Annotated in this window: 93 protein-coding genes; 62 read left to right on the top strand and 31 right to left on the bottom strand. The window is 63.7% G+C overall.

Going from position 1 to position 115343, the window contains the following annotated elements; genetic code table 11:
- Nucleotides 1-3: 3 nt before the first annotated feature.
- The 23 genes from IPF85_RS04765 to IPF85_RS04655 all read left to right on the top strand — a co-directional run bounded on the left by IPF85_RS04765 (nucleotide 4) and on the right by IPF85_RS04655 (nucleotide 26749).
- A complete protein-coding gene (locus tag IPF85_RS04765) occupies nucleotides 4-474 on the top strand; it encodes a universal stress protein (protein WP_343406920.1) in 471 nt (156 codons plus the stop codon).
- Nucleotides 475-586: 112 nt separating this feature from the next.
- The gene (locus IPF85_RS04760) at nucleotides 587-961 is read left to right on the top strand and encodes a DRTGG domain-containing protein (RefSeq protein WP_343406919.1); all 375 of its coding nucleotides are present in this window, start codon (nucleotides 587-589) and stop codon (nucleotides 959-961) included.
- Nucleotides 961-1920 (top strand): CBS domain-containing protein, encoded by a 960-nt coding sequence (locus IPF85_RS04755; RefSeq protein WP_343406918.1) that lies wholly within the window; start codon nucleotides 961-963, stop codon nucleotides 1918-1920. The genes IPF85_RS04760 and IPF85_RS04755 overlap by 1 nt, the downstream gene beginning before the upstream one ends.
- A gap of 34 nt (nucleotides 1921-1954) precedes the next feature.
- Nucleotides 1955-2296 carry a DRTGG domain-containing protein gene (locus IPF85_RS04750; protein WP_343406917.1) on the top strand — a complete coding sequence of 114 codons (342 nt, stop codon included), beginning with the start codon at nucleotides 1955-1957 and terminating at the stop codon, nucleotides 2294-2296.
- Nucleotides 2293-3114: a PHP domain-containing protein gene (locus IPF85_RS04745; RefSeq protein ID WP_343406916.1), complete on the top strand. Its 822-nt coding sequence runs from the start codon at nucleotides 2293-2295 to the stop codon at nucleotides 3112-3114. The genes IPF85_RS04750 and IPF85_RS04745 overlap by 4 nt, the downstream gene beginning before the upstream one ends.
- Before the next feature lie 156 nt (nucleotides 3115-3270).
- Nucleotides 3271-3738, top strand: a complete 468-nt coding sequence (locus IPF85_RS04740) for an NAD(P)H-dependent oxidoreductase subunit E (RefSeq protein WP_343406915.1) — start codon at nucleotides 3271-3273, stop codon at nucleotides 3736-3738.
- A gap of 41 nt (nucleotides 3739-3779) precedes the next feature.
- Nucleotides 3780-4358, top strand: a complete 579-nt coding sequence (locus IPF85_RS04735; protein WP_343406914.1) for an ATP-binding protein — start codon at nucleotides 3780-3782, stop codon at nucleotides 4356-4358.
- The gene (locus IPF85_RS04730; protein ID WP_343406913.1) at nucleotides 4315-4698 is read left to right on the top strand and encodes a (2Fe-2S) ferredoxin domain-containing protein; all 384 of its coding nucleotides are present in this window, start codon (nucleotides 4315-4317) and stop codon (nucleotides 4696-4698) included. The genes IPF85_RS04735 and IPF85_RS04730 overlap by 44 nt, the downstream gene beginning before the upstream one ends.
- A 178-nt stretch (nucleotides 4699-4876) precedes the next feature.
- Nucleotides 4877-5479 (top strand): hypothetical protein, encoded by a 603-nt coding sequence (locus tag IPF85_RS04725; RefSeq protein WP_343406912.1) that lies wholly within the window; start codon nucleotides 4877-4879, stop codon nucleotides 5477-5479.
- Complete coding sequence (locus tag IPF85_RS04720; RefSeq protein ID WP_343406911.1) at nucleotides 5455-6198, top strand: hypothetical protein; 744 nt, start codon at nucleotides 5455-5457, stop codon at nucleotides 6196-6198. The genes IPF85_RS04725 and IPF85_RS04720 overlap by 25 nt, the downstream gene beginning before the upstream one ends.
- A 62-nt stretch (nucleotides 6199-6260) precedes the next feature.
- Complete coding sequence (locus tag IPF85_RS04715) at nucleotides 6261-9269, top strand: hypothetical protein (RefSeq protein WP_343406910.1); 3009 nt, start codon at nucleotides 6261-6263, stop codon at nucleotides 9267-9269.
- A complete protein-coding gene (locus IPF85_RS04710) occupies nucleotides 9266-10279 on the top strand; it encodes an RHS repeat-associated core domain-containing protein (protein ID WP_343406909.1) in 1014 nt (337 codons plus the stop codon). The genes IPF85_RS04715 and IPF85_RS04710 overlap by 4 nt, the downstream gene beginning before the upstream one ends.
- Before the next feature lie 430 nt (nucleotides 10280-10709).
- Complete coding sequence (locus IPF85_RS04705) at nucleotides 10710-11885, top strand: hypothetical protein (protein WP_343406908.1); 1176 nt, start codon at nucleotides 10710-10712, stop codon at nucleotides 11883-11885.
- Nucleotides 11886-12179: 294 nt separating this feature from the next.
- Nucleotides 12180-13043 (top strand): hypothetical protein, encoded by an 864-nt coding sequence (locus IPF85_RS04700; RefSeq protein WP_343406907.1) that lies wholly within the window; start codon nucleotides 12180-12182, stop codon nucleotides 13041-13043.
- Between the two features lie 69 nt (nucleotides 13044-13112).
- The gene (locus tag IPF85_RS04695; RefSeq protein WP_343406906.1) at nucleotides 13113-13586 is read left to right on the top strand and encodes a ferritin family protein; all 474 of its coding nucleotides are present in this window, start codon (nucleotides 13113-13115) and stop codon (nucleotides 13584-13586) included.
- A gap of 25 nt (nucleotides 13587-13611) precedes the next feature.
- Nucleotides 13612-16776, top strand: a complete 3165-nt coding sequence (locus IPF85_RS04690) for an FAD-dependent oxidoreductase (RefSeq protein ID WP_343406905.1) — start codon at nucleotides 13612-13614, stop codon at nucleotides 16774-16776.
- Between the two features lie 76 nt (nucleotides 16777-16852).
- On the top strand, nucleotides 16853-19618 hold the full coding sequence (gene fdhF, locus IPF85_RS04685) for a formate dehydrogenase subunit alpha (protein ID WP_343406904.1): 2766 nt from the start codon (nucleotides 16853-16855) through the stop codon (nucleotides 19616-19618).
- 80 nt (nucleotides 19619-19698) lie between these two features.
- A complete protein-coding gene (locus tag IPF85_RS04680; protein ID WP_343406903.1) occupies nucleotides 19699-20586 on the top strand; it encodes a formate transporter FocA in 888 nt (295 codons plus the stop codon).
- 143 nt (nucleotides 20587-20729) lie between these two features.
- On the top strand, nucleotides 20730-22316 hold the full coding sequence (locus IPF85_RS04675) for a hypothetical protein (RefSeq protein ID WP_343406902.1): 1587 nt from the start codon (nucleotides 20730-20732) through the stop codon (nucleotides 22314-22316).
- 77 nt (nucleotides 22317-22393) lie between these two features.
- Nucleotides 22394-24310: a hypothetical protein gene (locus IPF85_RS04670; RefSeq protein WP_343406901.1), complete on the top strand. Its 1917-nt coding sequence runs from the start codon at nucleotides 22394-22396 to the stop codon at nucleotides 24308-24310.
- A gap of 15 nt (nucleotides 24311-24325) precedes the next feature.
- Nucleotides 24326-24637, top strand: coding sequence for a hypothetical protein (locus IPF85_RS04665; RefSeq protein WP_343406900.1), 312 nt, complete (start codon nucleotides 24326-24328; stop codon nucleotides 24635-24637).
- A 16-nt stretch (nucleotides 24638-24653) separates the two neighbouring features.
- Nucleotides 24654-25706: an ATP-binding protein gene (locus tag IPF85_RS04660; protein ID WP_343406899.1), complete on the top strand. Its 1053-nt coding sequence runs from the start codon at nucleotides 24654-24656 to the stop codon at nucleotides 25704-25706.
- Between the two features lie 32 nt (nucleotides 25707-25738).
- Complete coding sequence (locus tag IPF85_RS04655; RefSeq protein WP_343406898.1) at nucleotides 25739-26749, top strand: SPFH domain-containing protein; 1011 nt, start codon at nucleotides 25739-25741, stop codon at nucleotides 26747-26749.
- 40 nt (nucleotides 26750-26789) lie between these two features.
- On the opposite strand, the gene IPF85_RS04650 is transcribed toward IPF85_RS04655, so the two are convergent.
- The 10 genes from IPF85_RS04650 to IPF85_RS04605 all read right to left on the bottom strand — a co-directional run bounded on the left by IPF85_RS04650 (nucleotide 26790) and on the right by IPF85_RS04605 (nucleotide 38874).
- Nucleotides 26790-28346 carry a phosphotransferase gene (locus IPF85_RS04650; RefSeq protein WP_343406897.1) on the bottom strand — a complete coding sequence of 519 codons (1557 nt, stop codon included), beginning with the start codon at nucleotides 28344-28346 and terminating at the stop codon, nucleotides 26790-26792.
- A 63-nt stretch (nucleotides 28347-28409) separates the two neighbouring features.
- A complete protein-coding gene (locus IPF85_RS04645) occupies nucleotides 28410-31721 on the bottom strand; it encodes a GAF domain-containing protein (RefSeq protein ID WP_343406896.1) in 3312 nt (1103 codons plus the stop codon).
- Between the two features lie 2 nt (nucleotides 31722-31723).
- Nucleotides 31724-33262 carry an AAA family ATPase gene (locus IPF85_RS04640; protein ID WP_343406895.1) on the bottom strand — a complete coding sequence of 513 codons (1539 nt, stop codon included), beginning with the start codon at nucleotides 33260-33262 and terminating at the stop codon, nucleotides 31724-31726.
- A 331-nt stretch (nucleotides 33263-33593) separates the two neighbouring features.
- Entirely contained in the window at nucleotides 33594-35114 is a 1521-nt protein-coding gene (locus IPF85_RS04635) for a HAMP domain-containing sensor histidine kinase (RefSeq protein ID WP_343406894.1), read from the bottom strand.
- A 27-nt stretch (nucleotides 35115-35141) separates the two neighbouring features.
- Nucleotides 35142-35621 (bottom strand): ACT domain-containing protein, encoded by a 480-nt coding sequence (locus IPF85_RS04630; RefSeq protein WP_343406893.1) that lies wholly within the window; start codon nucleotides 35619-35621, stop codon nucleotides 35142-35144.
- Between the two features lie 14 nt (nucleotides 35622-35635).
- Nucleotides 35636-36028, bottom strand: coding sequence for a response regulator (locus IPF85_RS04625; protein WP_343406892.1), 393 nt, complete (start codon nucleotides 36026-36028; stop codon nucleotides 35636-35638).
- Between the two features lie 50 nt (nucleotides 36029-36078).
- Nucleotides 36079-37326, bottom strand: a complete 1248-nt coding sequence (gene nuoF / locus IPF85_RS04620; RefSeq protein WP_343406891.1) for an NADH-quinone oxidoreductase subunit NuoF — start codon at nucleotides 37324-37326, stop codon at nucleotides 36079-36081.
- Nucleotides 37327-37367: 41 nt separating this feature from the next.
- Nucleotides 37368-37844: an NAD(P)H-dependent oxidoreductase subunit E gene (locus tag IPF85_RS04615; RefSeq protein ID WP_343406890.1), complete on the bottom strand. Its 477-nt coding sequence runs from the start codon at nucleotides 37842-37844 to the stop codon at nucleotides 37368-37370.
- A 121-nt stretch (nucleotides 37845-37965) separates the two neighbouring features.
- Nucleotides 37966-38385 carry a response regulator gene (locus tag IPF85_RS04610; protein WP_343406889.1) on the bottom strand — a complete coding sequence of 140 codons (420 nt, stop codon included), beginning with the start codon at nucleotides 38383-38385 and terminating at the stop codon, nucleotides 37966-37968.
- Nucleotides 38386-38493: 108 nt separating this feature from the next.
- On the bottom strand, nucleotides 38494-38874 hold the full coding sequence (locus tag IPF85_RS04605) for a response regulator (RefSeq protein WP_343406888.1): 381 nt from the start codon (nucleotides 38872-38874) through the stop codon (nucleotides 38494-38496).
- Nucleotides 38875-39295: 421 nt separating this feature from the next.
- Between IPF85_RS04605 and IPF85_RS04600 the strand changes: the two genes are divergently transcribed.
- Genes IPF85_RS04600 through larC form a run of 4 tightly spaced genes read left to right on the top strand, consistent with a single transcriptional unit; the run spans nucleotide 39296 to nucleotide 43080 of the window.
- Nucleotides 39296-40300, top strand: a complete 1005-nt coding sequence (locus IPF85_RS04600; RefSeq protein ID WP_343406887.1) for a Uma2 family endonuclease — start codon at nucleotides 39296-39298, stop codon at nucleotides 40298-40300.
- 11 nt (nucleotides 40301-40311) lie between these two features.
- The gene (locus IPF85_RS04595) at nucleotides 40312-41325 is read left to right on the top strand and encodes a uroporphyrinogen decarboxylase family protein (RefSeq protein WP_343406886.1); all 1014 of its coding nucleotides are present in this window, start codon (nucleotides 40312-40314) and stop codon (nucleotides 41323-41325) included.
- Nucleotides 41326-41332: 7 nt separating this feature from the next.
- Nucleotides 41333-41827, top strand: coding sequence for an NUDIX hydrolase (locus IPF85_RS04590; RefSeq protein WP_343406885.1), 495 nt, complete (start codon nucleotides 41333-41335; stop codon nucleotides 41825-41827).
- 56 nt (nucleotides 41828-41883) lie between these two features.
- Nucleotides 41884-43080 carry a nickel pincer cofactor biosynthesis protein LarC gene (gene larC / locus IPF85_RS04585; protein WP_343406884.1) on the top strand — a complete coding sequence of 399 codons (1197 nt, stop codon included), beginning with the start codon at nucleotides 41884-41886 and terminating at the stop codon, nucleotides 43078-43080.
- A gap of 61 nt (nucleotides 43081-43141) precedes the next feature.
- On the opposite strand, the gene IPF85_RS04580 is transcribed toward larC, so the two are convergent.
- From IPF85_RS04580 to IPF85_RS04550, 7 genes are all read right to left on the bottom strand, one after another.
- Nucleotides 43142-49327 carry an Ig-like domain-containing protein gene (locus IPF85_RS04580; protein WP_343406883.1) on the bottom strand — a complete coding sequence of 2062 codons (6186 nt, stop codon included), beginning with the start codon at nucleotides 49325-49327 and terminating at the stop codon, nucleotides 43142-43144.
- 53 nt (nucleotides 49328-49380) lie between these two features.
- Nucleotides 49381-51945 (bottom strand): transglycosylase domain-containing protein, encoded by a 2565-nt coding sequence (locus IPF85_RS04575; protein ID WP_343406882.1) that lies wholly within the window; start codon nucleotides 51943-51945, stop codon nucleotides 49381-49383.
- Between the two features lie 92 nt (nucleotides 51946-52037).
- Nucleotides 52038-53780: a fatty acid CoA ligase family protein gene (locus IPF85_RS04570; protein ID WP_343406881.1), complete on the bottom strand. Its 1743-nt coding sequence runs from the start codon at nucleotides 53778-53780 to the stop codon at nucleotides 52038-52040.
- Nucleotides 53781-54022: 242 nt separating this feature from the next.
- Nucleotides 54023-54982 (bottom strand): cytosolic protein, encoded by a 960-nt coding sequence (locus IPF85_RS04565; RefSeq protein ID WP_343406880.1) that lies wholly within the window; start codon nucleotides 54980-54982, stop codon nucleotides 54023-54025.
- A gap of 68 nt (nucleotides 54983-55050) precedes the next feature.
- Nucleotides 55051-57015: a hypothetical protein gene (locus tag IPF85_RS04560; protein WP_343406879.1), complete on the bottom strand. Its 1965-nt coding sequence runs from the start codon at nucleotides 57013-57015 to the stop codon at nucleotides 55051-55053.
- A gap of 142 nt (nucleotides 57016-57157) precedes the next feature.
- Nucleotides 57158-59005 (bottom strand): wax ester/triacylglycerol synthase family O-acyltransferase, encoded by a 1848-nt coding sequence (locus IPF85_RS04555; protein WP_343406878.1) that lies wholly within the window; start codon nucleotides 59003-59005, stop codon nucleotides 57158-57160.
- A gap of 79 nt (nucleotides 59006-59084) precedes the next feature.
- The gene (locus IPF85_RS04550) at nucleotides 59085-60284 is read right to left on the bottom strand and encodes a PLP-dependent aspartate aminotransferase family protein (RefSeq protein ID WP_343406877.1); all 1200 of its coding nucleotides are present in this window, start codon (nucleotides 60282-60284) and stop codon (nucleotides 59085-59087) included.
- 237 nt (nucleotides 60285-60521) lie between these two features.
- Between IPF85_RS04550 and IPF85_RS04545 the strand changes: the two genes are divergently transcribed.
- The 24 genes from IPF85_RS04545 to gmhB all read left to right on the top strand — a co-directional run bounded on the left by IPF85_RS04545 (nucleotide 60522) and on the right by gmhB (nucleotide 89345).
- Complete coding sequence (locus IPF85_RS04545; protein WP_343406876.1) at nucleotides 60522-61517, top strand: glycosyltransferase family 2 protein; 996 nt, start codon at nucleotides 60522-60524, stop codon at nucleotides 61515-61517.
- Nucleotides 61510-62718 (top strand): glycosyltransferase, encoded by a 1209-nt coding sequence (locus IPF85_RS04540; protein ID WP_343406875.1) that lies wholly within the window; start codon nucleotides 61510-61512, stop codon nucleotides 62716-62718. The genes IPF85_RS04545 and IPF85_RS04540 overlap by 8 nt, the downstream gene beginning before the upstream one ends.
- Complete coding sequence (locus tag IPF85_RS04535) at nucleotides 62705-63856, top strand: glycosyltransferase family 4 protein (protein ID WP_343406874.1); 1152 nt, start codon at nucleotides 62705-62707, stop codon at nucleotides 63854-63856. The genes IPF85_RS04540 and IPF85_RS04535 overlap by 14 nt, the downstream gene beginning before the upstream one ends.
- Complete coding sequence (locus IPF85_RS04530; RefSeq protein ID WP_343406873.1) at nucleotides 63853-64761, top strand: glycosyltransferase family 2 protein; 909 nt, start codon at nucleotides 63853-63855, stop codon at nucleotides 64759-64761. The genes IPF85_RS04535 and IPF85_RS04530 overlap by 4 nt, the downstream gene beginning before the upstream one ends.
- Nucleotides 64739-69253: a glycosyltransferase family 39 protein gene (locus IPF85_RS04525; RefSeq protein ID WP_343406872.1), complete on the top strand. Its 4515-nt coding sequence runs from the start codon at nucleotides 64739-64741 to the stop codon at nucleotides 69251-69253. The genes IPF85_RS04530 and IPF85_RS04525 overlap by 23 nt, the downstream gene beginning before the upstream one ends.
- Before the next feature lie 44 nt (nucleotides 69254-69297).
- Nucleotides 69298-70233 carry a GDP-L-fucose synthase gene (locus IPF85_RS04520; RefSeq protein ID WP_343406871.1) on the top strand — a complete coding sequence of 312 codons (936 nt, stop codon included), beginning with the start codon at nucleotides 69298-69300 and terminating at the stop codon, nucleotides 70231-70233.
- Nucleotides 70234-70258: 25 nt separating this feature from the next.
- Nucleotides 70259-71791 (top strand): oligosaccharide flippase family protein, encoded by a 1533-nt coding sequence (locus IPF85_RS04515; protein ID WP_343406870.1) that lies wholly within the window; start codon nucleotides 70259-70261, stop codon nucleotides 71789-71791.
- Nucleotides 71792-72571 (top strand): tetratricopeptide repeat protein, encoded by a 780-nt coding sequence (locus IPF85_RS04510; RefSeq protein ID WP_343406869.1) that lies wholly within the window; start codon nucleotides 71792-71794, stop codon nucleotides 72569-72571. It abuts the gene before it with no gap.
- Between the two features lie 73 nt (nucleotides 72572-72644).
- Nucleotides 72645-73796 carry a hypothetical protein gene (locus IPF85_RS04505; protein WP_343406868.1) on the top strand — a complete coding sequence of 384 codons (1152 nt, stop codon included), beginning with the start codon at nucleotides 72645-72647 and terminating at the stop codon, nucleotides 73794-73796.
- Between the two features lie 61 nt (nucleotides 73797-73857).
- Nucleotides 73858-74112: a hypothetical protein gene (locus tag IPF85_RS04500; protein WP_343406867.1), complete on the top strand. Its 255-nt coding sequence runs from the start codon at nucleotides 73858-73860 to the stop codon at nucleotides 74110-74112.
- Nucleotides 74109-75062: a glycosyltransferase gene (locus IPF85_RS04495; protein WP_343406866.1), complete on the top strand. Its 954-nt coding sequence runs from the start codon at nucleotides 74109-74111 to the stop codon at nucleotides 75060-75062. Before IPF85_RS04500 ends, IPF85_RS04495 begins: the two co-directional genes overlap by 4 nt.
- Before the next feature lie 3 nt (nucleotides 75063-75065).
- Complete coding sequence (locus IPF85_RS04490; RefSeq protein WP_343406865.1) at nucleotides 75066-77438, top strand: glycosyltransferase; 2373 nt, start codon at nucleotides 75066-75068, stop codon at nucleotides 77436-77438.
- 14 nt (nucleotides 77439-77452) lie between these two features.
- Nucleotides 77453-78238 carry a WecB/TagA/CpsF family glycosyltransferase gene (locus IPF85_RS04485; protein ID WP_343406864.1) on the top strand — a complete coding sequence of 262 codons (786 nt, stop codon included), beginning with the start codon at nucleotides 77453-77455 and terminating at the stop codon, nucleotides 78236-78238.
- A gap of 38 nt (nucleotides 78239-78276) precedes the next feature.
- Entirely contained in the window at nucleotides 78277-79191 is a 915-nt protein-coding gene (locus IPF85_RS04480) for an NAD(P)-dependent oxidoreductase (RefSeq protein WP_343406863.1), read from the top strand.
- Complete coding sequence (locus IPF85_RS04475) at nucleotides 79178-80431, top strand: nucleotide sugar dehydrogenase (RefSeq protein WP_343406862.1); 1254 nt, start codon at nucleotides 79178-79180, stop codon at nucleotides 80429-80431. Before IPF85_RS04480 ends, IPF85_RS04475 begins: the two co-directional genes overlap by 14 nt.
- A complete protein-coding gene (gene wecB, locus IPF85_RS04470) occupies nucleotides 80431-81585 on the top strand; it encodes a UDP-N-acetylglucosamine 2-epimerase (non-hydrolyzing) (RefSeq protein WP_343407031.1) in 1155 nt (384 codons plus the stop codon). The genes IPF85_RS04475 and wecB overlap by 1 nt, the downstream gene beginning before the upstream one ends.
- A 41-nt stretch (nucleotides 81586-81626) precedes the next feature.
- Complete coding sequence (locus IPF85_RS04465; protein WP_343407030.1) at nucleotides 81627-82274, top strand: sugar transferase; 648 nt, start codon at nucleotides 81627-81629, stop codon at nucleotides 82272-82274.
- Nucleotides 82275-82436: 162 nt separating this feature from the next.
- A complete protein-coding gene (locus IPF85_RS04460) occupies nucleotides 82437-83234 on the top strand; it encodes a class I SAM-dependent methyltransferase (protein ID WP_343406861.1) in 798 nt (265 codons plus the stop codon).
- On the top strand, nucleotides 83231-84343 hold the full coding sequence (locus tag IPF85_RS04455) for an NAD-dependent epimerase/dehydratase family protein (protein WP_343406860.1): 1113 nt from the start codon (nucleotides 83231-83233) through the stop codon (nucleotides 84341-84343). The genes IPF85_RS04460 and IPF85_RS04455 overlap by 4 nt, the downstream gene beginning before the upstream one ends.
- Nucleotides 84344-84375: 32 nt before the next feature.
- Complete coding sequence (locus IPF85_RS04450; RefSeq protein ID WP_343406859.1) at nucleotides 84376-85623, top strand: nucleotidyltransferase family protein; 1248 nt, start codon at nucleotides 84376-84378, stop codon at nucleotides 85621-85623.
- A gap of 9 nt (nucleotides 85624-85632) precedes the next feature.
- Nucleotides 85633-86697, top strand: a complete 1065-nt coding sequence (locus IPF85_RS04445; protein ID WP_343406858.1) for a GHMP kinase — start codon at nucleotides 85633-85635, stop codon at nucleotides 86695-86697.
- Nucleotides 86698-86701: 4 nt separating this feature from the next.
- Nucleotides 86702-88102 carry a sugar transferase gene (locus IPF85_RS04440; RefSeq protein ID WP_343406857.1) on the top strand — a complete coding sequence of 467 codons (1401 nt, stop codon included), beginning with the start codon at nucleotides 86702-86704 and terminating at the stop codon, nucleotides 88100-88102.
- Nucleotides 88099-88770 carry an SIS domain-containing protein gene (locus tag IPF85_RS04435; RefSeq protein WP_343406856.1) on the top strand — a complete coding sequence of 224 codons (672 nt, stop codon included), beginning with the start codon at nucleotides 88099-88101 and terminating at the stop codon, nucleotides 88768-88770. Before IPF85_RS04440 ends, IPF85_RS04435 begins: the two co-directional genes overlap by 4 nt.
- Nucleotides 88767-89345, top strand: coding sequence for a D-glycero-beta-D-manno-heptose 1,7-bisphosphate 7-phosphatase (gmhB, locus tag IPF85_RS04430; protein WP_343406855.1), 579 nt, complete (start codon nucleotides 88767-88769; stop codon nucleotides 89343-89345). The genes IPF85_RS04435 and gmhB overlap by 4 nt, the downstream gene beginning before the upstream one ends.
- Before the next feature lie 5 nt (nucleotides 89346-89350).
- Here the strand turns inward: gmhB and chrA are convergent, their stop codons facing one another.
- The 5 genes from chrA to IPF85_RS04405 all read right to left on the bottom strand — a co-directional run bounded on the left by chrA (nucleotide 89351) and on the right by IPF85_RS04405 (nucleotide 94332).
- A complete protein-coding gene (gene chrA, locus IPF85_RS04425) occupies nucleotides 89351-90514 on the bottom strand; it encodes a chromate efflux transporter (RefSeq protein ID WP_343406854.1) in 1164 nt (387 codons plus the stop codon).
- Nucleotides 90515-90551: 37 nt separating this feature from the next.
- On the bottom strand, nucleotides 90552-91487 hold the full coding sequence (locus tag IPF85_RS04420; RefSeq protein ID WP_343406853.1) for an RluA family pseudouridine synthase: 936 nt from the start codon (nucleotides 91485-91487) through the stop codon (nucleotides 90552-90554).
- Between the two features lie 8 nt (nucleotides 91488-91495).
- Nucleotides 91496-91837: a TraR/DksA family transcriptional regulator gene (locus IPF85_RS04415; protein WP_343406852.1), complete on the bottom strand. Its 342-nt coding sequence runs from the start codon at nucleotides 91835-91837 to the stop codon at nucleotides 91496-91498.
- A gap of 199 nt (nucleotides 91838-92036) precedes the next feature.
- On the bottom strand, nucleotides 92037-93095 hold the full coding sequence (locus IPF85_RS04410; RefSeq protein ID WP_343406851.1) for a saccharopine dehydrogenase NADP-binding domain-containing protein: 1059 nt from the start codon (nucleotides 93093-93095) through the stop codon (nucleotides 92037-92039).
- Nucleotides 93088-94332, bottom strand: a complete 1245-nt coding sequence (locus IPF85_RS04405; protein ID WP_343406850.1) for an MFS transporter — start codon at nucleotides 94330-94332, stop codon at nucleotides 93088-93090. The genes IPF85_RS04410 and IPF85_RS04405 overlap by 8 nt, the downstream gene beginning before the upstream one ends.
- A gap of 336 nt (nucleotides 94333-94668) precedes the next feature.
- Here IPF85_RS04405 and IPF85_RS04400 point away from each other — a divergent pair, with 336 nt between their 5' ends.
- Complete coding sequence (locus IPF85_RS04400; protein ID WP_343406849.1) at nucleotides 94669-95445, top strand: class I SAM-dependent methyltransferase; 777 nt, start codon at nucleotides 94669-94671, stop codon at nucleotides 95443-95445.
- A gap of 69 nt (nucleotides 95446-95514) precedes the next feature.
- On the opposite strand, the gene IPF85_RS04395 is transcribed toward IPF85_RS04400, so the two are convergent.
- The 5 genes from IPF85_RS04395 to IPF85_RS04375 all read right to left on the bottom strand — a co-directional run bounded on the left by IPF85_RS04395 (nucleotide 95515) and on the right by IPF85_RS04375 (nucleotide 100907).
- Nucleotides 95515-96492 (bottom strand): hypothetical protein, encoded by a 978-nt coding sequence (locus IPF85_RS04395; RefSeq protein WP_343406848.1) that lies wholly within the window; start codon nucleotides 96490-96492, stop codon nucleotides 95515-95517.
- Between the two features lie 342 nt (nucleotides 96493-96834).
- Nucleotides 96835-98463: a hypothetical protein gene (locus IPF85_RS04390; RefSeq protein ID WP_343406847.1), complete on the bottom strand. Its 1629-nt coding sequence runs from the start codon at nucleotides 98461-98463 to the stop codon at nucleotides 96835-96837.
- 371 nt (nucleotides 98464-98834) lie between these two features.
- Nucleotides 98835-99443 carry a YigZ family protein gene (locus IPF85_RS04385; protein WP_343406846.1) on the bottom strand — a complete coding sequence of 203 codons (609 nt, stop codon included), beginning with the start codon at nucleotides 99441-99443 and terminating at the stop codon, nucleotides 98835-98837.
- A 34-nt stretch (nucleotides 99444-99477) separates the two neighbouring features.
- Nucleotides 99478-99945 (bottom strand): SH3 domain-containing protein, encoded by a 468-nt coding sequence (locus IPF85_RS04380; RefSeq protein WP_343406845.1) that lies wholly within the window; start codon nucleotides 99943-99945, stop codon nucleotides 99478-99480.
- Between the two features lie 8 nt (nucleotides 99946-99953).
- The gene (locus IPF85_RS04375; RefSeq protein WP_343406844.1) at nucleotides 99954-100907 is read right to left on the bottom strand and encodes an NAD-dependent epimerase/dehydratase family protein; all 954 of its coding nucleotides are present in this window, start codon (nucleotides 100905-100907) and stop codon (nucleotides 99954-99956) included.
- Between the two features lie 203 nt (nucleotides 100908-101110).
- Here IPF85_RS04375 and IPF85_RS04370 point away from each other — a divergent pair, with 203 nt between their 5' ends.
- The 3 genes from IPF85_RS04370 to trmD all read left to right on the top strand — a co-directional run bounded on the left by IPF85_RS04370 (nucleotide 101111) and on the right by trmD (nucleotide 104076).
- Entirely contained in the window at nucleotides 101111-102226 is a 1116-nt protein-coding gene (locus IPF85_RS04370; protein ID WP_343406843.1) for a beta-galactosidase, read from the top strand.
- 55 nt (nucleotides 102227-102281) lie between these two features.
- Nucleotides 102282-103076: an ABC transporter substrate-binding protein gene (locus IPF85_RS04365; protein ID WP_343406842.1), complete on the top strand. Its 795-nt coding sequence runs from the start codon at nucleotides 102282-102284 to the stop codon at nucleotides 103074-103076.
- A gap of 190 nt (nucleotides 103077-103266) precedes the next feature.
- Nucleotides 103267-104076 carry a tRNA (guanosine(37)-N1)-methyltransferase TrmD gene (gene trmD, locus IPF85_RS04360; RefSeq protein ID WP_343406841.1) on the top strand — a complete coding sequence of 270 codons (810 nt, stop codon included), beginning with the start codon at nucleotides 103267-103269 and terminating at the stop codon, nucleotides 104074-104076.
- 9 nt (nucleotides 104077-104085) lie between these two features.
- On the opposite strand, the gene IPF85_RS04355 is transcribed toward trmD, so the two are convergent.
- Both IPF85_RS04355 and IPF85_RS04350 read right to left on the bottom strand, forming a co-directional pair.
- On the bottom strand, nucleotides 104086-104646 hold the full coding sequence (locus tag IPF85_RS04355; protein ID WP_343406840.1) for a M67 family metallopeptidase: 561 nt from the start codon (nucleotides 104644-104646) through the stop codon (nucleotides 104086-104088).
- 2 nt (nucleotides 104647-104648) lie between these two features.
- Nucleotides 104649-105305: an MBL fold metallo-hydrolase gene (locus IPF85_RS04350; protein WP_343406839.1), complete on the bottom strand. Its 657-nt coding sequence runs from the start codon at nucleotides 105303-105305 to the stop codon at nucleotides 104649-104651.
- Between the two features lie 262 nt (nucleotides 105306-105567).
- Between IPF85_RS04350 and IPF85_RS04345 the strand changes: the two genes are divergently transcribed.
- The 6 genes from IPF85_RS04345 to IPF85_RS04320 all read left to right on the top strand — a co-directional run bounded on the left by IPF85_RS04345 (nucleotide 105568) and on the right by IPF85_RS04320 (nucleotide 113228).
- Nucleotides 105568-105780, top strand: a complete 213-nt coding sequence (locus IPF85_RS04345; RefSeq protein ID WP_343406838.1) for a hypothetical protein — start codon at nucleotides 105568-105570, stop codon at nucleotides 105778-105780.
- A 2-nt stretch (nucleotides 105781-105782) separates the two neighbouring features.
- The gene (polA, locus tag IPF85_RS04340; protein ID WP_343406837.1) at nucleotides 105783-108641 is read left to right on the top strand and encodes a DNA polymerase I; all 2859 of its coding nucleotides are present in this window, start codon (nucleotides 105783-105785) and stop codon (nucleotides 108639-108641) included.
- A gap of 37 nt (nucleotides 108642-108678) precedes the next feature.
- Nucleotides 108679-110394 carry an arginine--tRNA ligase gene (gene argS, locus IPF85_RS04335; protein WP_343406836.1) on the top strand — a complete coding sequence of 572 codons (1716 nt, stop codon included), beginning with the start codon at nucleotides 108679-108681 and terminating at the stop codon, nucleotides 110392-110394.
- A gap of 38 nt (nucleotides 110395-110432) precedes the next feature.
- Nucleotides 110433-112037, top strand: coding sequence for a phosphoglycerate dehydrogenase (gene serA, locus IPF85_RS04330; RefSeq protein ID WP_343406835.1), 1605 nt, complete (start codon nucleotides 110433-110435; stop codon nucleotides 112035-112037).
- Nucleotides 112037-112369 carry a stress response translation initiation inhibitor YciH gene (locus tag IPF85_RS04325; RefSeq protein WP_343406834.1) on the top strand — a complete coding sequence of 111 codons (333 nt, stop codon included), beginning with the start codon at nucleotides 112037-112039 and terminating at the stop codon, nucleotides 112367-112369. Before serA ends, IPF85_RS04325 begins: the two co-directional genes overlap by 1 nt.
- A 91-nt stretch (nucleotides 112370-112460) precedes the next feature.
- On the top strand, nucleotides 112461-113228 hold the full coding sequence (locus IPF85_RS04320) for an SH3 domain-containing protein (RefSeq protein ID WP_343406833.1): 768 nt from the start codon (nucleotides 112461-112463) through the stop codon (nucleotides 113226-113228).
- Nucleotides 113229-113638: 410 nt separating this feature from the next.
- Here IPF85_RS04320 and IPF85_RS04315 read toward each other — a convergent pair whose 3' ends face one another.
- Together IPF85_RS04315 and IPF85_RS04310 are read right to left on the bottom strand one after the other, a co-directional pair.
- Nucleotides 113639-113881: a DUF433 domain-containing protein gene (locus IPF85_RS04315; RefSeq protein WP_343406832.1), complete on the bottom strand. Its 243-nt coding sequence runs from the start codon at nucleotides 113879-113881 to the stop codon at nucleotides 113639-113641.
- A 99-nt stretch (nucleotides 113882-113980) separates the two neighbouring features.
- Nucleotides 113981-114460: a transcriptional regulator gene (locus tag IPF85_RS04310; RefSeq protein WP_343406831.1), complete on the bottom strand. Its 480-nt coding sequence runs from the start codon at nucleotides 114458-114460 to the stop codon at nucleotides 113981-113983.
- Nucleotides 114461-114708: 248 nt separating this feature from the next.
- Between IPF85_RS04310 and IPF85_RS04305 the strand changes: the two genes are divergently transcribed.
- Nucleotides 114709-115023 carry a hypothetical protein gene (locus IPF85_RS04305; RefSeq protein WP_343406830.1) on the top strand — a complete coding sequence of 105 codons (315 nt, stop codon included), beginning with the start codon at nucleotides 114709-114711 and terminating at the stop codon, nucleotides 115021-115023.
- Nucleotides 115024-115343: the final 320 nt, after the last annotated feature.

Raw genomic sequence — 115343 nt, 5'->3', positions numbered from 1 at the left:
GTTATGTATCGCCATATTCTAGTACCGCTCGATGGCTCTGCATTTGCCGAGCAGGCGCTGCCACACGTCCAGGCGCTGGTTGCGGCCAGCCCTGAACCGGTTGATGTCTATCTGCTGTCGGTCGCGCCCTTGCTGCAGGACCGCTCCGTCACGATGGTCAGCCTTTACCCATTCTACATTTCACAAGACCACCTGGACATGGCGCGACGTGAGCTGGAACAACTGGAGCTCGATCTGCGCGCGTACCTGACACAGGTGGCCGCGCAGATCAATGACTGGGGCGCCCCTTGCCATGTTGATGTCCGCTACGGCCATCCGGCCGAAGAAGTTCTGGCCCTGGCGGCCGCTGTTCAAGCCGACTTAATCGTTATGTCAACCCACGGCCGTTCTGGCATCAACCGTTGGGTCTTCGGCAGCGTCGCCGATAAGCTGCTGCGCCAGGCCACGGTGCCGGTTCTGCTCATCCGCGCGTGAGATCACGGGCCCCCTGGCCCCCAAGTATGGGGGAACTGGTTCTGCTCATCCGCGCGCGTGAGATCACGGCCATGCCGCCGGCCTGAGCCAGCGATTGGAACGATCAGACTGTATGCAACTACACGAAATTCTCCGTATCCTCAACGGCCGCATTGTCAACAACACCGACAACCCAGAGCTGGAGTTGACCTCTGGCGGGGCCGCCGACCTGATGAGCGACGTCCTGGCCTTCACCACGGACGGCAACAGCCTGCTGTTCACCGGGCTGACCAACCAGCAGGTGGTGCGCACGGCTGAAATGGCCAACGTTGGCGCCATCGTCTTCGTGCGCGGCAAGCAGCCGCCGTCAGCCACGATCGAGCTGGCCGACGAGCTACACATTCCGCTCATCGCGTGCGACTATAGCATGTACCAGGCCTGCGGTCTCCTCTATCAGGCGGGATTGCCCAACAACCGCCTGGCCGACTTTCGACCTGAGCAGCCGTGATGACAAACGCAGCCGTCACGACTATCACCGCCCCAGAACGGGACGAACTGACCCGCGTGCAGGAACTGGTCTATGAGCTGCGCGTGCAGGAGGTGATGACCGCCACGCCGATCACCGTGACCCCGGACACGCCCCTGGCCGAGTTGATGGAGATCATGCGCACACGGCGCATCTCCGGCACGCCGGTGGTGGACCCCGCGGATGGGCGCCTGCTCGGCATCATCAGCATCCAGGACCTGATCAAAGCATTGGCAAACCAGCGCGCCGATGACCGGGTGGCCGATCACATGACGCCGACGGTGATGGCGGTGCGCACCGATGACCGGGCCGTCAAGGCGGTCAATTTATTCGCCCAACATGGTTATGGTCGCCTGCCGGTGCTGGACGACGCCGGCAGCCTGGTTGGCATCGTCACCGCCAGCGACATCACGCGCGGGCTGCTGCGCACCCTCAACCGCCGCCTCCAGGCCGAGGAGATGCGCCGCTACCGCGCCAGCCACATCTTCGATGACATTGTGTCGGATGAGACCAGCCTGCTGCTACGCTATCAGGTGGCTCCACGTGATTTTACGCGCGGGGGCGAGGCGTCCAGCAAGGTCAAGCGTGCGCTGGAACGCCTGGGCGCCAATCCGGCCCTGGTGCGGCGCCTGGCAATCACCGCCTACGAGGCCGAGCTGAACCTGGTCATCCACGCCACCCACGGCGGTGAGCTGCGTGTCGAGATCAGCCCCCATCGCATCACCCTCAGCACCGCGGACGACGGCCCTGGCATTGCCGATATCGAGATGGCCTTTGCACCCGGCTTTACCACGGCGCTGGATTGGGTGCGCGAGTTGGGCTTTGGCGCCGGCATGGGGCTGACCAACATCAAGCGCTACAGTGACTCGGTCGAGATGGACTCAGCCCTGGGACGCGGCACCACCTTGCGCGCCGTTTTCCTCGTCGGCAACCACACGTAGCCCCTGGTTTTGCGAGATATGACGGAGAGATCAGATGCAATTGCAGGAAATCGCAGATGCACTCAAACTAACCCTGATGACCCCCACGACTTCGCTGGACCGCCCGGTGCTCAGCGGCTATGCGGCCGACCTGTTGAGCTGCGTGATGGCGGCCGCAAAAGCGGGCGCCTTGTGGGTTACGCTGCAGGCGCACCCCAATGTGGTTGCGGTGGCCAGCCTGCTCAACCTGGCCGGCGTCATCATCACCGAGGGCGCGACCATCAGCGCCGAAACCCTGGCCCGCGCCGAACAGGAGAATGTCCCCCTGTTCAGCACCCCGGCCGGCACATTCACGGTGGTGGGGCAGTTGGCGGGCATGGGGGTGAGGGGGGAGTGAGAGCGGAGACCAGCCAACTCCCGTCTTCCACGTACCCGATCTCTGATCTCGGATCTCTGATCTTCGATTGGGGGTCTGAGGGGCGCTGGGTTCGCTGTGATTTGCATCTGCACACGGTGCTGTCGCCCTGCGCGGAGGTGGAGATGATCCCGCCGCTGATCGTGCGCCGGGCGTTGGCGCTGGGGCTGGACTTGATCGCAGTGACCGATCATAACGCCACGCACAACGTCGAGGCGGTGCAGCGGGCCGCGGCCGGCACGCCGCTGACGGTCTGGCCGGGGATGGAGGTGCAGACGCGGGAGGAGGTTCACCTGCTCTGCCTGTTCGACAATAACGCGGCCGCCTTCGCCTGGCAGGCGCGGGTGGATGCCAGCCTGCCGCCGCTCATGAATGATCCGGAGCATTTCGGCGGGCAGTTCGTGGTGGACGCAACGGGCGAGTTCATCCGTCACCACACGCCCCTTCTGCTCACCTCCACCGCGTTCAGCATCGAGGAGGCGACCGCGCAGGTCAACGCGCTGGGCGGCCTGGTCATTCCCTGCCATGTGGATCGCCCCAGTTTCAGCCTGCTTGCCAACCTGGGCTTCGTGCCGCCCGATCTCGCCGCGCCGGCGCTCGAAATCTCCGCCCGTCTGACCCCGGCGCAGGCGCGAGCGCAATTCCCCATGCTGGGCGCCTGGCCCCTGGTGCAAAACGGCGACGCGCACCGCCTGAACGAAATGATCGGACGCACACGGGTTCGCCTGACCGCGCTCACCATCCCGGAACTGGCCGCGGCGCTGCGCTGCCCGGCGCGGCTTGCCATTGACATTGGTTGAGGTTTGTGCCAAATTGCACAAATTGACTTGAGGATATGACTTTTGTCATAGGGTGCGGCCGGTCGCCGCGCTATAATCGCAGCGTGTCAACATGGACCGGCAGGCTGCCCTGCACGATCAGAAAACGATTGATCTTGATTGGAGAGGAATGCCCACATGGCACAGCCATCCGTTGATTTGAGCCTGTTAGAACCGATTTTGGCCGAATACGCCGATCAGAAAGGCGCGCTCATCCCCATTTTGCAGCATGCGCAGGATGAATACGGCTATTTGCCCGCGCCGGTGCTGGACGTCATCTCCGAGCGCACCGGCACGCCGTTGAGCAAGATCTACGGCGTCGCCACGTTCTATTCGCAGTTCTATTTGCACCCCCGTGGGCGTCACATCGTGCGCGTGTGCGACGGCACCGCCTGCCACGTCAAAGGCGCGGCCAGGATCATTGACGAACTGGGCAACACCCTCAAGATCATCCCCAGCCAAACCACCGACGATTTCCGGGTCACATTCGAGGTGGTCTATTGCCTCGGCTCCTGCGGCCTGGCGCCGGTGGCCGTGGTGGATGAGCGGGTGGTGGGCCGCCTGACCCCTGCGCAGATGGTCAAACAAGTGCAGGGATTGGCGTAGCGCAAGCTGGCAGCTTACGCCACATATAGAGATCAACCACTGTGCGCGAACTATCTTTGCACATCCTGGACCTGGTGCAAAACGCTCGTGAGGCGGGCGCCAGCCGGGTCAGCGTGACGATCGAAGAGAGGTGCGCGGCCGACCGCATGACGATTTGCATCGCGGATAACGGCCGGGGCATGGACGCCGCCACGATCGGGCGAGTGACCGACCCGTTCTTCACGACGCGGCGCACGCGTCACGTGGGGCTGGGACTTCCGCTGGCGGCGGCGGCCGCGCAGCGGGCCGGCGGCGACCTGGCGATCGTTTCGCAGCCGGGGCAGGGAACGGCCGTCACGCTGACCTTTCAGTTGAGTCATTGGGATCGGGCGCCGTTGGGAGATATGCCGGCCACGCTGCTGGCGGTCCTGTTGGGGAGCGAGGCGTTCGACATGGTGTACACGCACGTCGTGGATGCCAACCGATTTAGCATAGACAGCGCCGAGCTGCGCGGGGAACTGGGAGAGGTTCCCCTGACGCACCCGGCGGTGCAACAGTGGCTGGCCGACTATCTGGCCGAAGGGGAAAGAGCAATCTATGGCAAAGCTGAAGACACTGGAGGATCTGAAGCGCATCCGTGAGGAGGCGCAGCAGACCTTGAAGATACGCCTGGACACCGGCACGACGATTACGGTGGGCATGGGCACCTGCGGCATCGCGGCCGGCGCGCGCGACACCATGCGCGCCATCCTGGACGAGTTGGCCGGTCGCGACATAGATGCGCACGTCGCCACGGTGGGCTGCATTGGCATGTGCGCCCGTGAGCCGTTGGTGGACATTCAGCAGGCCAACCAGCCGCGCGTTACGTATGGCAATGTGCTGCCGGCCATGGTGCCCCGGCTGATCGAGGAGCATCTGATCAAGGGCGCGGTCATCGAGGAGTGGGTCGTGGGCCGCATCGAACCGGCTGTGCAAGGTTAAGCATCGGGAAAATACATTGTTTTCTGGCGTAACTTTCGCGCAACCAGGGGCCCAAATGGCTCTCAGGTGTGCGCCATGGCACATGGTGAAAGTTGAGAAGGAGTCCGTTGCCTTGAGATCGTTACCTTCCCCGTTCGTTTGTCAGCCTGGCAGGCGTTCAGCGCAGAGGCGTGGCGGCGTGCGGCTACTGGTCGCCATGCACCTGCTGGTCATCGCCAGTCTGCTGTTTTCAACGACAGCGGCGGCGATGCCACTGAGCAAGCCTGGCTCGCGCGCGGTTGACGCGACGCAGCGGACTTTGGCGCGCACACGGCCATCGGCAACAGACACGAACCAGCTACAGCCGTTCTTGAGCCTGGCGGCCACGGTCAGTCCGGAGGCGGCCGCGGCCGGGGAGCGGGTGCTGCTGCGTTGGGAGGTGATGAATCTCGACCGCCAGGTGGTGGAGGGTATCACGTTTCAGGCGGATCTGCCTGACGGGTTGCTGGTGACGCCGGCCGAAGTACCGCCTCCCCTGGTGTACGATGCAGCCACCCGCCGCCTGACCTGGGTCATCTCCGCATTGCCGGCGGGCGACGCCTATGCGGCGACCGTGCCCGCGCGGCTGAGCGGTCGGCGGGTGGGGGATGTGGTGACGGTGCGGGCAGAACTGCGCCTGGCTGACGGACGGTCAGCCGCCAGCGCCGAGGCCGGGGTGCATGTGCTGCCCCCGGCCGCGCAGGCCACGCGTATCGGGCCGGAGGGCGGCAGTGTAACGTGGAGGAGGGGCGGGTTACGCTGACCTTTGCGCCCGGTGCAGTGGCGGAAACGGTGATGGTGTGGGCGCGGTCGTTGGGACGACCGGTCAATGCGCCGGGAAATGTGCAGCGCAGCCATGAGTTCGTGGTGCGCGGGCGGAGCGGCGACGAGATCCACACCTTCAGCCAGCCAGTGACCTTGACCGTGTACTACCCGGAGGGCGAGCCGGTCGGCGGGCGCTTGTTCGTGGCCGCGGCGGACACGGGCGCATGGGAGATGCTGCCGACGACCTGGGATGCCATGGAAGGAGCCTTGGTGGCTGTTGTGCCGCACCTATCGCAGACGGCGGAAGGCAACAACTTCGCCCCTGAGATCATGCCCAGTCTGCGCGGCTGGCAGAACGACCTGTTCAGCGGCTCAGCCAGCTACGATTACCCGCTCAGTCTGCCACCGGGGCGGGGTGGGCTGACGCCGGACGTGGCGCTGCAGTTCAACAGTCGCAGCCGGTCGGAAGATGGCGGCCACAGTTCGGTCGTGGGTGCGGGCTGGAAGCTGAGCGCGGACAGCTTCATCTACGGTACACCGTGGTTGATGGGCAGTGCGCCGAACACCTGGCGTGTGGCGGGCGCGGCATTTAGCGAGGCAGGCTCCGGCGGCGCGGTACCTGGAAGGAAGCGCCCACATGGCGCATCCTGTACGCTGGCACAGGGGCGGATGCCTATGCGCCGGATGGCACGCGCTATCACTTCGAGCGTGCGCTGAGTGACTGGTTTTGCAGCGGCACAACCTGGCAGCAGCGCGGCGACAAGTGGGCGCTGCAGTATGTGCTGGACCCGGTGGGCAACCGCATCAACTACACATACGATACGGCCCTGCCGGTAGACCCGGTGGATGTCAATAGCCACGCAGGCAACTATGGCGATCGCGTACGCGGCGTGCGCATCAGCTCGCCATGCGCCAACGGCGGCGCAGGCGGCGAGGAGACCGTCACTTACCTGTCGCAGCTGAATCTGGTGCGCATCAGCTACAATCCCAACAACGGGAGCGATCAGAGTGTGATTGACTTCACCTACGCCATCACACGCACCGATGCCGCGCTGAGCGACCCGGCCGACACCGGCGCCTGGGCGCACTACACCACGCGCTTGCTGACCGCGGTGAAGGTGAAGCAGGGGGACAGCTTGGTCGCGGCCTACAAGCTGGGGTATGATTTCTTCGACGACGGCGTGGCCGACCGGCGTCTGTACGCCTTGCGCAGCATTCAGCGTTGCAGCGACGATGCTCTGAGCAATTGCCTGCCGGCGACGACTTTCAGCAACACACGTAGCCAGGTGCAGCAGATGAACAACGGCTACGGGGGCAGCGTGCGCCTGGGGTATGGAGCAGACAACGTCATTGCCACCCGCACCGTCACCGACACCGTGACAGGGCAGGCGAACACCTGGAGCTACAGCTACGTCGGCAAGATTGACGCCGCGGGTTATCGCTATGTCACGGAGACACTGCCCTCCAGCCTGGGAACCGGCCATTGGGCCAGTTATCAGTATCAGGATGCGAGTGCCGGCGAGGGGTTCCGCGGCAAGGAGATTCGGCAGATAGGCACGAGCGGGAACCAGAAGCAGACGGAGCGGGTGCGCACCTGGAGCGGAACCACGGTGGGCGTCTATGGCGGCGCGCAGTTCGTTTACCTGGGCCATGAACTGCAAACGACCTACGACAAGGACGGGGCCAACCCCGTGACGCGCAAGACCGAGTACCTCTACGAGCCTGACCACCAGGGCAATGTGCAAGCCGGCAATTTGACGCGGATCAAGGAGTACAGCGACAGCACGACGCTCTATCGCAGCACGGAGCGCTGGTATTATCCCAAAGTGGACACCGGCGCCGGCAAGTACATCGTGAACCGGCTGGGTCAGGAGAAGCTGTGGGACGCGGGCAATGTGTGCCGGGGCCAGACGCGACGCATCTACGATACCACTGGCTTCGACCAACACCAGGCGCCGCCTACGCAGGGTCTTCTGAGGGAGGTTTGGCAGGCGAAGGTGTGCGCCAGCGCCAGCGCGAGTGATTGGCTGCGGCCGGCGCTCTACGGCTATGATGCGGCGACGGGCAACCTGGTCAGCGAAACCGCAGCCAACGGCACGGTTGCCAGCACCAGTTACGATACCACCTTCGCCACCTATGCGACGAGCGTGACCGTGATGCCGACTGCGAGCCTGGGCGGGATGACTTTGACCACCAGCTATGCCTACTACGGCATCAACGCCGAGGCAGGTGGCGTGGGGCTGAAGGGCCAGTTGCAGAAGGAGACCGACGCCAACGGGGCGGCGATGCGCTACACCTATGATGCGTTCGGGCGTGTGGCCAGCCTGCGTCGGCCCAACGTGACTTTCAGCGAGGGCGCCAGCGAGCGTTACACCTACACCGATATGGCCGGCGTTAACCAGCCGTTCAAGATCGAGCATTGGCTGCGCGACGACGGTCCGGGCGACGGTCTGCGTTACGACTACAACTTCTACGATGGCCTGGGGCAGGCGCTGCAGGTGGAGGCGGAAGGAGAGGCGTCGAGCGTGGTCAGCTCACGCTACAACGCGCTGGGGCTGGTGGTGCAGCAGAGCGTGCCCTACACCCTGACCGTTGGGCTGGGGACCTACGAGCCGGTGAGCAACTGGGGTAGCCTGGTCAGCACGCAAACCGCCTATGACGGGTTAGGGCGGGTGATCCAGGTGGTGCAGGCGGACGGCACGACGATGCGCACCTACTACCATAAGCGGCAGACGGCCGTGATTGATGCGGCGAACCATCAGGCGATCTCGGAGAGCGATGCTTTTGGGCGGCTGGTGAGCGTCAAGCAGTACGATCTGACATTGGCAGCAGGGGCTGCGCCGAATTGGGGTGCGACGGTCTACGGGCAGGCCAGCTATAGCTACGACGTGGCCGACCGGCTGACGCAGATGACCGGGCCGGACGGGGCGGTGACGACGATCGGGTACGATCTACTGGGGCGCAAGACGAGCATGAGCGACCCGGACATGGGCGCATGGAGCTATGCGTACGATGGGGCAGGCAACCTCAAGCGGCAGGCGGATGCGCGGGGGCAACAGATTTGCTTCTACTACGACTCGCACAACCGGCTGGTGGGCAAGCACTACCGCAACGATCAGAGTTGCCCTGCAACAAAGCCAGCGACCTATGGAACGAACGGCTTGCTGGTCGCATATCTCTACGACGGGGGCACGAATGGGCTGGGGCGGCGGACGCAGGCTGATATCTACAATGCGGGCGGTGCGCTCAACAACCGCGTGGCCTGGACCTATGACGCCCGCGGGCGGGTGACGCAGGAAAGCCGGGTCATCAACGGCACGGGCGGCGGCACGTTCGTGACGCAGTGGGGGTATGACTCGGCGGATCGGCCGATGTGGCAGAAATACCCGGGCGGCAACGGCGGGCAGATCGGCGAGCAGGTCAGCTTCACCTACACCGCCCAGGGACTGCTGAACACGGTTATCGGCAGCGCTACTTACGTCGGGGGCGCCGACTACAATGCGCTGGGGCAGGTGACGCAACGGCGGCTGGGCAGCACGACGGGCATCGTCAAGCAGAGCTACACCTACACTGCGGCCGAGAACTTCCGCCTGGTGACGTCGAAGGCTGGCAACGCCGATCCCTACACCAATCTGCAGAACATCAGTTATACCTACGATGATGTCGGCAACGTGCTCACGATCGCCGATGCCGCGGCCTATGGCGGCAGCCAGACGCAGAAGTTCACGTATGATACACTGGATCGCTTGAGCACAGCCTGGGCCAAGCGGCGGCACCGCCATCAGTGACGGCTACACCTACGCCAGCGCAGCTATGCCTTCGACAACGCCGGGAACATCACCACCTGGTCAGGGGCGCGTTCACCTACCAGAACGCGGCGCACAAGCACGCCCTGACGCACGTCGGCGGCGTGCAGAAGTATTGGTACGACGCCAACGGCAACGCCACGCGGCGCATCAGCGGCAGCCAGGACGTGACTCTGACCTACGACGCTGAGAACCGGCTGACGGCGATGAGCGGCGGCGTGACCTCCAGCTACGTCTATGATGGGGACGGCAACCGGGTCAAAGAGACCATCGGCGGCGTCACGCGGGTCTTCGTGGGCAACACTTACGAAGTAGACAACGGGACGGTCAAGAAGTATTACTATGCGGGCAATGTGCGCGTGGCCGAGAGCAGCGGCGGCACGCTCTACTATCTGCTGGGCGACCATCTCGGTTCGACTGCGTTGACACTGGACAGCAGCGGCAACCGGCTCAACACGAACACGGAGCTGCGCTATTATCCCTGGGGCGGGGGACGTCACGTCGTTGGTACAACGCCGACGTCGTTCAATTTCACGGGTCAGCGCAAGGATGGCGGCAGCGGTTTGCTGTTCTACAACACCCGGTGGTATGATCCGACCGTCGGGCGGTTCATTCAGGCCGATACGATCGTGTCTAATCCGGGAGATCCGCAAAATCTCAACAGGTACGCCTACGCGGCCAATAATCCTCTACGTTTCGTGGATCCCTCAGGCCACCGAGAATGTGAAGACGCGGATTGTCGAAAAACATGGCCCCCCCCCCCCAATCCTCTAACCACTGCCGTTTGGGATCCCACAAATGCCGCGCCACCACCCCCCCCAAAAACCCCCCCCCCCCGCCCCCCCCCCCCCCCCCCCCCCCCCCCCCCCCCCCCCCCCCCCCCCCCCCCCCCCCCCCCCCCCCCCCCCCGCCCCGCGGGCCCGCCGGGGCGCCCCCCCCCCCCCCCCCCCCCCCCCCCCGGGGGGCCCCCGGGCGACCCGGGAAAAAAATAAAACCCCCCCCCCCCCCCCCCCCCCCCCCCCGGGCCCCCCCAAAAACACGGTAACCCCCTCCCCGCCCGCCCGGGCCCCCCCCCCCCCCAAAAAAAGAAGGGGGGCGCGGGGCGGGAGAAAAACCCCCCCCGCGGGCCCCCGCCGCGACCCCCCCCCCCCCCCCCGACATGGGGGGGGGGGGGGGCCCCCCCCCCGGCCCCCCCCCCCCCCCGGCGACAACCCACCAAAAAATCCGTTTGGGGGGAAACCCGACGGTAATGTATTGATCGTTACTCCACTCGACACAGGATACGGTTTGTCCGCTAATCAAATAGACATCTATATGGGGATTGACTTTGAGCAACCAGACTGGATTTGGGGATCGAATGCGCATCCTCAAGCCTATATCGTACCATAGCCGTGATGGCCAAGTGAACGAAGGGATCTATATGTGAACATGCGATTTTCCGTATCTGACTGGCAGTTCAGCCGCTGGCTACTGCTTCTTACTACGATCTTGCTCATGGGGGCATGTGTTCCCTCTACACCACCGCCAGCGTTAACATCGTCTTCTGGTCGACCCACAGAGACGCCGACTGCCGCTGGCCGGGATACCCAAGCGCCAACCATTGCGCCCGCCACCCCAACAAAGGCGGCTTCCGTCACACCGACGAGCGATCTTGCTCTCTCTATCGCCACGCCATCTCTAGCGCCATTGAGTGGTCGTTTCGTATTTGAACATGGTGGTAATCTGTCTATTGTCAATGCAAGCTGTGTGCAGCGAGCAGGTACCTGTGAACGCGAGAGTGTCCGGTTAACAAACGTTCCAGACGGATTTGAGGTTGCTGGCTCTTGGGATCTGACAGCTTCTCCGGATGGTAATAAAATAGCCTTTGTTTACAGGAAATACGACACCACAACAACATTGGAAACGGGAGACATCTACGTCCTGGACATTGCAGAGTGCGTAGCGATTGAGGGGGGGTGCCCACCGGAACGTTTCGTGCGTCTCACCACAGACCCAGGCAAGGATTCTTCTCCCGCTTGGTCGCTGGAAGGCGACAAAATCATTTTTACGCGCCAGGATCTTGGGCCCTACAGCTATGGTAGACACTTGTTGTACGAGATGAAGCCAGATGGATCTCAGCAACAATTGTTGATGAGCGAAGCGCGACAGCATGACTTAGGGCCACACCAGGTTTCGTGGTCCCCAGATGGCACCCGGCTGGTTATGTCAGCGTATGGTGATACAAGGCTGCCAGTGATCTTTGTCTTGCGCCTGAGTGATTTTCAGTTACAGCAAATCACCCATCTGCCAAGCGAACCTGACGAGGGACAACACTCTCGGCCGCGTTGGTCGCCGCGCGGAGATAAGATTGTATTTGAAGGTGACCAGTTCTTCGATTTTGGCGGTTACCTCATCAATCCTGACGGTACTGGTTTGACTCGCCTACCCCTGGATAATGGACCTACCAGGTTCGCCTGGTCACCAGATGCGAGCAAGTTTATCTACGCAGGTTCGTGTAAACCGAACGGGACGTGTTTGTTTCTGGCCAACGCGGACGGTAGCGAGCCGCAACAACTGACGCAGCACTGGGCACCAACAGCAACGCTGTGGCTGCCCTGACCTTGCTGGGGCACTAGTACGACACCAACGCCTGCCCTGAGCGCAGTCGAAGGGGCAACGCCACGCGGCGAAGTGGGTGGTGGGACGCATCGAGCCGGCCGTGCAAGGTTAGGGGCCGTCATACAATAGGTGTTGCAGGTCCCACGCTTGCCCACGGGGCACAGATGAAATGCTTATTTCATGACGGCCCCTTAGCATTCGTTTTTGATCTATTTCGGGCGTCACCAGAGGCCCAAGTCGCTCTCAGGTGTGCGCGATGGCATCATGTTGAAAGTCGAGAAGGAGTCCGTTGCCTTGAGATCGTTACCTTCCCCGTTCGTTTGTCAGCCTGGCAGGCGTTCAGCGCAGAGGCGTGGCGGCGCGCGACTGCTGGTCGCCATGCATCTGCTGGTCATCGGCAGTCTGCTGTTTTCAACGACAGCGGCGGCGATGCCACTGAGCAAGCCTGGCTCGCGCGCGGCTGACGCGACGCAGCGGACTTTGGCGCGGCCACGGCCATCGGTCACCGACACGAATCAGCCACAGCCGTTCTTGAGCCTGGCGAGCTTGCAGGCTGGCAACGCCGATCCCTACACCAATCTGCAGAACATCAGCTACACCTACGACGACGTGGGCAACGTGCTGAAGATCAGCGATGCGGCGGCCTATGGCGGGAGCCAGACGCAGAGCTTCAGCTACGACACCCTGGATCGGCTGAGCACAGCCCAGGCCAGCGGCTCGACCACCTACGGCGGCTACACTCAACGCAGCTATGCCTACAGCAATGCGGGCAACATCACGAGCTTCGAGGGCGCGGCCTTGACCTACCAGAACAGTGCGCACAAGCACGCGGTGACCCACATCGGCGGGGTGCAGAAGTATTGGTACGACGCCAACGGCAACGCGACGCGGCGTATCAACGGCAGCCAGGACGTGACTCTGACCTACGATGCTGAGAACCGGCTGACCGGCATGAGCGGCGGCGTCACCGCCAGCTACGTGTACGACGGCGATAGCAACCGTGTCAAGGAGACCATTGGCGGCGCGACTGTGGGCGACACGACGGAGTACGATCGGCTGGCGGCTGGGCTGCGACAGTGGATGGCGCGAGGCGCCGCGGGCGCCACCACCCTCGATGCCCTGGAGAATGCGTTGAGAGAAGCTGGTGCAATTCCATGAGAGAGCGGGCAAGAATCCAGTTTCGCGGTGAAAGCGAGGCGTTCGAGACTGCATGGAGGAGAAAACACAATGACTGAGTTACCACCAATCCAGGAGATCGTTGAGCGGGCGATTCGATTTGAAGAGGAGTCGGTGCAGCTTTACACCAACGCGGCGCTGGTGGCGCGTAACGGCCATGTCAAGGCGCGGTTGGAGGAACTGGCGGCCGAGGAACGCAGCCATGTCGAAAAGCTGGAGAGTCTGCGCACCACCAACATCCGCTGGGCCATCCGGCGCAGCCGCAGTGAACGCGGCAACATTCCCGACCTCAAGCTGGCCGAAACCCTGGCGCCGCGGCAGTTGGGGCCTGATGCCGATACGCAGGATGTGATGGTGGTGGCGATGCAGCGTGAGAAGGCCGCGGCCGAGTTCTACCAGGCGATGGCGAAACTCGTGGATGACCCCCTTGCGCGCGGCCTGTTCGAAATGCTCGCCAGTGAAGAGATGCAGCACAAGTACAACGTGGAAAGCACGTATGAAAAGGCTGTCTACAAAGCCTTTTGACTATGACCAGGAGCGCCTGAAACCGATGGCAACAAACAATTTTCGAGCCAACATTCTTGTGTGCGGCGGCACCGGCTGCACTGCCTCCAACGCGCACGAGCTGGTAGACAACTTGCAGGCCGAAATCGCCCGCCAGGGCCTGGCGCGTGAGATCGAGGTGGTACCCACGGGCTGCCGCGGCTTTTGCGCCATGGGCCCGGTGATGATGATCTACCCTGAAGGCATCTTCTACACGCAGGTGCAGCCGGCCGATGTGCCAGAGCTGGTGGAAGAGACCTTGCTCAAGGGACGCGTGGTCGAACGCCTGACCTACCATGAGCCGAAGGACCAGGCCGCGCTGCCCTTCTACAAGGACATTCCATTCTACGGCAAACAACTCCGCATCGCCCTGCGCAACTGCGGCATGATTGACCCCGACAGCATCGAGGAGTACATTGCGCGCGGCGGCTATGAGGCGCTGGGCAAAGCGTTGACCAGCATGAGCCAGGAAGATGTGCTGCGCGAGATGAAGGACAGCGGCTTGCGCGGGCGCGGCGGCGCCGGTTTCCTGGCCGGCCTGAAGTGGGAGTTCTGCTACAAGGCGCCCGGCAATGTCAAATACGTCATCTGCAACGCGGACGAGGGCGACCCCGGCGCGTTCATGGACCGCTCGATCCTGGAGGGCGACCCGCACAGCGTGATCGAAGGCATGATCATCGGCGCGTACGCGATTGGCGCCACGCACGGTTACATCTACTGCCGCGCCGAATATCCGCTGGCGGTCAAGCGCCTCACGCAGGCGATTGCCCAGGCGCATGAGCTGGGCCTGTTAGGCGAACGCATCCTGGAGAGCGATTTCTCCTTCGACATGACCGTGAAAGAGGGCGCGGGCGCGTTCGTCTGCGGCGAGGAGACCGCGCTGATGGCCTCCATCGAGGGACGCCGCGGGGAGCCACGGCCGCGGCCACCGTTCCCGGCCGTCTCCGGCCTGTGGGGCAAGCCCACGAATATCAACAATGTGGAAACGTGGGCCAATGTGCCGCAAATCATCTCCAACGGCGCCAAGTGGTTTGCCAGCATCGGCACCGAGAAGAGTAAGGGGACCAAGGTCTTTGCCCTCACCGGTAAGGTCAACAACACCGGCCTGGTCGAGGTGCCGATGGGCATCACCCTGGGCGAGATCGTCTACGACGTGGGCGGCGGCATTCCCAACGGCAAGAAGTTCAAGGCGGTGCAAACCGGCGGCCCGCTGGGCGGCTGTCTGCCGGCCACGCACCTCAACACGCCGGTGGACTATGACAGCCTGACCGCGGCCGGCGCGACGATGGGGTCGGGCGGCATGATCGTGGTGGACGAAGACACCTGCATGGTGGAGTTCTCCAAGTTCTTCCTGACCTTCTCCGCGGCCGAGAGCTGCGGCAAGTGCATCCCCTGCCGCATCGGCGGCACGCGCATGTTGGAAGTGCTGACCCGCATCACCGAGGGCAAAGGCACGATGGCCGACCTGGAGCTGATCAAGGAGCTGGCAACCGGCATGCGCACCGGTTCGCTGTGCGGTCTGGGCCAACTGACGCCATCGCCGGTGCTGAGCACCATGCGCTACTTCCTGGATGAGTACATCGCGCACATCGAGGAGAAGCGCTGCCCGGCCGGCGCCTGCCAGCCGCTGGTGCGCGCCGGCTGCGTCAACGCCTGCCCCGCGCAGGTGGATACCCCGGCCTACCTGGCCCTGGTCGCGCAGGGACGTTACGCCGAAGGGCTGGAGATTCACCGTGAGTCCAACCCCTTCGCGCTGATCTGCGGCCGCGTCTGCCCGGCCTTCTGCGAACACAAGTGCCGCCGCGGCCAGATTGACACCCCCATCGCCATCCGCATGGTCAAACGCTTCATGGCCGACCAGGAATACGAGCAGCCCTGGACCCCGCCCATCTACCGGCCGCCGCAGCGCAAGCGCATTGCGGTGGTGGGCGCCGGCCCTGGCGGTCTGACGGCTGCGCTGCGCCTGGCCCAGCAGGGCTACCGCGTCAGCGTCTTCGAGGCGCTGCCGCAGCCGGGCGGCATGATGACCTACGGCATCCCCGCCTATCGCCTGCCGCGTGCGCCGCTCTTCTCTGAGATCGAGAACATCAAGCGCGCCGGCGTGGAGATTTACACCAACATGGCCCTGGGCCGTGATTTCAGCCTGGGCGATCTGCAGACGAGCGGGGTCAAGGTTCAGGCGGACACCAGCGCCAGCAACGGCAGCGGCCGCGGCGTCACCACCCTGCCGCCCTTCGACGCGGTTGTCCTGGCCCTGGGCAGCCACAAGAGCCGCAAGCTGCAAATCCCCGGCGAGGACAAGACCGGCGTCTACCACGGCGTGACATTCCTGCGGGAGATTGCGCTGGGTCATGCGCCGGACGTGGCCGGTAAGCGCATCGGCATCGTCGGCGGCGGCGATGTGGCGATTGACGTGGCGCGCTCAGCCTGGCGCCTGGGCGCGGCCGAGGTGCATGTCATCTACCGGCGCACCGAGGAGGACATGCCCGCGCACAAGGAAGAGATCCATGCCGCGCACGCGGAGGGCGTGCAGTTCCATTTTCTGGTCAACCCGGTTTCTGTGCTGGGCGACGGCCAGGTCACCGGGGTGTGCCTGCGGCCGCAGCGGCTGGCCGAGTTCGATGAGGGCGGGCGCCGCCGGCCCAAGGCCATCGAAGGCGCAGACTTCGACCTGGCGTTGGACATGCTGGTGCCGGCCATCGGGCAGACCACCGACTTCGACTGGATGCCTGCGGACGACAGCAGCGTGCAAACCAACTGGAACAGCGTGCTCAAGACTGATGACGCGTTCCAGACCACGCGGCCCGGCGTGTTTGCCTGCGGCGATGCCGTCAGCGGCCCGGCCACGGTCGTCGGCGCGGTGGCGCAGGGCAACCAGGTGGCGCAGGTGGTGGATCACTGGCTGCAAACCGGCCAGGCGGTGCGGCCGATCATCCAGGCGAAGCGCCACGATTTTGCGCAGACGGTCAACCTGGATGATTACACCGACGCCGAGCGCCCGCTGATCCCGTTGATTCCGGTCGCCCGCCGCCTGCAGGGCGACGCCTTCCAGGAAGTGGAGACCGGCTTTGATCTGGCTACTGCGCAGGCTGAAGCGGCCCGCTGCCTGCGCTGCGATTTGGAGTGGCTGCAGCGCATGAAGCTGCCTGTGCCAAAACGTGAGTTCGCTTAGACACAAGGACTGAGGGGCCAGGCTGCCGCCATCTTCAGGACAACGGCAGCCGGCACTGATTTCACATGGAGGTTCGATGCCAACCATTACGCTGACCATTGATGGCCGCGAGGTACGAGTGCCGCAGGGCATCTCTGTCCTCGATGCGGCGCGCAGTGCGGGGATTGACATTCCCGTGCTGTGCCACCATCCGGCCCTGCCCCCGGAGGGCGCATGCCGCCTGTGCATGGTGCAGGTGGAAGGACAGCGCGGCCTGCAGCCGGCCTGCACCTTCCCCGCGGCGCCAGGCATGGTGGTGCAGACCGAAACCCCGCAGGTTGTCGAGTCGCGACGCTTTGCGCTCAACCTGCTCTTGTCCGATCACCCGCTCGACTGCATGACCTGCGACGCGGCCGGCGATTGTCTGCTGCAAGACCTGGCCTATCAGTATGACGTCAAAGAGAGCAGTTTCAAGGGGCGCCAGCACGACTACGCCATTGACCGCTCCAATCCGTTCATCCAGGTGGATCGCAACAAGTGCATCCTCTGCCGGCGCTGCGTGCGAGCCTGCAACGTCATCAACGGCGTGGAGGCGATCAGCGTGGTCTACCGCGGCTTCGATGCCCACATTGCCTTCGGCGCAGACCAGGGTATGCAGGACAGCCCGTGCGAGTTCTGCGGAAGCTGCGTCTCGGTCTGCCCCACGGCCGCGCTGATGCCCAAGGAGGCGATCGGCAAGGGGCGCACCTGGGAGTTCGAAAAGACGGTCACGACCTGCGCGTACTGCGGCGTCGGCTGCCAGTTCGAGGTCAACGTCAAGAACGGCAAGGTCATCAAGGTGACGCCATCCTGGGATGCCGCGGTCAACAAGGGCTGGACATGCGTCAAGGGCCAGTTCGGTTATGATTATGTCAATCACCCACAGCGCCTGACCACCCCGCTGATCCGACGCAACGGGCAGTTGGAGCCGGCCACCTGGGACGAGGCGCTCGACCTGGTCGCCGGCCGCCTGCATCAGATTCGGCAGGAGAGCGGCCCGGACAGCATTGCGGTCCTGGCCTCGGCCAAGGCGACCAACGAAGAGAACTATTTGCTGCAAAAGATGGCGCGGCAGGTCATCGGGACGAACAACGTTGACCACTGCGCCCGCCTCTGACACAGCGCCACTGTGGCCGGTCTGGCCACTTCATTCGGGTCAGGAGCCATGACGAACTCGATCGAGGACGTCGCGACCCAGGCGAAGGCTTACTTCGTCATTGGCTCCAACACGACCGAGCAGCACCCCGTGATTGGGATGCGCCTGCGCCAGGCGGTCAAGCAGCGCGGCGCGAAGCTGATCGTGGCTGATCCGCGCAGCATTCCGCTGACCGACTTCGCCACGCTGCACCTGCGCCAGCGGCCCGGCACCGACATTGCCCTGCTCAACGGGATGATGTATGTGCTGATCAATGAGGAGTTGTACGACAAGGAGTTCGTCAGCCAGCGCACCGAGAACCTCGAGGAGATGAAGGCGGTGGTGATGAAATACCCGCCGGAAGTCGCCAGCCAGATCACCGGCGTGCCCGCGGCGGACATCATCGAGGCGGCGCACATCCTGGCCGCAAACAAGCCGGGCGCGCTGCTCTACGCGATGGGCATTACGCAGCACCGCACCGGCACCCACAATGTGATGTCCTGCGCCAACCTGCAGATGCTGTTGGGCAACATGGGTGTGCCCGGCGGCGGCGTCAACCCGCTGCGTGGGCAGAACAATGTGCAGGGCGCCTGCGATATGGGCGGCCTGCCCAATGTCTACTCCGGCTATCAGCAGGTGGCGGTGGACGATGTGCGCAAGAAGTTCGAAGGCGCCTGGGGCGTGCCTCTGCCGCCCAAGCCCGGCTTGACCGTGGTGGAGATGATGAACGCCGCGGAGCACGGCCAGATACGCGCGATCTACTGCATGGGCGAGAACCCGGTGCTGACCGACCCCGACAGCAACCATGTACGGCGCTGCCTGACCTCGCTCGATCTGCTGGTAGTGCAGGACATCTTCCTGAGCGAGACTGCCGCGCTGGCCGACGTGGTACTGCCGGTTGCAAGCTTCGTGGAGAAGGACGGCACCTTCACCAACACCGAACGCCGCGTGCAGTTGGTGCGGCGCGCGCTGCCTGCCCCGGGGCAAGCGCTGGCCGACTGGGAGGTGGTGATGGCGCTGGCGCAGCGCCTGCTGGCTCTCCGTACCAGCGGCGATGGCAGCGGCCGCCCCGAAGGTTCGCACGCGGGTTGGGAGTACCTCTCCCCGGCCGACATCATGGATGAGATTGCCAGCCTGACCCCCAGCTACGGCGGCATCCATCATTGGCGCCTGCAGAAGGCGGGCCTGCAGTGGCCCTGCCCCAACGACAACCACGCGGGCACTCCGATCCTGCACATGGGCAAGTTCACGCGTGGCCTGGGGCGCTTCAGCGCGGTCGAGCATCTGCCGCCGGCCGAACTGCCCGATGCCGAGTTCCCCCTGACGCTGACCACCGGGCGCCTGCTCTGGCACTATCACACCGGCAGCATGACGCGGCGCAGCAAGGGCCTGAATGCGCAGTCTCCCGAAGGCTTTGTGGACATCAACCCCGAAGACGCGCAGCCCAGCGCTATTCACGATGGCGATTGGGTGCAGGTGATCTCCCGTCGCGGCGAGCTGAAAACGAAGGCACACATCACCGAGGATGTGCCGCCGGGCGTCGTTTTCATGACCTTCCACTTTGCAGAGGCCCCCGTCAATGCCCTGACCAATCCGGTGCTCGACCCCATCGCCAAGATTCCCGAATTCAAGGCGTGTGCGGTGGCGATCAAACCGGTGACGAACGGGTACGGTAACGGAACGCACTGAGCGAGCAAGAGAGGACGTGCAGAGGGCGCGGTGGGCGCTGAACTGCACGTCCCCGTCAACTCAAGGAGGAGTGACAAGTTATGTCAGCCGAATTCGATGCATTAGTTCCTGCGGATATGGCCGCGAAAGCCGAGACGATCGGCATCAAGAAGGCGGGCATGGACCTGCTGACGATGTTCGCCCTGTCAATCCTGGCCGGCGCCTTCATTGCGATGGGCGCCATCTTCTCGACTACCAGCGTGGCCGGCATGGCCGGTGTGACCCCCTACGGCATCATTCGCCTGGTAGCCGGGCTAACCTTCACCCTCGGCCTGATCCTGGTCGTCGTGGCCGGGGCCGAGCTCTTCACCGGCAACAACCTGATCGCCATGGCCTGGGCCGGCGGCAAGGTCAGCACCGGCGCGCTGCTGCGCAACTGGGTTGTGGTCTACGCCGGCAACTTCGTCGGCTCGATTGCCACGGCCTATCTGATGTTCCTGGGCAGGCAGTACACCTTCGGCGGCGGCGCGATTGGCATTACCGCGCTGAACACCGCCAACGCGAAGACAGGCTACGACTTCATGCAGGCTTTCGTCCTCGGCATCTTCTGCAACGCGCTGGTCTGCCTGGCCGTCTGGCTGTGCTTCAGCGCACGCAGCACCACCGACAAAATTATGAGCATCATCCCGCCGATTGCAGCCTTTGTCGCGGCCGGGTTCGAGCACAGCATCGCCAACATGTACTTCATCCCCGTGGGCCTGTTCATCCAGACCGACAGCGCCTGGCTGGCCTCCCTGGGCGATAAAGCGCCCAAGTTAGCCAATCTGACCTGGAGCAACTTCTTCATCAACAACCTGATCCCAGTCACGTTGGGCAACATCGTCGGCGGCGCGCTGATGGTGGGACTGGTCTATTGGTTCGTCTATCTGCGGCCGAAGCAGATGCAGACGCCGCAGACGGCCGGCAAGCCGTTGGCGGCCGCGAAGTAGGGCCTCACCTCACCCCCTGCCCCCTCTCCACAAGTGGAGAGGGGGGAAGGGGGGTGAGGTGCGGCCCAACCGTTTTAGCTTGCGTGTGGTTGGTTTTGTGGTAAGATGTGGGCAGAATTCTAGCAAACCACCTGGAAGGCGCCATGACCCACGTCATCTTTGCCCGTGTGCAGCCAGAGGAAGTCCGCATCAACGAGACCTACCGCCATGAGCAGACGCTGGGACGCACGGTGCTTGTGCCCACGGCCCAGGCGCCAACCGGCCAGATCAGCGTGGCGGTCAGCTATGATGGCTACCAATCGTTCACGCGGCAGGCGCAGGCCGATGTGCGGCATCAGTGGTGGCGCTTGCAACCGCGGCCACTGGCAACGACCGCGCCCTCACGCCTGCGCCGCGTCATTTCACCGCTGAGCCAGCGGGTAACGGCCACGCATCACCGCGTCATCCACCTGGTGCGGCGCCGCCAGCCTGGGACGCCTGCCGCGGTGAGCGTCCCAACGCCGCCCGCCGACGCGCTCATGGGGCATCTGTTGCTCGACAACTACGGCCGCACGAACCTGGGCGCTGGCTTCGACCTTGAAAATAGCTTTGGCGCCTTACCGCTGCGCGTGCCGATCCACGGCGACGGCCTGGACAATCTGCATCAACTGCTGGACGACCGCTGCGCCGCCAAACTCACGTTCGATTATGTGCCGCAGACGCTGGCCGTGAGGCCGCTGCAAATGACCGTCGAGATGAGCGACAGCACGACCCCCGCCTGGCCCCCGGCCACGGCCAGCCAGCAAGACGTGCTGACCTTCCTCAGCCAGACCGCGCAGACGGCTGAGGCGTCGGACCTTGTGCGCTTTTCGTTTCAGGTGGAGCTGCACCTTCCCCGTACCAGCCTGCCGGCCGGACAGATCGTGACGATCAAGCAGATGTGGTTGGAATGGCCTCAGCCGTTGTCGGTGCCCCATCAGGTAGCCCGGTTGATGTTGGGCGGGAAGACAGCAGAGGCGGAGGCGCCCGCGCCGGTTCCTGACCTGGTGTATAACCCCAGCAAACGACACCTTGCCTGGGGCGGCGTGGTGCTGTCTGTGCATCCCACGCCGGCCCGGCCAGACCTGATTACCCTGGTCAGCCCACCCATGCACCTCATCAGCCAGCGCCCGGCCGACCTCTACCAGGTGGATAGCCTCGACGGCGAGGTGGAGATCGAACTGCCTGGCCTGCTGCTCTCCGGGCTGCAAACCTTTTACTACGACGGCATCGGCCGGCGCCTGGATCAGGTCAAACAAGAGAAGATCAGTTGCCTGCTCCTGCACTTCAAGCTCATCCTGGCGGACCTCTTTGCGCAGCGGCAGGTTTTGCTCTATCGCCAGGCACACGTGCCCAACGCGGGGCTGCGTGGCTTGCGGCTGCCCGAGCTGGAAACGCACCTGGCCGACAGCAGCTTCCGCATCACGCGCGTCGTGGTGAACAGAGTGGCTGGCAACGACTGGCAAACCGTATTCGGCGTGGAACCGAGGGCCAGACCGCAATCGCTGCAGGCGTGGGTGGTGCTTGGTGGCCGGCGCTCCACGGCCACGCGCGGGAATAATCTCTACAGCCTGGCGACGGTCACGCATAGCGAACTCGACATCCAGTTGCACTGCCTGAGCAGCGCTGAGCACCTGGAGACGGCGTTGACGCTCAATCGCCTGCAAACCGCGCTGATCGCCCATTTCGAGCAGATGGGCGCGGAGCAATAAGGCAAGGGTGATGGGGCAAGAATGATGAAGGAGACCCTGAGGGAGACCCTATTGGAGATCATGGAGGAGGGACAATCATGGCCTTGACGCCGCGCGCGTCCCTGCTCCGTTGCTACCGATGCGGTAACCCGGAGGTAGTTGGCATCTGCCATGACTGCCGGCGGCCGGTCTGCCAGCAGCACAGCTACACCGTCTCACGACGGCTGGGGCAATGGCTTTTCCGCCGTTTTGCGGGCCTGGGTCTGGAAGGCACGCCCTGCGGCCCCGACCCGTTGACCTGCACGCATTGCCGGCGCAAGCTGTGGACAGCGGGCGCGTGGTTGATCCTGATCGGCAGCAGTCTGACTCTGCTTGCGCTATCCGGCCTGGGCCTGGGCATGATTCTGACCCGCCTGTTCAAGCTGAGCACGTTTTTGACAACGCAGCGCTCCTGGCTGCTGGGCGTCACTGGCCTCGGCTTGATCTTGCTGATGGCCGGTTTTCTGCTTCGGGGGCGGCGCCCCTTCTTGCCGATTCTCTGGCGCCCTGGCGCCGGTCGCGTCGCGGAGAAGCTGAGTGGCGAGATCACCTTCGACGCACAGGCCCGGCTGCACACCACGGTCACGGCCAGCACAGGACGCCTGACCCTGCCCGGTCACCTGGCTGCCTCTGAGCGCCAGCGCGTGAAGGCGTACCGCAGTCGGTTTCGCATCTCTGCGACGGATGATCTGACCTTTCGCGGCGGCTTTGCCCTGCTCAAGGGGCGCTTCAGCGGCGACCTGAGCGGCCCCGCCACCAACGCCGAACGTCACGGGCATGTCCTGCGCCTGGAAGGGCAAGTGCAGGCGCAGCCATTTCTCAACGACACCAATACCCGCGAGGCGACGCGCTGGGATGTCGTGGCCGACTACACCATCCCATCCGTGACTGAGCTGCCGGTGCGCCTGCTGCCACACCTTGTGGAGACGTTCAATGAGCGCACCCTGGCCCTGGAGCTGCAATGGGACGATCTGGAGGGTCTGAGCGAGGTGCAGGTGGATAACCTGCGCCTGGAGGCGCCAACCACCTGGGGCGCCATCAGTCACGCCAGCGATGGCGCGCTGACCCATGTGACGGAGGGCGCAGATGCCGGCGCCGTGCGCACGCTCAACTGGCACGCGCCGCCCCTTTATAGCCAGCAGCGGAAACTGCGACGCCGTTTCTTCGAGGTGCAGTTGCAGCGGGGCGTTGATCCGGTCGGCGTGCTGCGCGGCCAGGTGACCATGAGTTGGAAGGGTGCAATCTCACGGCTGGAGGGTGTGAGTCTGTTCTTCCCGCTGGGCCGTCCCGACGCCCGCGGCGGACTCAAAGTGCAGAGCACGGTGGAGGCGAATTTCGCCTTGAGCCTGGCCGGTTTGCGCTACCAGGACGTGCGCCATGTGCCGGACGCGGCGCATCACCCTCGCGATCTGGACAAACACGATCTCAAGCAACTGAACGAGGTGCCGGCCGACCAAGAGCTGGTGACAGCGCTGACCGACGCCCTGCTGCACGCGGGCTACGAGGTGCAGCGGGTGGTCGAAGCGATACCGCAGGCCGACAGCCGCCGTGGTGTGCTGACGCGACTGTGGGATGTGACGGGCAGTAGCCATGACGGTGTCTGCGCGGTTGATTTTCACCTGGTGGTGAGCGGCGAATCGGGAAAGACGGCGCCCAAGACCCAGATCCGGCTCATGGCGCGGGGGTTACACACCCACGAGGCCGGCGAACGTGCCGTCGAGCGCACCTGGAAGCGGCTGTACACGCTGCTGATGGAAACCCTGAATGCACGCGAGCCCAGGGCGTTGGTCATCACAGGTGCATCGCCCGACACATCGTCCCTGCGGGATCTCGACGACCAGTCTGGCATGGAAGAGATGATGGCCATGGTCCTGAGCCATTTTACTGATGACAGGCTTCTGACAGGCGGAAACGATGACCAACAAAGGCTGCTTGCGGCGCCAGATACGATCAATGACGAACCGCCGCCTGAATAGGCTACAGAGGCAGCGATGACACTCGAATGTGCTGTGTGCAATGCACCTGATGGCAAAGACGGCAAGGCCCTGGATGCCGTCTGTCATCATTGTGGCAAGCCACTGTGCCCGGAGCACCGCGTCCTGATCTTGGATGAGCAGTTCGCTAACCGGGGCGTGCCGGTGCCGCGCGCAGCCTATCACTGCTCAGCCTGCCGCCAGGCGCATCACCCGCGCAGTCACGTGCTGCGGCCGTCGCGCCCCGTGTCCGCCGGGCGCAGCCTGTGGCCGCGGCTGCGCAAACTACTGAAGCTGCCCTGGAAGCGCAAGGCCCGTCCCAAGCGTTGAAGTCGGAGTCACAACTATGTCCAATTCATCTTCATCGTCACCTTCATCACCGGCGCCGGCGCTGCGCTATCGCCCGACCTACCGTGCGGACGAACTGCGCCTGATTGGCAGCCTGGTCGAGCGCGGGGAATCGCTCGGCTTCGTCGGCATTGCCGGCATCGGCAAGTCGAACCTGGTCAACTCCCTGCGCGATGCTGGGCGGATGGCCGCCTACCTGGGCGCCGCGGCCAGCCGGGTGCATTTTGCCAGCGTGGATGCCACAACCTGGCAGAAAACGCCGTCGAGCCTGTGGACGTTGATGGCGGCCAGCCTGGAAGCGTTGACCCCACAGTGGCCGGCCCCGGCCGTGGATGGCGCGGCCATTCCCTTTGCCGAAGAAGAGCGCGCCCTGCAGCGTCTGCGTAACCGCCTGCGCGTGGTGTGCCAGGAACAGCAGCAGCAGGCGGTCTTTGTGCTGGATGACTTCGATGGTATTTTCGAGGCCGGCCCCTTGGCCATGTTGGAGCAACTGAACTCACTGCGCAGCGAAGGCAACCGCGGGCGCCTGAGCTACCTGGTGTTCAGCAAGCGCTTGCCCCATGTGCTGGGGCGTCAGCATAACCTGGAGAACGGCTGCAAATTCTACGACCTCTTCTGCCAGCACATCTACGCGCTGGAACCGTACACGGCCAGCGATGCCCAGCAGATGCTGACCTACCTGAACGACAAGGCCAACCGGCCACTGGTGCATAAGGACCTGGCCGTTATCGGGGGGCTGTCCGGCGGTCACAGCGGTCTGCTCAAGATCCTGTTCAACCTCTGGAGCCAGGAAGGTTGTCCGGCCAACGGGCGCGATGTCTATTTCGCCGGCAAGGCCGATGTGCAGCATGAGTGCGAACGGATCTTCGCCGGCCTACACGCGGCAGAGCGCAAGGCCGCGGTGCGGGTGGCCCAGGGCCGCGCCGCGGACCCGCAGGTCGTGGGGCACCTGGTGCGCCGCGGCCTGGTCAGCAGCAGCAGCCCGCCGACCTGGTTCAGCCCAGTCATGGCGCACTATCTGCGGACGCGCAGGACAACGGCACAAGGCTAACAAGGCTAACAAGGCTAACAAGGAGGTGAGGTATGGAGACTTATCAAATCATTCTGATTGTATTCGTACTCGTAGCGGGCGCGATTATCCTCTACTTGAAGCCTGGGCTGAAGTTCGTGCCGCAAGAGAAGCGCCTGGTCATCTATCGCGCCGGTCACTACCACGGCATCGCCGGGCCAGGTCCCGTTATTCTCTGGCGTCGTATTGACACTGAGGAGCGCACCATCAATGTGCGCGAGCAGCCCACAACGTACACGGTAGACAATCTTTTCATCTATGGTGTGCCGATAGCGCTGACGTTCTCGATCTGGTCGGCCTTCGATCCCGTACAAGCGGCGGGCGACGATCATGCTGGGCAGATGCGCCTGGTTGTTTTCAGCGAGTATGAGCGGCAATCGCAGGTCATCCTGGCCCTGCGCAACATCCTCGTGCAGGAACTTGGCGCCATCGAACAGACGTATCCGCTGCCGGCGCAGGCGACCATGGGAGACAGAATTTTACCCATCATTCCCGGCTTACCCGTCTGCAACCGCATGCTGGAAAACCTGCGCAATCGCCTGCAGGCCGACATGCGCACGATCGGCTTTGTTCTCAACCCGACCCGACCGATCCTGATTACCGGCATCAAGCCGCCGGAGTCTGTCATGAAGGGCTTCGACCGCGAACGCGTCATGTCTTTTCTGCGGCCGCAATTTCCCAACCTGCCTGATGATGTGCTGGCGCAGTTGTACACGTCCATCGAGAAGCTCGATCTGCCTACTCTGCAGCGCTTCGTGGTGCAAAATGAGAGCGGCAACCTCAGCACGCGCATCGAGCAGCGCACAGCAAACGCGCAGGGAGGGCAAACGCGCATCACCATGCAGACACCCATGGCCGGCGACGCAGCCAATGTGGCCGCACAGCCGCCGGTCAACGCGACCCCGGCGGCGCCACGCCCCGCGCCTGCTCCCTCCCCGGCGGCCGACGAGCTCCGTCCCGGTGATCTGACGGTCCTAAAGCGCGTGCCGCGCGGCGCGACGGCAGATCAACGCCGGGTGGCTTGAAGAGGAGATCGGAGATCGGAGATCGGAGATTGGGTCGGGGCTAATGGTCGTCCAGCCACTGGCAGAGGCGGGCGGCGGAGAGCAGCGCCTGTTGGTGGTGATCGCGCATGAAATCGAAGCGCAGCAGGTTGAGGGTGGCCAGGAGCAGGCTGGCGTTGTACTCGGCCATGCTGTCACTGACGCCGTTGAGGCTGCCCGCCAGGCGGCGCAAATGCGCCAGCGTGTGCAATACTTTGGCCTGGGCATGGCCCGTGGGAATTCTGAGGTGGTCGAGCTGCGTCTGCTTGAGCAGCACGTCTTCCAGGTCACGAAAAGCGGTCAGGTCTACACAATTCGCCAGGTTGAACTTGATGGCCGTCTCCAGGACCACCGCGTCACGCAGGATGTGGCTCCGACCGGTACGGTAGAAATCAATCAGCCAGGTGCGCCCATCCTCCGTGACCAGGATGTTGTGCTCGTTCAAGTCGCCGTGCGTGACGGTGCGTACGACATCGAAATCGAGCCGATTATCGCGCTTTTGGAGCCAGCGCCTGGGGTTGGGCAGCGCGCCTGCCACCGCGGGAAAGGTCAGTTGCTCACTCTCCGGATCAATACCCAACTCCTGCATGCCCTGCCAGACCGCATCCCATTCGATGCGCAACCCTTCCCGGTACGTCTCCACCAGATCGCGCCGCTGGCGCGGCGTCCCCCGATTATCATACCAGCGATTACACGTCACCTTGAACAGGTTGTCCAGCGCATGCCGAATCTGCTCGAGCGCATGACGCTTGTAGAAGCGGGCAAAGTCGTTCTCCGGATTCAACTCGGCGCCGATGAACTGGTAGCGGATGACGCCCATGGCCCGGCCCAACGCACAAACGAGTTGCACGCCGGCATGGGGCGCCACAAAGTGCTCGATATGCTGTTGAAAATTCGCATGTTCCCGGCGGATCTTGTCCTTCTTACCGAACTTGACCACCACCGACACCCCGGCCTGACTGTCAAAAAAGGGCTGCACGTGCAAAACGCCGGCGCCACTCTGCCCCGCCGGCAATTTTCGGATGGCAAGTCGCGTGGCGTCTGGCAGCACGCGGCGCAGCAGGTCGTACAGTTCCGCGTCCAGGGCCTCAGCCGGCTCGCGCTGCGCCCAGGTCAAGCGTTCCCAGAGATAGCTCAGGCCGCCATCATCCCCTTCGACTTCGATCTCGACGTCGTGATCCAGGTGATTCTGCGCCAGGGCATCCAGCACCGCGTGCAGCAGCGCGTCGGCGTCGAATGAGCGTTTTTCCAGAAAATCCACCACATGGAACTCCCGAAAGCCGGCGCGCAGGCGTTCCGTGCTGGGATACGCGCTGAGCACAACCAGGCGCACCGTGTCGGTGAGGTCATGACTGCGCAGCATTTGCATGAACTGCGCGCCCTGGTCATCCCTGGCATCGCCCAGCACCAGGCTCCAATCCACAACGGCCACGTTGAAGTAACAGGTCTGGAGTAGGGTCTCAGCCTGCGCCAGGGTCGCGGCGGTGTGCATCGCCGCCGCGATCGGCTGCAGGGTCTCGATGACGTTCTGCTGCCAGAGCGGGTCATCTTCCAGAATCAAGACATGCGCATCGGCCATGATGATTTACCTCCAAGAATATGCGTAACCTGTGGCGCCCATGGCGCAAGCCGGCGGCTTGCGTTACCGGAAAGCCGGCAATCTGATGATACAGGTCGTGCCTGCTCCCGCCCGCGATTCCAGATCCACGGTGCCGCCGCACTTTTGGATGAACTGACGACAGGTGAACAGGCCGCGGCCGCGGATCTGGCCTGTTTCGATCTTGGTAGTGTAGAATAGCTCGAACACGCGACCAAGCACTTCATCCGGTATGCCGGGGCCGTTGTCGGTAATGCGCAGTTCCACCGCCGTCTCGCCGCTCCACTGCAGGTAGACGTGCAGGCGACCGCGGCCCCCCATCACCTGGCCCTGCATCGCGTCGCAGGCATTGTCAATCACCGATTGCATGGCATCCAACAGCAGCGGCCGGCTGCCGTTGACCCAGACAGCTGCCGCCGGGAGATCAAGGTCAAGCTCGATGGTTGCACTCTTGACTTGACAGCAGAGTTCCTCGATGATTTTGCACAGGTCGAGCAACTCGCTGGTGGCGTGTTCCATCTGGACAACCATGTTCAATGGCTCCAGGAGCCCAATCAGGGTCTGTGCCCGGTATTCGATATTCTGCAGCGAATCCGCCGCAGACACCGGGAGATTTCCCTGCTGGCGAATCTGCCTGATATGGTGCGGAATATCCCCCACGGCATTGCCCAGTCGGTGCGCCACAGCATGGATCAGGTCGTAGTAATCGCGCTCGCGCACGGCCTGGAGCTGCTGCTTGGTCGCCTGCAGGTCCTGATACTGCTGCGCGTTGTCAATGGCGAGCGCGGCCTGCGCGGCAAAGGCCTGCAAGTGGTCTTCGATCGCTGGATCAAAACGCGCGACCGCCGTCGTGTACAGGTTGATCGCACCCAGGACGGCGTCGCGGCTGAGCAACGGCATACTCAGCAGCCCATGCAGCCCGCGCTGCACCACCACCGGATGGGGCCGCGCGTGCGGCGCGGTTTGCACGTCGGGTTCATGCTGCACCTGGCGGGAGGTCACAGCCTGACCGGTGACGCTGTCCGTGTCCAGGCGCTGGCTGCGGTAGGTGACATCGGGAATGGTGGATTGCAGAATGATCAACGACTTTTCGTGCGGCAAGTACCTCCAGATAGTGGCGTCCTGCGCGCCGAACAGGCGTTGCACCTGAACAATCACCTGGCTTAGCACCTTGTCCAGGTCCAGCGTTGAGCTGACCACCAGGCTGACATCTTGCAACTGCCTCAGCTCTTCCACCTGGCGCGCCAGCGCCTGGTCGGTGCGGTGCAGAAGTTGGCCGTTGTAAACCGCAATCGCAACCTGGTCGGCAAACCCCACCAGGTTGCGCCGATCCTCCGCGCTGATGAACTCCTTCTGTCTGGCATGAAAACCGATTTCCAGGGCGCCCAATGGGCTGCCCGCGGCGGTCAAGCGCATGAACGCGCGCAGGTAGGCGTGCAGACCAAATTGCTCGGTGATGGTTGGATTCAGCCCCCGATCGTCCGGGTGAACGATAATCGGCTGCGGCTCCTGCAAACAGCGCACCGCGGGGTGCTGACCACGGCGGTCGAAGCGCGCCAAGGGTAGCCAGTCCGAGGACCAGGGTCGCCCCACGCCCGCCTCCATGACAAGCAGGGTGTTGCTGGGGTCCAGCAGATAGAGGTTGGCAAAATCACAGCCCAGGGCGCTGCAAACCGCCCGCAAAACCCGCTCGTAGGTGGGACGCAGGCTCTCGGTCGAAAGCACGGCCTGGCCGATCTCTTGATAGGCCGCGCGCACCGTCACGCTCTCGATGGCCCCGGCCGCATGGCGCAAGAAGCGCAGCAGGTCTGGCAGTTCGGGCGGCAGCCCATGCCGATCATGGCTGGCCTGATAGTTCTCGATGCTCACTACGCCGATTGGATGCAGTTCAGGCACCAGCGCCGCCACCAGGCGGACCTGATCGTCGGCACTGCGGCGCAGGGCGTAATCGCCAAAATGAAACGTGCGCGCCTCGACCGAGCTGGCGGTCGGATCGCTCAAGTTGATCCTGTCCGCGACGAGCGATGCATCGAGCGAGTGACCCATCAGGCGCAGTTCGTTTTGTCCCAGATCCGCGCGGTAGACATGCACCCTGGACAGACCAAAGCCCAACTCCATACCCTGCACGAGCGCCGCATACGCTTCCTTCAGATCGTCCACCGCATAGATGGACTGAATGATGGCTTCCAGCAGATCGGCGCGTGCCTGAGGCTGCGGATCGGCCCGCAGATGCCAAGCCAGGTATTCAATTGCCTCGCGCCAGCGCCCGGTCATGCGCAGGACATGCCCGACCTGCGCCGGCTGAAAGCGGTTCTTCAATCCCTTCTGATAGATCTCGTTCTTGAAGCGATAGGCGCCCCGCTGAATCTTCAGCGCACCGCAGAGCTGCAGACGGTCAGCGCCGGTACGCGTGATCGGCTGGCGCGCATGTCGCTGCGGCAGATCGCCGCGCTCGATGATGTCGAGCAGGTCCAGCAAAGTGTCCGGGTCTTCTTCGATCAGTTGGATCGCCTCGCGGATGGGAGACTGGGCCTCGTCCGTGCGCCACACACGTTCGACCGCACGGGCAACCACGGAGGCAGTGACCTGTGGCTGTTGATAGCCGCGCACCGCCTCTGCACACCAGGCGCACAACTGTGGCAGCAGGTAGCAGTCGCCGCTCGCCCATTCCAGTAATTTGTCCAGGGCATGATCCGAGGCATGCGCCCCGTACGCGGTCAGGGCGGCGGTCGCCAGCTCCCGGCTCTGCGCGTCGGTCAGGGATGGCACAAGGATCGGCTTGGCGATATTGAAAGGCGATGTGGGACCGGTTGACAATCCCACCAGGTTCATGCCGCCGGTCACCACCACCACCAGGCGCGGGGAGAACTGCGTCAATTGCTCGTTGTAGGCCGAACGCAGCGAGACGAGCAGACTATGGACCAGATCTTGCGGGATGGATTGCAGGTGATCAATCAAGAGCACCAGGTGCTGGGTGCGCTGCTGCAGGCAGGCCAGTAGGTGATTCTGGAAGTCGCGGCTCGAAAGGCCGCGCGCGGGGGGCGCAGGCAGAGAAATGCCGGGCGCCTCGCTCATCAACTTGGCCAGGCTGGCGAAGAACGTCAGCTCATCGTCCGAGCGCGCCTGCCACAAGTCCACGTAGATGCCCTCGGCCAGACCGCCGGTGGACACCTCATGCAGCACGTCGTGCAGCAGGCGAGTCTTCTCGTGCCGCGGCGGGCCAAGCAGGACCACGTAATCCAGGCTGCGTATGCGCGCCAGGATTGACTGGATCAGATGGTTGTGGCGGATGCGCACCCGTTTGAAGGAGGCGTTGCCGTCATAGGGTATCAACGAGAAATGGGGATCAACGGGCATGGTTACAGCCCCTCGCGCTGGAGTTTGCGAAGCAAGAAATGGGGATCATATTTCTCCGTCAGCACACGTGGGAACACGGGGGTAGCAAAACGATACTCACGGCCGCTGGCGGCAAAAGTGCCGGCCATTTCCAGGTTGCGGCAGGCCTGTTCAATGTCGAGCACCCGCGTATTCACCTGGCACTGCGTCAGCGCGGCATCTATGGCTTCCAGGTCGAAGGTGCGCTCGCCCCCATACTCGGCCATGATGGCAAAGGCGATCACTTTTTCAAGATGTGTGGTGTTGTCCATGAAGGTACCCAGCACGAAGGTGCGAAAGTCTTCGTTGGCATACACATCGGTCAGGTAGGCCGGCGTCAACACCCGGCTGTTCTCCTGATCGAGGCGCTCAACCAGCGCCTGACAGTAGAATTGAATCAGGTTGGGCTGCCCGGCGGTCTCGTCATAGACCCGATTGACAATTTCGCTGCGCTGTTCGAAACGGACACGCAGCTTTTCCAGCGGGCCGGTGATCATTTCGCCCGCCTGCTCGCGGCTCATTTCCCGGAGCCGGATGTCTTTGGCGAAGTTGTAGAGAGGGGAGTCGAGGCTGTTGCCCGCACGCATGAGATCACGGAAACCGGCGATGATGTAGCGACAGTGCTCCAGGTTGCTGGAGGCGCGCAGGGCGTGGAGCAGCGCGCCATCGGTGTAGTGCCAGGCCAGGAGTGGATCGAATTCGTCGAGCAGAAAGGTCAAGCGACCGCCAAAACGACGCGACATGCGTTGCAGAAAATCAGGGAAGAAGATCGGGAATTGCCGATTATCCAGGCGCGCCAGTTCTGGTGGGTGCAGCTTGCGCACCACTTCGCGGACGAAATCGTGCGGCGAGGCGATCGCGCTGCAGTCCATGACGATGATGCGCTGCTGCGCCCGCTCATCGTCGCTCTCCTGCGCGTCGGCGCGCAGGCGGCGCTCGATCTCGCGCAGGAGCGAGGTTTTGCCGATGCGGCGAATGCCCATGATGGCGAAGTTGCTGGTGCTGCCCTGCAGGATGCGGCGCAGCTCCAGGTCGCGGCCAAAAAAGCGCGAACCGCTGACCGGTTTGCTCGTTTCGTAGGGCGTCAGGAGGCTGAGGGCCATCTGCTGGCTGAGGCGGTCGAGCAGTTCGCCGGTGGGGCGGCGCGATTCACGCACGGCAACCTGATCGGCGCGATCCAGCAGCAAGATGGGCGCCAGGTTGCGCTTGAAGGCGGCGCGCAGGCCCTGGCCGTCGCCGTCCACAAGCAGGATGGGGTTGCGTTCGGCCAGGTTACGCAGACGGATCAGTTCAGCAAGGCTTTGCGCCAGTTCGCGTTCAGGCAGTGCGGTCAAGTCATGGCCGCGCACCCAAATGACCGGTGAACGATCAGAGAAGCGCAGCTTCCACGCGGCAAAATCTACGAGGTAGAGGTGAAAACCGAGCACTTCCTCGTGCAGCCGGACGCGATAATCGAGCGTTTCGTCCAGGAAGTGCAGGAATCCGGGCATTTCCTGGCGCCAGGAGTGTTTGGTGTCGGCCATACGCGTAACTTTCCAGGCTGGCAGGGACAACGTACTGAACAACGTATGCATGAAGCATACACGAAACTGGCCCTGCCGTCAAACGGGAATCGCGTGAATGCAGGCCAGCACAACTTGGAAACAGTCTGGTTTGCCCTGGTATTCTTTCAGGCTTATAATCGTGTCAGGCGAAATTACTGACTCAATGCAGACGAATGGAGGGATCGGTGATTCATACCCTGACGATCGAGTATCCACCCGAAGTATTGTGGGCTTTACAGCAGGAACACCTCCCCCCCCCCCCCCCCCCCCCCCCCCCCCCCCCCCCCCCAACCCCCCCCCGTCCGGTGGTCTACAAATCGCTGACGGGCAGACGGAAGGTGAAGGTGGTGCCCTGTCCAGGCGTTGACTGAAAGCTGATGTCGCCGCCGGCCTGTTCGACGATCTGCTTGCAGATCGCCAGCCCCAGGCCGGTGCCCAGCCGTGTCAGGGACTTGGCATTGTCGGCCCGGTAGAACTCACCGAAGATGTGCGGCTGCGCTTCCAGCGGGATGCCGATGCCGGTGTCGGCCACCTCGGCCAGCAGATGCCCATCCGTGGCCTGCAGGCTGATGCGCACATGGCCGCCCGCCGGTGTGTATTTGATGGCGTTACTGATCAGATTGGTCCACAGGCTCTTCACCTGACCAGGGTTGGCAGTCAGCGCCGGCAGATCAGCCGCCACCGTGGCTTCGAGGCTGACCTGTGCATCCTGGGCCTGGCCGCGGAAGGCATCGAGCACCGTGTTCAAGACCTCTTCCGTTTTGACCAACTCAACCCGGCTGCGCGCCCGCTCGCGCACACGCCCCAACTCCAACAGGTCGGCAATCAGCGCCAATTGCTCCAGAGCGCGGGCTTCGGCGCGCTCCAGGATCGCGCGCTGCTGCTCCAGCGGCACATAACCTTCCAGGATCAGCTTGAGATAGCTCTGAATGGCGGCCACCGGTGCGCGCAACTCATGGGTGACCAGTAAGGTGAATTGCGTGCGCGCGGCCTCGGCCTGTTCCAAACGCAGGTTCAACTCGGTCAGTTCAAGCGCATGGGCTTCGAGCGTCTGATTGGCCTGACTCAAGCGGTCGTTGAGCTGTGTCAACTGGTCGCGCTGTGCCTTGCATTCGGCATTGGCGCGCCGCAGTTGGCTATTCAATTCTTTCATGCGCTCGGAACGGGTCATGCACTGCTGATTGCTGGCGCGCAGCTCGCGGTCACGCTGGCGCAGGTGCTGCACGATGCTGGAAATCAGGAAGGCCTGGAAGAAAGCGGTTGACATCAGGCCAAAGACCTTGGCGATCAGAAAGGTGTCGCGCTGATGAAAGCCCTCGTCAATCAGCCCGGTCAGGTGAAAATGGGGCAGCAGTCCGAAGTATTCGCCGGCGGTGAGGCCGGCATAGAGCAGGCTGCTCAGGGCGGCGAACCCATAGGCATCGGTCTGGGTCAGCAGCGCGCTGGCCAGCCCCACCAGGACCAGGTAGTAGAGGTAGAAGGGATTTTCCGCGCCGCCGGCCAGGTGCAGCAACCAGGTGACGCACAGCATGTCGAGCGCGATTTGCAGCCTGACCAGCCAGGTGGCGCGGCGCACCTCCTCGTCGCTGCGCGTCGTTTGCAGAAAGTAGCGCCGGTAGCCCCAGATGAGCAAATTGTAGAAGGCCAGGACGCCCGCCGCCGCCGCCAGCCGCCAGACAGGCAGCACGCCGGGCAGGCGCAGATGGCTGATGGCGATGATGAGCAAGGTCGCGCCGGCGGCGATCCAGCGCAAGCTTACCAGCCAATCAATGCGGTCGCCAAGCTCCTGGCGAAATGACGTAAACAAGGTTGTAACCCGCGATGCAGACACGGCAATTCCTCCGGCGGTAGCGGGGAGTTAGCCCGGCACGTCAAAATGACGCTGAATGGCTGCCAGCGCGTCCGGCAGGTGCGCCTCCGAGATGATGCAGGTCACGGTCGAAATGGAGGTGCTGATGGCCTCGATATTGATACCGGCCTGCGCCAGCGCCTGAAACATCGTGGCTGCAATGCCCGGACGTTCCCGAAAATCGGGGCCAAAGATGGCGATGCTGGCGGCCCGGCCGTCATGCACGATGCTGCGCGCCCGCACCTCGCGCGTGGCCGCCTCGACCACGCGCAGCGCCGCGGATAGATCATCGCGCTCGATGCACAAAACAAAGTGGTCCTGCTGGTTGAGATCAATACACTGGATAATGAATTCAACGTTGATGTGAGCGTTTCCAAGCGCGCCCAGAATCATCGCAGCCATACCCGGCCGATCCGGCAGCCCGATGACGCTGATACGGGCTAAGGTTGAGTTCTTGAGGATGCCACCGATGCGCGTTTTGTTATTCATGCTGACCTCGTTTGTCAGGCGGGTACCGACACGACGGTGAGCAGATCATCCACCTTCGTGCGTAGTTCCCGTGGGTTCACCGGCTTGGACAAGAAAGCGTCAATGTGGATATAGTCCGACAAGGGAAACAGCGCGGCATAGTCCGTGTTGGCAATGGATGTCACCATGATGATTGGCACATGGCGGAGTTCAGGATCATCGGCCATACGCTGACTCATCGTCAGACCGTCGAGCACGGTAGACATGATCACATCCAGGATGACCAGGTCGGGCTGCTCGCGTGCCAACTGACGCATGCCATCCGCACTGGAGCTGGCGCTCACCACCGTGTGTCCATCCACCGTCAGCACGGTACGCATCACCTCCACAAAATCGGGGTCATCATCTACAACCAGAATTTTCGCCATACCAATCTCCTCGCTCAACCCAAGAGGGGTCAATGTGCGCCCGGCCGCGGTCAGTTGACCTGCATATGGGCGCGAAACTCGCCATCGAAATGATGCACCAGGGCGTTGACAGGGTTTGCCATGCCGGTGCCCAACGGGCAGAAGGTGATGCCGCTGATGCCCCGCGCCAGCCACTGCAGATTTTGCATGTCATCGGCGGTCGCGGTGTGCTCCGTGAAGCGGGTCAGCGTTTCCAACAGCCGGTAGCCGCCGAGCCTGCAGGGCACGCAGCTACCGCATGATTCGTGGGCAAAGAAGGCGACGGTGCGCCGCGCCACCTCAACCATGTCGGTGGTGTCATCCATGACGACGATACCGCCGGTGCCGAGCTGTGTGCCGATGGCTTCCAGGCCCTCGAACGACATAGGAACATCGAGCTGCGCCGGCAGCACTACGTTGGTTGAAACCCCGCCCGGAATCACGGCCTTGATTGTATGGCCGTGGCGGACCCCGCCCGCGTAGTCATCAATGATCGTGCGCAACGGAGTGCCCAACGGAAGCTCATACACGCCGGGGCGATTGACATGGCCGCTGACACAGAAAATCTTGGGGCCGGTGCTCTTCTCCGTGCCAATGGCGGCGTACCATTCGGCGCCATTGAGAACGATGTGCGGTACATTCACCAACGTTTCCACATTCTGCACCACCGTGGGCTGACCCCACAGGCCAGCCTGCACCGGGTAGGGCGGTTTCAGGCGCGGTTCGCCGCGCTTGCCTTCCAGCGACTCGATCATGGCCGTCTCTTCACCGCAGATGTAGGCGCCAGCGCCGCGGTGTACAGAAATGTCCAGGCTGAAGCCGCTGTTCAGGATATTCTTGCCCAGCAGGCCGTACTGATAGGCATCAGCGATCGCCTTGATCCAACGTTTGACGCCCAGGAAAAATTCACCCCGGATATAGACAAAGGCCCGCTGCGCCTGGATGGCATAGGCCGCGATGATCACGCCTTCGATGATCTGATGCGGATCCCGTTCAACAATGGCACGATCCTTGAAGGTGCCAGGCTCGCCCTCGTCGGTATTGACGGCCAGGTAACGCGTCACGCCTGCCCCTTTGGGCACAAAACTCCACTTCAGCCCGGTGGGAAAACCGGCGCCGCCGCGCCCGCGCAGGCGCGCACGCTTGACCAGATCAATGACATCATCGGGAGCCAGCGTCAGCGCCTTGCGCACAGACTGATAACCACCATGATCGAAGTAGGTGGTGATCTTCTCCGAGTTGGGCAGATGAATGTTGCGAGTCAAAATCGGTTGCCACATGGCAGGTCTCTCCCATTTCCGGCGACCAGGACGTCGCCGCGTCAGTTCTCGCCCAAGCGCTCCAACAGCGCATCGAGGCTGGTTGGCGTCAGGTTTTCATAGAGCGCATCGTTGACGCGCAGCGCAGGCGCGGTTCCACACGAGGCCAGGCATTGCACCCGCTCAAGGGTGACCCGCCCATCCGCGCTGGTCTCTCCTGGCCGGATGCCGAGTTTGCCACCGATGTAATCCGCTACCTTGTCCGCACCATCACGCAGGTAGCAGGAGAGGCCGTCACACACCTGGATGACAAAGCGACCGCTGGGCTGCGTGCGAAACAGGCTGTAAAACGTGGCCGTGGAAAAAACATGGCCCAGGGGCAGGTCAAGGCGGCTGGCAACCTCCTCGATGGCTTCCGGGGTCAGATAACCGTGCCGCTCCTGGGCCAGGTAGAGCGCCGTCAGGAGCATGGACTGGCGCACAGGATCGGTCAGGCGGGCGCCGTGGCCGGCGATCTCCGTTCGAGAGGTAGTCGCCATGGGCATTGCCGCAGATTTGGGCGTGACAGGCATCATCAGAATCACCTCTTCACCATACTTCACAGGCCAGCAACCTGTGTACAGGCGCACGATTGTACGCGCCGGCCTCCGTCATGGCCCGTCAAGAGACAGGCTGGACGCGACCGAAGGCATGCAGGCGCTGGCGGAGCAAGCGCTCGACATTTTCCAACACAATCGCAGGCTCGATCGGTTTCGACAGGAAGGCATCAATGGCGTTAGCCGGGACATCGGCCAGCAGCGCGTGCGCGGGTTCGCGCAACACCGCTGAAACAAGCAGTAGGGGCACGGCATCGAGACGGGCATCTTGCCGGATCTGCTGCACCAGGCTCAATCCCTGGAAGGCATAGGACATCATGGCATCCAGGATGATGAGATCAGGGCGCTCACTCTCCACGGCGGCCGCGCCTTCGCGCGCGTTGCCGGCGCAACGTACACGATAGCCATGCGATTCCAGAATGATGCGGAGGTACTCCCGGAAATCGCTGTCATCGTCAATCACAAGAATCTGTGGAGACGCCATGGCAATCTCTTTGCTTTCAGTTTGTAGTGACGACTTTAGTCGTTTTCGCGGCCATGCAGCGACTGAAGTCGCTACTACGAACCAGCGGATCACTTACGCCCAACTGCACTAGGCCAGCAGCTCTTCCACTTTGCGCAGCAACTCACCTGGGTTGACCGGTTTGCTGAGCCAGGCATCCATGTGCAGGCGATCTTCCAGGGGAAACAGACCGGCGTGGGGTGTTTCGGCAATCGAAGAAACCATGATGATGGGTAAGAAACGCGACTGGGGATCGGCGGCCAGCGTTTCACTGACGTTGTAGCCATCCAGGGCCGTTGACATCATGATGTCCAGGATCATCAGGTCCGGCTGGGCTTCAGCCACCTGTCGCAGCGCCTGCGCGCCGTTAGCAGCCGTAATGACACGATAGCCGCGGCTGACCAGGATCGTGCGCATAATCTCGACAAAATCGGGGTCATCATCTACAACCAAAATTGTCGCCGACGCCATTGTCGCCTCCAATCAATGTCAAACAGGATTCTGGCTTAGTTTACACCAGATCGAGGCCATCCGATATGACTTGCGTCATAGGCTGACATTGTGCCATCTGGTACAATCACCCGTGAGCAGGCATCCTGCACATCTTTCACCTCCATCGTCGGGCAATGGCGCCCGGGGGGGCACAGATTTGGCGGTGAGGGATGTTGGGGTCTCCGGGAGCACGGGTCTTGGAGACCCTTTTTTATTGCCCGCTGCCCTGTGTCAGCATCACACGTTGGGAACATGAGCGCCTGGCAGCGCTGCAGGCGGGACACCCGCGCTCCCAGCCTGTGGCGCTCTCGCAAGGTCGGGTTGACACAGAGGGTCATTTGGGGTATGATGCGCCGCATGGATGCACCATTGTGCGTCCTACCTGCATGAGGAAAGAACCATGACCTTAGCGACTCAGACCATGACACGACCGCGCGCCAGAACACGCAAGCCGCAATTGGACAGCGGCAGGGGATGGCCGCGCGACATCGGCGAAGCCTTTGCCCGGCCACCAGGGCCTTACACGCTGGATGAGGTGGCATTCATTCTGGAGGAGGAGCCGGTTGAGCTGTTGAACGGCTGGCTGGTGCGACAAGAAATGACCGATCTTTACGAACGACGCTTCGTAAGCAACCTGGGGAGCGCCCTCGACCTGGCCGCACGCGAAGCTGGCTTTGGTCAGGTGCTTGGGGACCAGACAGAGTGCGTGCTATCGAATGGCAGCGTGGTGAAACCGGATGTGGCGCTCATCTCTTGGAAGCGAATGGCAACCGCAGTACCCATGGGGCCACTGCTGCGCCCGACCCTGATCGGAAGCCCTGAATTGGTGGTCGAAGTGCGGTCGCCGTCGAATCGGCGCACTCAGGAGATATTCAAGCGCTCCTTTTATTTCGCCAACGGGACCCGCATCGTGTGGGACGTTGACGACAAGAAGCGGGAGGTTTGGGTCTATCGCGCAGAACAGCCCGATCGGCCCGCCCATCTGCGCACGGATGACATGCTTACTTGTGAACCTCTGATTCCCGGCTGGCGGCGGCGCCTGGGCGATCTGTTCGAGGAACGGGTTTCAGCCAAGACCCTGGCGGGCGAAGTGGCTGTCAAATGGGTGGCCGAAGGCAAGGCGCAGGGCATCGCCGAAGGCAAGGCGCAGGGCATCGCCGAAGGCAAGACGCAGGGCATCGCCGAAGGTGAAAGTCGGGCGCTGCGCGCGCTGTTGCCCACCCTGGCTCGACTGCGTTTTGGCGCGGAAGTTCCCGCCGACCTGCCGGCAACCCTGGCTGCACTGAGCGATGAACAACTGCTGCGCCTGCAAACCGGCGTCGAAACGGCCGCCACATGCGCCGAATGGCTGGCGATGACCCTCGAATCCGATTCTGCGCCGCGGCCTTATAGCGCGGCAGGGTGAACTGACAGACCATGAACAAACGCGAGCGCCTGGCCGCGGCGTACAACGGCCAGCCCGTAGATCGGCCGCCCGTGGCGCTGTGGCGTCATTTTCCCGGCGATGACCAGGATGCAGACGACCTGGCCGCCGCGCACATCCATTTTCAGCGGTTGCACGACTGGGACTTTCTCAAAGTGACCCCAGCCAGCACGTTCATGGTGGACGACTACGGCGTGCAGACGGCCTGGCGTGGCAACGAGGAAGGTACCCGTGATTATGTCAGCTTCCCCGTGGCGCAGGCCGAGGAGTTGACCGCGCTGGCGCTGCTCGACGTGATGACCGGAAGTTACGCGCTGGCGCGCCGAGCATTGCAGCAGATCTGCAGCGCGGTTGACCCTGATGCCACCGTGCTGCAAACGATTTTCAGCCCGCTGTCGCAACTGAAAAAGCTGGCAGGCAGACGCCTGTTGCCCCTTCTGCGTCTGCATCCACAGGCGGTGCAGGTTGCGCTGGCCACGCTGACCGCCAACAGCCTGCGCCACATCGAATCGCTGACCACGATTGGCGTCGGCGGCATCTTCTACGCCGTGCAACACGCCTCCGCGCATCAGATGTCCAGGGCCGAGTATGCGGTCTTCGGACGCCCCTTCGATCTGCAAATTCTACAAGCCCTCCCCGCGGGTTGGTTCAACGTGCTGCACCTGCATGGCGCCGATGTCTATTTCGATGACGTGGCGGACTATCCGGTGCAGGCCATCAACTGGCACGATCGCGAAACCTGGCCGGACCTGACCACCGCGCTGACCCGCTTTCCTGGCGCCGTCATCGGCGGTATCCGCCAATGGGACACCCTGTTGCGCGGCGCGCCGGCGCAGATCAGGGCTGAGGCGCTCGATGCCTGCGTGCAGACCGGCGGACAGCGTTTCATCCTGGGCACCGGCTGCGTGGCGCCCATCACCGCGCCCGCGGCCAACCTCCGTGCCTTGCGCCAGGCGGTTGAAACCATGCCGTCCCACCGCCCGGCCGCGCACCGCATGCAGGACTAGCGCCGCGATGCATGTCTCCTATCGCTTCTGTCCACGCTGTTCCCAACCGCTGTCATGGGTCCCGCTCTTCGGCCGCGAGCGTCCGCACTGCCCGGCCTGTGGCTTCATCCATTTTCAGAATCCCAGGGTGGCCGTCGCGGTACTGGTCACCGACCACGACCGGGTTTTGCTCGTCAAGCGTGCGGTGGTGCCGCAAATCGGCTTCTGGTCCCTACCGGCCGGCTTCATGGACTGCGATGAGATGCCGCAGGCGGCCGCCGGTCGCGAGGTCGAGGAGGAGACGGGGGTGCGCATCGAGATCACCGAGTTGCTGGAAATTTTCCCGATGCCCCAGGGGGGCGGCATTGTCATCACCTACGCGGCGCGACCCGTGAGCGATGGCGCGGTGAGACCGGGCGATGATGTGAGCGATGCCGCCTGGTTTGCGCCGGCCGCCATTCCCGCCGATCTCGCCTTCGAGAGCACGCGCACCGTGCTGGCCCAGTGGCTGGCCGCGATCTGATCCCATCGCGCGGCGCTGCGCAACCGCCCCCACTCCAAAATCACAGGGAATTGATGATGCGAGTTGCCTATTTCGACTGTTTTGCCGGCATCAGCGGCGACATGACGCTTGGCGCGTTGCTCGACGCCGGTCTGCTGGTGGCTGATCTGCAGAGGGCGCTCAACGGCCTCAAGGTACCCGGTTGGCGTCTGGACGTGGCTCGCGTCACCAAGCAGGGCATTGCCGGGACACAGGTCAAGGTGCTGGTAGATGAGACCGCCGACCTGCCGCATCGCCATCTGGATGACATTCTGGCCCTGCTGGCGGCCAGCGATCTGGATGAGGTGGTGCGCGAACGTGCGACGGCGGTCTTCAGGCGCCTGGCTGCGGCCGAGGCGGCCGTGCATGGCAGTGACATCGCGCATGTTCACTTTCACGAGGTGGGCGCACTGGACAGCATCGTAGATATCGTGGGGGCCGTGGCGGGCTTGCATCTGCTGGGCGTGGAGCGCATCGTGGCCTCACCGCTGCCGTTAGGGCACGGTTTTGTGCGGGCGGCCCATGGTTTGCTGCCGGTGCCGGCGCCGGCCGTGGTGCAACTCCTGGCCGGCCGCGGCATCCCGGTGCGAGATCGCGATGTGACCGGCGAACTGGTCACACCCACGGGCGCCGCGCTGCTGGCCGAGTTGGCAGACGAGTTTGGCCCCTACCCGCCGATGACTGTGCATGCCACCGGTTTTGGCGCCGGACAGCGTGACATGCCCTATCCCAACCTCTTGCGCCTGGTGTTGGGCGAGACAGATGAAGCGCCAGCCGCCGCGGTCAGCACAGAGGCGGCCTATCAGGCAGACCGCCTGCTGCTGCTGGAAACAAACATTGACGACATGAACCCGGAAATCTTCGGCTACGTCAGCCAGCGTCTGTTTGCCGCCGGCGCGCTCGATGTCTGGCTGACGCCGATCTACATGAAGAAGGGACGCCCGGCCACGCTGCTGACCGCGCTGTGCGCAGCAGGTCAGGCTGACCGGATCACCGAGCTGATCCTCCAGGAAACGACCAGCCTGGGTCTGCGCCGCCAGGAGATCGAGCGCCTGTGCCTGCCGCGCACAATCGAGCAGGTAGAAACGCCGTGGGGACCGGTGCGAGTCAAGATCGCTCATCTTCCCAATGGTCAACGCAAGGCCGCGCCTGAGTATGAGGATTGTCAGGCCCTGGCCGCGCAGCACGGCGTGCCGCTGCGTACCGTCTATCAGGCCGCCAGCGCCAAAGCGTGATGCGCAAAAAAAAGGCTCCCAACCCCACCAGCCGTGAGATTGGGAGCCATTCACGCCCCGCCTACTGCTGCTTCACCTCGAACACGCTCCCATCGCTGCGTCCCCACACATCTGGGAAGTACATTTCATAGCCGGTGGCCGGCAGCGTCAGGAAACGACCCGGCAGGCTGGCTCGCATCTGGTAACGATAGGTGTAGGTGCCGCGCGGCAGATAGGTGGCAAAGAGCGCCACTTTCTCATCGCGCAGCTCACTGTGGCTGGGCAACCAGAAGTACCAGCCGTCGCTGCTTTCCTCTGGCTGCAACTCCGGCCCCTGCGCACTCGGCCGCGTCGTCTTCAGGCTGGTGTCAACCGCCTCCGCACCGGCCGGCAGCGGGTTCTCGATGACCACGTAGTGCAGATCGTTCGGCACCACCAGCGTCAGCTTGACGGCGATCACATCCCCGACGTTGGCGGCGGAGATGAGCGGGCAGGTTTCAGCGTCCTTCTGCCCGCAGTTTTCCAGGCGATACTCGCGATGGATGGAGATGCCACGGTCGCGCGCCTGAATCTGCTCCACCGGCAGGAAGTAGCGCAGATGCGCCGAGTAATACAAGCGCCCTTCGCCCGTCTGCTCCCCACTGGTGTAGCGCTCGAAGGTCAGCGCGTTGGCCCGGTCATTGAACATCTCAGTGACATCCCGGCGCAGCGTTACCGCTTGATCTACCGTTTGCGGGCTGACCGCGCCCTCGGCCAGCGACTCTCCGTTGAAGGCCACCCGGTACGAGTAGTTACCCTTCAACTCACCGCTTGCCACCATCCAATCGGTCAGGGCCAGAATGGACCAGACGGTCTCCTGGGTCGTTTCCCAGGCGCCAGCCTTGCGCACCGTCATCAGCCAGCGCACCGCGTTGGGGCCAATGGCATCTTCGGGCCGCAGCCGGGCAAACGTTGACAGGATGATCGCCGTGCTGCGGATGTCGGTGTTCATCGTCCAGTAGTCCACGTTCGTTTCCTGCCAATGGGCGCCGGTGGCGCTCTCGATGGCGGCCCCGCGCAGATCGTCCAGCAGGGTGGCGGCCAGCGCACGCAGACTGCTGGTGACGGCAGCCGTCGGCTCCGGCAGCGCCGTAGGCGCGGGCGTATTCGCGGGCGCATCGGGGTTTTGCCCAGCGGGGGTCGGCTGCACCGTCGGCACCGTCACAGTGACGGTGGTGGTGAAAAGCGGGGCCGGCGTGGGCGGCGTGCCCGCGCTTTGCGCCGTATCCAGCGCACTCAAGGCCAGGGCCAGGTAGGCCTTGCCGTAGTTTGCCAGGCGCTCACGCGCCTCGAACAGCGCGACCGTGCGCCCCACCGAGCCGCGACCGCCCTCGGCCAAGACGTAGAGCAGGAAGGCCTGCTGATTGGTCTCATAGCCGGCCAGGTCCTTGGGCGCCTTGAGCTGACGCTCCACAAAGCGCAGGCCGCGCTCCAGCACAGTGCTATCCACGGCGATGCCGGCCTGACGCGCCTGCACCAGGCCAAAGACCACATAACCGCTCACAAACGGGTTGCTCTCCTCGGCCGTCCACCAGCCCCAGCCGCCATCCACGTTCTGACGGTTGTAGAGGCGTTGCAGGCCAACCGCCACCTGCGATGGCAGCGCCTTAGCCAGTTCGGGCCGGTCAATACCCAACTGCTTGAGCGCGCGGTAGGTCATGACATTCGGCAGGAAGCGGCTCAGGGTCTGCTCGGTACACTCATACTGATAGTGCTCCAGGAAGTTCAGGCCGCTCTGCATGCCAGCCGCCAGCGATGGCTCCAGCTTGAGCAACAGCTCGCCCTGGTCCTTGATCGCGTTGGGCGGCAGCATGATGGATTCCAGGCGGCCGACGCCCTGGTCAACTTGACCCGAGGTCCCGACCACCTCCGACGTGGTGTAGCGGTAGACCGGCAGCTTGATCTGCACTGCGTCGTTCAGCGTGGCGGCCAGGGCCGTGAATTTGATCGTAACCTCATCGCCCGGCTGCACGGTCACAGGCCAGCGCAACTTGATCACGCCCTGTGCGGGTACGTCCACCGTTTGCTGCGGCGCGGCGCCCAGTTCCAGCCCCTGCGCCGACAGGCTGACATCGGTCTTCTGTGCTTCATCGGTGTTGTTGGTGACAATCACCGCAATCTCGGCCTGGTCGCCGGCCACGAAGAAGCGCGGCAGCACCGGCCGCACCAGCAGCGGCCGCGAAACCCGCACATCGGCCAGGCCCTCGCCCACGGCCGTGTCAGCCGAAACCGCCTTAGCCACCATGCGCCAGGTCGTCAGATTATCTGGCAGGCGCACACTGACGGTGGCCGTGCCATCCGCGCCGGTCATCACATCCGCGCGCCAGAGCGCGATATCCGGGAATTCCGAGCGCACAAGCATCAATCCACCATCGCCGCCGCCGCCACCGCCGCCCTTGGTGCCGCGGGCTTGCTGTTGGTTGATGCGATCAATGTTCAGCACCAGGGTGGCCGCGGTCAGCACACCCAGCCCGCGCTGGCGATAGAAGGCTTCGAGCAGGGGCGGCGCCATCGGATCGGCCAGAGCCAGCACCGCCTTGTCCACCAGGGCCAGGGACACCTCGGCCTGCACCGGCTTGCTCAGGTAGTCGAGCGCCTGCACGGTGAAACTGACCGTGTCGCGCGGACCGAGGTTGGTCGCGCTGGGGATGATGCTCAGTTTGATCTGCTGCTGGCCCGTGGAGACCGGCACGAGCGGGGAATAGCCCAGGCGGAACTGCGCCAGTTCATTGGACGCGTCGGACGCGTCCTGCCCCTTGACCAGCATCACCGAGATGAACACGTTGGGCGCGAAGATCGGTTCAATCGGCACTTCGACCGTTGTGCTGTTGGAGGTGAGCGTGAGCAGTTGATGGGTGTAGGTGCGGCCGCGCTCCACCGTGAGCAGCGCCAGGGCTTCACCCTCGAACGGCGACGGCACAAGCACGCGTGCGACATCGCCCGGCTGATAGCTCTGCTTGTCCAGGATCAACTCCAGGCGGTCGTTATTCTCACGCCGCCAGCTCACATACTCGTTGGGACTGCCGCTGACCCACAGGAACGCCGCGCTGCGCACCGGCCGGCCACGGGCATCCACAGCCGCCGCGCGCACCAGGTACTGCCCGCCTTGGGCCGGCTTCCACGAGGCTATCGCCTTGCCGTCGGGGCCGGTCGTGACCGTCGCCGTGAAGGCCGGTGTCTCTTTGACCTTGCTGGTCCAGAAGAAGCGTCCGCTGTCATCGCGCTCCTGTACGCTGAACCACTCCGCCTTGGCCACGGTGACCGTCAATGGCACGCTGGGCACCGGCTGACTGTCGGGGTCAACCGTGATCAGATTGACATCCATTGCCTTGCCGGCCAGGCCTACATAGTCCGCAGGCATCACACCGATATAGAAGTCGGCCAGATGCACGACCACGCTGGTGGAACCGGAGACCTCCTGGTTATTCAAATCCATCAGGGCGATCTCGAAGGTGAAGCGTTGACTCTGTTTCGCCTTGGGGTTTTGCGCCGGCACGCTGATCACGAAGCGCCCCTGCGCGTCTGTCTTGCCGGTCCCCTCCGCGATGCGCTCACCGTAAGGCCCGCTGGTTTGCAATCGCTCCCACGTGGTGATGTCGCTGAAACTGTAGTTGCCTTCGCCCTTGTAATCAAAATAGGCATCGGTGCTGAAGAGCGTCCAGCGCACGCTGGCATCCTTGACCGCGCCGCCAAAGAAGTAGTTGGCCTGGGCTGTCACGGTGATGGTGTCGCCCTGGCGATACTCCGGCTGGCCGGCATTGACGCTCATCTCGTACTCTGGCTTGCGATACTCCGCCACCTGGAACGCCGTGCTGCTGCCAAAATCAGGGCTGAGCTGGGCATTCACGCTGTAATAGCCCAGGCCAGCCTCATCGGCCAGCTTCAGTTCGCCATCGAAGGTGCCCAGTGGATTCAGCGCCAGGGTGCGGCGGAAGACCTCGTTGCCATTCTGATCGGTGATGACGATCGGAACCTGCTTGAGGTCCGGCAGACGATAGCGGGCGTCGTTGTCCAGGCGAATGATGCCCTTGAAGTAAACCGTCTGCCCCGGACGATAGATGGGGCGGTCGGTGTAGAGATAGGCGGTGTACGGCGCGACGTAGGTTTCGCCATAGAGGCCATTCAGGCCAAAGTTCCACAGATCAATGCCGTCGGTCCAGCGCGTATTGGCTACGCCGAAGTTGTCCTGACCCGGTTGGCCCACAAGCGCCAGCAGCGGGCGGTAAACATCGCGTGTCTCCAGGGTGGCCGTATAGACACCATCGGCATTAGTGACCCCGGATTTGCTCAAACCCCTCTCATCAAGCAGACGCACCGGCGCCTCGCCCACGGGTTGTCCCGTCTTCAGATCAGTGACCCAGACCAGGCTGTCACGCGGCGATGACTTGATGAAAACGTTGTAGCGCGAAACCGCGATGATCTGGCCGGGCGCTTCCGGGCTTTGCCCGTCTGCCGGTGGCTTGACCGGCGCCTCCGGCGAGGTCACGACCAGGTAGTAGAGGCCTGGCGCCAGGGGCTGGTTGCCGTCCAACACCAGCGGCTCGAACCACACCTGCGAACGATTGCGCTCGGATGGTGGCTGCACGCGCCACTGGCGCAGCAGATCCTTTTTGTCCTGGCGCGCCGTGCGTTGCGTCTCCCAACTGTTTTCACCGGTCAGGCGCAGGAATTGGGTCTCGCTCAGCTTGTACAAGGCGAAGTCAACGTTGCTAATGTTGCGGTGCAGAATGCTGGCGACGGTGCGGGTGTAGGCGTTGTAGGTGCCGACCGGCCCGGCCACGTTCAACTGCACAAACGGGTTGAAATCGCCGGTCGTGAAGGTCAACACCAGGTTACTGCCGAGCGTGTGGCCGTAGTTGTCACCCACGGTGCCCTTGAGGGTCACGGTGTAGGCGGTGCGGGCCTCCCACGGCCAGGTCACAAAGAGGCGATTCTCATAGGAATTGAAGTAGGTGACGACCTGCGTGGTGGTGAGAATGGGCGTAATCGTCACCGCGTTGGCAACCGTTGCCTCGCTGATGGCGCCGGTGAAGTAAATTTGCACCGCGCCCACCGGGTTCAGGTTGGTCTCGCCATTCTGCGGTTCGGTCTTCAGGATCGCAGGCAAGGCGATGACCCGGTACGACGCGATGACCGGCGACCGCAGAGCGCCAATGCCGCCAAAGGCCTGCGCATCGGTCGTGACCGTCAGGGTGTAGACAGCGCCAAAGGTCAACGCGGAGTCTGGCTTGAAGTTCAACTCGCGGCTGTTTTCGGTCCAGGTGAACTTGCCGGTCGCCGCGCCCTGCTTGCTCACCAGGCTGAAGGCCGTCTGCGTGCTGGCCTGATCCATCGGCTGGCTGAAGGTGATGGAGAAGGTCTGCGACGGTAGAATGGCGCTGGCGTTTGCCTCCGGCGTCACCTGCTGCACCATCGGGTTGGTCGTGGTGAAGCTCCAGGCAAATGGCTCGGCCAGGACGCCGCCCGTGGTGTCGGTCAACGCGCTGGTCACGCTGACCGAGTAGGTCGTAGCCGCCAGCAGAGGCAGGTCTGACTTGAAGCTGTAGACGCTGGTGTTGATCCAGCGTCCGCTGCCCTTGATCGCCGGTGTAAACGTCAACGGCTGCGGCAGGTCCTTCTGCTGATCCACGCTGGTCAGCGACACAACGGGCCGGTTGAAGACCAGCGTGATGCCGGTGTCGGTGGCAATGTCCTGCGCACCGTTGGCCGGATTGGTACTCGTCACTTCCAGGTAGCCCACGGTGACAAAGCGAAACTGCACCGGCTGATTCATGGCCAGGCCGGCGCTGCTCTTGGCGCCCGCCACGGTGATGTCGTAGCGCGTGGCACGCGCCAACGATTTGCCCGGCGTCCAGACCAGGGTGTTACCCATCACCTCGGTGGAACCAGGCGCTTCCGGCATGATTTGGAAGGAGGTCTGCGTGGCCGTCGGATCCATAGCCTGGTCGAATGTGATGCGCACCGAGGCATCGAGTGGCTGTTCTTCGCCGCGTTCCGGCTGCACCGCCACCACAGTGGGCGGCAGGGGCACAGCCGTTGCTTCCGGTGTGACGACCGGCGGCGTGAGCTTCAATGGAATGGGGCTGCTGATCGGTTGCGGCGTCGCGTCGCGCGGCGCCGGTAGGGTCGCCGTCGGCTGCGCACAGGCGCTGAGCAGCGGCCCCACGACCAATAAGACCAGAAAAACAAGATTGACGAGTTGCGATTTTGGCGTTTGCTTGAATCTCATGACTTCCTTCTCCTCGGCTCAGAACCCGTTCAGAAACCGGGTTTCTCGATAGATCAGCCAATCACCGTGATCGTGATCGGCGCACTCTGAATCGTTTCGCCAGCGGTTGTGATCCCAATGGCTTGGAACGTGTACTCGCCCGCCTGCAATTGCCACCAGGCGCTGGCGTAGGTGGCTTGCTGCTGCCACAGGGGGCGACCGTTCACGGTCAAGGTCAGCTCACGCAGCGGGAGGGCGCTCTGCGCGGCAATCTCGATCTGCTGTGTGTCCGCGGGCGCGGCGCGGCTCAGGCGATAGACGCGTGCGGGGTCCGGGCTGGTCAGGGTCAAGCTCACGCCGCTTGCCAGGGTGGCGTCGCGACCAGGGGCCATGCGACCTCCCGCAGGTAAGGCCGCAGTCTGCGCTGGTAGGACGATCTCTGCCAGCGGCGGCGGCTGGGCGATGTCGTGCGCTCGCGCCCATTCCTGCAACTCCGGTGGCAACGCCCAGAAGACCTTGTCCAGGCGATACGCGGGAGGTGTCTCGGGCGTGGCCCGCTGCATAGTGCGGCCGTCCAGGCTGATGCGTTGGTGCATGGTGTCGGCCTGCGTGGGCGCGCACGCCTGGCCGGGACAGGCGATGAAAATCTCCTGGCGCCGATAGGGGCACAGGTCGGTGGGCAGCAGGCCCGAATCGCTGCAAATCTCCATCTCCACCAGGCCTGGGGGGCGCTCGAAATCTTGAGCCGGGGTGTTGTGCAGCACCGTCTCCATAAAATCGTGCCAGATGGGCGCCGCGCCGGTGACCCCGCTGACGCCGATCATCGAGGCGTTGTCCGCGTTGCCCACCCACACACCAACCACCAAATCTGGAGTATATCCCACCGTCCAGTTATCCTTCCAATCAGTGGTGGTCCCCGTTTTGACTGCGGCCGGCCGGTTGCCCGAAAGGCGCAGCAGGCTGTTGCGGCCAAAGGTGCGCACGCGCGCCTCGTTATCGCTCAGAATGTCGGTGATCAGGTAGGCCACCTGTGGACTGAGCACTTGCGCGCCTGGCCCGGTTGGCCCCATGCCCGGCAGGGCCTGACCGTCGCGGTTCTCGATCTTCAGAATGGCAACCGGCGACACCCGGCGGCCGCCGCTGGCAAAAGCGCCGTACGCGGCGGTCAACTCGAGCAGGCGCACTTCGCCTCCGCCCAGGGTCAGGGCCAGGCCCAGGGCATCCGTCTGCACGAACGAGGAGATGCCCAGGCGCTGCGCCTGATCCACCAACGCCGGCACGCCGATGAATTGCAGAACCTTGACCGCGGGGATGTTGAACGAATTGCCGAGGGCATCGCGCAGCAGCACCGGGCCGTGGAAATCGAGATCGTAGTTCAATGGAACATACGGCTCGCCCTCACGCGTGGGAAAAACGGTGCGCACGTCAGCCACCAGCGTGGCTGGATTGAGCGGCGCGCGGCCGGCCGCCTGCGCACGAGCCGGGTCGAACGCGGCAGCGTAAGTCAACGGCTTGATCGCGGAACCGGGCTGACGCAGGCTCAAGGCCGCGTTGACATTGCCCTGGATACGATCATCGAAGTAGTCGGGGCTGCCGACCAGGGCCAGAATCTCGCCGGTCTGCGGATCGAGCGCCACCAATGCGGCGTTGTCCACGCGGCGGCTGAGCGGCGCCCGGCGATCCTCCTTGAGTTGGCGCAGGCGGCGCTGCACGATGGCCTGCCCCTCCTGCTGCCAGTCAAGATCGAGAGTGGTGGTGACGCGCAGGCCGCCCTGGCGCAGCGCGTCCACGCCGAGCTGCTGTTCGAGCAGGCTGCTGACGTACATCACAAAATGGGGCGCGCGGATAGGAAACGTGTTGGTGTTGAATTGCAGCGGCTCTTGCCGGACTAAGTCAGCCTGTGCGGCTGACAGATAGCCCTGTTCCACCATCAGGCTGAGCACCGTGGCCTGGCGCTTGCGCGCGGCGCCAGCATCCAGCAACGGATTGTAGCGCGCGGGTGACTGCAGCAGGCCGATGAGCAGGGCGCACTGGGCAGTGTCCAACTCACGGGCCGACGCGCCCAAGTAGGCCTGACTGGCCGCCTCCAATCCGACGGCAAAGTTGCCAAAGTAAACTTGATTGAGGTAGAGCGCCAACAGTTGATCCTTGCTGTAGGCTTGCTCCAGACGCCAGGCCAGCCAGGCTTCACGCAGCTTGCGACGCAGGGAAAGCTCGTAGCGCTCCTCTGCGCTCATCAGCAAATTGCGGGCCACCTGCTGCGTGATGGTCGAGGCGCCGCTGACCGTTTCACCGGCCTGGGTATTTTGCCACAGCGCACGGGCGATGGCGCTGAGATCAACGCCTGGATGCTGGTAGAAGTGCTTGTCCTCAGTGGCCACGGCGGCCTGGCGACAGGCCAGCGGCATGTCAGCCAGGGGCACCGACGCCTGCTTGCTGCCGCTGGGGTCAATCACCTCGTACAACAGGCGGCCGTGGCGGTCCAGGATCAGCGTGGATGGCCGCTGCACGCGCTGCGCCACCGCTCCTGGCCCGGGTAGATCGGCCAGAAAGATGGCGTAGATCACCCCGGCCGTCAGCAGGGCCGTGAGCAAAAAGAAGATCATCAATTTGAAGGCAAGTCGCAAACGTTGTGTCATCAGCAAAAAATTCCTGAATCCCAAACCAGACGTGGGGTGGTCTCATCGTCAAACAAAACGTGCCACGCTTGGGTTTGGTTCCTACGGCCACCTCATGAACGAGTGATGGCAAACGGACGCCGCGCCACCCACCGCGCCAGGCGGTCGCGGAAAATCTTGGCATTGTGGCGGCGGTCAACTGGAAAGCCAGGGTGGAAAGCGAAGCTGGTCAATCGAGATGTCAGAACAAACCGGACCCCAAGTGTACGGAGTTCCGCGACAAACTGAGCACGGGCCTGGACCGTGCGTGGGAAATGCCCTGGCAGCGGCTCGATCAAGATGACGGGCTGCGGTCCGCCTGCGGGAGCGTCTCTGTCCGACGGACCGGGCACCAGCGCCGAACGATAAACCCGTGGATGCTGATTGAACACGTTTTCGACGGGGTCGCTGAACAGCGGCGAGCCAGCGGGCCACTCCAGCCGATCGGCCTTGCGGCCACAAAACCACACCCGCCCCTGCTCATCAAGATAACCGACATCGCCGGTGCGGTGCCACGTGCCCTCAGCAGCTGGAATTTTCGCCAGGCGGTCGGCCTGCGGGCGCTGAAAATAGGCCACAGAGACGGCGGGACCGCGTACAACGATTTCCCCCGCCTGTCCGGGCGGCAGCCGCAGCGCCTGATCCCAGGCCGCCAGCGGCGCGTCGGTGATGCGGATGATCGCCAATTCGATGCCCGGCGCCGCTCGCCCCACACAGGTGCCGTGGATCGGCCCAGGGCGGGCAGCGCGGGCCGCCAGAATTTCCGCGCCTAACGGCGCGGTCATCGTCAGAGCTTCGGTGGCGCCGTAGGGAGTGCAGGTGTCGCCGCCCGGCGCCAGCAGGCCGCGGAAGCGTGCCAGCAGCGAGGCGCGGACCGGGGCGCCGGCCATCAGGACGCGACGCAGCGTGGGCAGGGTGATCTGCTGCGCCTGGCAGTAGCGCGTGACCGGTTCCCAGAGCGCGGGGGAGCCGAAGGCCAGGGTGACCCGCTGGTCGTGAATCATCTGCACGAGGCGCGCCGGGTTGACCTGCGCCGGCCGCGTGACATCCAGGTCGGGCAGGGCGGCGGTGAGGCCGAGCAGGATATCGAACAGGGCAAAGAGCGGAAAAGCGGCGAGGTCAATGTCGTCGGCCCGCGCGCCGAACAGATCGCCCAATTGTGCCAGCAGAGCGGCGAACATGCTGGTTGTGTAAATGGCGCCCTTGGGCAGGCCGGTGCTGCCGGTGGTGTATGTCACCGCCACGGGGTCGTGCGGGGCGACAGAGGCCAGAGGAAATGGCTGCGGTTGTGGCCGATTCATGTGCGGCAGACCAAAGCGCCCAGGCCAGCGGCGCGCGACGGTGATCCAGGTGCGGACAGAGCGGAACGCCCGCGGCGCGGCCAGGCGCGTTGCATGCACCAGGGGGATGCCGATGACGGCCTGCGGCTGCGCCTCGGCCACGCAAGTGAGCAGGCGGCGAAAACCAACCGTGGGATCAATGAAAATCGGCAAGGCCCCGATCTTGAGCAAGGCCAGGGCAATCAGGAGCAAATCGAGGCCCGGGCGCACAAACAGCAGGGTGCGAACGCCCTGTTGCACGCCAGCCGCGGCCAACCCGTGGGCATAAGCGTCGGTCAGCGCTTCCAGGTCGGCGTAGGTGCGCGTGGCGTAGACAGGGCGACCATCAACCTGACGCCGCGCCACGAAGATGACCGCTGGCTTCTGTGGTTGCTGTTGTGCCCAATGGCGCAGGTGGGTCGCCAGGTTGTGCTCACGGTCGGGTTCTTGGCGGACGCGCTGCCCGCTGCTGCAATCGTTCGAACTGATCTCCTGCACCGCCACTCTCGATGTCCACCTCCACAACCACTGGTCCGCGCAGCCGACGGATTCCCTACCGAAAGGGCACTATGTCTGCTTTTCACCCTGGGCTGGCAGCGCCAATGTGCTGGCGCGATAAACACGCTGCCATTCGCTGAGCGTTGGCGCGACCTTGAGTCCCTCGTGTAGCGCGCGCAAGATGCCAACATCCTCGATTCGATAGATGTCTGGCAGCAAAGCGATGCCCTCGCTACCATACTTCAGTTCCAGTCCCAGTTCAATACCGGCCAGCAGCCCTTGGCGTAACCCTGTCGCCTCCCCTGCTGCATGCCCTGCTGGATGCCCTGCTGCATGCCCTGCTGCATGCCCTGCTGCATGCCCTGCTGCATGCCCTGCTGCATGCCCTGCTGCATGCCCTGCTCAAATCCCTCGTGCAATCCCTGCTCCAATCCCCTACGCATTCCGATGCGCTCAACGCTTGTGATATAAGTCATGTGTCGTTCCTCCTCATAGGCTGCAATCTCCTGCCACACATCGGCCTCGACAGCATCTGGTAATGCAAGAACCCAGTCAATAAAGCGAAACAGGTTCAGGATTTCCTGCCGTTCGACCCCTCGCTCATGGAGCTGATGAATCAGTGCCAGCTTCCACATCTTGCGTTGTTGAACATCGTCTCTTGTCTCTTGCGCCTTCAAGTGCGCCATCACCACGGTGGCAAAAGGGTTCTTGCTTGCGGTCAGGTCGCCCCAGTGGGCGGCGTAATCCAACAACTTCACCGCCGGAAAGTGAAACGCCACTCTGCTGCCCCATAGGTCGTATCCATATTCATTGGGGCGCCAGGTTGCGCTGCGGTCCGCCAGTACCACCAGGCTCGCCACTCGCCGTTGGTAACGGTCGAACAGGCGATAGTTGTACACGTAAATCCGCTCCGCAAACGCAGGTTCGTATTGTCCCTGCACTTCGATGTGGATCAATACCCACGCTTCCTGCCCGTCCGCCTGCCAAACTCGTACCAGCTTATCGCCGATACGCCGCCCCAACACCGCGTCACGCACCACCTTCTGCAGTTCCTTGTCCAGGAATTCGTACCCCTTATCCCAGTCAATGCCTGCCCAGACCGCAGGAAAGAAGAAGTTCGTGAACTGCTCGAAGTAGGTCTCCAGCACGTCTTTCCAGGGGGTATCGTAATCGGCCTGTAGCTCTTTCGTTGCTCCTGTCACAGCCACCTCTTTCCGCGCTCAGAGTATAGCACATCAAGATCGTCCCATGCAACCCACAACGCAGGCAATCATCCCGCCAGCGCTTTGTCAATCTCCGCCTTGGTGCGCGCGATGGCCGCGGCCAGTTCGTCGTCGCTGGTCTTGAGCTGCGCCAACTGATCCTCCAGTTGGTTCAGCGTACGCACGTAGCGACCGCGCAGTTGGCCTTCCTCGCCCTGCTCTTTGAGCGCCCCCAGGTTACCCTGCACCACCTTCTGCTGATTGAAGATGGCCTGACGGTTCGTCTCGTTCTTGCGCACGCTCGTTTCGTGCTCAGCCAGGCGATCGTGCAGCGCCAGGATCGCCTTGATGCGATCGAAGGCGGCTTGATCGAGCAGATGGTCGCGCAGCCAGCGTTGCAGGGTATCGAAGCGTTGATTGCGAACCTCTTCCCGCCGCGCCACCAAGCGGCGCTGGGCGGCCGTAAACACGGCCACGCTGTGCGCTTTGACCTGCACCAAGTAACGATAGGCATCGGCCGTGGTTTCGACCGGGTCAGGCGTGTCGAACGGGGTGTAGTTGGCCAGGCGCGGGTGCTCCAGGGTCACGTTGACCGCCTGGTCGTTGCGGTTCTCGACGCGGTAGGTGACGCGCTGGATCTGATATTCCTGCAAGGAAAGCAGCCCATTGGCGATGTTGACCGAAACCAGCAACTGCTCGTTGGTCGTCTCCTCCGTCACCTTGACGCCCAAGTCAACCGCGTAAGCCAGGAAGATTTCGCCGCCGGGCGCGGTGAAGGGAAGCATGGCCTCGCCCGCGTACTCGCCGGCCTCCACCACCGTCAATGGCCCGCGCTCCAGGGTCAAGCCGGTCTCATTCTTGAAACGCGCGGTAATGACGGGGTTCAGCGGGTGCTTGCAACCATTGTAGATGCGCTCCTTGCGTAGGGCCGGCTGCGCCTGCAGAATCGGCACCATCGCCGAGCGCCCGCGCTTGACCGTCACCGGGTTGGCCACCACGTAGCTGAAGAATTCGCCTTGCGCCTGGCCTGTTGCCGCCACCACGGTAGATTGAGAAAGATCGGCTGCGCTCATCTTGGCGGCAGGCGCCGGCGCTTGCCGCTCATCGGCCATCATCGTGCGGCCCAGGGCACGCACACCGCGCATCGCGGGCGGGGGAGATGACAACGCCTCAGCAAATTCCACCGGCCGCGCCACCGCGCGCGCCTCTTCCCTGACCACCGGCCGCTCCGGGGTAAAGGGCGTGTAGAGATCGTAAATAAAGCTGACCGGCATCCCGGCCACAAAGGTCAGATGCACATTTTCCAGATCTTCATCGAAGGTGTTGTCGAACAGCCCCCACCCCTGCAAAAGACTCAGCGGCTTGCCGTCCTGCTCATCGGCTACCAGGCGATAGCTGACCCGCCAGATGGGGCTAGGCGCAATGTAACTGACGACCAGGTCAGAGGGGCCAGGCGCCAGGCGCACCGTGACCGAGCGCTTCTCGTCCTCCATCAGGCTGGTGTCGAGAAAATAGGCCAGGTCGCCGGCGGCGCGTGCGTCCACCAGGTTCAGTTGGCGGATATCGCTGACGGGAAGGGTGCGCACCGCGGCCTGACCGGGAACAAAAATCGAGAGGAGCGTAGCGGTCAGCGGCTCACGCTTGCCGGGTAGGTCCACGCCCACCGCGATACCGGCCAGGGTTTCACCGGCTGTGATCACTTCGACCGCGCGGCCGCGCACATCGCGCAGCAGATCGCGCAGGCTGGCGCCGTCCGAGAGTTGAATGGACGAGCGGGCCAGGAGCGCGGCCTTATCCTCCGGCGTGGCGTAATCCATGCCGAGCACCTGGCCGCCGCCCACGGTGAACGCGGTCAGGCTCTTGAGGATGTCGTTCATCTCGTCCCTGCGGAACTGCAAAGAAGCCATGGCAGTGGAGGCAGTGGAGGCAGTGGAGGCAGTGGATGAAGTGTCGGTGTCCACTGTGCCCCGGCGCTGATAAAAACCGACGCCATGTTTGTAGAGAGTCATCTTGACAATGGGAAGCGTATTCATGAGCAAGCGCCTTTCTGTGCAGAAAAACAAAACATCGGAAGCCGGCGGTGGCTTCCGATGTCAATGGTGTCAATAAAAACCGATGGCCAGCCGGCCTCAAGCTATGGTCCTGCCGGGGCAGGTGCGGGTAGTGAGTGCCCGGTCAGACCTGATGAACGCGGCAGTAAGCCGAACCGGCCAGGGCGACATTTTTGCACGAACGGCCCGATTTGGTCACGGCCACACAGGGTTGCGGTGTTGCCAGGGTCACGGGCATCTCGATCTGCGCCGCGTGCGTGCCGTTGATCGGCACGGTGGGCGTGAACAACACCGGTGGTTCCGCGACGACTGCGACTGCCGTCTCAATCAGAGTCTCATGCACGAGCAACGGCACGGCCGGGGCCTCTGGCACCGCCAAAGCCTGCATGAGATCTTCCACGCCTGCGGTCGCAGCCGGCTCATCTACAGCGATGGTCTCGACCGGTTGTCTGCGCCGGCGCGGCTGTTTGACCGGGGCGGGTGTGACGGTGGGGCTGTCCGCGGCCTGGTCCGGGGCGGGCGTGGCCGCAGCCGGTTCGGTCGGAGCCGCCAGCGCAGGGTGCGCCAGGGTTTGTGTCTGCTGGGCGAAGGCTAACAGATCCACAAACTCCTGTTCGAAATACTCGTTGATCTTTTCTGGATCGGGTACCAAGCCGGTGTCGGTCGCAATGCCGAGCACCACCGTGTCGTTGTAGCTGAAGATGCTGACGCCCAGACCCATGCGACCCGACTGCGGCACCCAAAACATGTTTGTGACGATCTTCTGACCGGCGAAGTAGACTGCCTGGCGCGGGCCAGGCACGTTGGTCATCACGGCCGAGGACTTCATGCCGAAGATGTTGACCATCTGATCGGCCACTTGAATGGGCATCAGGCCCAGGGTATTGAGAATCTGAAAGGCGACGAGCGCTTCCGGCGTGTTCTTGATGTCGTCCATGCGCTGCTTGAGCTCGTGCAAGCGCTCCCTCGGGTCAACCAGGTAGATGGGCAGGGAGAGGTAGATGAGGCCAAAACGATTGCCCAGCTTGTACGCCTCTTCGAGCGGCCGCAAGTTGACAGGCACCATGGCGCGGATATTGATGCCGTCGGTTGGGTCGTCGCGAAATTCCATGTATCGGCGCAGCGCGCCGGTCATCGCCGTCAGCAGCACATCGTTAACCGTGCCGCCCAGCGCCTTACCAATGAGCTTAACGTTGGCTAGTGGGATCGCTTGGGACCAGGCGACACGCTTGGACACGCCCAGGGAACCCTTGTAGACCGTGTGCGGATCAGGGCCGAGAAGCAGAATCTTGCCCAGGGCGGCTGCCGCACTGGCGCCTTGGGACGCCAAATCCAGGGCGTGACTGGGGTTGGTCAGTGTCTCCAAACCTTCATGAATCAACGTATCAGTCACCTTGCGTGCGGTGGAAACCATGCCCAAGGCGCTGCGCAGGGTACTCTCCAGCCAACCAGGCGAGTGGCGTTCCTGGCGTTCGGGGGGCGTCGGGTAGGGCGCATCGGGGTCGGTGTCGGTACTGGAGAGCATGACGTGCATCAGCGCGATACCATCGGCGATGCAGTGGTGCAGCCGCATGAGCAAGACGCTGCCTTCGCCGTAATTTTCGATGTAGTGCATCTGCCACAACGGTTTGGAGAAATCGAGCGGCGTACTCATCAGGTCGCTGATAAAATCTTGCAGCGCGGTCTTGTCCCCCGGAGGCGGCAGAGCAATCCGGTGGATGTGAGAGTTGAGATCAAAATTGCGATCGGTGATCCAATAGGCCTTGTTGCCTTGCCTCACCACCTTGTGCCGAAAACGGCTGAAGCGTTCTACCCAGCGATATTGCACGGTATCGCGCAGACGCGTGAAATCAACCGGTTTGTCGAAAATGAAAAGGCCCGACACCATCATCAGATTGGTGGAGTCCTCCATGTGTAGCCAGGCCGTATCTACGTTGCCCAGCGGAATTCCATAGCGGATACTGTCACTCATAGCCCCTCCTTGAACGTCCCCTCTTACTTGCCAGGAGCGTTGATTCTTGCCTACACTATAAATCCTACGCACCAAAATGTCAATCCGCTTCAAGCGCCTGCGCAAGATCCGCGATGATGTCGGCCGGCTCCTCGATGCCCACGGAGAGGCGCACCAGGCCCTCGCCAATGCCAACCAGGGCGCGCTGCGCAGGCGTCAACGCGCGGTGCGACGCCATGACCGGGTAGAGCAGCAGGCTGTAGACATCGCCCAGCGACGTGCCGGTCAGCAGCAGGCGCGCGCGTTCGAGGAAGCGCCGCACCTGCGCTTGCCCGGCGTCGCGTATGACGAAGCTCACCATGCCGCCGTAGGCTGATTGGCCGTCGGGCGCCTGCAACAACTGTGCGGCCACCGCGTGCTGCGGATGGCCGGGCAGGCCGGGGTAGTTGACCTGCGCCACGCGTGGATGCGCCCCCAACCAGGCGGCTACCTGCAGCGCAGACGCGCAGTGCTGGCGCATGCGCAGCGGCAGCGTCTTCAGCCCGCGCAGGGCCAGCCAGGCCTCGAAGGGCGAAAAATTGGCGCCCAACATCTTCAGTTGGTCGGTCAGGCGCGCCTCATGCACCCGCCCGGTCACGACCGCACCGCCCAGCACATCGTCATGCCCGCCGATGTATTTGGTGACCGAATGGACCACAAAGTCAGCCCCATGCTCCAGCGGGCGCAGCAAATAGGGCGTGGTGAAGGTGCTGTCTACGATGACCATCGCTCCGGCCGCATGGGCCAGATTCACCAGGGCCGGCACGTTCGCCACCTTGAGCAGCGGATTGGAAATCGTTTCGCACACCAGCACCGTGGGCGCCGTGGCGCGCAGCACCGCGGCCACTTCATCCAGGTTGGTGACATCCACAAAGTGGGTGGTCACCCCCTGCTCTTTGAGCAGGCGGTCGAGCAGGGTGTAGGTTGCGCCATAGCAGTCGCGTGCGGCCACCACGCGGGCGCCCGCTTGCACCCCCGCGGCCAACAACGCCGCAACCATGGCCGCCATGCCCGACGCGTAGGTCAGCGCGACGTCGGCGTTTTCCAGGTCGGCCAGGGCCACTTCGAAGGCGTGTGTCGTCGGGTTGCCGTAGCGGCGGTAGACAAAACCATCCCTGGCGCGGCCGAGGACGGCGTCCAGGTCCTCCATCGCGTCGTACAGGTAGGTCACAGCCGGGTGAATCGGCGTGGTGGTGGGTGTATAATCAGGCGCGGGCAGGCGCTCGCCGGCGTGAACTGCACGCGTAAACAGACTCGTCATCGAAATGTGGCTCCCTTCGCACTTGGCGTGACGCGGCGGCGCTGACGACCGGCGCTGCTGGTGTACCAGTGTACCCCCGCGGCGGCGCCCTGTCAAAACCGATTCCGCAAGAGTCCTGGCAATATCTATTTTTTGGCCTGACCCGGCTTCTTGTGGTACGATTAGCCGAGCACAGGCCACAAGAATCATGCGCTTAATCTCTTGGCTGTCCAACCTCATCCGATAGGAATTGCGGCGATGACGATTCACCTGACCCAAACGAAGCCTCCCGTCCTTTCTGTCGTGCTTCCCGTCTTTTCTGTCGTGCTTCCCGTCTTCAATGAACGCGAGAGCCTGGCGGAACTCCATCGGCGCCTGAGCAGTGTCATGATCGCGCTGGCCGAGCCGTATGAGATCATCTACGTGGACGATGGCAGTCGCGACGGCTCAGGCGACCTGCTGGCTGCCATCCAACAGAATGATGCGCAGGTGCGCGTGCTGCACCTGTCGCGCAATTTCGGTCACCAGGCCGCTATCAGCGCAGGGCTTGACCATGCGAGCGGAGATGCCGTCATCGTACTGGATGCCGATCTGCAGACCCGCCGGAGGTTCTGCCCGCTGCTGGCCCAATGGCGCCTGGGCTTCGATGTGGTCTACGCGGTTCGCCGGGAGCGCAAGGAGAACCTGTTCAAACGCAGCGCCTACGACATCTTCTACCGCCTCCTGCGCCAGGTCGCTAACGTCGAGATTCCGCTCGACGCCGGTGATTTTTGTGTGCTCGATCGCCGCGTGGCCGACGTGCTGCGCAAAATGCCAGAGCGCAACCGCTTCATGCGCGGCATTCGCAGTTGGATCGGTTTTCGTCAGATCGGCGTGCCCTACAATCGTGCGGCCCGCTTTGCCGGTCAACCCAAGTACAGCCTGCTCAAACTCCTGCGCCTGGCTTTCGATGGCTTCTTCTCCTTCTCCTACCTGCCGCTGCGCCTCGCCTCTCTGTTTGGCCTGCTCGTCTCGTTCCTGGGTTTTCTACTCTCCGTGTGGACGGTTTACAAACGCTTCACCCTGCCCGAGTTCCCCTCCGGCTTTGCCACCATCGTCGTGGGCGTGATGTTCCTGGGCGGCATCCAATTGATCGCCCTCGGCGTCATCGGCGAATATGTCGGTCGCATCTTCGATGAAGTCAAGCAGCGCCCGCTCTACATCATCGGTGAACGCCGGGGATTCGATGATGAGCGTCAGGCCCCGGATGCTTGAGGAGACGCCCACAACCGCCATGCGCATCCTGATGTTGGACAACGAATTCCCCCCGCTCGGCGGTGGCACCGGTGTGGTCAACTACCACCTGCTGGACGAACTACGTCACCGCGTCCCCCCCATTCACGTGGATCTGATCACTTCCAGCCGCTCCAGGCGCCGCTTCGAATATGAAGAAATGACGCCAGCAATCCGCCTGCACAAGGTGCCGGTGGACAACCGTAACATCCATCACTCAACCAATGTCGAACTGCTGCGCTACACCTGGCGCGGCTACCGCTACGCGCGACGCCTGGCCGCACGCGCACCCTACGACCTGTGCTTTGCCTTTGCCGGGGTGCCGGCCGGGGGCATCGCCTGGGCGTTGCGACGCACGCTGGGCCTGCCGTACATTGTTTCTCTGCAAGGCCCGGATGTGCCCGGTTTCGAAAACCGTTACCGTTATGTCTATGCCGCCTTGACGCCCTTCATTCGCCAGATCTGGCGCGAGGCCGCGGCCGTCATTGCCATCAGCCAACGGCACCGCACCCTGGCCTGGCAGACTGCGCCCGGCCTGCCCATAGACATCATCGTCAACGGCGTTGACCTGGCGCAGTTCACGCCGGTGTCTCAGGCGCCGCGGCCTGCAGGCACGCCGGTCACGGTGCTCTGCGCAGCGCGGCTGATCGAGCGCAAGGGGCAGCAACACCTGCTGGGCGCGCTGGCCCGCCTGGCGAGCCAGGGCGTGTCCCTGCGTGTCATCCTGGCCGGCACCGGCGACGCCGAGCCGCTGCTGCGCCAGCAGGCGCAAACCCTGGGCCTGCAGGACAAGGTCCAATTCCTCGGCTTTGTGGAGCGCAGCGCGATGCCCGCGGTCTATGCGCAGGCTGATATCTTTTGCCTGCCTTCTTTCAATGAAGGCATGTCCATGGCCCTCCTGGAAGCCATGGCGAGCGGCCTTCCCGTCATTGTCACCACAACCGGCGGCCTGGAAGAACTGCTGGATGGCAACGGGTTGGTCGCGCCCTGGGCCGACGTTGAGGCCCTGGCCGGCGCGCTGGCAACCCTGGCGCAGGATGACCCACTACGCGCCGAGTACGGCCGCCGTGGCCGCCAGATCGCTGAGCGCTTCGCCTGGCCGGCGATCGTCCAGCAGTATGTGCAGCTCTGCCAGCGCGTGCTCGACCGCCAGCCTGGCAGGAGTCGCCATGACGCCCACTAGCCGCCGCGACGCCGCGCCGCTGCGCGTGACCCTCATCAACCTGTGGCCGCGCGGCGGCATGGCGCACTACACCGCCGCGCTGGCCAACGCCCTGGCCCAGGAGCCGGGCGTGCGCGTGACGGCCGTGGTGGCACAGGCGCCCGCGCCGCTCGGCTTTGCGCCCGCCGTCACCCTGGCCCCGGTTGACATTCCCACCGGCAACCGCCTGGCAGACCTGGCGCGCCTGCCGCGTCAACTGCTGCACGTGCCCGCGTATCTGCGCACCGTGCAGGCCACCGCGCCCGACATCATCCACGCCAACTTGAGCACGCACCCCTGGGAACTGGCCACGCTGCCCTGGCTGCGCCGGCGCTGGCCGCTGGTAGTCACGCAGCACGAGGTCAGCATCAAACCTGGCGAGGGCGGCTGGCGCAAACGTTGGAACGTGTGGGCCGGGCCACGCTATGCGCACCACCTGTTTGTGCATGGACAGGCGCTGGCCGCGGAACTACAGCGCACGCGGTTGGCGCCGGCCGCGCGCATCAGCGTGTTGGCGCACGGCTGGTACGATTTTCTGACCCAGTGGGCTGGCGCCCAGGACGAAGAGCCGCACACCGTCCTGTTTTTTGGCCGCATCAAGGCGTACAAGGGCCTGGAGTACCTGGTCGAGGCCATGCCGCTGGTGCAGGCGGCCGTGCCAGATGTTCACTTCCTGGTCGTGGGCGGCGAGGGCGACATGGCGCCCTATCGCCGTCTCCCTGGCGCCCAAGCGGCGGCCGTGACTTGGGTCAACCGCTTTGTGGAAGATGCGGAAGCGGCCGCCTTCTTCCGCCGCGCCAGCCTGGTGGTGCTGCCCTACACCGACGGCAGCGCCTCGGGCGTCATTGCCGCGGCCTATGCCTTTGCCCGCCCGGTGATTGCCACCCGCGTCGGCAGCCTGCCCGAAGCGGTGGTGGATGGCGTCACCGGGCTGCTCATTCCTCCGCGTGACGCCGCCGCCCTGGCCGCGGCCATCAGCGGGCTGCTGAGCGATGACCCGCGCCGCCGCGCCCTGGGCGCAGCCGGCCGGCAGTGGGCGCAGCAGCATCTTTCCTGGGCAGATATTGCCCACCAGACTGTGGCGGTCTACCGGCAACTGGCCTGGAAATCTGCGGGATGAACACCAACAACGGACACGCCCCGCCGCGCGTGGTCGCGCTGATTCTCAACTGGAACGGCCGGTCGGACACCCTGGCCTGCCTGCGCAGCCTGCAGCAGCAGACCTACCCGGCCCTGATTCCGCTGGTGGTGGACAATGGTTCGCAGGACGGTTCGGCGGCGGCCATCCGCGCCGACTTCCCGGCCGTCCACCTCATCGAAACCGGCGCCAACCTGGGCTTCTGCGCGGGCAACAACGCGGGAATGACCTGGGCGCTGGCGCAAGGCGCCGACTTCGTGCTGCTGTTGAACAACGATACCTGGTTCGACCCGGCCATGACCCAGGAGTTAGTGGCCGAAGCCGGCCGCGACCCACAGATTGGCCTGGCCGGGCCTAAGATCTACCAGGCCAAACCGCCCACCGTTCTGTGGTCGGCCGGCGGGCGGGTCACCTTCTGGGGCAACGTGACGGCCATGCGCGGCTTTGGGCAGGCCGATCGCGGTCAGTATGACAGCGCCGCCGATGTGGACTATCTGCCCGGATGTGGTATACTAGCGCGACGCCAGCTCCTGGAAACGGTTGGCCTGCTCGACCCGGCCTATTTCGCCTATTACGAGGATGCCGATTGGGCGATGCGCGCGAGGCGGGCGGGTTGGATCGTGCGTTACGTTCCCTCAGCCCGCATGTGGCACAAGGGCGGCGCCAGCACGGGTGGATTCTACAATCCCCGTGAGAAATATCTATCCGGCGTCAATGCCGTGCGATTCATGCGCCGTTACGCCCATGCCGGGCAGTGGGTGTTGTATTTGATCTCCTTGGCGGCAGGTATTCCGTGGCTCATCATACGAGAGAGTGCGCGCGGCCGCAGTGCGGCTGTACGCGCCAAGATTCGTGGACTGGTAGATGGTTTCAGGTACAAATCCTAACACGCGTTTCAGCAAACTAGCAATCCATGCGGCCTTCCTGCTCATCATCCTGCTGGCCGCAGGCTTGCGCTCCTATGAACTCAACACGCGGCCCTTTTGGGGTGACGAAGCCCTGACCGGAGACCTGGCCCTGTTGGGACCGGCGTCCGTCTTGCGCACCACAGCCCCGTTCTCGTTTGTGCGCCAGATCGCAGCCAGCGCCGGCGGTCAGTTCGTGACCGGCTGGGGCTTTCAGATGCCCCTGCCCCTCCTGGCGTCGTTGACCGGATTGATCGGCAACCAGGATATGCTCATCCGCTTGCCGTCCTTCCTGGCCGGCGTGCTGGCCGTGGCAGTCGCCTTTGCCCTGGGACGGCGATTGCGCCGACCGGAAGTGGGGCTCCTGCTGGCCTTTCTCATGGCCATCTCCGCGTTTCACATTCAGTATTCGCAGGAAGCGCGCTACTACGGTCTGATGTCCTTCCTCGCTGTGCTGGGCGCCTATCTGATGCTGCGCGGCCTGGATGAGAAGCGTGCGGGCGACCTCATTGCCTTCGTCTTCGTCTCCGCCTTTAACGTATGGAATCACCTCTTCGCCGTCTTCTTTGTCGTACCCATGGTGGTCTATGCCGTGGTGATCTTGGGCATACACCTGGTGCGCAGTGTGCGCCTGCCGCGGCTAAGCAGCTTGCGCCGCCGCACCAACAGCCGGCGCAAAACCATGCGCAGCCGCTTGCTTGGCTGGCAACAGGTCACGGCCCGCGCCCTGCGCCGCATTCCGCTGGCCTATGCTGTCTTCGTCGTCAGTGTCGTCGTCCTGGCACTGCTCACGCTGGAGATCACCCTGCCGGTGGTGCGCGCAGCCACCAGCAGCAGCGCCAGCAGCAGCGAAGTGGCGACCATCTTCTCCCAGGCCGACTCAGCACGCACCACCGAGGGGGCCACCTTGCACGGCTTTTCCCTCAGTGTCGCCTCGTTCATTGATCTTTTTGCCGAGTTCGGCAGCGGCCGCAGTTGGGCCTCCTGGCTTTATCTGGCGTTCGCCCTGTTCGGTTTGACCGACCTGCTCCTGCGCCGGCAGTGGCGCCAAACGTTTTTTGTTCTGCTGTGGCTCTGGCTGCCCCTCCTACTGGTCTCCCTGGTGCGCTCAGAACATTTCTTTGCCAGCAAATATATCATCTTCGTACAGCCTGCCTATCTGGCTCTGGTGGCGCTGGGCCTTTACGCGGGCGTGAGCCGGCTGTGGGCCTTGCCGCGAGCCGTTGTCCTGCGCGTCCCCGTCCTGCAGACCCCGCTCCCGGCCGCGATCCTGGTGGGCGCGCTGACCGTCCTGCTCCTGCTGGTCAACACGCGACCAGTCCTGGGCTATTATGGGCAGCAGGATCGCTTGAACTGGCGTGGCGTGATCCGCTACATTCAAGCCGATCTGCGCACGGACGATGCGGTCCTCTTTGCTACCGCCCGCGACCGCGATTGGGGGCCGTTTGTCTACTATTTCCGCCAAATGGTCAAACCCCAGGCGTTTGGCAGCTTCGTGCAATCCTTTGCCGACCTGTCGGCGCCCCAGTTGCAATCGGTGTTTGACAACCACAAGCGCGTGTGGATTGTGGATCAGGCTGGTCATGGCGGCTTCCGTGAGGTCGGCACGCTCTTCCCCGCGCTGAAAGCCCGCGATGTCGTCGGCGCCCAGGTCTACCTGTTGGACACCGCGCCGGTGCTCAACAGCCAGGTGCCGTTCGAATGGGCCGCCGGTCGCGCCCAGTTGACCACAAAACGGGCCGCGTTACCCAATCGCAGTCTCATCGTCGGGGTCACCCCGTACGACGCATCTACATCGCAGCGCTTCAGCGTACACGTCAACGGTCAGAACCAAGGCAGTTTCGACCCGGCCGGCGTACAGGCGCCCAATTACGTGCAGGTGCCTTTCACCCGCACCGAAGTGGTCACTGTAGACATCATTGCCGCGCAGCCGCCCACCACGGCGCTAAGCGGCACCTTGACGCTGGCCTATGCCGCGGCCATACCCGGACAGGACGGCCAACGCGTGACGATCGAAGCCGAAGACTTCCCCACCGACAATGGCTTTGTCTTCGAACAACCTGAGGCCAGCGGCGGTTCATTCGTACGCGCCCAGGGCTTCGGCATCATCGCCCAAGTCTCCTTGTGGGCAAGCCAGCCGGGCGACTACCTGCTGACGCTGTACGGCCGCATGAACGCACGCATCGGCACGCCCAAATGGTCGGTGGTGCTCGACCGTCAGGCAGTCGGTATTCTGACGACGCCGGTCAACCTGGGGTGGCAGACGATTTCCATCCCCGTCAATGTGAGCAGCCCTGGCCTGCACACCCTGACCCTGGGCGCGACCGCGGACGCCTACATCGAGGGGGCTTACGCGGACCTTGATTATGTCACCCTGGAAGAACGCCAGAACTGGGTGTATCGCGGCAGCACCCAGATCAGCCTGGGCGTGAGTGAGTTGACCGAGACAGCGCCCATTACCGCCACCGGGGCGTTGACCGCCTGCGTGACGACGACCGGCGCGGCCGGCCGCTGGCTCGATTCTCAACCGGTGACATTTACCGTCACCGTGGAAAATGCGGCCGACTACGTGCTCGAACTGGTGACCGCCAGCACGAACATCACGCAGCCACTGCCGGTGACCCTGGATGACCGCTTCTTGGGTCAAATCGCCCCTGGCGCCCACCTTTCGCAGACCACTCACCTGTTGAGCCGGCTGAGCACGGGCGAGCACGAGATTCTGCTGACTCCGCCGGCCACCGTGCAGCCAGGGCAGTTGTGTTTGCAGGAGATCAGCCTGCTGCTGGCCTACGTGCAGCCGGACAGTACAGATCTGCGCATCGAAGCGAACCCGTTCGTGGTGGGTGAGAATGCACGGCTGCAGCGCATGAGTAATCGCCCCGTGGCCATGGGCGCGGGCGCCGGCGCGGTCATCGAGGCCGGACTGTGGTTCAGCAGCACCGGCAACTACACCCTCAACGTGGACGGCCTGCACGATCGCCCCGGCCCGGTGCAACTCCGGGCCGAATTGGATGGCAAACCGCTGGAGCGAACCCTGGACTATGCCCGTAACGACTACACCTGGTCGCTGCGTTCGGTGCGTATGCCGGTAGGCGCGGTCGGCTACCATCGCCTGCGCCTTGTCTTTGCCAATGACCTGTACGACACGGCCCTGGTGGCCAACAAAGACGATGGGGACCGCAATGCGGTCATTGACTTCCTCACCGTGTCAAACCTCGCCGCGCCCGTCGTCGCCGTGGGCAACCAGACCACCTTTGTCATGGCCGAGGCCACCGAGATGATGCCGCCGGGCACGGCCGTCGAAGAGGCGGGCGGGGTGCGGGCCATCATGCGACCCGCGGCCGGCCCGGTCGTCAGCATGGATCTGGCGTTTGACACGGCCGGCGGCTACCAGCTCTCGGTGCGGGCGCAGAACGACCAGCCTGGCCCGGTTGACCTGGCGGTCATGCTCGACGGTGCGCAGATTGGCGTGCTGAGCTACGCGGCCAACGACGGCAGTTGGAGTGAGCAGTCGCTCCTCTTCTCGGTGGGGCTTCCCGGCTTTCATCGCCTGGCCCTGGAGTTCGTCGCCGATGCCTACGATCAAGAATTAGTGGACGCCGGTCAGGATGGCGACCGTAACGCCCTGGTGGAGACGGTTAGCCTGACCAAAATTCCGGCTGCCATCAATCGCGGCGATGTGCTGATTGATCTCAATTTCGATGACCTGCTCAGCAGTGGGGCTGCCAACCAGCCGCGGCTGGATCGTGTCGAAGGGACCTTCGCCTTCGTCTTTGGGCCGGGCAACGAGATTGCTTTCCCGCTGGTTTTCCTCGGTGATGGTAATTACGTCCTGGAAGTTGGCGGCCGCGGCGCACGCCTGGGCAACAATCTCGCCCTGGAAATGGACGGCAGCCTGCTCGAAGACCTGTCGTTCGATCTGCAGACCGAATCGCATTTTGTGGGCATCATGCACAAGGCGGGGACGGTCATGCTGCGCCTGCGCAACACCAGCAGCCGTGATCTCTACGTGCAGACGCTGCGCATCTACGGCAACGTCCTCTATGCCGACCCGAACCTGGCCTGGACCCCCGATCAAGGGGGCCTGGCGGAGGGCACCCAGTTGATCCAGGAAGGCGGGCATGAGGCCGCCATGCGCGCAGGCACCGGGCCGATCGTCACCCTCAATGTGCTGCTGCCCAAGCCGGGAGTCTATCGTTTGTCGGTGTTGGGCCAGAACGATCGGCCTGGCCCGGTCATCGTGGACGTACAGCTCAGCAATATCCAGCGCGGCCAGATCTTCTTCAACGCGGACGACGGCAGTTGGGAAACCCGTACCCTGCAGATTGTCAGCAATCGCGCCGGCATGCAACTGCTGACGCTGATCTTCAATAATGACGTTTATTGGCAGGATGTGATTGACAAGGGCGGCGACGGCGACCGCAACGCGTTGATCGAGCGCATCCAGATTGCGCCGCTGAGCTCCGACCGCTAACAATCGGGCAGGTGCGCTGCGCCACACAGAAAGGAACATCATCTATGAGCTTCTGGCCCAACCACCGCGTCCTGGTCACCGGCGGGTCCGGATTCCTGGGATCGGTCATCGTGCGCCAACTGCACGCCCTGCACGCGGCGGCGGTGTTCGTGCCGCGCAGTCAAGACTATGACTTGCGCCACCTGGAAAACGTGCAGAGGGCGCTGGCTGACAGTCGCCCTAACATCGTCATTCACCTGGCCGCGCGCGTCGGCGGCATCGGCGCCAACCTGGAGCATCCGGCCGAATTTTTCTACGACAACCTCATGATGGGCGCCCAACTGCTGCACGAGGCCTGGCGGGCCGGCGTGGAAAAATTGGTGGCCATTGGCACGGTGTGCGCGTATCCCAAGTTCACCCCGGTGCCTTTCCATGAAGATGACCTCTGGTCAGGCTATCCAGAAGAAACCAATGCCCCCTACGGCCTGGCAAAAAAAATGCTCCTCGTGCAGTCGCAGGCGTATCGCGATCAGTACGGCTTCAACTCCGTCTTTCTGCTCCCGGTCAACCTGTACGGGCCTGGCGACAACTTCGACCTGCAGACCTCGCACGTCATCCCGGCCCTGATTCGCAAGTGCATCGAAGCGCAGGAACGGGGCGACGATCACATCGTCGTGTGGGGAGATGGGTCGCCCACGCGTGAATTTCTTTACGTGGATGATGCGGCGCACGGTATCTTGCTGGCAGCCGAACATTACAACGCCAGTGCGCCGGTCAACATCGGTTCGGCCATGGAAATCAGCATCCGTGACCTGGTACACCTGATTGCTGACCTGGTTGGCTTCGACGGCGACATCGTCTGGGACACCACCAAGCCCAACGGCCAGCCGCGACGCAAATTGGACACGCAACGCGCCGAACAGCAGTTTGGCTTCCGCGCCGGCACGTCGTTTGCCGAAGGATTGCAGCGCACCATTGCCTGGTATCGCCAGTGTCGGTAAGCAAGAGTCGGAGCGTCTTCTAGCTGTGTCCGAAGCAACCAGCCCACAGGTCACCCGCATGGTGCGCAACTCGCTCTTCAGCGTGCTGCGCTTTCTCGTCCTGCTCCCATTGCCCCTGCTCGTGGTTCCGTTCATGCTGGGCAAACTGGGCGATGAGCGCTTTGGCGTGTGGGCCATCGTGGCGCTCTTTACATCGTACACGCAACTGGCCGATTTTGGCATGGGCCTGGCCCTGACCAAGTACGTCGCGGAATTCGCGGCGCAAAAGCAGTGGCAACGCCTGGACATGGCGTTGAACACCGTCTTCTTTTTCTATCTCGTGGTGGGATTGAGCCTGGCGACTCTTGTACTGCTTGGCCGCCACTTCCTGGCGGGCCTGGTGCCGCAAATCTCCCCGGCGCTCACGCAGGAAATCGCCACGGTCATCGGTATTGCGGCGCTCACCTTCGCCGTCAACCTGACCTTGGGCGCGTTCAACTCGACCTTGCAGGGCCTGCAGCGCATGGATCTGACCAACCTGACCGCGCTGGCCAACGGGATTGGCCTCTACCTGGGCATCGTCGTCGTCCTGGCGTTGGGCGGCGGCCTGGTCGGCATGGCCGTGCTCAGCCTGGTGCTGGCCGTGGCCTCAGGCGCCTTCAACGGCGTAATGACACAGCGGCTGGCGCCCGGCCTGCGCCTGCGCTGGCGCACCTTCGATGCCGGCTATCTGCGCTCCGTGTTGAGTTACAGCCTCAACATCCAGGGTGGGGCGCTGACCGAACTGCTCTTCGACCCCTTGAGCAAACTGGTCATCACCCGCTTCCTGGGCGTGGCCCTGGTGACACAATACGAAGTGGGACAGCGCATCATCACCCAACTGCGCGGGCTGTTCGCCGTGGCCTTTTTGCCCCTCTTTCCGGGCGTCTCGCATCTGCACGCCGAACGCGAACAGCAGGCCGTGCAGATGATCTACCAGCGCAGCTCGCGTTATGTCTATTTGCTGGGCTGGCCGGCCTACCTGCTGCTGATCATCACGGCGCCCTGGCTGCTGACCGCCTGGCTGGGGCAAGGCTACGCGCAGGCGGCCTTTGTCATGCGGCTGATGACGTGCGGCTGGTTCGTCAGCCTGGTGGCCTTTCCACCCTACATGATCTTGCAGGCGCTGGGGCAGGCCCATCTCTGTTTGCGCGCCCATGTCGTGCAGGGTTTCACCAACCTGGTGCTGGCGCTGCTGTTGGTGGGGCCGTTTGGATTCGTGGGGATCACGGTGGCCGCCTTCGTGGCGTTGGTCATCGGCTCCAGCCTGGTGCTGGTGGCCTTCGCGCAAACGCTGCAGCTCTCCGGCGCCGCACTCGCCCGCCTGGTGCCCTGGCGAGCCGTGGGCCTGGCCCTGGGCAGCGGCGCTGGTTTATTCCTGGTGCTGACCCGGCTGCCCCAGGTGACGTTGTTGACCCTGGCCGCGCTGGCCGCAGCCTATGCGGCCGTCTATGCCGGGCTGCTGCTGGCGCAAGGCGTGGTGAGCCAGAGCGACCGCAGGCTCATCCGGTCCTTGTGGCCGGCGCGTCGGGGGCTGTAGATGCCGCGGCCGCGCCTTAGCTGGCCTGCACTGCTGGGCTTCGCGGCGACCCTGGTGCTGCTGAGCGCCGGCCTGGCGCCGACACTCGAATCGAGGCGGTTGCAAACAGCCTGCGCGCGCCAGGCACGCGACATCATCTACCGCCTGCTGCGGGAGCCGGCACAGACGGAATGGCTGGACGAGACCCTGGCGCAGATCGCCCCAGCCTGCGCAGAGGTAACGGCGTCACAGGCGCTGCTGTCCAACGTCTATTTTCAGGCGGGCAACCAGGCCTGGCAGGCACAGCAGTGGGCCGCAGCCGCAGCCGCCTATCGGACATCAATTGCGCGTGACCCTGGCCAGGCCATGCCACGCCGGCGTTTAGCAGAAATCTTGCTCTACCGGGATCAACAGCCGGCCGCGGCCCTGGCGCAGTTGCAGCAGGCACAAGTCCTGGCCCCGCATGAAAGCTACACCTACATGGTCATGGCTCATGCCTACGCCGCGCTCAACGACCCGGAACACGGACTGCAAGCGGCAGAACAGGCCCTGGCCGTCGCCAAAACCCCCTACGGCTACATGGTGCAGGGCCAAATGTTGGCCGCGCTGGCGCGCTGGCCTGAAGCGATCGCCAGCCTGCGCGCCAGCCTGGCCCTGGACGATCAGGCGGCTGTCACCTACCTGCTGCTGGGCAATGCCCTGCAAGCCAACGGCGAGACCGACGCCGCCCGCGAGGCATGGGCCGAAGCTCAGCGCCGTGACCCATCAATTCAGGACGCAGGTGTGCATTCCCCCCCGTAACGCCAGTCGTTGGCCTGTGTCCAATCAATTTTGCGTTTTCTCCGAAAACGCATTACACGAGGAAGTTTTCTGCATGGCGAATCTATCACGTACCTTTGGCAATCGCAGCCGCAGGACAGGCGAAGCAATCTGGATCATGCTGGGCGTGCTGCTGCTCGGCTGCGCGCTTGCGCTGCCCCTGGGCGCCAGTGACGACACGGCCCTGGCCTTGATTCTGCTCGGCACAGCCGTCATCGCCTACCTGGTCTTTCCTTCGCGTTGGCAGTTGTGGTCGCTCGTCGCCATCGCCGTCTACTTCCAGCCCCTGGAGGCGTTGCAACTTCCCATTTCGCAGTCGAACGTCCACCTGCTCGATCTCTTTGTCGCGATGACCCTGGTCGGCTGGCTTATCCGTTGGGCCTTGCAGATGCATACGTGGCGGCTGACCCGCCGCTCCGGCTACCTGCTGGCGGCTATCCTCGCCATCCTGCTGATTCCGGCGCTCGTCGGGATGCTGAAGGGCAACATCGTCGTCACCGTTCTGCGTGACATGCGGGTGCCGTTCTACTACATCACCCTGTCGCTGCTGGTGGTGTCCAGTGTGCGCACACGCGCTGACCTGGTTACGACCCTGCGCGGCATCGCGCTGCTGATTCTGCCCGCGCTGGCCTACTACTTTGTCAGTTGGGCGCTCGGCATTCCCACGTCCGAGGGTGCATCCACCGTGATTCTCAGCAGTGGTCGCTACTTGCGCTATGGCCTGGTCACCAGTTGGGAGTACATCATGCTCTCCTGGCTCTTGGGACTGGCATTTTTCCTCACGGGCGATGTGCCGCCGCAGTGGCGCCCCTGGTTGGCGCTCTACACCCTGCTGTCCACCGTCGCCTTGATGGCGCTGCTGGTGCGCGGCATCTACCTGGGCATGCTCGGCGGCCTCGTCACCGTGGTCCTCTTCAGCCATTGGCTGCGCAACCCACAGCGCCTGATCAGCGCCGGCCTGGTGCTGCTCGTTCTGGGTGGCTTGGTTGTGGCTGCGGATGCCGCCGCCGGCACGGGGCTGGTGGCCGCGGTGGGCGAACGTGTACTCTCTATCGTGGACCCCCGTGCTTCGACCTCCAGCTCGGCCGCCAATCGCGACGCGCCTGGAGACGACTCGTTTCATTGGCAACGCGGCCCGCGGCACGTCCAACCCGCTCATCGGCGCGGGCTACGGGGACCGTGGGGCCTATGCCTACTCACGCGATAGCGAACTGCAGGCCCTCTTCCGCCACAGCGCCTACAGTTGGCTCTTCTACCGGATTGGATTCATGCAGGGCATCCTGATCCTGCTCCTCTTCGCCGTGGTGGCCTGGCGCGCCGGTCGTTTGGCCTGGCGCATGGAAAACAGCCTGCTGCGCGCGACCATCGTGACTTTCCTGGCCGCCTTCATTGCCAACTTCTTCGTCGGTCTGGGCAACAACACGATCTTCGATTTCTTCGGTGCGTTCTCAGTCCAGGTGGCGGTCGAGTTTGCCATCCTCATCAAACTTGATCTGCTCCTGCAGCCGGCGGTAAGCGCATGACGCTGCCGTTGGTCTCCATCGTCACACCCAGTCTCAACAGTGCGGCATGGATTACCGCCACGATCGTCAGCGTCCTGGCGCAAGACTACGGCCGCCTGGAATACATCGTGATGGATGGCGGCTCGACGGATGACACCCATGCCATTCTGCGCCGCTTCGCCGCGCGCGACAATCGCCTGACCTGGTTTGCCGAACCTGACACCGGCATCTCCCAGGCCGTCAACCGCGGTTGGGCGCGCAGCCAGGGCGAGATCATCGCCTGGATCGGCAGCGATGACCTGTATCGGCCGGGCGCGGTGGCCGCGGCCGTGTTCGCGCTGCAAGCTCAGCCGGCCGTGACCGCCGTGTATGGCGATTGCGCCATCATTGATGCGGAGGGTCGATGGGTGGGACATCTGCACACCGGCCCCTTCGACCGCGGGCGCCTCCTGGGGTGGAATTACCTGGCGCAGCCGGCGGTTTTCATGCGCCGCGCCGCGGTCGCGCAGGCCGGTTGGCTGGACGAGAGCCTCCGCAACGTGATGGATCACGACCTGTGGATCAAACTGGCGCAGCAAGGTGCGATGGCCCATGTCGCTTCGATGTGGGCCGCGGTACGCGTGCATGATGGGACCGTGACCAACCGCCAGGTTCGCCGCGCCGGCGAAGAGACGCTGCGCGTGGTGAGCCGCGCGGTCAACGATCCGGCGCTGGCGCTCGACCTGCAATCACAGCGCGCACGCGCCCTGGCCGAAGCCTATCTGCGCGCCGGCATGTGCTTCTACGCGGCATCCGATTTGCCCCAGGCGCGCATCTATCTGAAGCAGGCTCTGCGCCTCGCGCCGGGGCTGCTGGCCGATGGCCGTTTCCTGCGTACCGCGCTGACCGCACAGTTGGGCACACGCCTGATCGAACGCCTGCGTCGCTGGCGGCCCGCACCGCATCGCACCGGCAGCGATCGGGGAGTGTGAACCGTGGCGCCGTACCGCATCGTCCACATCATCAAAAATCTGCCGTTCGATGGCGGCACGACACAGTATCTCTATCAACTGCTGTCGTCTCTCGATCGGGCCGCGTTTGCGCCCGAAATTCTGGTGATCGAGGAGGAAGCGCCCGGGCGCAGCTTTGCGGCCGCGTTTCAGGCGCTCTCGATTCCCGTCACCTCTCTGCCCACACGCAGCAACCTGGACCTGCGCGCCGTGCGCCCGGTCGTCCAATGGCTTGCCGGCCGCCGCGCCGACCTGGTGCAGACCCACCTGGCGCGTGCGCACATCTACGGCGGCCTGGCCGCGTGGCGCCTGGGGCTGCCCACGATCATGACCGAACACGGCATTGTGCGCAACACCAGCCTGCCGGTGCGCGTGTGGGACAATTTTTATGGGCGTACCGCCGCCCGCATCGTCTGCAATTCTCAGGCCACGTGCCGGCAGGTGGCGCGAGACATGCCGCTCCTGCCCCGTGCCAAACTGGCTGTCATCTATCCCGGCGTCAGCGATCACCCGGCCAATCAGCAGCCAACCCTGACCCGTGCGGCGCTTGGTTTGAGCGACGATGACCTGTTGCTGGGCTATGTGGGCACCTTCATGCCGGTGCGCTGCCACGCGATGCTCTTGCAGGCCTTCGCTCATGTGCGCCAGGCGGAACCGCGCGCCCGCCTGCTGCTGATCGGCGACGGCCCGCTGCAAGCCCAGGTGCAAGATCAGGTTCGGCGGATGGGACTGCAGGATGACGTCTGGGTCTGGCCGGCGCGCGACGACATTCGCCAACTGCTGCCGCTGCTCGATGGCTATGTGAACTCCGCCAGCGCAGAGGCTTTCGGCATCGCAACTGTCGAAGCGATGCTGGCGGCCTTGCCCATTGCCGTCACTGACGGCGGCGCGCTGCCAGAGTTGATCGAGCACGAGGTCAGCGGCCTGGTGGCTCCGGCCAACGATGCCATCGCCCTGGCGGCAGCCCTGCGCCGCCTGCTGTCCGGCGAAGCCCAAGCGCAGCGGTGGGGCCAGGTTGCCCGGCAGCGCGCCCTGCAGCAGTTTGCACCGGCTGCGTTTGCCGGGAGCTACGCGTCCCTCTATCGGGCCATTTTGGAGCCAGGGCGCACCTCAGCGCGGGCATTGGCAGCCGACGAACGGATCGTGCCGGCGCCGACGCGGGGAGACCCGCCCGCGCTTCCCCCCGGACGATCGGTCGCGTCCGGGGCGAGCGTCTCGAAACCCACCCTTCTGGTCGCGGGGCCGACACCGCCGCCCTATGCCGGGGTGGAAACCTTCACGCAGACGGTGGTCACCTCGCCCTTGATGCAGCAGCGCTTCGCGCTCACCTTCTGCAACATGCAAAAACCGATCACCAACGAGCAGCGCGGGCGCCTGGGGTTCGTCAACATTCGCTACAACCTCGCTCACCTATGGCAGTTCTTGCAGATGTGTCGCCGGTTGCACCCCGACCTGGCCTATCTGCCCTTGAGTCAGAATCGTCCCGGTTTCTTTCGTGATTCGATTCTGCTCTGGCTGTGTCGTCCGTTTGCGCGCCGCGTGGTGTACCAGGTGCATGGCGGTTCCTTCGACCGGTTTTACGCGGGCCAGCCGGCCTGGTTCCGGGCCTATATCCGCCGCGTGTTTCAACAGACCGATGCCTTCCTGGTCGGTGGCGAACGGCTCAAGCAGCAGTTCGACAACCTGGTGACCCCCGCGAAGTTCCGCGTGGCCGCCTATGGCGTGGCGACCCGCTACCCGCCTCGCAGCCGGCCTCCGGACGATGACCTGGCTGAGATTCGGGTGATCTTCATGGGGCACATCTCGTTCGCCAAAGGCGCAGTGGACCTGGTGCGTGCGCTGCCGTTGGCGCTGCCGCAGATGCAGGTGGGACTGCGCGTGCAGCTCGCCGGCGAATTCATCAACAAGGAACGCAACATCACCTTCATTCCCGAACATGATCATGCGGCCGGCGCCATTCGCCAGGTGATTCAGGAGCATCGCCTGGAAGAGACCGTGAAGTTCCTGGGCGTCATTCGGGATGAGCAAAAGTTGCAAACCCTGGTAGATTCTGATATTTTTATCCTGCCTTCCTACACAGAAGCCATTGGACTGTCGGTGATGGAAGCGATGGCCGCGCAGTTGCCGGTCATTGTCACCGCGGCTGGCGCGCTGCCCGACATGCTGACCGAGGGCACGCACTGTCTCTTTGTCAAGCCGGGCGACCCGTCCGGATTGGCGCAGCAGTTAGTGCGTTTGTGCGCGGATCGGGCCTTGCGGCTGCGGATGGGTCAGGCCAACCGCAGCATCATCGAGGAACGTTACAACGAAACGGCCTTCCTCAACCGGTTGGCTAATGCCCTGGAAGATGTGCTGTAGGGGAAACCGTGCCGATGCAACAGACGACTAATCCATCTCTAGCTACCGGCGTCTCTGCGCCGCGCCGCGTCCATCTGATGGGGCTGCCGGTGGACTGCGTCACCGAGGCGCAGGCCATTGCCATCTGCCAGGACGCTATCGCCCGGCCGCGCCAGGTGTGCATCGTGCCCATCAACGCGGCGCAGACCATCCTGGCGCATGAGGATGCCGCCTTCCGGCGCGTTGTGGAAGATTTCGAGCTGGCGCTGGCCGATGGCAAGGCGGTGGCCTGGGGCGCCAAGTGGCTCGAACGCTTGCCGGTGCCGGAACAGGTGGGGCTGCCGCCGTTCGTTCATCGCCTGCTGGACGTGGCCGAACTGCATGAGCACAGCGTCTACTTCTTTGGCGCCGAGGAAGAGATCGTGCAGCAGGTGGTGGCGCGTGCGCACCGCCGTTGGCCGCGGCTGCTGATTGCCGGTCAACGCAATGGCTTCTTCAAGCCGGCCGATGAAGCGGGCATCGTCGCTGCCATGAACGACAGCCGGGCGCAGATCATGTTGGTGGCCCTGCCCTCGCCGATGAAGGAGATGTGGATCGCCAGGCACAAGGACGCGCTGCACATTCCCGTCATCGCGGGCGTCGGCGGTTTGTTCGATGTCATGGCCGGCAAGGTGCGACCCGCGCCCGAACCGATCCGCATGGCGGGGCTGGAGTGGGTCTTCCGCATGGTGCAGGAACCGCGGCGGCTGTTCAGGCGCTACATGACCACCACCCCGCTGTTCGTCTACCGCCTGCTCACCGGTTATGAACCAACGGAGTGAGGCGTGATCTCTACACTATTCTGGAAAGGATTTTTTTCATGCGAATTTTGGTAACCGGCGGCCTGGGAGCGGTTGGTTCAGTTCTGGTACGTGAGCTGCGCGGGCGTGGCAATGAGGTGTGGCTATGCGATCTGGCCCATCATTACGATGCCCAGTACGTGCGCTGCGATGTCGGTGAGTTCAGGCAGGTCGAGCGGTTGTTCGACCAGCACGAGTTCGACACTGTCTACCATCTGGCGGCTGAGTTCGGACGCAACAATGGCGAAGATTACTATGAGAAAGTCTGGCAGACCAACGCGATTGGCACCAAGAACATCCTGCGCATGCAGGAGGAGCGGCGCTTTCGCCTGATCGCCTTCAGCAGTTCCGAGGTCTATGGCGATTATGCCGGCGTGATGAGCGAGGAGGTCATGGCAAACTCTCCGGTGCGCCAGTTGAACGACTACGCAATCAGCAAGTGGGTCAATGAACAGCAGATCATGAATTCGATGGACCGCTTCGGCACCGAGTCGGTGCGGGTGCGGCTGTTCAACACCTACGGGCCGGGAGAGCCTTACTCGCCCTATCGCAGCGTCATTTGCCTGTTCATCTATCGAGCCTTGCACGATCTACCGTACACGGTCTATCTGAATCACCATCGCAGCTCCACCTACATTGATGACTGCGTGCGCACCCTGGCCAACATCTGCGAGCGCTTCCAGCCCGGTGAGATCTACAACATCGCCGGCGACGAGTATCACGACATCAAGGCGCTCTCTGACATGATCCTGGCCCACCTGGGCAAGGACGACCGCCTGGTGACCTACCTGGAGTACGAGGCGCACAACACGCGTGACAAGCGCGCCGATACCCTCAAGGCCGTGCGCGACCTGGGGCATCAGGCCACGGTGTCGCTGGCCGAAGGCGTGGCGCGTACCATCGAATGGCAAAAGGTGTTCTATGCCCGACGTTGAACGCCTGCTCGATGACGCCAGCCCGCGCAATCCCCAGGTGGTGATGGTGGGCACCGGCTACGTGGGGCTGCCGGCCGCGCTGATGCTGGCGCGCGCGGGCTGGCGCGTCGTGGGCGTTGACATCAACGAAAACATCGTGGCGGCGATCAACGAAGGCGTGCTGCACCTCAAAGAGGCTGAGCTGCAGGCGCTGCTGCACGATCCAACGGTACGTCAGAATCTGAGCGCGCGCCACTCACCCTGCCCGGCCGATATTTTCATCATCGCCGTGCCTACGCCGGTGCAGCCGCGCAAAAAAGTGGCCGACCTGTCGTACGTCATCAGCGCCATCGAAGCGCTGTTGCCCCACCTGCGCGCGGGTAACCTGATCATCATCGAGTCCACGATTCCGCCGTTGACCTGCCGCCATGTCGTGACCCCGCTGCTGGAGCGCACGGGACTCCGGGTCGGCGCCGACATTCACCTGGCCCACTGCCCGGAACGCATCCTGCCCGGCGACGTGTTCTACGAGATCGTCCACAACGACCGCGTCATCGGCTGCGCTGAGCCGGTTGGCCGTGAAATGGCCCGCGCGCTCTACGCGTCCTTTGTCAAAGGCGATCTCTACGTGACCGACGATGTGACGGCCGAGCTGTGCAAGCTGTGCGAAAACACCTTTCGCGATGTCAACATCGCCCTGGCCAATGAGTTTGCCGCGGTGGCTGAGGGCCTGGGCATTGACCCGCTGCAGGTCATCCGGCTGGCCAACAAACATCCCCGCGTCAACATCATGCGCCCCGGCATCGGCGTGGGCGGGCACTGCATCCCGCTCGATCCGTGGTTCATCAAAGAGGTGGATCCTGCCAACTCGCGCCTGATCTTCACCGCACGGCTGGTCAACGACGAAGTGCCGCACAAGATCGCCGCGCGCGTGCGCCAGGCCGTGGCCCACCTGGTCACACCCCGCCTGGTCGCCATCGGCATGAGCTATAAGCCGGACACCGAGGACACCCGCGAAAGCCCGGCCACGGAGATCGTCCACCTCCTGCGCGCGGATGGCTATCAGGTGGCCCACTATGACCCGCTGGTCGTCGGCCATGAGTACAGCAGCCTGGCAGACGCCGCGGCAGGCGCCGATTGCCTGCTCTTGCTGGTCGAGCACAAGGTGGTGAAACAAGCCTGGAAGGCCGAACAGGAGACGGTCAGGGCGGCCATGCGCACCCCCATCGTCCTGCGCTTCTACCAGGATGACGCGCCGTGATGGCTGACGACGGCCAGGCGCGAACCACGCCATTCACCGTGCTTTCCATCGTTGGCACGCGGCCGGAGGCGGTCAAAATGGCGCCGGTCATCAGGGCGCTGGCGCGGCAGGCCGGTATCCGGTCGCTGGTTTGCGCCACCGCCCAGCACCGCGAAATGCTCGACCAGGTCTTCGACCTGTTCGCCATCCGGCCCGATGTGGACCTGAACCTGATGCAGCCCAACCAGACCCTGCCCGGCCTGACCGCCCTGGCCCTGACCCGCGTCAGTCAGGTGTTGCAAGACCTGCAGCCTGACCTGGTGCTGGCGCAGGGCGACACGACGACGGTCATGGTGGCTGGGTTGGCCAGTTTCTACGCACAGATTCCGATGGGACACGTCGAGGCCGGACTGCGCACCCACCGGCGCTACAGCCCTTTTCCCGAGGAGATGAATCGGCGCCTGGTGGCCAGCCTGGCATCGCTGCACTTTGCGCCCACATCCCGCGCGGTCGCGGCACTGCAGGCCGAAGGCGTGTCGGCCGAGGACATCTTTCTGACCGGCAACACGGTTGTAGATGCCTTGCAGTCCATTGCGACCCAGCCGTTCGAGCCGGACCCGGCGCTGCGCACGCGGTTGGAGCAGACGCCAGGCCGCCTGCTCCTGGTGACCGCGCATCGGCGCGAGAACTTCGGCGCGCCCTTCGTGGCGATCTGTCTGGCCCTGCGTCAGATTGTCGAGCGCAACCCGGACGTGACCCTGGTCTATCCGGTGCATCTCAACCCGCAGGTGCGCGAGCCGGTCATGCGCATCCTGGCCGGCCACGAGCGTATTCACCTGCTGGAGCCGGTCGAGTACCGAACGCTGGTCTACCTGCTCAAGCGCTGCACCCTGGTCCTGACCGATTCTGGCGGCATCCAGGAAGAGGCGCCGGTGCTGGGTAAACCGGTGTTGGTATTGCGCCGCGACACCGAGCGGCCCGAGGGCATCGAGAGTGGCAATGCCCGCCTGGTTGGCACCGAGCAAGCCGACATCGTGCGCGCAACAGAGCGTTTGCTGCATGACGAATCTGCCTACCAAGCCATGGCCCAGGCCGCCAGCCCGTACGGCGACGGCCGCGCCGCGCGCCGCATTGTAGACGCCATCGTTGCCCGCTACATAAATTCTGAACGCTGAAACAGGGCGATTTTCTGCACTTTGCGCTCATCACGAGGTGAATCATCATAGACCTTCCATCGGCGCCGCTGGCGCCGCCACGCCCGCTTTACGAAATCAGTAAGCGCTGGTTCGATCTTGGACTCAGCGCCGTGCTGCTGGTCCTGCTCTCGCCGCTCCTGCTGCTGCTGGCGCTGGCCGTTAAGCTGACCTCGACCGGCCCGGTCTTCTACCGCTGGCAGGTGGTGGGGTTGGGCGGGCGGCCGTTCACCGGCTACAAGTTCCGCACGATGGTGGTCAACGCAGATGCGCTCAAGGCCCAACTGCTGGCTGCCAACGAAATGAGCGGACCGGTCTTCAAGATGAAGCACGATCCGCGCATCACGCCGGCGGGGCGCATCTTACGCAAACTGAGCCTGGACGAACTGCCGCAGTTGTGGAGCGTGCTGATCGGCGACATGAGCCTGGTGGGACCGCGGCCGCCCCTGCGCAGCGAGTACGTGCAGTTCCAAGATTGGCAGCGTGCGAAGTTGAGCGTCAAACCGGGCCTCACCTGTCTTTGGCAGATCAGCGGCCGCAATCGGGTGAGCGATTTCGACGAGTGGGTCAAGCTCGACCTGGCCTATATCGCCCGGCGCTCGTTCTGGCTCGATCTGTGGATCCTGCTGCGCACCGTGCCCGCCGTCCTGTTGGGACACGGCGCCTCGTGAGCCGGCCGGCCGTGCGCCACGTTGCGTACACCTGTGCAAATGTGCTCACTTCGGTTTCCTGTGTTAAAATGGGTGCAGCGTCTGTGGACAAGAGAGGGTCGTACCCTCTCATTCTTTTGCCTGCAAGACGGCGACAACCAGGGACAGGTAGACAAAGCGGCAGTGCCTGAAACACCGTGGAATGAGCTGACGCACCAAGAACGTCTGTTTTACGAAGAGAGCTATCGGCGGCAGGGGCAGCTCGCGGCCGACCTGGCCGAACCACTCAGCGTGCGTGAGGTCTATGCACTCGATCTGCTCGGCGCCGGTGCACAAAGCCTGGTGCTCGAAGTGGGCAGTGGCAGCGGGCGTCATGCCGTTGAGATTGCGCGCCGGGGAGCGATCGTCGTGGCCGTTGATGTCAGCGTGGCCGGCGTGCAGCGCGGACAGGCCCTGGCGCAGATGGCCGGCCAATCCTCACACGTGCATGCCGCCAGCATGGATGCCCATGCGCTTGGCCTTGCGGACGCCAGCGTAGACCTGGTCTTTGGCGCCCAGGTGCTGCACCACCTGGATTGTGCGCAGGCTGGCGCTGAAATCGGGCGTGTGCTGCGGCCGGGAGGCCGCGCCGTTTTCATCGAGAATTCTGCACGCAACCCGCTGCTCATGTGGGCGCGACGCCACCTGGTGGGGCGCATTGGCATTCGCCGCTACGGCTCGGCCGCCGAAGCCCCCCTGGACGATGCGGAAATTCGTATCTTCTGTCGCCAGTTTGGCGGTTCAGTCCGGGTACATTTTCCCCAGCTCTGCCTGACTGTGCTGCTTGCCCGCCACTGGCTTAACTTTCCCTGGGCCGTGCAGTTTTTCCTGCAAATTGACCAGTGGCTCGAACGTTGGATCCCGGCCCTGCGCAGCTGGAGCTTTCTCCAGGTGCTGGAATTCGTGAAAGCGCCCCAACAACCACCACCGGGGGATAGATGAACATTTTAGTAACCGGCGGAGCCGGCTTCATTGGCTCGCACACCGTTGACCTTCTGCTGGCACGCGGTCATCATGTGCGTATTCTCGATAACTTGACCCCACCTGTGCATGACGATGGTCAAATTCCTGACTATGTACCGGCTGCCGCCGAGTTCATGCTGGGCGATGTGTGTGAGCGGAGCGTGCTCAACCGCGCCCTGCAGGGCATGGATGCCGTGATTCACCTGGCGGCCTATCAGGACTATCTGCCAGATTTCGCCAAATTCTTCCACGTCAACGCGGTGGGCACGGCGCTGTTGTACGAGTTGATCGTCGGCCATCACTACCCGATTCAGAAAGTCGTGGTGGCATCGTCGCAGGCGGTCTATGGCGAGGGCAAATATGCCTGCAGCCGGGACCACGTGCAGTATCCGGGTCCGCGCACGGAGGCGCAGTTGCGGAGTGGCCTGTGGGAGTTGACTTGCCCGGTGTGCGGCGGCCCACTCGACGTGCAGCGCACCGATGAGGCCCACGTCAACCCACACAACCAGTACGCCATCTCCAAATATACGCAAGAGATGATCGCCCTCAACCTCGGCTGCCGCTATCAGATTCCGTCAGTGGCCTTGCGTTTCTCGATCACCCAGGGGCCGCGCCAGTCGTTACGCAACGCCTATTCGGGCATCCTGCGCTTGTTCACCATGGCGCTGCTGCACCAGGAAGCGCCGGTGATTTTCGAAGACGGCAATCAGTTACGCGACTATGTCAATGTCAGCGATGTGGCGCGCGGCATCGAGTTAGTGCTGCTGGACGCCCGCGCCGACTACCGCGCGTTCAACGTCGGCGGCAGGGACGCCGTGAGCGTGCTCGACTACGCGGCCGCTGTGGCCGCGGCTGTCGGTTATGACATTGCACCCCGCATTCCGGCCGAGTTCCGCCTGGGGGACACCCGTCACATTGTCTCCGACATTGGCCGCTTGCAGGCATTGGGCTGGCAACCCACAGTGCCGCTGTCGCAGACGATCCAGGACTACATTGCCTGGGCGCAGACCCAGGTCTCGTTTGCCAAATACTACGAGGAAGCAACCCGCATTATGAAGAAACTCGGCACGGTACGGTCTGTCGCGTGATTACATCGGTCAGTCGCCGCGAACCCTTGCCCATGACGCCATCGAACGTGGATGTGCAACAACCCCAATCCGCGCAACAGTTGCTCCTGTTGGTCAGCCGGCGCAGTCTGACCAACGACGAGCGCGGCCAGGTCCTCGCGGCCATCGAACGCGGCATCCCCTGGCCGCTCTTCTACGAATTAGCGCGCGCACATGGCCTGGCGCCACTTGTGTTTCATAACCTGCGCGCGCTCAACGTCGCGGCCAATGCACCGGCCGCGGTGTGGCGCCAGTTCGAAGCCAGCTACTACAGCACCCTGGGCGACAACCTGCTGCTCGAATCTGAATTGTTTCAGGCCGCCGACCAGTTGCGGCGCCGCGAGGTTGACTTCCTGCTCCTCAAAGGCATCGTGCTCGGCGCCATGCTCTATCCCGACCCGGCCCTGCGCCCTTCGGCCGACCTGGACATCATGGTGCCCCTGGCCCAGGTGGCCGCGGCTCAGCAGGCCTTGCAGGACTTGGGCTACAGCCTGCAGCCCGGACGTCAGCTCGATTTTCAGTTGGCGCGCAGCTATGACATCCCCTACGTGCGCCAGTCCGCGAGTGGCCAGGGCGTCCTCCTCGAGTTGCACTGGAGCCTGGCCGAACCCGAGCTCTTCAACCTGGATATTGACAACCTGTGGGCGCGGGCGCAGCCATTTGCCTACAACGGTCACGCCCTGCGTTCGCTTTCACCCGAGGACATCCTCTTTCACCTGACTATTCACATCCGCAAGCACCGTTACGTCGGCCTGCGTTGGTTAGTAGACGTCAACGAAATGCTGCGCAGCTTTGGCGCCGGGCTGGACTGGGCCTACCTGCTCAACCTGGCGCAGCAGACCGGCGCCTGCACCTTGCTGTACATGACGCTGCAGCTCACGCATGACGTGATGGCCGCGCCGGTGCCGCAGCATGTACTGGATACGCTGCGTCCCAGCCGTGTGCGTCGCTTCCTGCTCAAACCATTTGTGGATGCACAAAACCTGACGCGCATCATCCAGGAAGACAGCGCCGAATGGAGTTGGCTGGGGTTGGGGCAGGTCCTGTTGCTCGACCGTTTTCGTGCCATGTCGCACGACCTTCGACATCGTTTCGCGCCCCCCATCAACATCTTCCCCGGCCAGACGCGTCGTGACCATCACGGCCTTCTCTATGCCACCTGGTTCTACGTCAGTCGCCTGGGCATGATCCTGGGGCGCATGGGGCGTGCGGGCAGCCGGCGGCTGTGGGTCGGACTGCGCCGGCGTTGGAACCGTGCCTGAGGCCATCCTATGTTGATTGCTCGTTCACCAGTGCGCATCAGCCTGGCGGGCGGCGGCACCGATCTGCCAGCCTACTATCTGCGTTACGGCGGCGCCGTCATCAACACGGCGATCAACCGCTATTTCTATGTCGTACTCAACGTCAACGACAGCGATACCCTGCAGATCACCTCTTCCGACTACCAGACCTTCTATCGTCACGACCGTGACTCGGAACTGATGACCGACGGCTCTCTGAGCCTGCCGCGGGCGGTGCTGCATCATTTTGGTGTGACCCACGGCCTGTCCATGTTCCTGGCCTCCGAAATACCGCCCGGCACCGGCCTCGGCTCATCGAGCGCGGTCACGGTGGCCCTGGTCAAAGCGGTCAGCGCGGCCTGCGGCTGGACCATGAGCAAGCAAGAGATTGCCGAAGAGGCGTGCCATATCGAACTGCACAAACTGGGGATGCCGATCGGCAAGCAGGATCAGTACGCGTCGGCGTTTGGCGGCATCAATTATATCGAATTTCAGGCAGATCGCGTTCAGGTGACGCCGCTCTCCCTGTCCCATGACACCTGGCAGCGCCTGCAGCGCAGCTTGATGCTCTTTTTCACGGGCAGCTCACGCAACTCGGCCGAAATACTGAGCAAGCAGAGCCAGTCGAGCAAACAGGATGACGCCCAGGTGATCGCCGCGCTGCACAGCGTCAAGGCGCTGACCGCCGAGGTCAAAGTGTGCCTGGAACAGGGCAAGTTAGACGCCTTCGGCGAGCTGTTGGATCAAAACTGGCAGGCGAAGAAGCGCTTTGCACCGGGCGTTTCCAATGAGCGCATTGACGAAAGCTACGCGCAAGCACGTGCCTGCGGCGCCAGCGGCGGCAAGATCACCGGCGCCGGTGGCGGCGGCTTTCTCATGCTCTACTGCCCTGAGTCGCAGCAGGGGCGCGTGACCGAGGCCCTGGGCGCGCTGGGCTTACAGCGCATGGATTTTCGCTTCGATCTCAACGGCGCCCAGGTGCTCATGAACAGCGGCCTGCAGCTCGATTCACCCCTCGCACACGTGCGCCACCGCACCCGTCTGCACCGAGAATAGAGCCATGTCACGTCGTGAACGTACCCTCCTGGTTTTCATCCTGATCGTGCTGGATGCCCTCATGATCGGGGCCGCGCTGATGGCGGCCTACTACGTGCGCGTCGAGAGCGGCTGGCTGCCGGCGCGCAATTTCAGCTCCCTCGATGAGTACGTGCGCTCCAGTCTGCTCTCCATCCCGCTGTGGCTGCTCATCCTGGGCCTGCATCGGCTCTATGATACCCGCCTGCTCCTGGAAGGCTTGCAGGAGTACTTCAAGGTGGCAACCGCCTGCACCTATGGACTGCTGGCGCTGGTGTTAGCGGCCGTGTTCACCAGCCCTGGCTCAGCCTTGCCCGCGCGCGGCTGGCTGCTGCTGGCTTGGGTCTTCTCCATCGCCTTCATCAGTCTGGCCCGCTTCGTGGTGCGCCGCATCATCGTCTTCGTGCGCGGGCGTGGGCGCTTCATCACCCGCGTCCTCATCATCGGCGCCAACACCCACGGACAGGCGCTGGCCAACCAGTTCCGCACCGCGCCCGGCGCGCGCCTTGAGGTCGTTGGCTTTCTGGACGACTTCCTGCCCCTGGGCGCCCGCGTGGGTGAAGCGGCCCGCGGCAACGCGTTGGAGGTGCTGGGCACGCCGGCCATGCTGCACGAGGTGGCCCGGCGCTACGATGTCAGGGAGGTCATCGTCGTGTCCACGGCCGTGGCCTGGGAAACGTTCCAGAACCTGATGCAGCAGGCGACCGCACCCAGCCGCTTTGATATTCTGCTCTCACCTGGCTACTACGACATCCTGGCCACCAGCGTGGAGGTCAGTTATCGCGATTTCGTGCCCTTGCTGCGCGTCAACAAGATGCGCCTGACCGGCTTCGATGCCCTGTTCAAAGCGGCGCTCGATTTCGGGCTCGGACTGCTGGCCGCGATCGTGCTGGCGCCGCTGGCCCTGCTGCTGGCCGTCGCCATTCGCCTGTCCACCTCCGAACCAATCCTGGAACGCCACAAGGTCTGGGGCGCACGCGGCAGTTCCTTCATCACCTACAAGTTCAACACCCGCTTTGGCCGCCCCACTCCCCACCCCCTCGCCGCTTTCATCCTCCGCCTGGGGCTTGACAAGTTGCCGCAATTGATTAACATCCTGAGCGGGCACATGAGCCTGATTGGTCCCCGCACCATTGCGCACAGCAAGAACATCCTGGTCGAGCCAACCCTGGCCAACCTGCTGACGATCAAACCCGGCATTACCGGGCCGTGGGCGGTGGGCGGCGAGCGCAGTTTCGATGAAGAGATGCGCCTGACCAACTATTACATTCGCAATTGGACCATCTGGATGGATCTGCAAATCCTGATCCAGACCATCGTCCGTATCCTGCGCGGCGAACGCGCCAAAGCACAGCTTCCCCTGTCCGAGGAGGATTATCCAACATGAACGACTTACAAGGTGTTCGAACTGTTCAGAGCCAGGCTGCACAGTATGTGGCAGACGTTCAGGCCCTGATGAACGATTTACCGGTGGCCGCCGTGCCTGCCGTGGTTGAGGCCCTGCTGGGCGCCTGGCGGGGCGGGCATCCGGTCTTCGTCTGCGGCAACGGCGGCAGCGCGGCCACCGCCTCGCACTTCGTCAATGATCTGAACAAAGGAACCAACGTGGCCGGTAAGCGTCGTTTCCGCGCGCTGGGGTTGGTGGACAACACCGCGCTGTTGATGGCCTGGAGCAACGATACCGCTTACGAATACGCACTGGCCGAACAGGTGATCAACTTCGTGGAGCCGGGCGCGGTGCTGGTTGCCATCAGCGGCAGCGGCAATTCGCCCAACGTGCTGCGGGCGGTGGAGGTGGCGCAGGCCCACGGCGCCATCACCGTGGGCATCACCGGCTTCGATGGCGGCAAGCTGCAGCCGTTGGCTGACCTGGGCCTGCATGTGCCCAGCCGCTGCATGGAACAGGTGGAGGATGCGCACATGATCCTGTGCCACACCCTGACGGTGACGCTGCGCCGTGCCATTGCCGCCGAGCCAGACCTGGCGGTCAACGCGGCGCCGGCGATGATCGGGGTGCAGCCGCTCAAGCCTTCTCGCAACGGCGCCGTGGCATGACGGCCGGCCAACCCGTCAACGGTCGCCGCCCGGCCATCTTCCTCGATCGCGACGGCGTCATCGTCCAAAACCGTCATGACTATGTCAAGTCGTGGGCAGAGGTGGAACTCCTGCCGGGCGCGTTGACGGCTTTGCAAACCCTGCGTGCCACCCCCTTCGCCGTGGTGGTCGTCACCAATCAGTCGGCGGTCAACCGTGGCTTGCTGCCCCCGGCCACCCTGGACGACATTCATCAGCGCCTGCAGGCCATCATCGAGAAGGCCGGCGGTCAGCTCGATGCCATCTACGTCTGCCCGCATCGGCCCAACGAGGGCTGCGACTGTCGCAAACCGCTGCCCGGCATGCTTTTGCAGGCCGCGGCCGCGCTCGAACTCGACCTGGGCCGCTCATTTCTCGTCGGCGACGCCATCACCGACCTGGAAGCGGCCCTGGCCGCGGGCGTGCAACCCTTGCTCGTGCGCACCGGCCGCGGCCGCGGCCACGAAGCCCTGCTCGACACCCAAACCCACGCCATCTGCCCGGTCGTAGACGATCTCAGCGCAGCCGTCTCCTGGATCCTCGCCCGCGCCGCGTAGGCCAACTACCTCGCCAGCATCATCCCCAGCCCGGCGGCCGCGCCGCCGAGCAGCAGCCAGGTTGTGGGAATGCGAAAGCGCAGGAGCAGCAGCGCGGACAGCAGGCCCAGGCCGACCGTAAACCAGTCGCTGAACGCGGCGCGCGCCAGTTGCCAGGTCACCGCGGCCATCAGGCCCAGCGAGGCGGCGTTGGCGCCGTCCAACAGCGCGCCGGCCCAGGGCGAAGTCCGCAGCCGCGGGATGAGCGGGCCGCTGATCGCCACAAAGATGAAGGCCGGCAGGAAGATGCCCACCGTGGCCAGAACCGCGCCGACCGCGCCGCCCAGCAGATAGCCGATGAATGTGGCCGTGGTGAAAAGCGGCCCCGGCGTCACCTGGCCCACGGCAATCGCATCAATCAACTGGCGGTCGCTCAACCAACCCAGACGCAGCACGAAATCGGCGCGCACGAAGGCGAACAGCACGTAGCCGCTGCCATAGAGCACCGAGCCGATCTTCAGGAAGGTCAGGAAGAGGCGCGCCAGCGTGAATGGCGCCGCGCCGGCCGCGACCATCCAGCTCAGGCCCCAGGGCAGGGCCAGCGCGCCGGCCGCACGAGGCCAAAAACGCCAGTTGCGAATCAGCATGACGGCCAGGGTGATGCCGAAGAGAAGCGCCAATTCGTTGACGCCCACCAGGGCCAGCGCCAGCGCCAATCCGGCCGCGGCCATCGTCACCCGGTCAGTCAACGCCTTTTGGCCCAAGGCCCACAGCGCCTGCGCGATGATGGCGATGATGACCGGCTTGATGCCCAGCAGGAGCCAGTTGACTTGAGGCGTGGCGCCAAAACGAACATAGGCCGCGGCCAGCGCCATCACCAACAGCATCGCGGGCAAGATGAACCCAACCCCGCCGGCAATCAGCCCCAGCCAGCCGGCGCGCAGCCGTCCCACGTGGATGGCCATCTCGGTCGAGTTTGGCCCTGGGATCAAATTGGTGGCGCCGAGGAGATCCAGAAACTCCTGATCGTTCAGCCAGCGCCGGCGGCGCACGATTTCGTCGTGAAACAGGCCGACATGCGCGGCCGGGCCGCCGAACGCGGTCAAGCCCAGCTTGAGGAAGACGAGGAAAACGTCACGCAGGCGCCCGGTCAAAGGTTCGGTGGAGGTGGAGGTGGAGGTGGAGTTCATGCCCACATTGACACCGAGGGTCGCGCAGCAGCGTGATTCATGCGGCCAGCGTGTCGAGCACAGCCTGCAGGTCGGCCGGCAGCGGGGAGGTACACTCCACATAGACGCCATCGGATGGGCGCTGGAAACCGAGGATGTGGGCGTGGAGAAAATGGCGCGGACAGGCCAGGCGTGGCTTGCGGTGCCCGTAGATGGCATCCGCCAGCAGTGGAAAGCCAATGAACTGAAAATGCACGCGAATCTGGTGCGTGCGGCCGGTGTGCGGCTCGGCCTCCACCAGGGTGAAGCCGTTGTAGTAGTCGCGTACCCGGTAATGGGTCACGGCTGGCCGCGCGTGCTTGCTCTCCTGCCCGGTGATGACGGCCATGCGCTGGCGATTGCGGGGATCACGGCCAATGGGCGCTTCGATCGTGCCCTGGCGTGGCGTCAGAATGCCATCAAGCAGCGCCAGGTAGACCTTGTGTACCAGCCGTTCTTTGAATTGGCGCTGCAGCTCGCGCAGGGCCTTCTCGTTCTTGGCGACGAGGACCAGGCCGGAGGTGTCTTTGTCCAGGCGATGGACAATGCCGGGGCGCACTTCGCCACCGATGCCGGCCAGATCAGGCACGTGAAAGAGAATCGCGTTGACCAGTGTACCGCTGGGGTGGCCGGGCGCCGGATGCACCACCAGGCCGGCCGGCTTGTCCACCAGGATCACGTCGGCATCTTCGTAGACGATGGTCAATGGGATGTCTTCCGGCTCCAGGGTTGCGGGCGCCACCGGCGGAATGTCAATCTGCACCACGTCGCGGGCCTGCACGCGGTAGCTGGCCTTGACGATGCTGCCCGCGATGGTCACGCGGCGTCCTTCGATCCAGCGTTGAATGACCGAACGCGACTGCTCCGGCAACGCGGCGGTGAGCCACTTGTCCAGGCGTTCGCCGCTCCTGTCAACGGTGAGGACGGTTGGTTCGAGTTCGTCGTCGAGCGTCATGTCAGTCATCATTGCTCGGCACGCACCTGGCAGCGTATGCACAGGCTGGCGGAGGGCAGGGCCTTGAGGCGGGCAAAGTCAATCGGCTCGCCGCAGCGCTCACAAAAGCCGTAGGTGCCGGCCTCCAGGCGCGCCAGCGCACGATCCACGTCTGTCAGGGCGCGATTGTGCGATCCGTTCATCGTCAACGCCGCGGCCTGATCGAACGCGTCCGTGGCATCATCGGCCATGTGGTTGCCCAGGCCCGGATTGTGGTTGCGCACCTGAACTTCGTAGTGGGCGATTTCTTCCTGCAGGCACCTGCGCTCCACCTCAAGCTGCCGCTGCAGACGGGCATCATCACGTGTCATGGCATCTCCTCGTCGAGTGCAACCGGGGACGATCTTGAAACTGATTTTACTCGTCTGTCTGCGACCTGTCAACATGATGACGATGGGTGCATTTCGCCGGGCGACTGCAAGTCGCTGCAACGGCTGCGAAGCCCACTTGCGCGGGCTGGGATCGAGCACGATGAAAAAGCGGTGGACTTTCACGCCAGGTCGGTGCGCGTTACGCCAGGTCGGTGCGCGTCACGCCCGCCATCTGCATGATGAAATCTGCGCCAAACGCCAGCGATGGCGTCTGAAAACCGCTGGGGATGCCGCCGGCCAGCACACGCTGCACGGCCGCCAGGCTGGTCAGCGCGGTGAGTTGATAGCCCTCCGGCGTACGCAGCCGCGAGACCCGCGCCTGGCCTTGGTCGTCGCGCACTTCGCCCCACACCAGGCTGAAACCCTGACTGCGCTGATCGGCGCTTGGCCCCGGCGCGCCCGCGCCGATCGCGAGCTTGAGCACGCGCTGCATGGGCGCCGCGGCCAACAGACCGCCCACCCAACGGCTGGCAAGCAGCAGCCGGCGCGCCGCGGGCGGAAAGACGCCATAGACCTCGATGTTGGGGATGCCGGTGCTGTAGAAAGCGGTGGCTACGTCGCCCCAGGGAATGGTGACGCACGTCACCGGGCCGCGGCCGAAATCAACAGCGCGGGTCTTCCAGGCCGCGGGCACGCGACGAATCTTGCCCTGTTCGCGGATGGCGCCCAAGCGGTCAATATCCTCGAGCATGGTGCGCAGGGTGCCGCGTGACCAGGTGCTGCCGACGCTGCGAAAGGCCAGCGCCAGGTGGGTGGCGCCGGGCAGCCGGGCGTGGAGGTGCGCGGCCAGGCAGTCAGTAGGCACGACATCGAAGCCGACGCCGGGCAGTAGGCTGATGCCTGCCGCCTGCGCCTCAGCCGAGCGCCGCGCCAGCGCCTCGAAGACGGCAATTTCGCCGGTGATGTCCAGGTAGTGGACGCGGTTGCGCAGGCAGGCGTCCACCATCGGCTGCGCGGTGTGCGCAAAGGGGCCGGCCGCGTGCAACACCGCGGCAACGCCGGCCAGCGCGGCGTCCAGCGCGGCCGCATCGGCCAGCGGCGCCACCCGGTAATCAAGCCCAAGTTCGCCCGCCAGGGTGGCCAGGGCGGCGGCCGAACGTCCGGCCAGCAACGGGCGCAGGCTTTGTGCAACCGCCAGTCCGGCGATCAAGCGGCCGGTGTAGCCGGTGGCGCCATAGATCAAGAATGACTCAGACATGACTCACCTCCTGCTGCCCGCGGGGGACGAAGATCATGGCGATGGCCGCGATCAGGGCCATGGCCGCGCCAAAAAGAAACGGGGCTGTCGGGCCGAAACCCGCCCAACTGCCGACCCCTTGCCAGAGGATGCCGGCGATGAGGGAGGCCGGTAAATCCAAAATACCGAGCACGGCGCTGTAGGTGCCAAAGGCGGCGCCGCGCAGATGGGCTGGCGCCAGGTCGGCCACCAGGGCCTTGGCTGTGCCATAAGCCATGCCGTAATAAAAACCGTAGACGGCATACAACGCCCAGATGTGCCAGGCCGCCTGCGCCAGGCCAAAGCCCAGGTAGATCAGCGCATAGACCAGCCAGCCCCCGATGAGCAGGCGCCGTCGCCCGATGCGGTCAGACAAGGCGCCGGCCGGGGTTGAGATCAGGGTGTAGATCAGGTTGAAGGTGATGAGCATGCCGAGCACGCCGAGCACGCTGAGGCCACGCTCTTGTGCGCGCAGCACCAGGAAGGCGTCCGAGGAGTTGCCCAGGTCGAAGATGCCGACGACGAGCATGAAGAGCAGAAAGGGCCGACCCAGGCCCTTGAAGCCCAGCGCAGGCGCCTTCGCCGCGCCTGTAACCGGCACATCGGTGGCCCCAAAGGCGAGGGTAATCACCGCCAGGCCGGCCGGGATCAGGCTGATGAGCACCAGGGTGCGAAACGTCGCGGCGGTCAAGCCGACGCTGCCAGACTGTGCCAGCCAGACGACGAGCAGCGCAATGCTGAGTCCCAATACGGCCCCGGCCGTGTCGGCGGCGCGGTGAAAGCCGAAAGCCAGGCCGCGTTGCGCGGGGGTGACGGAATCGGCCACCAGGGCATCGCGCGGCGCGGTGCGCACGCCTTTGCCGACCCGATCGGCCCAGCGCGCGCCGGCCACGGCCCCCCACCCGGTCGCGAGATAGAAAAAGGGCTTAGAGAGGGCCGAGATGCCATAGCCGGCCACCGCCAACCACTTGCGCGCGCGCAGGCGATCGGACAGCCAACCGGAGAAGAGCTTGAGCAGGCTGGCCGTGGCTTCGGCCACCCCTTCGATCAGGCCAATGACGTTGGTTTTGACGCCGAGCACGTTGGATAAGAAGAGCGGCAGCAGGTTGATGACCATCTCGCTGGAGATGTCCATCAGGAAACTGGTGATGCTGACCGCCCAGACGTTGCGGGGCAGACTGCGCACGCCCGTTGTGGGCTTGGGGTTGGCTTGACTCACGCTTTATTTTCTCCTCGATCATGGTCTGACGGCGGGGATGCGTGCATGCCTTTGGGCGCCGGTTCGGCCCGGTAGATGCCAATCGAGGCCATAGTATGCCACCGCTCAACGCTTGTCAAATCGCCCCCGGCTGCAAACCTTTCTATACGTTCCAGAGAGCTCCAGAGGAACGAAACGCAAAGACGCGGAGACGCAAAGGCCGCAAAGGGCTATGCTGTCTTGGCGCCGTGGCGTCTTCGTGCCGTGGCGTCCCTGCGATGATGCAAGAGCTTGCACGGTAACACGGTGATCGAGTAAGATAGGGCTGATATCCAGAACCGTCAATAGGAGGCAACGATGGACGTTGTGGCGTACAATCGGCAGGCGTGGAATCAACAGGTAGAGCAGGGCAATCCCTGGACGGTGCCCTTCAGCGCGGAGGTGATTGCGGAAGCGCGACAGGGGCGCTGGGCGATCGTGCTGACGCCCACCATTCCGGTGCCCAGGTCATGGTTTCCGGATCCGCTCAGCGGCCGCGATGTCCTCTGCCTGGCGTCGGGCGGCGGACAGCAGGGGCCGGTCTTGGCCGCGGCCGGCGCTCAGGTGACGGTCTTTGACAACTCACCCGCGCAGTTGGCGCGTGATCGCGAGGTGGCTGAGCGGGAGGGGCTTGCCATCCGCACGGTGCAGGGCGATATGGCCGATCTCTCTGCGTTTGCCGCTGAATCCTTCGATCTGATCTTCCATCCAGTCTCCAACTTATTTGCGCCTGACGTGCGCCCGGTCTGGCGTGAGTGCTACCGTGTGCTGCGGCTGGGCGGCGCGCTCCTGGCCGGCTTCGCCAACCCCGTGCGCTATCTATTCGACGTTGAATTGGCCGACCAGGGCATCTTCAAGGTGCGCCACCGCCTGCCATACTCTGATCTCACCGACTTGACCGAGGAGGAGCGCCAGCGCTACCTGGCGCAGGGCACACCCCTTGAATTCGGCCATACGTTGGACGATCAAATCGGCGGGCAGCTGGCGGCCGGCTTTGTATTGACCGGGTTTTTCGAGGATCGTAGCCCGGATGAGGTGTTCACTGAGTACCTGGCAACGTTCATCGCCACGCGGGCCGTCAAACCAGGCGGCTGATGGAATTCAAGAGAACAAACAGGTAACGAAGGCGACCTGTTTGTTCGGCTCTGCGCAGGATTGCCCGGCTCACCTGGCCGGTTCGGGCGTCGGGGTGTCGGTTGCCGACGGGATGGGCGTATCTGTCGGTATCGGCGTGTCAGTCGGCGGCTCCGGCGTGGGCGTCTCCGCCGGTGTTTCTGTTGGCAGGGGCTCCGGCAGTAGATCATGAAAGATGGATTGGTACACCACCGTTGCCGTGGGCAGAGGCGACGGCAACGGCGGAACCTCACCATCTACGATCACCGGCGCCATGAAATAACGAGCTTGTCCATTGATCTCCAATCCCCAAGTTACGTAGTTTCCACTGACGAAAATGGGATCGAGGTAGTCAGCCGAGATATCTTCCAGCCCAGGCGGCATGATTGGGATTGCATAGATTACGTCGTATCGCAAATCGTACCCGCGTTGCGTCTCATCTTGCCATACAACCTGTGTTCGAGAAACGCGAATCTTGGAGGGAGGGGGGTGTTTTCCGAATAGTTCAGGAATATCGAGTATGCGGCTGGTGCGCGTGCTTAGATCGAATACAGCTAAGGCCATCTGTCCGGTTTCTTCGTCATAATCCACCCAAGCAATCATTCCTTCGTTGATATGATAGAGCGTCATCGTGCGGATGCCGAGAAAGGCAGCTCGTGCCCTGGTAATGACAATCTCCTCGCCGGTCTCCAAGTTGTAGGCACGCAGTCCCACACGTTTGTCAGCGCCTTCGTCACTGGTGAAGATGATCCATTGATTCGACATCCAAACATCAATTCCCAATCTGATGTAGGCTTGTTCGCCGGTCGCGAGATCATAGGCATAAAGTCCTTGCGCACGATCCTGACATGGCCAGGGATCACAAAGCGACCAACGCCAAACTAGATATTGGTCGTCCATGGCTTCGAAATCGGCCTGACCACTATCGTTCCCCAAGCGAAACTCTTGGCCTGTCTCATTGTCATGCAAGTACAAGCTGTGGTTATGGGCCATGACACCGCGCTGTACCCCACTACTTTGGTCTTCCATGCGAACGCGATAGCGCCGCGAAGGTGCAGGGGCGATTTCGTTCGTTTCCCCAGTCGCACCTCGTGCATCGGACTGGCTGTCGCGACTCCTGTAGCATCGTCAAGCGACACCGCCGTTGCCGGGGCATCTCCTGACGGAATAGTCGTGGCCTCAAGCGATGGAACAGCCCCGGATGGCAAAACGATATCGCCTGTACCGGGCGCTCGGCATCCAGACAAGCTGGTCATGGCAACCACAATCACAAGTCCTGCCAGCCAGCTTCTGAGATAATTCTCGTTCATGATGACCTCCTGTGAACTTATCAGAGCAAATCAATCGCCAATTGCGGAATTCTTCTCGGTCTCACTCGGGACCAGCCCACCAACGGGTGAACCAGGGGCGATCTCCCGTGTTATCGCGGTAGGCTTCATGCCAGGCAATTTCCGTATCATCCATACTAATGCACTGCGCAGCGTCGCTGGGACCGTCCGTGAGCAGCCAGGCAATCACGTAGTCGGCCCCTGCTTCAGCCATGATAAATGCCCGCAGGGAGTTAGAGGCTGTCACCCCATCGTCATTATTGTCTTTGTTTGACATCAATGGGTTATACCATCCTTGAAACGGCGAGTAGAGATCAGCCTCAGTGATGAAGGCGGGCTTGCCGCTGCCCTGGATATTCGTGCGCATAGCCGAGGGGAAATACTGGAAGACATGATCACCCGCAGGTATAGAGGAGTTGGTTGGGCAAAAGCTGTTGTCCCAAAGTTCTTTGCCAGGGCGCCAGTAGTTGTGCCAGGCAAACCCGTCGTTATAAGTCGAATAGGTAGTGGATATTACTTCGTAACCAGACTGGTTCGTGTTTCGAAGCGCCAAAGGTGTGCATTTGGTGAACTCTCTTGGTTCTGCGTAAGCGCCTTGTGCCATTGAAGGCGTCAAGACACGAACGCCTGGAAACGTGGAGTGTACATAGTCATACAGGTGGTTGAAATAGTCCCTCATGTCCTGCCAGGCAATTGGGCTTTGCATATCTATCAATCCCGTTGCGGTACCATCCAGCAAATACCACTCGGTGTTTGGCTCATTGGCCGGCTCGAAGCCGAATTCACTCCAGCCACCCTGCTGGTTGAGATCATGGATGAAGTGCATTTCGCTGGCCAAGTCAGCGATGGGGCGATAGTCGTCAGGATGGCACAGGTCGCTGGTCCCTGGCGGGGTCGCCGTGGGGTCCACCAGCAGACGATGGGGTTGTGGTGCGATGGCGTAATCCATGAAGTTTCCCGGTGAAGGATGGATGCGAATAATCACCTTCACGCCCGTGTTGGCGGCCGCGCGCAAATAGTTGAAGAGAGTCGAGTTCCTAACCCGTGCGCCGGTGATGCTGCACCAGGCGCCGTTGCGCTCGATCTCATACAGGTTGCTGCTGATCACCAGGACTGCGGCCGGCCATTTGCCGTTGGGCGGCTGCAGCCTGCTCAGCATGGGATCGCTCCACTGTGCGCTGGGTTGTGTGCCCAGGTGCATACCGGTCTTGATCTTGCGGTCTGACGGGGGCGGGGGTGGAGTCGCCGTGGGCGTCCTGGTCGGGGTTCTAGTGGGCGTACGGGTGGGAGTAGCCGCTATCGGCGGGGTTGGGGTGCGCGTCGGCGTGCGCGTACGCGTAGGGGTGGTGGTGGGCGTACGGGTATAGGTTGCCGTCGGAGTACGGGTGCGCGTGTAGGTTGGAGTCGGCGTGCGCGTGGGGGTGCGCGTGTAGGTTGGAGTCGGCGTGCGCGTGGGGGTGCGCGTATAGGTCGGGGTCGGCGTGCGCGTGGGGGTGCGCGTGAACGTGGGCGTCCAGGTCGCGGTAGGTGGGATGGGTGTATGCGTGGGGGTGCGCGTGAACGTGGGCGTCCAAGTGGCTGTCCAGGTCGCAGTACGTGTAGGAAGCGGCGTCGGCGTCGCGGTCTGGACATCAAACGTGGAGTCGTCAATGAAAAAACTGGATATGTTCAACCAACGCCGACTGTACGATGTCGTTCACAATCCCGTGTCGCGGCGGTTGCGCCAGCAAAACTGATTGCCTGAAAAGTGCTGCATCTGACGAACCGGGGAAAGAAACGGAGGTTAACGCGGCTGACAGAGGGACGACAATGTTATTATAATTTATTTGCAGGGGGGGGGGGTAACAACAGCCATGACAGCTTGGGGCAACAAGGCGACAGCGAGCGCCAGGAATAGCATACGTCGAAAGAATGTCGAAAATGTTAGAACCATAACGAACGCCTCCTTCTTGGGGTAATCTAACGTGAATTCCGACCCAAATTTCGCGCCCTCGGCGTTCTCGAGGACAAATACCAGGCCTGGTCGGCTACAAGCGTGCGCCCCTACTCCACAACCTGAATGGCGCCGGCGCTGAGCTCGCGCAGCGCGTCGCGCCAGTCGTTGACCTGCTCGACAGGCAGGCTCACGCTCAAGGTGACCTCGGCGGCAAACTGGCTCTCGATCACTTCGGCCTCGAACGCGGGCAGCAGCCGTGCCAGGGGCTGGTACAGGCGGTAGGGCAGCGTCACGTGCAGCAGCACGCGCTCGACTTTTTCAAGCAACGGCAACTGCAGCAGGGCCGCCTTGACGCCGCCACTGTACGCGCGCACCAGGCCGCCGGTGCCGAGCTTGACGCCGCCGAAGTAGCGCGTGACCACGGCGCCGATGTCACCCACCCCGCTGCCCAGCAGCACCTGCAACATCGGTTTGCCGGCGACGCCGGCCGGTTCGCCGTCGTCGCTCATGCCAATTTGCGCGGTGGAGCCGGGGGCGCCCACCACGTAAGCCCAGCAGTTGTGGCTGGCATCGGCAAATTCAGTGCGCACGCGGGCCACGAACGCGCGCGCTTCTGCCAGCGTGCCCACAGCCGCCAGCGTGGTGATGAAGCGCGAACGCAGGATGATCTCCTCCGTGCGGGTTTCGCTGGCCGGAATTGGGTAGCGGGTCGTCATGAGCGCAGAGCTTGGGTCACAGGACGCGTCAACCTCAGGGCGCCGGCTGCAACAACAGATCGCCGCTGGCGCGGGTCTCGGCCATCCACCCCTCGCGTCCGGCTGAAACCCGCACCTGCCACCAGATGAGGTTGTCAGCCGTCTGCGGGCCGCCGATGATGTCCACGGTGGCGTCACGCGGCACGGTGCCCAGGATGTCACCGGCCGGTTTGTTGAGATAGCCCGGCGTGCGCCGCAGGTTGACGGCCGCGGCCGCGATGACCTGCGCGGAGCGGCCCACCGCCAATCCCTGCTCGGCGCCCTGAACCGCGGGCGGCGGAAGTGTCGCCGCGGCCGCTGCGACCACGGCCGGCGGCGTCCAGGCCGGGCCTGGGCGCACGTCCAACTCGGGGCGCACGAACAAAAAGGCCAGCAGGCACAAGAAGGCGCCAACCAGGGCAAAACCGGCCAGCAAGCCGGCGCCAAAGCGCTGCCAGATCGGTGTCACTGACGATGATGGCATGGTTGACCTCATGACAAACCGCGGTGAGGGGCATGGGACAGTTGCACGCGTGGGTCCTTTTCAAGGAGCTGCGCCAGCCCCTGCGGCAGAGTCACACTGGGGGCATAGCCGAGCAAATGTTGGGCCTTGTGCAGGTCCGCCACCATGTGTACGACCCCGCCGGTCTCGTGATCGTTGTAGAGCACCTCAGGCGCACGCCCAGCCGCGGCCGCAATGGCCTGAATCAGTTCGTTGATCGTGGTTTCCTGCCCAGATCCCACATTGATAATCTGACGGTTCACGTCAGGCGCCTGGCTGGCTGCCACCAGCGCGGAGACGACATCATCCACATAGACAAAATCACGCGTCTGCTGGCCGTTGCCAAAAACCACCAGGGAGCCGCCGGCGAGCGTCTGTTTGAGCAACTGCGGCACCACCGGTGCATGCACCGGTGGAATGCGCTGACCGGGGCCATAGGCGTTGAAAATACGCAGGGCTACTGTCTCGATGTGGTGCAACGCGCCCAGGGTGAACACATAGTGCTCGGCGGCCAACTTGGCGACCGCGTAGGGCACCTGCGGGTTCGGACGCATGGCTTCGTGCAGGGGCAGGCTGGCCTGCACGCCGTAAACCGTGGCCGACGAGGCCAGCACCACCCGCGCGACACCCACATCGCGCATCGCCTCCATGACCGCCACCGTGCCGCCGACGTTGACGTCGTTGTAGTCGCGGGCATAAAGTACCGATTCGGGCACAGAGACGCGGGCCGCCAGGTGAAAAACGCACTGCACGCTCTGCAGCAGCGACCACAGCTTGGGCACATCACGCACATCACCGCGTGTAAAGAGCACCCGGGGCGACAGCCGTGCCGGATCTCCGGCGCTGAGGTCATCCAACACGCGCACATGGTGCCCCAACTCGACCAATCGGTTCGCCAACGCTGTCCCCAAGAAACCGGCGCCGCCGGTAATCAACACTCGCATGAAGGCTGTTCATCTCCTCCTTCCGGGTAGGGTAACGCCTAGTATAGCACAAGTCAGCGGCTTGCCCTAAAGAAGCGGTCGAGAGTCGCCCACGCGGGCATTTGTAGGGGCGCACCCTTGCGGTCGCCCACGCGGGCAGGCGCAAGGCCATGCCCCTACCCCGGATTATTGAAAAGATAGCCGCGCCGGGTATAATGCGCGGCGTGAGAAGATACCCACTCAAGCCGCGCGCACTCCTGCGCGGCATACTCTTGTGTCTGGTCATTCTTGTCCTGGCCGCGCCGCCACAGCCGCTGGTTGTGCTTGGCCCGCCGCAGACTGTGCATACCGTCGCCCCAAAGATGGGCATGCATACCCGCCTGACGGACGAGGTGGAGCCGTGGAAGATCAAGCGCACGCTGCAGATGGTGCGCGAGATGGGCGCTCCCTGGGTGGTCGAATACTTCCCCTGGGCCTATCACGAGCCCGCGCCGGGACGCTTCGACTGGGCGCACGCGGACCTGGTGGTGGATCATGCGGTCACGCAGGGGCTGACGGTCATCGCCCGCCTGGGCTTTGTGCCCACCTGGGCGCGGCCGCTCGATACGACTTTTCTGTACCTGGATGAGGTACACTACGCTGACTTTGGGCGCTACGTCTACGAGTTCGTGCGTCATTTCAAGGGCCGCGTGCATTATCTCATCATCTGGAATGAGCCGAACCTGGCGCTGGAATGGGGCTACCGCCCGGTGGATGCGGCCGCGTACACCGAGCTGCTCAAGGTCAGCTACGCGCAGGCCAAAGCGGCCGACCCTGATGTGCAGGTGCTCGGCGGCGCGCTGGCGCCCACGCTGGCCCCCGCCGGCTCGGCCTACGGCCTGGATGACCTGGTCTACTTGCAGCAGATGTACGATGCCGGCGCGGCGCCCTTTTTCGACATCCTGGCCGCCCATGCCTACGGTTGGGTCTTCGACGCGAATGATCCGCCGGCGAGCGACGTGGTCAACTTCCGTCGTGTGGAGCTGCTGCGCGCGGTGATGGTGCGTAACGGCGACGGCGCCAAGAAGATCATCATCACCGAAGCCGGTTGGAACGATCACCCGCGGTGGACGAAGGCCGTGCGCCCGGCGCAGCGCATTCAGAACACCCTCGAGGCGTTCGATCTGGTCGGCCAGTGGGATTGGCTGCAGGCCCTGTGCCTGTGGGCGTTTCGCTACCCGGCCCCCACGCGCTCGTACCAGGACTATTTCACCTTCGTCGCGTCCGACTTTGTGCCCAAGCCGATCTACCTGGAGCTGCAGGCGTATCACGAAGGCGTGGAGCACGAAGGCGCGAAGTGACGCGAAGGCACGAAGCGCGAAGGCACGAAGCGCGAAGGCATGAAGGCATGAAGGCATGAAGGACAGAATTCCTAATTCAGCATTCATCATTCTCCTGGTGGTGGGGATTGCGGCGGTGTTGATTTTGCGGCCGGACGAGGATCGTTCTATGCAGCGCATCCGTGACCTGGGGGTGCTGCGGGTGGGGGTTGATCCGAGTTTTCCGCCGTTCGAGAGCCTGGACGCCAGCGGACAGATCGTTGGTTTCGATGCGGATCTGGCGGCCGGCCTGGCGCGACGCTGGGGGGTGCGCGTGCAGTTCGAGTCTATCGGCTTCGATGGCCTGCTGGACGCCATCTGGGCCGGGCGTGTGGACGCGATCATCTCCGCGCTGCCGCTGGAACCGCGCTACACCAAGGATATTGCCTACTCGCAGCCGTACTTCGAGGCCGGGCTGCGCCTGGTGACGATCACCGCGACGCCCATCGCCGCCACCACGGACCTGGCCGGCCGCAAACTGGCGGTGGAACTCGGTTCGGACGCTGACGCTGAGGCGCGGCGCCTGCGCCAGCGCATCCCCGGGCTGACCATCGTCACTTTTGCCACGCCCGCGGAGGCGCTGCAAGCGCTGGTGGATAGCGCCGCGGACGCGGCTGTGGTGGATGGCGTGACAGCGCGTCAATTCGTCGGTCAACAGGCCACGGCGCGCATCGTCGGCCCGGCGCTGACCAGCGCACCGTATGTCATTGCGCTGCCGGTCAAGGCGCGGCGGCTGCTGGTCGAGGTCAACCAGGCGCTGAACGACCTGCAAGCCGACGGCACCCTGGCCGGCCTGGAAGAGCAATGGTTCGCGGGTCTGCTCGGACCCTAAAGGCTCTCCGTATCTTGTCAATTTGTAGGGGCGCACCCTTGCGGTCGCCCACGCGGGCAGGCGCAAGGCGGCCCCCCCTGCCCCCAATCCTGGGGGAGCCGAATGCTTTTCCCCCCAGGATTGGGGGGCAGGGGAGCACTCCGGGCTGCCTGGCTGAGCAGTTACCCATAAGTGATAAAGGAAGGCGTCCATGCGTTTTGATATTTTTACCCTGTTTCCGGCCATGTTCGAGGGGCCGTTTAGTGACAGCATCATTGCGCGGGCGCTGAGCGCGGGCATCATCCAGGTGCAGACGCACAATGTCCGCGATTTTGCCGAGGGCAAGCACCAAGTTACCGATGATTATCCGTATGGCGGCGGCGGCGGCATGGTGATGAAGCCTGACCCGATCTTTCGCGCGGTGGAAGCGGCGCTGGAGATGTCCGCGCGGCAGGCGGGCGCGGACCAGGCAGACACGGCGCAAGCGACTGAGGAGGAGCCGCTGTTCATCAGCACGCCCGCGCCCTGCCCCATCATCCTGCTTTCGCCGCAGGGCCGGCCGTTCGATCAGCGCGTGGCGGCCGAGCTGGCGGGCCATGAGCGCCTGGCCCTGATCTGTGGTCGCTATGAGGGCGTGGATGAACGCGTGCGCCTGCACCTGGCGACAGATGAAATCTCCATTGGAGATTATGTCTTGTCGGGCGGCGAGTTGGCGGCGATGGTCATCGTGGATGCGGTCACGCGCCTACTGCCAGGCGCGCTCGGCTTCGAAGCTGCGCCGGCGCAGGATTCGCACGCCACGGGCCTGCTGGAATATCCGCACTTCACCCGGCCGCCGTCGTTTCGGGGCTACCATGTGCCGGAAATCCTGCTTTCGGGTCATCATGGCCGCGTGGCGCAGTGGCGTCGCCACGAAAGTCTGCGCCGCACGCTGGCCCGCCGCCCTGATCTGCTGGCGCGGGCGGTTCTGGGCAAGAAGGATCTGGTCTTTCTGCGCACGTTAGGTTGGGAAAAGCCGTAGCGGACGAGTCTACGAGGAACGCAGCGTGACCTCGGCGATGCGTACCTGGAGCCAACGGAACCCAGCCTCTGGCAGGTTCAGACGCAGAAGGTAGAAAGCATCTGGTTCGGGATGTTGATAGGCCCAGAAATCGTCACGTCCACGCACGGGGTGCAGCGGAAAGTCGCTGGCGGCGCCGTCGTAGGGGAGCGTGTGCAGGCGAAAGCCGCGCAGCACTGGCGCCTGCGTCTGTTGCAGCGAGCAGATGAGGTAGACCGCGTCGGGATAGGTGGCCTGGCGCGCATCGGTGGCCGACGGGTAGGCCGGCGACGACGGGTGCGAATGATAGATGGCGATCATCTCCTCGCCCGCCTCCTCGAAATCGAACTGGCGCAGGAGGATGGTTGGATCCACGGTGTAGTTGAAGCGGCGGTCCGCGGCCACGTTGGTTGCTGGCAGCAGGCCGGTGACGATCCCGTCGCGGCCGCGCAGGATGCCGCACACCTCCTCAGGCCAGCCCGCGCGCGCGTGGGCGATGATCTCCGCCTGCATCGCCGCGGGTACGATGAGTTGACCACCGTGGTTGGACATCGTCAATCGGCCCCGGAGTCATCCGCAAGGTCGGAGAAGAAGGGGTTGGTGCGCTTCTCACGGCCCACGGTGGTGGCCGGCCCGTGCCCAGGCAGAACAGCGTAATCATCCGGCAAGGTGAAGATCTGCTGGCGGATGCCGTCCAGGAGCTGGCGGTGGTTGCCGCCCGGTAAGTCGGTGCGCCCAATCGAGCCGGCGAAAAGCGCATCGCCCACGAAGGCCCGGCGCCCGGCGTGGTCCACAAAGGTGATGCTGCCCGGCGAGTGTCCGGGCGTCCAGCGCATCTCCAGGGTCTGACGTCCCCATGTCACCGTAGTGCCCGGAATCAGGAAGCCATCCACGGTGGGCGGCTCACCGGGGTCGAAGCCAAGCCAAAGCATGACCCGCTGGCGCATGTCGGCCACGTAGGGCAGATCGGCCTGATGCAGGTAGAAGGGCATGCCGGTCGCGGCCTTCAGGTCGCGTACGCCCATGATGTGGTCGAAATGGGCGTGGGTGTTGACGATCTGCGTCAGGCGCCACTGATGTTTGGTCAACACACGCAGCACATCGTTCGCCTGGTCGCCCGGATCAATCACAACAGCCTCACGCGTCTCCTCACAGCCCAGGAAATAGCAGTTGACCTGCAACGCGCCGACGACGATCGAATCCACGATCATAAATCTACTGCCTCCCCTATCATCCAAATCTCATCATCGTCAAGAACCCGCCAGGTAGCGGCGGCGACGATCAACAGTTTACCACAGGTGGTGCTTTTCCTTCAAGGCCGGCCTGCGTCACTGTGTGGGCCATCGTTTGACCATCCGGCATTACATGGTACAATGCACCGTGCTGACCCAGTGCGTCATGCGTATTCTCTGGCCCCCAGAACCCGCGCTCCCCTGCGCTGCTCACAACCGTTCGACACCAAGTGAGGATAGAATGGCACCAAAAACCACCGGCCCGACCTGGAAACCGGCCGACATGATTCGCCTGATCAACAAGACCGGCGACAACGTTCACCTTCATCTGAACACCGGCGAATTTCGCCTCGACGCCCACCGCAGCATGAAGTTCACGGCCTCGATCCTGGAAAGTGCCCAGGTCAAGGAACTGCTGAGCAGCGGCGCTGTGGCGTGGGAAAAAATAAAGTGAGCATGACCCAGCAAAAATTGCCCACGCTAGTATTGATTGACGGCTACTCGCAGGCTTTTCGCGCCTATTACGGCGTGCCGCTGCAGATTGCAACCAGCCACGGCGAGCAGACGAATGCCGTGTATGGCTTCACCTCGATGTTGCTCAACGTCATCGCGGATGAAAAGCCCGATTACATTGCGGTAGCCTTCGACGTGGGGCGCACCTTCCGCCATGAGCAGTTCGAGGGCTACAAGAGCACGCGGGCGAAGATGCCCGATGACATGGCCAGACAGGTGCCGCGCATCCGCCAGGTGGTCGAGGCGCTCAACATTCCCATCTTCGAGATCGAAGGGTACGAGGCAGACGACCTGATCGGTGCGTTGTCGCGCCAGGCCAGCGCGCAGGGCGTACACTCCATCCTGGTCAGCGGCGACCGCGACCTGTTTCAGTTGGTCAACGAGCATGTGCGCGTGCGCTACACGGCCGGCGGGCCGAAACCAAAAACCTCGATCTACGACGTGGCCGCGGTCACGGAACGCTATGGCCTGACGCCGTCGCAGGTGATTGACTACAAGGCGTTGGTCGGCGACACCTCCGACAACATTCCGGGCGTGCCAGGCATCGGCGAGAAGACGGCCACCACCCTGCTGCAAACCTTTGGCACGCTGGACAATCTGCTGGCCCGCCTGGCTGAGGCCAAGCCGCCGCGGGCGCGGGAGGCCATTGCCGGCCACCTCGAGCAGATCGCGCTGGCGCGGCAGCTTGCCACGATCATCACCGAACTGCCGGTCACACTGGACCTGAACGCGTGCCGCACGCGTGATTTCGATCACAGCCGCGTGGTGGCCCTGTTCCGCGAGTTGGAATTCAAGAGCCTGATCGAGCGCCTGCCGCAGAGCGAGGCCGCGCCCGCGGAGGCGGAGCCGGCCGCAGTCACTGACGACCAAGCGCAGGCCGGCGTGGCGTATCGGCTGCTCACGACGGAGAGCGAACTGGCGGAGATCGTGGCCCTGTGCCGGGCCGCGCCGCTGGTGGCCTTCGATGTGGAAAGCACCAGCACCGATCCGATGCAGGCGCAGTTGGTGGGCGTGGCGCTCTCCTGGGCCGAAGGGCACGGCGCCTATGCCGCGGTCGCGCTCGACAATCCGCCGCCCAGCACCGTCCTGCGCGAAACGTCTGACTTGCCGCTGTTTGCCGTGATGCCAGACGCGGAGATGACGCGGTCAGGCGCCAGCGTGGCCGAAACCCAAGCCGTGGGCCTGCCGATCGGGACCTTGCGCCGGGTGCTGGGGCCGCTGCTGGCTGATCCCAGCGTCGCCAAAGCCGCGCACAACGCGTCCTATGACATGACCGTGCTGAACGAAGCGGGGATGCCGGTCAACGGGCTGGCCTGGGACACCATGCTGGCCGCCTGGCTATGCGAACCCAGCTCGCACAACCTGGGCCTGAAAGATCAGGCGCTGGCGCGCTTGGGCATCGCGATGACAGAGATCCAAGCCTTGATCGGCAAGGGCAAGGCGCAGATCACCATGGACCAGGTAGAGCCGGCCAGGGTGGCGCGCTACGCCAGCGCCGATGTGGACATGACGCTGCGCCTGGTGCCTTTGCTGCAGACCGAGATGGCGCAGAAACGCCAGACCGAACTGTTCGACACGGTGGAGATGCCGCTGGTGCCGGTCATCTGCGCCATCGAACGGGCCGGTGTGCTGCTGGATGTTCCCTTCCTCAAGCGGATGGAGCTCGATCTGGCGCAGCGGCTGACATTGCTGATCCAGGAAATTCACGCGCTGGCCGGCCTGGCGTTCAACATCAACTCGACGCAGCAGTTGGCCGACGTGCTGTTTGGCAAGCTGGCGATTCCCGCCACCAGCCTGGCGCGCACCCCCACCGGCAAGATCAGCCTGACGGCCGGGGTGTTGGAGGGGATGGCGGGCAAGCATCCGATCATTGACAAGATCCTGGAATATCGGCAGTTGGGCAAGCTGCAGTCCACCTACGTGCTGGCGCTGCCCAACCTGATCAACCCGCGCACGGGCCGCGTGCATACCAGCTTCAACCAGGCCGGCGCGGAGACCGGGCGCCTCTCCAGCTCCAACCCAAATCTGCAGAATATCCCCATTCGCACCGAGATCGGGCGCCAGGTGCGCCGCGCGTTCATTGCGCCAACGGGCTGGCAGCTCATCGCGGCCGACTATTCGCAGGTAGAGCTGCGCATCGTGGCCCACGCCAGCCGCGACCCCAACCTGCTCGGCGCGTTCGAGCGCGGCGAAGACGTTCATGCCAGCACGGCCGCCGCGGTCTACGGCGTGCCGTTGGCTGAGGTGACCAAAGCGATGCGCGCGCGGGCCAAGACGGTCAACTTTGGGCTGGTGTACGGGCAGGGCGCCTATGGCCTGGCGCAGCAGACCGGCATGACGACCAGTGAGGCGACGGAGTTCATCAGCCGCTACTTCACGATCTATGCCCAGGTGAAGACCTATCTGGACAGCCTGCGCGTGCAGGCCAGCCAGGTTGGCTATGTGGAGACGCTGCTGGGGCGGCGGCGCTACTTTCCCGAACTGGCGCCCAGCGCCAAGACGCCGTTCAACGTGCGCCAGGGGCTGGAACGCGCCGCGATCAACGCGCCCATCCAGGGCACCTCGGCCGACATCATCAAACTGGCGATGATTCGCCTGGCGCAGCGCCTGCAGGAGGCCGGGCTGCGCGCGCGCATGATCTTGCAGGTGCATGATGAGTTGGTGCTGGAAGCGCCCGAGGCTGAGATTGACCGCGCCGTCGCCCTCGTGCGCGAGGTGATGAGCAATGCCTTTACCCTCTGCATCCCGCTCAAGGTGGATGTCGAAGTGGGGCCAAATTGGCTGGAGACTGAAGCGTACTGAAGGATACTGAAGGATGAAGGATACTGAAGGATACTACATGAAACTAATCGCTGAACAACTCGCCGATGTCGTGGCCGCGGCGGTGCAGGCGGCGCAGGCGGCGGGTCAACTGCCCACGCTGGCCCTGCCTGACATTCCGATCGAGCGGCCCAAGCGCAAGGACCAGGGGGATTGGGCCACGGCGCTGCCGCTGCAGATCGTGCGGCCGGTCAATGAGGCGCGCCTGGCGCAGGACGCAGGCAAACTGACGCCCTTGCAGATTGCGCAGGTCATCGCGCAGCAGGTGCAGCAGATGGCGCATCCGGCCCTGTCCAGCGTTAGTGCGCTGCCGCCCGGCTTCGTCAACTTTCACCTGGCGCACGACTGGCTGACCGGCCAGGTGGATGACATCCGCGGCCAGGGCGAGGCCTGGGCCACGCTGACGGAGGGCCAGAATCGCCGCATCCAGGTGGAATTTGTCAGCGCCAACCCCACCGGCCCGCTCCACTTTGGCGGCGCGCGCAATGCCGTTTTTGGCGACACCCTGGCGCGGGTGATGACCGGCGCGGGCTATGACGTGCAGCGCGAGTTCTACATCAACGACGCCGGCAATCAGATTCGCAAGTTCGGCGCCTCCCTGCTGGCGCGCTACGCGCAGGCGTTGGGCATTGCCCGGCCGCTGCCAGAGGACGGCTACCAGGGCGCCTACCTGGCGGAATGGGGCGCCCAATTGGCCGCGGCGCACGGTCGCCAGTTCCTGGACATGCCCGAAGAGCGGGCCATCACTGAGTTGACCGACCTGGCGCTGCAGATGGCCCTGGACGGTCTGCGCACGGACATGGCGCGCCTCGATGTCCACTTCGACCGCTGGTTCTCCGAGCGCTCCCTCTTCCGTGACGGCGCCTACCAGACCGTCCTGGCGCTGCTCGAGGCCAAAGGCCTGCTCTATCACAAGGATGACGCGCTCTGGTTTGCTGCCAGCCAATTTCCCGGCAACGAAAAGGACGAGGTGATCATCCGTCGCAACGGTGAGCCGACCTATCTCGCTTCGGACATTGCCTATCATTATGACAAGTTCGTGCGCCGTGGCTTCGAGCGTGTGATTGATGTCTGGGCCATTGACCACCAGGGACACGTGCCGCGCATGGCAGCGGTGATGGCGGCGCTGGGCCTGGACCCGGCGCGCTTGACGATTCCGCTCTATGCCCTGGTCAAGCTGAAGCGCGGCGGCGAAGAGGTCAAGCTCTCCAAGCGTGCAGGCGACATCGTGACCCTGACCGAGGTGGTGGATGAGGTGGGCGCGGATGCGGTCCGTTTCTTGCTGCTGACGCGCGCGGCCGAGAGCGAGATGGAGTTCGATCTCAAGCTGGCCGCGGAGCAGAGCAGCGAGAATCCGGTGTATTATGTGCAGTACGCCCATGCCCGTATTTGCAGCATCCTGCGCCGCGCGCACGAGGCGCAGGTGGTCCTTGACGAGACCGCGGACGTGACCCTGCTGCACCATGCCTCCGAAATGGCGCTGCTGCGCAAGATGCTGGAGTTGCCGGAGATCATCGCGCTGGCGGCCAAGCACCTGGCGCCCCATCACCTGACTTACTATGCGCAAGACCTGGCCAACGCCTTTCACATCTTCTACCGCGATTGTCGGGTCATGTCCAGCGATCCGGCCGATGCGGAGATCGGTCAGGCACGCCTCAAGTTGGTGGACGCCTGCCGCTTGATGCTGGCGCGCACGCTGCACCTGATGGGCATGAGCGCGCCAGAGCAGATGTAAAACGATGTAAAACATTGCAACGAGGTTGTTGAACGCACATGCAAACGCTGAAAACGAATGGCCCTGGTCGGGTCCTGGTCTCGGATCCGCTGGCGGCGGTCGGGCTTGAGTTGCTGTTGAAACACGGGTTGACGGTTGACGTACGCACCGGTCTCAAGCCGGCCGAGTTGATCGAAATCATCCCCGCGTACGATGCCCTGTTGGTGCGCAGCGAGACCAAAGTCAGCGCGGCCGTGCTTGGCGCGGGCAAGCAGCTCAAAGTGGTGGCGCGCGCGGGCGTGGGCGTGGATAACATTGACCTGGACGCGGCCACCAACCTGGGTGTGCTGGTGGCGAACGCGCCCGGCGGCAACACCATCTCTGTGGCCGAACACACCGTGGGGCTGCTGCTGGCGTTGGCGCGCAACATTGCGCAGGCCGATGCCTCGCTGCGCGCCGGCGAGTGGAAACGCAGCCGCTTCATGGGCACCGAGGTGCGCGGCAAAACCCTGGGCTGCCTGGGTCTGGGCCGCATCGGCGCGGAGGTGGCGCGGCGGGCGCAGGGCCTGGCCATGGACGTGATCGCGTACGACCCGTACATTTCGGCCGAAATGGCGGCCCATCTCAACGTCACATTGGTGTCGCTGGAGACCCTGGTCGCCAGCGCCGACTTCATCACCGTACACTTACCGTTGACCGAGGAAACCAGCAGGATGATCAACGCGGACGCGCTGGCGCGCATGAAGCCGGGCGTGCGCCTGATCAACTGTGCGCGCGGCGGCATCATTGACCAGGCCGCGCTGCTGGCCGCGCTGGACAGCGGTCACGTGGCCGGCGCGGCGCTCGACGTGTTCGAAAAGGAGCCGCTGCCGCCAGACAGTCCGCTGCTGCGCCATCCGAAAGTCGTCATCACGCCACACATCGCCGGTTCCACGGTCGAGGCGCAGGATCAGGTGGCGGTGGATGTGGCCGAGCAGGTGATTGATGTGCTCTCCGGCCGCGCGGCGCGCTACGCGGTCAACGCGCCGTTGATGGCCCCGCGCGATCTGCCCTTCCTGGCGCCCTATCTGAACCTGGCCGAACGCCTGGGACGGGTGGCGGTGCAGTTGGGCGGCAAGAACCTGAAATCGTGCGCGATCACCTACAGCGGCGCCCTGGCCGAATATGATCTCTCTTCGGTGACGGCCGCGGTCATCAAGGGCATGCTGCAATCAGTGGTGGACGTGCGCGTGAACATCATCAACGCGATGCGGCTGGCCGGCCAGCGCGGGCTGGCCGTCAGCGAGCAGAAGACGCTGCGCACGTCACAGTACGACAACCTGATTAGCGTGCAGGTGATGAACGGCGGCGGCGCGCGCAAGGTCAGCGGCGCGCTGGTGCAGGACGAGCCGCATATTGTGGGCCTGGATGACATTTGGGTAGATTTTCCCGCGCAGGGGCACCTGCTGCTGACGCGTCACCATGACCGGCCCGGCATCATCGGCCGCATCGGCACCATGCTGGGCGACGCCGATGTCAACATCTCGTTCATGCACGTCGGCCGCCAGACCCCCCGCGGCGAAGCGATCATGGTGCTGGGCACCGACGAGCCGATCCCCGAGGCGCTGTACGACCTGGTCAAGGACGTCAGCCATACGTATTGGGTCCAGGCCATTGCACTCTGATGGGTAAACTCGTCTATTCGACAGATCCCGAGCCAGCGCCGCTGCCGCCCGCGCCGCAGGCGGCGGAAAAGCCGCTCAAGCAGCAGACGGCCACGGTGGCGCGTGACCGCAAACGGCGCAAGGGCAAGACTGTGACCGTCATCAGCGGCTTGCAGCACAACCCGGACGCCTTGCGCGAGCTGCTCAAGAACCTGCAGAAGCACCTGGGCACTGGCGGCACGATCAAGGATGGCGAGAAAGGCCCGGAGATCGAGGTTCAGGGCGATCACCGCGAGCGCGCGGGCGCGCTGTTGATCGAGCTGGGGTACAAGGTGAAGGTCAGTGGTGGATAATGCCAGGCTCCAGGAGACCGGGTTGCGCGCAGGGACCCGGTCTCTATACTGCAAGCGGGCACGAATTGCGCCTGTTGCCGTAGGCGGAAGGGTGAAGTCTACCCCCGCTGGCAGCATATCTTGCTTTCGCCATGCCGCCGAACCTGTTAGCCGGCGTTGGCGGCTGCTCGCCTGGTTTCTTTTTTTGCTCTGGCCGCTGTTAGCCTGCGGCCGCTTCGAGCCGCGGCCGACGCCCACCCCCGCCCCGCCCACCGCCACCGCGACCCCCCAACCGACGCGGGCGCCAACCGCCACAGCCACGCCGGCCGCCACCCCCACCCAGGAGGCGACCGCCACCTTCACGCCAACGCCGCTGCCGGGCAGCGCGCTGCGCGTGGGACAGCCGGCGCGGGTCGTGGCGCCGCAGGGAGTCAATATCCGCAATGCCGCGACAACACGCGGCCAGCGCATTGGCCGCTTTGGCGCCGGCGTCAAGGTGACGGTGCAAGAAGGGCCGGTGGACACGGATGGCTACCGTTGGTGGCGCGTGTCGGACAGCGGCGGCAAGGCCGGCTGGGTCGCGGAGCGGGACAGCACGACCGTCTGGCTAACCGCGCAGATCGGCGATCCGCGCCCCGTAGACCGGCCGGTGCAGGCCAGCGACACAGTGGTGATCACGGCCGATGGGGTGGCCTTGCGATCCTTTCCCGGCAAGAATACGACGTTGCTACGCGAAATGCCGCGCGGCGCCAAGCTCGCCCTGCTCGAGGCGCCGGTGGATGTGGACGGACTGCGCTGGTGGCACGTGAAGAACGAGAAGTACGACGGCTGGGCCGCGGAGAGCAGCGGCAGTCAGCGGCTGTTGTCGCCGGTGGAGTGAAGCAGCAGAGGCGGACCCTGGAAATAAAAAAACCAGGGCAGAAGTCCCCCGCTCCTCTGCCCTGATCTCGTAAAGTACCGAAGCACCTTACGAGCGAGAGTATACAGGAAGGCAGCGACCTCGTCAAGCAGTTTGTCATGACGAACGTATAACAATGCAAGACACAACAACTTTGAATGAGGTGTTCGACCTGGCGAGAAGGCTGTCGCCACGCGACAAGATTCGCCTGATCGGGTATATGGCATCGGAGATCGAGCGCGATCTCCTTTCAGGGCATCCCAAACCGCGCAAGTCCCTATGGGGTCTCTGGGCCAATTTAGGCCCGGCGCCATCTGCTGAGGAAATTGACGAGGCACGCCCTTTGTCTTGGAGATGATGGGGGCCTGGAACATTCAGGACCAGGCGTTTCGTCACTGGTTGGCAGAAGAAGCCAGCCTGTATGACGGGAGAACGTCAGCCGCGTAGGCCAGCGAAGCCAAAATATCTTCGTCGCTGAGTTGGGGGTATGCTTGCCGAATCTGGCCGTAGCTCATGCCGTCGGCCAGGCTGCCGATGATCATCGCAACGGGAATGCGAGTACCCTTGATGCATGGGTCTCCATGGTGGAGGTCAGCATCTACGATCACTCGATCTTGCCAGTGAATGCGTCTCATGGATGCCTCCAAAACGTGACATAGACAACCGAGCTATCGCGGACGCACACCGAACGAACCGACACCAGATCTGGGTATTCCTCGTTCGCAACGATCTCCTCACGCATGATAGGCTCTCGACTGCATTTCATTCAGCGCCTGGTGCACTGCTGCAACCATCTTACTTGTGGAGCGCGCTATTGGCGTCTTGCGCGCCGGTAGTTCGAGGTTGTCTTGTTCCGTAGGGTAAGATCGGATCAGAACCGAGCCAGGAATTCCCGTGACCTGTTCAAGACGGCGAATCATTGGCAACGTCAGGGGCCGTTTGCGGCCCAGAATTTCTGAAACACGTCCTCGGCTGCGAGGTACGGTTCCAACTGCTTGCGTGTCCAGCCGCGGCTCTCCATGAAATACTCCAGCGCGGCGATAGGATCGGGCGACGGCAAGTCGTAACGATCCCTTTTCGTAGGCTTCGACCAGCGTTACCAAAATATCGAGCGTGTCGCTTTCCGGCGTGCCCGGCTCAGCATCCCAAAGCTGCTCGATCTCCTGCAGCGCGGCATGGTAGTCTTCGTCATTCCGAATGGGTTTTAGCGCCATAGTTCATCTTATACTTCATGAGTGAGAATTCGACAAATCGCCGATCTTGCGGTCGTCGAGGCCCGCCGGCCAACCGTAGGCCGCCAGCACGGCCGCATCCAACCGCTTGTGCGCCTGATCCAGCCAGGTAGGCCGCTGATTTCCTCCGGTACATGGCCGGTATGACCGGTTGCCACAACAAGCGTAAAGTGATAGAATGGCAGCAACCGACCGTTTGATGCCCTGGATGAGGTCAAGGTGAAGCAGGAATGACACACAAGCTCGGCAACCCATCTGATCTGCCTGTGTCCACAGCCTGGTTGTTCCCGGAGTATAACTTCGCCACCATGGATGTGCGCAGGCATCGCTATGTGATCATGGAGCGTATCCTCGAACGCGGCGACTGGAGCGAGATCAACTGGCTCTTCGATCAGTACAGCACGCGTGGCGTGCGCGCCTGGATGCGCCGCTGGGGATTTCGTGCGCTCTCACGGCGATCCTTTGCCCTTTGGAAGCTCGTACTCAACATCCGGCGCTTCGATGCCCCAACCTGGGCGCTCGAGACGCAAGGGGAAAAGTGGTGATCGCATGTCCATCCAGGGCGACGTATCACGGCCAACCCATCCCCGGCGCCTGGTGAGGCACAGGCAAAGAAACGAGATCATATTCCAACCCTAACTGCCTGCCTCCCCGTGTTGGTCAGCAGATGCCCGGGCGCTGATGCGCGCCCCGGCCATTTTCATCTACCAACTCTCGATCGCCGAAAAACCCAAATGCGCGCGCTCTGACCGTCACCGGCCGAAACGATGCGTTTGCTGTCCGGGCTATATGCCGCGGACCTGACCCAATCCGTGTAGCCCTCCAGCGTGCGCAGCAGGTCTCCCGTCTCGCCATCCCAAATGCG

This window comes from Candidatus Amarolinea dominans, from assembly GCF_016704685.1.
Taxonomy (GTDB): Bacteria; Chloroflexota; Anaerolineae; order SSC4; family Amarolineaceae; genus Amarolinea; species Amarolinea dominans.
This window is presented reverse-complemented; position numbering and strand designations above follow the sequence as displayed.

Bases quoted from the DNA above. Each gene is read 5' to 3' on its own strand.
- IPF85_RS04765 (WP_343406920.1), top strand. From the start codon at position 4: ATGTATCGCCATATTCTAGTACCGCTCGATGGCTCTGCATTTGCCGAG.
- IPF85_RS04760 (WP_343406919.1), top strand. From the start codon at position 587: ATGCAACTACACGAAATTCTCCGTATCCTCAACGGCCGCATTGTCAAC.
- IPF85_RS04755 (WP_343406918.1), top strand. From the start codon at position 961: ATGACAAACGCAGCCGTCACGACTATCACCGCCCCAGAACGGGACGAA.
- IPF85_RS04750 (WP_343406917.1), top strand. From the start codon at position 1,955: ATGCAATTGCAGGAAATCGCAGATGCACTCAAACTAACCCTGATGACC.
- IPF85_RS04740 (WP_343406915.1), top strand. From the start codon at position 3,271: ATGGCACAGCCATCCGTTGATTTGAGCCTGTTAGAACCGATTTTGGCC.
- IPF85_RS04730 (WP_343406913.1), top strand. From the start codon at position 4,315: ATGGCAAAGCTGAAGACACTGGAGGATCTGAAGCGCATCCGTGAGGAG.
- IPF85_RS04695 (WP_343406906.1), top strand. From the start codon at position 13,113: ATGACTGAGTTACCACCAATCCAGGAGATCGTTGAGCGGGCGATTCGA.
- IPF85_RS04690 (WP_343406905.1), top strand. From the start codon at position 13,612: ATGGCAACAAACAATTTTCGAGCCAACATTCTTGTGTGCGGCGGCACC.
- IPF85_RS04680 (WP_343406903.1), top strand. From the start codon at position 19,699: ATGTCAGCCGAATTCGATGCATTAGTTCCTGCGGATATGGCCGCGAAA.
- IPF85_RS04675 (WP_343406902.1), top strand. From the start codon at position 20,730: ATGACCCACGTCATCTTTGCCCGTGTGCAGCCAGAGGAAGTCCGCATC.
- IPF85_RS04670 (WP_343406901.1), top strand. From the start codon at position 22,394: ATGGCCTTGACGCCGCGCGCGTCCCTGCTCCGTTGCTACCGATGCGGT.
- IPF85_RS04665 (WP_343406900.1), top strand. From the start codon at position 24,326: ATGACACTCGAATGTGCTGTGTGCAATGCACCTGATGGCAAAGACGGC.
- IPF85_RS04660 (WP_343406899.1), top strand. From the start codon at position 24,654: ATGTCCAATTCATCTTCATCGTCACCTTCATCACCGGCGCCGGCGCTG.
- IPF85_RS04655 (WP_343406898.1), top strand. From the start codon at position 25,739: ATGGAGACTTATCAAATCATTCTGATTGTATTCGTACTCGTAGCGGGC.
- IPF85_RS04650 (WP_343406897.1), bottom strand. From the start codon at position 28,346: ATGGCCGATGCGCATGTCTTGATTCTGGAAGATGACCCGCTCTGGCAG.
- IPF85_RS04645 (WP_343406896.1), bottom strand. From the start codon at position 31,721: ATGCCCGTTGATCCCCATTTCTCGTTGATACCCTATGACGGCAACGCC.
- IPF85_RS04640 (WP_343406895.1), bottom strand. From the start codon at position 33,262: ATGGCCGACACCAAACACTCCTGGCGCCAGGAAATGCCCGGATTCCTG.
- IPF85_RS04630 (WP_343406893.1), bottom strand. From the start codon at position 35,621: ATGAATAACAAAACGCGCATCGGTGGCATCCTCAAGAACTCAACCTTA.
- IPF85_RS04625 (WP_343406892.1), bottom strand. From the start codon at position 36,028: ATGGCGAAAATTCTGGTTGTAGATGATGACCCCGATTTTGTGGAGGTG.
- nuoF (WP_343406891.1), bottom strand. From the start codon at position 37,326: ATGTGGCAACCGATTTTGACTCGCAACATTCATCTGCCCAACTCGGAG.
- IPF85_RS04615 (WP_343406890.1), bottom strand. From the start codon at position 37,844: ATGGCGACTACCTCTCGAACGGAGATCGCCGGCCACGGCGCCCGCCTG.
- IPF85_RS04610 (WP_343406889.1), bottom strand. From the start codon at position 38,385: ATGGCGTCTCCACAGATTCTTGTGATTGACGATGACAGCGATTTCCGG.
- IPF85_RS04605 (WP_343406888.1), bottom strand. From the start codon at position 38,874: ATGGCGTCGGCGACAATTTTGGTTGTAGATGATGACCCCGATTTTGTC.
- IPF85_RS04600 (WP_343406887.1), top strand. From the start codon at position 39,296: ATGACCTTAGCGACTCAGACCATGACACGACCGCGCGCCAGAACACGC.
- IPF85_RS04595 (WP_343406886.1), top strand. From the start codon at position 40,312: ATGAACAAACGCGAGCGCCTGGCCGCGGCGTACAACGGCCAGCCCGTA.
- IPF85_RS04590 (WP_343406885.1), top strand. From the start codon at position 41,333: ATGCATGTCTCCTATCGCTTCTGTCCACGCTGTTCCCAACCGCTGTCA.
- larC (WP_343406884.1), top strand. From the start codon at position 41,884: ATGCGAGTTGCCTATTTCGACTGTTTTGCCGGCATCAGCGGCGACATG.
- IPF85_RS04580 (WP_343406883.1), bottom strand. From the start codon at position 49,327: ATGAGATTCAAGCAAACGCCAAAATCGCAACTCGTCAATCTTGTTTTT.
- IPF85_RS04575 (WP_343406882.1), bottom strand. From the start codon at position 51,945: ATGACACAACGTTTGCGACTTGCCTTCAAATTGATGATCTTCTTTTTG.
- IPF85_RS04560 (WP_343406879.1), bottom strand. From the start codon at position 57,015: ATGAATACGCTTCCCATTGTCAAGATGACTCTCTACAAACATGGCGTC.
- IPF85_RS04555 (WP_343406878.1), bottom strand. From the start codon at position 59,005: ATGAGTGACAGTATCCGCTATGGAATTCCGCTGGGCAACGTAGATACG.
- IPF85_RS04550 (WP_343406877.1), bottom strand. From the start codon at position 60,284: ATGACGAGTCTGTTTACGCGTGCAGTTCACGCCGGCGAGCGCCTGCCC.
- IPF85_RS04545 (WP_343406876.1), top strand. From the start codon at position 60,522: ATGACGATTCACCTGACCCAAACGAAGCCTCCCGTCCTTTCTGTCGTG.
- IPF85_RS04540 (WP_343406875.1), top strand. From the start codon at position 61,510: ATGCTTGAGGAGACGCCCACAACCGCCATGCGCATCCTGATGTTGGAC.
- IPF85_RS04535 (WP_343406874.1), top strand. From the start codon at position 62,705: ATGACGCCCACTAGCCGCCGCGACGCCGCGCCGCTGCGCGTGACCCTC.
- IPF85_RS04530 (WP_343406873.1), top strand. From the start codon at position 63,853: ATGAACACCAACAACGGACACGCCCCGCCGCGCGTGGTCGCGCTGATT.
- IPF85_RS04525 (WP_343406872.1), top strand. From the start codon at position 64,739: ATGGTTTCAGGTACAAATCCTAACACGCGTTTCAGCAAACTAGCAATC.
- IPF85_RS04520 (WP_343406871.1), top strand. From the start codon at position 69,298: ATGAGCTTCTGGCCCAACCACCGCGTCCTGGTCACCGGCGGGTCCGGA.
- IPF85_RS04510 (WP_343406869.1), top strand. From the start codon at position 71,792: ATGCCGCGGCCGCGCCTTAGCTGGCCTGCACTGCTGGGCTTCGCGGCG.
- IPF85_RS04505 (WP_343406868.1), top strand. From the start codon at position 72,645: ATGGCGAATCTATCACGTACCTTTGGCAATCGCAGCCGCAGGACAGGC.
- IPF85_RS04500 (WP_343406867.1), top strand. From the start codon at position 73,858: ATGCAGGGCATCCTGATCCTGCTCCTCTTCGCCGTGGTGGCCTGGCGC.
- IPF85_RS04495 (WP_343406866.1), top strand. From the start codon at position 74,109: ATGACGCTGCCGTTGGTCTCCATCGTCACACCCAGTCTCAACAGTGCG.
- IPF85_RS04485 (WP_343406864.1), top strand. From the start codon at position 77,453: ATGCAACAGACGACTAATCCATCTCTAGCTACCGGCGTCTCTGCGCCG.
- IPF85_RS04480 (WP_343406863.1), top strand. From the start codon at position 78,277: ATGCGAATTTTGGTAACCGGCGGCCTGGGAGCGGTTGGTTCAGTTCTG.
- IPF85_RS04475 (WP_343406862.1), top strand. From the start codon at position 79,178: ATGCCCGACGTTGAACGCCTGCTCGATGACGCCAGCCCGCGCAATCCC.
- wecB (WP_343407031.1), top strand. From the start codon at position 80,431: ATGGCTGACGACGGCCAGGCGCGAACCACGCCATTCACCGTGCTTTCC.
- IPF85_RS04455 (WP_343406860.1), top strand. From the start codon at position 83,231: ATGAACATTTTAGTAACCGGCGGAGCCGGCTTCATTGGCTCGCACACC.
- IPF85_RS04450 (WP_343406859.1), top strand. From the start codon at position 84,376: ATGACGCCATCGAACGTGGATGTGCAACAACCCCAATCCGCGCAACAG.
- IPF85_RS04445 (WP_343406858.1), top strand. From the start codon at position 85,633: ATGTTGATTGCTCGTTCACCAGTGCGCATCAGCCTGGCGGGCGGCGGC.
- IPF85_RS04440 (WP_343406857.1), top strand. From the start codon at position 86,702: ATGTCACGTCGTGAACGTACCCTCCTGGTTTTCATCCTGATCGTGCTG.
- IPF85_RS04435 (WP_343406856.1), top strand. From the start codon at position 88,099: ATGAACGACTTACAAGGTGTTCGAACTGTTCAGAGCCAGGCTGCACAG.
- gmhB (WP_343406855.1), top strand. From the start codon at position 88,767: ATGACGGCCGGCCAACCCGTCAACGGTCGCCGCCCGGCCATCTTCCTC.
- chrA (WP_343406854.1), bottom strand. From the start codon at position 90,514: ATGAACTCCACCTCCACCTCCACCTCCACCGAACCTTTGACCGGGCGC.
- IPF85_RS04420 (WP_343406853.1), bottom strand. From the start codon at position 91,487: ATGACGCTCGACGACGAACTCGAACCAACCGTCCTCACCGTTGACAGG.
- IPF85_RS04415 (WP_343406852.1), bottom strand. From the start codon at position 91,837: ATGACACGTGATGATGCCCGTCTGCAGCGGCAGCTTGAGGTGGAGCGC.
- IPF85_RS04410 (WP_343406851.1), bottom strand. From the start codon at position 93,095: ATGTCTGAGTCATTCTTGATCTATGGCGCCACCGGCTACACCGGCCGC.
- IPF85_RS04400 (WP_343406849.1), top strand. From the start codon at position 94,669: ATGGACGTTGTGGCGTACAATCGGCAGGCGTGGAATCAACAGGTAGAG.
- IPF85_RS04395 (WP_343406848.1), bottom strand. From the start codon at position 96,492: ATGGAAGACCAAAGTAGTGGGGTACAGCGCGGTGTCATGGCCCATAAC.
- IPF85_RS04385 (WP_343406846.1), bottom strand. From the start codon at position 99,443: ATGACGACCCGCTACCCAATTCCGGCCAGCGAAACCCGCACGGAGGAG.
- IPF85_RS04380 (WP_343406845.1), bottom strand. From the start codon at position 99,945: ATGCCATCATCGTCAGTGACACCGATCTGGCAGCGCTTTGGCGCCGGC.
- IPF85_RS04375 (WP_343406844.1), bottom strand. From the start codon at position 100,907: ATGCGAGTGTTGATTACCGGCGGCGCCGGTTTCTTGGGGACAGCGTTG.
- IPF85_RS04365 (WP_343406842.1), top strand. From the start codon at position 102,282: ATGAAGGACAGAATTCCTAATTCAGCATTCATCATTCTCCTGGTGGTG.
- trmD (WP_343406841.1), top strand. From the start codon at position 103,267: ATGCGTTTTGATATTTTTACCCTGTTTCCGGCCATGTTCGAGGGGCCG.
- IPF85_RS04355 (WP_343406840.1), bottom strand. From the start codon at position 104,646: ATGTCCAACCACGGTGGTCAACTCATCGTACCCGCGGCGATGCAGGCG.
- IPF85_RS04350 (WP_343406839.1), bottom strand. From the start codon at position 105,305: ATGATCGTGGATTCGATCGTCGTCGGCGCGTTGCAGGTCAACTGCTAT.
- IPF85_RS04345 (WP_343406838.1), top strand. From the start codon at position 105,568: ATGGCACCAAAAACCACCGGCCCGACCTGGAAACCGGCCGACATGATT.
- polA (WP_343406837.1), top strand. From the start codon at position 105,783: ATGACCCAGCAAAAATTGCCCACGCTAGTATTGATTGACGGCTACTCG.
- argS (WP_343406836.1), top strand. From the start codon at position 108,679: ATGAAACTAATCGCTGAACAACTCGCCGATGTCGTGGCCGCGGCGGTG.
- serA (WP_343406835.1), top strand. From the start codon at position 110,433: ATGCAAACGCTGAAAACGAATGGCCCTGGTCGGGTCCTGGTCTCGGAT.
- IPF85_RS04325 (WP_343406834.1), top strand. From the start codon at position 112,037: ATGGGTAAACTCGTCTATTCGACAGATCCCGAGCCAGCGCCGCTGCCG.
- IPF85_RS04315 (WP_343406832.1), bottom strand. From the start codon at position 113,881: ATGAGACGCATTCACTGGCAAGATCGAGTGATCGTAGATGCTGACCTC.
- IPF85_RS04310 (WP_343406831.1), bottom strand. From the start codon at position 114,460: ATGGCGCTAAAACCCATTCGGAATGACGAAGACTACCATGCCGCGCTG.
- IPF85_RS04305 (WP_343406830.1), top strand. From the start codon at position 114,709: ATGACACACAAGCTCGGCAACCCATCTGATCTGCCTGTGTCCACAGCC.